At 64.6% G+C, this 115,343-nt stretch carries 94 protein-coding genes and 2 tRNA genes (2 of these 96 running past the window's edge); 43 read left to right on the forward strand and 53 right to left on the reverse strand.

Going from position 1 to position 115,343, the window contains the following annotated elements:
- The 3 genes from LOC59_RS15800 to LOC59_RS15810 form a co-directional block, all read right to left on the reverse strand.
- On the reverse strand, positions 1 to 14,709 hold the 5' portion of the coding sequence (locus tag LOC59_RS15800; protein ID WP_229973030.1) for an SdrD B-like domain-containing protein. Its footprint begins 543 nt before the window's first position; 14,709 of the gene's 15,252 nt are visible here — the first part of the coding sequence; the start codon lies at positions 14,707 to 14,709; the stop codon falls past the left edge of the window.
- A 354-nt stretch (positions 14,710 to 15,063) separates the two neighbouring features.
- Entirely contained in the window at positions 15,064 to 15,243 is a 180-nt protein-coding gene (locus LOC59_RS15805; protein ID WP_229973032.1) for a hypothetical protein, read from the reverse strand.
- Between the two features lie 67 nt (positions 15,244 to 15,310).
- Positions 15,311 to 17,821, reverse strand: a complete 2,511-nt coding sequence (locus tag LOC59_RS15810; protein ID WP_229973034.1) for a helix-turn-helix transcriptional regulator — start codon at positions 17,819 to 17,821, stop codon at positions 15,311 to 15,313.
- Between the two features lie 271 nt (positions 17,822 to 18,092).
- Between LOC59_RS15810 and LOC59_RS15815 the strand changes: the two genes are divergently transcribed.
- Positions 18,093 to 18,488, forward strand: a complete 396-nt coding sequence (locus LOC59_RS15815; protein ID WP_227916872.1) for a hypothetical protein — start codon at positions 18,093 to 18,095, stop codon at positions 18,486 to 18,488.
- A 102-nt stretch (positions 18,489 to 18,590) separates the two neighbouring features.
- On the opposite strand, the gene LOC59_RS15820 is transcribed toward LOC59_RS15815, so the two are convergent.
- Positions 18,591 to 18,983, reverse strand: a complete 393-nt coding sequence (locus LOC59_RS15820; RefSeq protein ID WP_227896217.1) for an HU family DNA-binding protein — start codon at positions 18,981 to 18,983, stop codon at positions 18,591 to 18,593.
- A gap of 1,160 nt (positions 18,984 to 20,143) precedes the next feature.
- Positions 20,144 to 22,039, reverse strand: a complete 1,896-nt coding sequence (locus tag LOC59_RS15825; RefSeq protein ID WP_227896218.1) for a phosphoenolpyruvate carboxykinase (GTP) — start codon at positions 22,037 to 22,039, stop codon at positions 20,144 to 20,146.
- 306 nt (positions 22,040 to 22,345) lie between these two features.
- Here LOC59_RS15825 and LOC59_RS15830 point away from each other — a divergent pair.
- Both LOC59_RS15830 and LOC59_RS15835 read left to right on the forward strand, forming a co-directional pair.
- Positions 22,346 to 22,421, forward strand: a tRNA-Arg gene (locus LOC59_RS15830).
- 130 nt (positions 22,422 to 22,551) lie between these two features.
- Positions 22,552 to 23,976 carry a dihydrolipoyl dehydrogenase family protein gene (locus LOC59_RS15835; RefSeq protein ID WP_229973036.1) on the forward strand — a complete coding sequence of 475 codons (1,425 nt, stop codon included), beginning with the start codon at positions 22,552 to 22,554 and terminating at the stop codon, positions 23,974 to 23,976.
- A gap of 3 nt (positions 23,977 to 23,979) precedes the next feature.
- Here LOC59_RS15835 and LOC59_RS15840 read toward each other — a convergent pair whose 3' ends face one another.
- The 3 genes from LOC59_RS15840 to upp all read right to left on the reverse strand — a co-directional run bounded on the left by LOC59_RS15840 (position 23,980) and on the right by upp (position 26,661).
- Positions 23,980 to 24,507, reverse strand: a complete 528-nt coding sequence (locus tag LOC59_RS15840; protein WP_227916875.1) for a SixA phosphatase family protein — start codon at positions 24,505 to 24,507, stop codon at positions 23,980 to 23,982.
- Between the two features lie 155 nt (positions 24,508 to 24,662).
- Positions 24,663 to 25,520, reverse strand: coding sequence for a winged helix-turn-helix domain-containing protein (locus LOC59_RS15845; RefSeq protein WP_227896221.1), 858 nt, complete (start codon positions 25,518 to 25,520; stop codon positions 24,663 to 24,665).
- Between the two features lie 505 nt (positions 25,521 to 26,025).
- On the reverse strand, positions 26,026 to 26,661 hold the full coding sequence (upp, locus tag LOC59_RS15850; RefSeq protein ID WP_227916876.1) for a uracil phosphoribosyltransferase: 636 nt from the start codon (positions 26,659 to 26,661) through the stop codon (positions 26,026 to 26,028).
- 79 nt (positions 26,662 to 26,740) lie between these two features.
- On the opposite strand from upp, the gene tadA reads away from it, so the two are divergent.
- From tadA to LOC59_RS15865, 3 genes are all read left to right on the forward strand, one after another.
- Positions 26,741 to 27,220, forward strand: a complete 480-nt coding sequence (gene tadA / locus LOC59_RS15855; RefSeq protein ID WP_227896223.1) for a tRNA adenosine(34) deaminase TadA — start codon at positions 26,741 to 26,743, stop codon at positions 27,218 to 27,220.
- A gap of 59 nt (positions 27,221 to 27,279) precedes the next feature.
- Complete coding sequence (locus LOC59_RS15860) at positions 27,280 to 27,771, forward strand: pyridoxamine 5'-phosphate oxidase family protein (RefSeq protein WP_229973038.1); 492 nt, start codon at positions 27,280 to 27,282, stop codon at positions 27,769 to 27,771.
- 81 nt (positions 27,772 to 27,852) lie between these two features.
- Positions 27,853 to 27,942: transfer RNA gene (locus tag LOC59_RS15865), tRNA-Ser, on the forward strand.
- A 66-nt stretch (positions 27,943 to 28,008) separates the two neighbouring features.
- Here the strand turns inward: LOC59_RS15865 and LOC59_RS15870 are convergent.
- Genes LOC59_RS15870 through LOC59_RS15880 form a run of 3 tightly spaced genes read right to left on the reverse strand, consistent with a single transcriptional unit; the run spans position 28,009 to position 30,469 of the window.
- The gene (locus LOC59_RS15870) at positions 28,009 to 29,001 is read right to left on the reverse strand and encodes a phosphatidate cytidylyltransferase (protein ID WP_229973040.1); all 993 of its coding nucleotides are present in this window, start codon (positions 28,999 to 29,001) and stop codon (positions 28,009 to 28,011) included.
- A complete protein-coding gene (locus LOC59_RS15875) occupies positions 28,998 to 29,738 on the reverse strand; it encodes a lysophospholipid acyltransferase family protein (RefSeq protein ID WP_227896226.1) in 741 nt (246 codons plus the stop codon). The genes LOC59_RS15870 and LOC59_RS15875 overlap by 4 nt, the downstream gene beginning before the upstream one ends.
- A complete protein-coding gene (locus LOC59_RS15880; RefSeq protein WP_229973042.1) occupies positions 29,735 to 30,469 on the reverse strand; it encodes a CDP-alcohol phosphatidyltransferase family protein in 735 nt (244 codons plus the stop codon). Before LOC59_RS15880 ends, LOC59_RS15875 begins: the two co-directional genes overlap by 4 nt.
- 85 nt (positions 30,470 to 30,554) lie before the next feature.
- Here LOC59_RS15880 and LOC59_RS15885 point away from each other — a divergent pair, with 85 nt between their 5' ends.
- Complete coding sequence (locus LOC59_RS15885) at positions 30,555 to 31,157, forward strand: hypothetical protein (protein WP_229973044.1); 603 nt, start codon at positions 30,555 to 30,557, stop codon at positions 31,155 to 31,157.
- Between the two features lie 57 nt (positions 31,158 to 31,214).
- Here LOC59_RS15885 and LOC59_RS15890 read toward each other — a convergent pair whose 3' ends face one another.
- Positions 31,215 to 32,234 (reverse strand): DUF808 domain-containing protein, encoded by a 1,020-nt coding sequence (locus tag LOC59_RS15890; RefSeq protein WP_229973046.1) that lies wholly within the window; start codon positions 32,232 to 32,234, stop codon positions 31,215 to 31,217.
- A 38-nt stretch (positions 32,235 to 32,272) separates the two neighbouring features.
- Between LOC59_RS15890 and LOC59_RS15895 the strand changes: the two genes are divergently transcribed.
- On the forward strand, positions 32,273 to 32,716 hold the full coding sequence (locus tag LOC59_RS15895; RefSeq protein ID WP_229973048.1) for a DUF1905 domain-containing protein: 444 nt from the start codon (positions 32,273 to 32,275) through the stop codon (positions 32,714 to 32,716).
- Between the two features lie 92 nt (positions 32,717 to 32,808).
- On the opposite strand, the gene LOC59_RS15900 is transcribed toward LOC59_RS15895, so the two are convergent.
- Positions 32,809 to 33,690, reverse strand: coding sequence for a patatin-like phospholipase family protein (locus LOC59_RS15900; protein ID WP_227916880.1), 882 nt, complete (start codon positions 33,688 to 33,690; stop codon positions 32,809 to 32,811).
- 116 nt (positions 33,691 to 33,806) lie between these two features.
- Between LOC59_RS15900 and rlmH the strand changes: the two genes are divergently transcribed.
- The 4 genes from rlmH (at position 33,807) to LOC59_RS15920 (ending at position 37,443) form a co-directional block, all read left to right on the forward strand.
- Positions 33,807 to 34,262: a 23S rRNA (pseudouridine(1915)-N(3))-methyltransferase RlmH gene (rlmH, locus tag LOC59_RS15905; protein ID WP_227896231.1), complete on the forward strand. Its 456-nt coding sequence runs from the start codon at positions 33,807 to 33,809 to the stop codon at positions 34,260 to 34,262.
- A 91-nt stretch (positions 34,263 to 34,353) separates the two neighbouring features.
- On the forward strand, positions 34,354 to 35,001 hold the full coding sequence (locus LOC59_RS15910; protein WP_227916881.1) for a DUF4232 domain-containing protein: 648 nt from the start codon (positions 34,354 to 34,356) through the stop codon (positions 34,999 to 35,001).
- 166 nt (positions 35,002 to 35,167) lie between these two features.
- Positions 35,168 to 36,670, forward strand: a complete 1,503-nt coding sequence (putP, locus tag LOC59_RS15915; RefSeq protein ID WP_227916882.1) for a sodium/proline symporter PutP — start codon at positions 35,168 to 35,170, stop codon at positions 36,668 to 36,670.
- Positions 36,671 to 36,732: 62 nt separating this feature from the next.
- On the forward strand, positions 36,733 to 37,443 hold the full coding sequence (locus tag LOC59_RS15920) for an alpha/beta fold hydrolase (RefSeq protein WP_227916883.1): 711 nt from the start codon (positions 36,733 to 36,735) through the stop codon (positions 37,441 to 37,443).
- 6 nt (positions 37,444 to 37,449) lie between these two features.
- Here LOC59_RS15920 and LOC59_RS15925 read toward each other — a convergent pair whose 3' ends face one another.
- Complete coding sequence (locus LOC59_RS15925) at positions 37,450 to 37,950, reverse strand: hypothetical protein (RefSeq protein WP_227916884.1); 501 nt, start codon at positions 37,948 to 37,950, stop codon at positions 37,450 to 37,452.
- 185 nt (positions 37,951 to 38,135) lie between these two features.
- Between LOC59_RS15925 and LOC59_RS15930 the strand changes: the two genes are divergently transcribed.
- The 4 genes from LOC59_RS15930 (at position 38,136) to LOC59_RS15945 (ending at position 46,112) form a co-directional block, all read left to right on the forward strand.
- Positions 38,136 to 42,956, forward strand: a complete 4,821-nt coding sequence (locus LOC59_RS15930; RefSeq protein ID WP_227916885.1) for an ATP-dependent helicase — start codon at positions 38,136 to 38,138, stop codon at positions 42,954 to 42,956.
- A gap of 26 nt (positions 42,957 to 42,982) precedes the next feature.
- Positions 42,983 to 43,828, forward strand: a complete 846-nt coding sequence (locus LOC59_RS15935) for a DNA-formamidopyrimidine glycosylase family protein (RefSeq protein WP_227916886.1) — start codon at positions 42,983 to 42,985, stop codon at positions 43,826 to 43,828.
- Positions 43,828 to 44,745 carry an RluA family pseudouridine synthase gene (locus tag LOC59_RS15940; protein ID WP_227896355.1) on the forward strand — a complete coding sequence of 306 codons (918 nt, stop codon included), beginning with the start codon at positions 43,828 to 43,830 and terminating at the stop codon, positions 44,743 to 44,745. The genes LOC59_RS15935 and LOC59_RS15940 overlap by 1 nt, the downstream gene beginning before the upstream one ends.
- Positions 44,746 to 44,900: 155 nt before the next feature.
- Complete coding sequence (locus LOC59_RS15945; RefSeq protein WP_227896238.1) at positions 44,901 to 46,112, forward strand: hypothetical protein; 1,212 nt, start codon at positions 44,901 to 44,903, stop codon at positions 46,110 to 46,112.
- Here LOC59_RS15945 and LOC59_RS15950 read toward each other — a convergent pair.
- The 4 genes from LOC59_RS15950 to LOC59_RS15965 form a co-directional block, all read right to left on the reverse strand.
- Positions 46,054 to 46,359 (reverse strand): hypothetical protein, encoded by a 306-nt coding sequence (locus LOC59_RS15950; protein WP_227896239.1) that lies wholly within the window; start codon positions 46,357 to 46,359, stop codon positions 46,054 to 46,056. The genes LOC59_RS15945 and LOC59_RS15950 overlap by 59 nt on opposite strands.
- Before the next feature lie 50 nt (positions 46,360 to 46,409).
- On the reverse strand, positions 46,410 to 46,856 hold the full coding sequence (locus LOC59_RS15955; protein ID WP_227896240.1) for a hypothetical protein: 447 nt from the start codon (positions 46,854 to 46,856) through the stop codon (positions 46,410 to 46,412).
- 92 nt (positions 46,857 to 46,948) lie between these two features.
- The gene (locus LOC59_RS15960; protein ID WP_227896356.1) at positions 46,949 to 48,133 is read right to left on the reverse strand and encodes an acyl-CoA dehydrogenase family protein; all 1,185 of its coding nucleotides are present in this window, start codon (positions 48,131 to 48,133) and stop codon (positions 46,949 to 46,951) included.
- A 9-nt stretch (positions 48,134 to 48,142) separates the two neighbouring features.
- Positions 48,143 to 48,919: an SDR family NAD(P)-dependent oxidoreductase gene (locus tag LOC59_RS15965; protein ID WP_227896241.1), complete on the reverse strand. Its 777-nt coding sequence runs from the start codon at positions 48,917 to 48,919 to the stop codon at positions 48,143 to 48,145.
- A 143-nt stretch (positions 48,920 to 49,062) separates the two neighbouring features.
- On the opposite strand from LOC59_RS15965, the gene LOC59_RS15970 reads away from it, so the two are divergent.
- A complete protein-coding gene (locus tag LOC59_RS15970; protein WP_227916887.1) occupies positions 49,063 to 50,190 on the forward strand; it encodes a glycoside hydrolase family 76 protein in 1,128 nt (375 codons plus the stop codon).
- Here the strand turns inward: LOC59_RS15970 and LOC59_RS15975 are convergent.
- Both LOC59_RS15975 and LOC59_RS15980 read right to left on the reverse strand, forming a co-directional pair.
- Positions 50,187 to 51,062, reverse strand: coding sequence for a class II glutamine amidotransferase (locus LOC59_RS15975; RefSeq protein WP_227896243.1), 876 nt, complete (start codon positions 51,060 to 51,062; stop codon positions 50,187 to 50,189). The genes LOC59_RS15970 and LOC59_RS15975 overlap by 4 nt on opposite strands.
- A gap of 9 nt (positions 51,063 to 51,071) precedes the next feature.
- A complete protein-coding gene (locus LOC59_RS15980) occupies positions 51,072 to 51,665 on the reverse strand; it encodes a YdeI/OmpD-associated family protein (RefSeq protein WP_227896244.1) in 594 nt (197 codons plus the stop codon).
- A gap of 115 nt (positions 51,666 to 51,780) precedes the next feature.
- Here LOC59_RS15980 and LOC59_RS15985 point away from each other — a divergent pair, with 115 nt between their 5' ends.
- The 3 genes from LOC59_RS15985 to tgt are packed head-to-tail and all read left to right on the forward strand — an operon-like array spanning position 51,781 to position 54,551.
- On the forward strand, positions 51,781 to 52,320 hold the full coding sequence (locus tag LOC59_RS15985) for an NUDIX hydrolase family protein (protein ID WP_227896245.1): 540 nt from the start codon (positions 51,781 to 51,783) through the stop codon (positions 52,318 to 52,320).
- 58 nt (positions 52,321 to 52,378) lie between these two features.
- Positions 52,379 to 53,251, forward strand: coding sequence for a DUF6707 family protein (locus tag LOC59_RS15990; RefSeq protein ID WP_227896246.1), 873 nt, complete (start codon positions 52,379 to 52,381; stop codon positions 53,249 to 53,251).
- A gap of 34 nt (positions 53,252 to 53,285) precedes the next feature.
- The gene (tgt, locus tag LOC59_RS15995) at positions 53,286 to 54,551 is read left to right on the forward strand and encodes a tRNA guanosine(34) transglycosylase Tgt (protein WP_227916889.1); all 1,266 of its coding nucleotides are present in this window, start codon (positions 53,286 to 53,288) and stop codon (positions 54,549 to 54,551) included.
- On the opposite strand, the gene LOC59_RS16000 is transcribed toward tgt, so the two are convergent.
- A complete protein-coding gene (locus LOC59_RS16000) occupies positions 54,548 to 55,279 on the reverse strand; it encodes a queuosine precursor transporter (protein ID WP_227896248.1) in 732 nt (243 codons plus the stop codon). The genes tgt and LOC59_RS16000 overlap by 4 nt on opposite strands.
- A gap of 223 nt (positions 55,280 to 55,502) precedes the next feature.
- Here LOC59_RS16000 and LOC59_RS16005 point away from each other — a divergent pair, with 223 nt between their 5' ends.
- From LOC59_RS16005 to LOC59_RS16020, 4 genes are all read left to right on the forward strand, one after another.
- Positions 55,503 to 56,210 (forward strand): TetR/AcrR family transcriptional regulator, encoded by a 708-nt coding sequence (locus tag LOC59_RS16005; RefSeq protein WP_227916890.1) that lies wholly within the window; start codon positions 55,503 to 55,505, stop codon positions 56,208 to 56,210.
- Positions 56,203 to 56,682 carry a hypothetical protein gene (locus LOC59_RS16010; protein ID WP_227916891.1) on the forward strand — a complete coding sequence of 160 codons (480 nt, stop codon included), beginning with the start codon at positions 56,203 to 56,205 and terminating at the stop codon, positions 56,680 to 56,682. The genes LOC59_RS16005 and LOC59_RS16010 overlap by 8 nt, the downstream gene beginning before the upstream one ends.
- 94 nt (positions 56,683 to 56,776) lie before the next feature.
- Positions 56,777 to 57,610 (forward strand): bifunctional hydroxymethylpyrimidine kinase/phosphomethylpyrimidine kinase, encoded by an 834-nt coding sequence (gene thiD, locus LOC59_RS16015; RefSeq protein ID WP_227896251.1) that lies wholly within the window; start codon positions 56,777 to 56,779, stop codon positions 57,608 to 57,610.
- Positions 57,611 to 57,660: 50 nt separating this feature from the next.
- A complete protein-coding gene (locus LOC59_RS16020) occupies positions 57,661 to 58,413 on the forward strand; it encodes a DsbA family oxidoreductase (RefSeq protein WP_231713797.1) in 753 nt (250 codons plus the stop codon).
- A 165-nt stretch (positions 58,414 to 58,578) separates the two neighbouring features.
- Here LOC59_RS16020 and LOC59_RS16025 read toward each other — a convergent pair whose 3' ends face one another.
- From LOC59_RS16025 to LOC59_RS16035, 3 genes are read right to left on the reverse strand one after another with little or no spacing between them, the layout of a single operon-like run.
- The gene (locus LOC59_RS16025) at positions 58,579 to 59,925 is read right to left on the reverse strand and encodes an MFS transporter (RefSeq protein ID WP_229973050.1); all 1,347 of its coding nucleotides are present in this window, start codon (positions 59,923 to 59,925) and stop codon (positions 58,579 to 58,581) included.
- 43 nt (positions 59,926 to 59,968) lie between these two features.
- Positions 59,969 to 60,961: a PDR/VanB family oxidoreductase gene (locus tag LOC59_RS16030; RefSeq protein WP_229973052.1), complete on the reverse strand. Its 993-nt coding sequence runs from the start codon at positions 60,959 to 60,961 to the stop codon at positions 59,969 to 59,971.
- 13 nt (positions 60,962 to 60,974) lie between these two features.
- Positions 60,975 to 62,078, reverse strand: a complete 1,104-nt coding sequence (locus LOC59_RS16035; protein WP_229973054.1) for an aromatic ring-hydroxylating dioxygenase subunit alpha — start codon at positions 62,076 to 62,078, stop codon at positions 60,975 to 60,977.
- Positions 62,079 to 62,509: 431 nt separating this feature from the next.
- Here LOC59_RS16035 and LOC59_RS16040 point away from each other — a divergent pair, with 431 nt between their 5' ends.
- From LOC59_RS16040 to LOC59_RS16060, 5 genes are all read left to right on the forward strand, one after another.
- The gene (locus LOC59_RS16040; RefSeq protein WP_229973056.1) at positions 62,510 to 66,133 is read left to right on the forward strand and encodes a S8 family peptidase; all 3,624 of its coding nucleotides are present in this window, start codon (positions 62,510 to 62,512) and stop codon (positions 66,131 to 66,133) included.
- A 214-nt stretch (positions 66,134 to 66,347) separates the two neighbouring features.
- Complete coding sequence (locus LOC59_RS16045) at positions 66,348 to 67,526, forward strand: sugar ABC transporter substrate-binding protein (protein WP_227896257.1); 1,179 nt, start codon at positions 66,348 to 66,350, stop codon at positions 67,524 to 67,526.
- The gene (locus LOC59_RS16050) at positions 67,526 to 69,184 is read left to right on the forward strand and encodes a sugar ABC transporter ATP-binding protein (protein WP_229973058.1); all 1,659 of its coding nucleotides are present in this window, start codon (positions 67,526 to 67,528) and stop codon (positions 69,182 to 69,184) included. The genes LOC59_RS16045 and LOC59_RS16050 overlap by 1 nt, the downstream gene beginning before the upstream one ends.
- A 134-nt stretch (positions 69,185 to 69,318) precedes the next feature.
- Positions 69,319 to 70,260, forward strand: coding sequence for an ABC transporter permease (locus LOC59_RS16055; RefSeq protein WP_227916897.1), 942 nt, complete (start codon positions 69,319 to 69,321; stop codon positions 70,258 to 70,260).
- An 80-nt stretch (positions 70,261 to 70,340) separates the two neighbouring features.
- A complete protein-coding gene (locus LOC59_RS16060; protein WP_227896260.1) occupies positions 70,341 to 71,300 on the forward strand; it encodes a LysR family transcriptional regulator in 960 nt (319 codons plus the stop codon).
- Between the two features lie 40 nt (positions 71,301 to 71,340).
- Here the strand turns inward: LOC59_RS16060 and LOC59_RS16065 are convergent, their stop codons facing one another.
- From LOC59_RS16065 to LOC59_RS16105, 9 genes are all read right to left on the reverse strand, one after another.
- Entirely contained in the window at positions 71,341 to 72,363 is a 1,023-nt protein-coding gene (locus tag LOC59_RS16065; RefSeq protein ID WP_229973060.1) for a fumarylacetoacetate hydrolase family protein, read from the reverse strand.
- Positions 72,356 to 73,480, reverse strand: coding sequence for an amidohydrolase family protein (locus LOC59_RS16070; protein WP_229973062.1), 1,125 nt, complete (start codon positions 73,478 to 73,480; stop codon positions 72,356 to 72,358). The genes LOC59_RS16065 and LOC59_RS16070 overlap by 8 nt, the downstream gene beginning before the upstream one ends.
- Positions 73,477 to 74,604: an FAD-dependent monooxygenase gene (locus tag LOC59_RS16075; protein ID WP_227896263.1), complete on the reverse strand. Its 1,128-nt coding sequence runs from the start codon at positions 74,602 to 74,604 to the stop codon at positions 73,477 to 73,479. Before LOC59_RS16075 ends, LOC59_RS16070 begins: the two co-directional genes overlap by 4 nt.
- A gap of 32 nt (positions 74,605 to 74,636) precedes the next feature.
- Positions 74,637 to 75,650, reverse strand: coding sequence for a cyclase family protein (locus LOC59_RS16080; protein WP_229973064.1), 1,014 nt, complete (start codon positions 75,648 to 75,650; stop codon positions 74,637 to 74,639).
- A complete protein-coding gene (locus LOC59_RS16085) occupies positions 75,647 to 76,624 on the reverse strand; it encodes a fumarylacetoacetate hydrolase family protein (RefSeq protein ID WP_229973066.1) in 978 nt (325 codons plus the stop codon). Before LOC59_RS16085 ends, LOC59_RS16080 begins: the two co-directional genes overlap by 4 nt.
- Before the next feature lie 4 nt (positions 76,625 to 76,628).
- Entirely contained in the window at positions 76,629 to 77,648 is a 1,020-nt protein-coding gene (locus tag LOC59_RS16090) for a VOC family protein (protein ID WP_229973068.1), read from the reverse strand.
- A 119-nt stretch (positions 77,649 to 77,767) separates the two neighbouring features.
- Positions 77,768 to 78,655, reverse strand: coding sequence for an Fpg/Nei family DNA glycosylase (locus tag LOC59_RS16095; protein WP_227896267.1), 888 nt, complete (start codon positions 78,653 to 78,655; stop codon positions 77,768 to 77,770).
- 72 nt (positions 78,656 to 78,727) lie between these two features.
- A complete protein-coding gene (locus tag LOC59_RS16100) occupies positions 78,728 to 79,645 on the reverse strand; it encodes an RNA polymerase sigma-70 factor (RefSeq protein WP_227916901.1) in 918 nt (305 codons plus the stop codon).
- Between the two features lie 123 nt (positions 79,646 to 79,768).
- The gene (locus LOC59_RS16105; protein WP_227896269.1) at positions 79,769 to 80,152 is read right to left on the reverse strand and encodes a DoxX family protein; all 384 of its coding nucleotides are present in this window, start codon (positions 80,150 to 80,152) and stop codon (positions 79,769 to 79,771) included.
- A gap of 249 nt (positions 80,153 to 80,401) precedes the next feature.
- Between LOC59_RS16105 and map the strand changes: the two genes are divergently transcribed.
- Positions 80,402 to 81,178, forward strand: a complete 777-nt coding sequence (map, locus tag LOC59_RS16110; protein ID WP_229973070.1) for a type I methionyl aminopeptidase — start codon at positions 80,402 to 80,404, stop codon at positions 81,176 to 81,178.
- 103 nt (positions 81,179 to 81,281) lie between these two features.
- Here map and LOC59_RS16115 read toward each other — a convergent pair whose 3' ends face one another.
- Positions 81,282 to 82,778 (reverse strand): helix-turn-helix transcriptional regulator, encoded by a 1,497-nt coding sequence (locus tag LOC59_RS16115; RefSeq protein WP_227896271.1) that lies wholly within the window; start codon positions 82,776 to 82,778, stop codon positions 81,282 to 81,284.
- Positions 82,779 to 82,925: 147 nt separating this feature from the next.
- Between LOC59_RS16115 and aceA the strand changes: the two genes are divergently transcribed.
- The 3 genes from aceA to LOC59_RS16130 all read left to right on the forward strand — a co-directional run bounded on the left by aceA (position 82,926) and on the right by LOC59_RS16130 (position 87,633).
- On the forward strand, positions 82,926 to 84,224 hold the full coding sequence (gene aceA / locus LOC59_RS16120; RefSeq protein ID WP_227916903.1) for an isocitrate lyase: 1,299 nt from the start codon (positions 82,926 to 82,928) through the stop codon (positions 84,222 to 84,224).
- A gap of 143 nt (positions 84,225 to 84,367) precedes the next feature.
- A complete protein-coding gene (gene aceB, locus LOC59_RS16125) occupies positions 84,368 to 85,999 on the forward strand; it encodes a malate synthase A (protein ID WP_227896273.1) in 1,632 nt (543 codons plus the stop codon).
- Between the two features lie 188 nt (positions 86,000 to 86,187).
- Positions 86,188 to 87,633, forward strand: a complete 1,446-nt coding sequence (locus tag LOC59_RS16130) for an amino acid permease (protein WP_229973072.1) — start codon at positions 86,188 to 86,190, stop codon at positions 87,631 to 87,633.
- Here the strand turns inward: LOC59_RS16130 and LOC59_RS16135 are convergent.
- From LOC59_RS16135 to LOC59_RS16165, 7 genes are all read right to left on the reverse strand, one after another.
- A complete protein-coding gene (locus tag LOC59_RS16135) occupies positions 87,630 to 87,995 on the reverse strand; it encodes a VOC family protein (protein WP_227896275.1) in 366 nt (121 codons plus the stop codon). The two genes, LOC59_RS16130 and LOC59_RS16135, sit on opposite strands and share 4 nt — an antisense overlap.
- A 52-nt stretch (positions 87,996 to 88,047) precedes the next feature.
- Positions 88,048 to 89,370 carry a M1 family metallopeptidase gene (locus tag LOC59_RS16140; RefSeq protein ID WP_229973074.1) on the reverse strand — a complete coding sequence of 441 codons (1,323 nt, stop codon included), beginning with the start codon at positions 89,368 to 89,370 and terminating at the stop codon, positions 88,048 to 88,050.
- 33 nt (positions 89,371 to 89,403) lie between these two features.
- A complete protein-coding gene (locus tag LOC59_RS16145; RefSeq protein WP_227896277.1) occupies positions 89,404 to 89,631 on the reverse strand; it encodes a hypothetical protein in 228 nt (75 codons plus the stop codon).
- A gap of 62 nt (positions 89,632 to 89,693) precedes the next feature.
- Positions 89,694 to 90,695, reverse strand: coding sequence for a hypothetical protein (locus LOC59_RS16150; protein ID WP_229973076.1), 1,002 nt, complete (start codon positions 90,693 to 90,695; stop codon positions 89,694 to 89,696).
- Between the two features lie 38 nt (positions 90,696 to 90,733).
- Positions 90,734 to 91,984, reverse strand: a complete 1,251-nt coding sequence (locus LOC59_RS16155) for a heparan-alpha-glucosaminide N-acetyltransferase domain-containing protein (RefSeq protein WP_229973078.1) — start codon at positions 91,982 to 91,984, stop codon at positions 90,734 to 90,736.
- 101 nt (positions 91,985 to 92,085) lie between these two features.
- Complete coding sequence (gene dapA / locus LOC59_RS16160) at positions 92,086 to 93,027, reverse strand: 4-hydroxy-tetrahydrodipicolinate synthase (protein ID WP_227896280.1); 942 nt, start codon at positions 93,025 to 93,027, stop codon at positions 92,086 to 92,088.
- A 9-nt stretch (positions 93,028 to 93,036) separates the two neighbouring features.
- On the reverse strand, positions 93,037 to 97,143 hold the full coding sequence (locus LOC59_RS16165) for a Pls/PosA family non-ribosomal peptide synthetase (RefSeq protein WP_229973087.1): 4,107 nt from the start codon (positions 97,141 to 97,143) through the stop codon (positions 93,037 to 93,039).
- 338 nt (positions 97,144 to 97,481) lie between these two features.
- On the opposite strand from LOC59_RS16165, the gene LOC59_RS16170 reads away from it, so the two are divergent.
- The gene (locus tag LOC59_RS16170) at positions 97,482 to 98,681 is read left to right on the forward strand and encodes a heparan-alpha-glucosaminide N-acetyltransferase domain-containing protein (RefSeq protein WP_227916910.1); all 1,200 of its coding nucleotides are present in this window, start codon (positions 97,482 to 97,484) and stop codon (positions 98,679 to 98,681) included.
- On the opposite strand, the gene LOC59_RS16175 is transcribed toward LOC59_RS16170, so the two are convergent.
- From LOC59_RS16175 to LOC59_RS16185, 3 genes are read right to left on the reverse strand one after another with little or no spacing between them, the layout of a single operon-like run.
- Positions 98,653 to 99,504, reverse strand: coding sequence for a 4'-phosphopantetheinyl transferase family protein (locus tag LOC59_RS16175; RefSeq protein WP_229973097.1), 852 nt, complete (start codon positions 99,502 to 99,504; stop codon positions 98,653 to 98,655). The two genes, LOC59_RS16170 and LOC59_RS16175, sit on opposite strands and share 29 nt — an antisense overlap.
- Positions 99,505 to 99,561: 57 nt before the next feature.
- Positions 99,562 to 100,242 (reverse strand): LytR C-terminal domain-containing protein, encoded by a 681-nt coding sequence (locus tag LOC59_RS16180; protein WP_229973099.1) that lies wholly within the window; start codon positions 100,240 to 100,242, stop codon positions 99,562 to 99,564.
- Positions 100,235 to 100,534, reverse strand: a complete 300-nt coding sequence (locus LOC59_RS16185) for a type II toxin-antitoxin system VapB family antitoxin (protein WP_066299736.1) — start codon at positions 100,532 to 100,534, stop codon at positions 100,235 to 100,237. The genes LOC59_RS16180 and LOC59_RS16185 overlap by 8 nt, the downstream gene beginning before the upstream one ends.
- A 121-nt stretch (positions 100,535 to 100,655) precedes the next feature.
- Between LOC59_RS16185 and LOC59_RS16190 the strand changes: the two genes are divergently transcribed.
- From LOC59_RS16190 to LOC59_RS16200, 3 genes are all read left to right on the forward strand, one after another.
- Positions 100,656 to 101,555 (forward strand): hypothetical protein, encoded by a 900-nt coding sequence (locus LOC59_RS16190; RefSeq protein WP_229973101.1) that lies wholly within the window; start codon positions 100,656 to 100,658, stop codon positions 101,553 to 101,555.
- Between the two features lie 610 nt (positions 101,556 to 102,165).
- Positions 102,166 to 103,200 (forward strand): isopenicillin N synthase family dioxygenase, encoded by a 1,035-nt coding sequence (locus LOC59_RS16195; RefSeq protein ID WP_227916914.1) that lies wholly within the window; start codon positions 102,166 to 102,168, stop codon positions 103,198 to 103,200.
- 296 nt (positions 103,201 to 103,496) lie between these two features.
- Positions 103,497 to 103,784 carry a DUF1905 domain-containing protein gene (locus tag LOC59_RS16200; RefSeq protein WP_227896287.1) on the forward strand — a complete coding sequence of 96 codons (288 nt, stop codon included), beginning with the start codon at positions 103,497 to 103,499 and terminating at the stop codon, positions 103,782 to 103,784.
- A gap of 63 nt (positions 103,785 to 103,847) precedes the next feature.
- Here LOC59_RS16200 and LOC59_RS16205 read toward each other — a convergent pair whose 3' ends face one another.
- The 3 genes from LOC59_RS16205 to LOC59_RS16215 are packed head-to-tail and all read right to left on the reverse strand — an operon-like array spanning position 103,848 to position 106,577.
- The gene (locus LOC59_RS16205) at positions 103,848 to 105,089 is read right to left on the reverse strand and encodes an N-acetylglucosamine-6-phosphate deacetylase (protein ID WP_229973103.1); all 1,242 of its coding nucleotides are present in this window, start codon (positions 105,087 to 105,089) and stop codon (positions 103,848 to 103,850) included.
- Positions 105,090 to 105,102: 13 nt separating this feature from the next.
- Positions 105,103 to 105,846: a glucosamine-6-phosphate deaminase gene (locus tag LOC59_RS16210; RefSeq protein ID WP_229973105.1), complete on the reverse strand. Its 744-nt coding sequence runs from the start codon at positions 105,844 to 105,846 to the stop codon at positions 105,103 to 105,105.
- Entirely contained in the window at positions 105,843 to 106,577 is a 735-nt protein-coding gene (locus tag LOC59_RS16215; RefSeq protein ID WP_229973107.1) for a FadR/GntR family transcriptional regulator, read from the reverse strand. The genes LOC59_RS16210 and LOC59_RS16215 overlap by 4 nt, the downstream gene beginning before the upstream one ends.
- Before the next feature lie 205 nt (positions 106,578 to 106,782).
- Between LOC59_RS16215 and LOC59_RS16220 the strand changes: the two genes are divergently transcribed.
- The gene (locus tag LOC59_RS16220; protein WP_227896290.1) at positions 106,783 to 106,962 is read left to right on the forward strand and encodes a hypothetical protein; all 180 of its coding nucleotides are present in this window, start codon (positions 106,783 to 106,785) and stop codon (positions 106,960 to 106,962) included.
- Between the two features lie 258 nt (positions 106,963 to 107,220).
- Here LOC59_RS16220 and LOC59_RS16225 read toward each other — a convergent pair whose 3' ends face one another.
- The 5 genes from LOC59_RS16225 to LOC59_RS16245 all read right to left on the reverse strand — a co-directional run bounded on the left by LOC59_RS16225 (position 107,221) and on the right by LOC59_RS16245 (position 110,233).
- Positions 107,221 to 107,826: a class I SAM-dependent methyltransferase gene (locus LOC59_RS16225; protein WP_227896291.1), complete on the reverse strand. Its 606-nt coding sequence runs from the start codon at positions 107,824 to 107,826 to the stop codon at positions 107,221 to 107,223.
- Between the two features lie 209 nt (positions 107,827 to 108,035).
- Positions 108,036 to 108,443, reverse strand: coding sequence for a VOC family protein (locus LOC59_RS16230; protein ID WP_229973109.1), 408 nt, complete (start codon positions 108,441 to 108,443; stop codon positions 108,036 to 108,038).
- Between the two features lie 14 nt (positions 108,444 to 108,457).
- A complete protein-coding gene (locus tag LOC59_RS16235) occupies positions 108,458 to 108,892 on the reverse strand; it encodes a helix-turn-helix transcriptional regulator (RefSeq protein WP_229973111.1) in 435 nt (144 codons plus the stop codon).
- A gap of 292 nt (positions 108,893 to 109,184) precedes the next feature.
- Positions 109,185 to 109,670: a hypothetical protein gene (locus LOC59_RS16240; RefSeq protein WP_229973113.1), complete on the reverse strand. Its 486-nt coding sequence runs from the start codon at positions 109,668 to 109,670 to the stop codon at positions 109,185 to 109,187.
- A gap of 107 nt (positions 109,671 to 109,777) precedes the next feature.
- A complete protein-coding gene (locus LOC59_RS16245) occupies positions 109,778 to 110,233 on the reverse strand; it encodes a VOC family protein (protein WP_229973227.1) in 456 nt (151 codons plus the stop codon).
- Between the two features lie 50 nt (positions 110,234 to 110,283).
- Here LOC59_RS16245 and LOC59_RS16250 point away from each other — a divergent pair, with 50 nt between their 5' ends.
- Positions 110,284 to 111,357, forward strand: a complete 1,074-nt coding sequence (locus LOC59_RS16250) for a DNA polymerase IV (RefSeq protein WP_442860599.1) — start codon at positions 110,284 to 110,286, stop codon at positions 111,355 to 111,357.
- A 22-nt stretch (positions 111,358 to 111,379) separates the two neighbouring features.
- On the opposite strand, the gene LOC59_RS16255 is transcribed toward LOC59_RS16250, so the two are convergent.
- The gene (locus LOC59_RS16255) at positions 111,380 to 112,390 is read right to left on the reverse strand and encodes an NADPH:quinone reductase (RefSeq protein WP_227896300.1); all 1,011 of its coding nucleotides are present in this window, start codon (positions 112,388 to 112,390) and stop codon (positions 111,380 to 111,382) included.
- Positions 112,391 to 112,638: 248 nt separating this feature from the next.
- On the opposite strand from LOC59_RS16255, the gene LOC59_RS16260 reads away from it, so the two are divergent.
- The 4 genes from LOC59_RS16260 to LOC59_RS16270 form a co-directional block, all read left to right on the forward strand.
- The gene (locus LOC59_RS16260) at positions 112,639 to 114,201 is read left to right on the forward strand and encodes a sulfatase-like hydrolase/transferase (protein ID WP_229973115.1); all 1,563 of its coding nucleotides are present in this window, start codon (positions 112,639 to 112,641) and stop codon (positions 114,199 to 114,201) included.
- Between the two features lie 198 nt (positions 114,202 to 114,399).
- Positions 114,400 to 114,528, forward strand: a complete 129-nt coding sequence (locus tag LOC59_RS16705) for a hypothetical protein (protein WP_269437266.1) — start codon at positions 114,400 to 114,402, stop codon at positions 114,526 to 114,528.
- Between the two features lie 165 nt (positions 114,529 to 114,693).
- Positions 114,694 to 114,840, forward strand: a complete 147-nt coding sequence (locus tag LOC59_RS16265) for a hypothetical protein (protein ID WP_227896302.1) — start codon at positions 114,694 to 114,696, stop codon at positions 114,838 to 114,840.
- Positions 114,841 to 114,881: 41 nt separating this feature from the next.
- Positions 114,882 to 115,343: the 5' portion of a N(5)-(carboxyethyl)ornithine synthase gene (locus tag LOC59_RS16270; RefSeq protein WP_231713814.1), read on the forward strand. Its footprint extends 657 nt past the window's final position; the window shows 462 of its 1,119 coding nt (coding positions 1–462); its start codon is at positions 114,882 to 114,884; its stop codon lies off the right edge, out of view.

The raw sequence follows: 115,343 nt of genomic DNA on the forward strand, positions 1-115,343 counted from the left end.
CTCCCAGAGGGTGACCTCGCGGTCAGCCATGCGGTCTTCGTTGCCGTTGTACGTGCCGTCCTCGTTGGCATCCACCCACGCGACGCCGCCGATGGTGACCGAGTCTGGATAGGTGGTGACACCGATATCCATCTGAACATCGTCGCGCATCGTGGTCGGAACCGAGACCCCGTTCTCGTGATCGATGATCGAGAAAACGTTCGTCACGCCGGTCAGCTGGAAACCGAACTCTGCAGCTTCCGTGATCATGTCGCTGTCGATGAGCTTGTCCCCGCCCACGTTCAGCGGCGACCACAGCTGGTTGCCCAGGCGTTCGGCGGTCACACGGTATTCGCGTGCCTGCATGAACTCAGGGTGGCTCTCGTCGAAGTGCATTGGCTCAACCACGAAGCGGTAGTCGCCGTTCTCGTCGGTCACGTCGGTGACGCCCTTCGAGTCACCGGCCTTGACCCACGCGCCATCCACGAGCTCCCACAGGACCACGGTCTGGCCGGCGAGAACTTTCTCGCCTTCCTCACGCAGGCCATTGGCATTCGCGTCGTCCCACATCTTGCCGCCGATGACGACCCCGGGCTCAACGAGACCCAGGTCAACATCATCGTGCGTCAGTGCTTCACGGGTATCCACGGGCAGGAACTGACCCTCGACGGGCTCGGCCAGCGTGTAGACATCCGATACCGCAGTGAAGGTGCCATTACGGCCGGTCTCAACGAAGTCGCTGTCGGTTTCGTCAGCACCCTGGTTGTGCTTGGTGATCGCGAGCCACAGCGGGACCTCGGTCACAACCACGCGGTACTGGTTAGCAGCACCGGCTGCGTCGTTGTAGATCGGCAGACCCTCAAAGCGGTACTTGTTCACACCGGTCTGAGCTGCAACGTCGGTCCAGTCGGCGCCGTTGGTGCTGACCTGCAGAGTCGCGGTGAAGCGCTCTGCTGCCAGGCCGTCGCCATCCTTCTGTCCATCAGCCTTCCCGTCGATGAACACTTCACCGGCGATAACACCGGTTGCGTGCTCCATCACACCGAGGTCGATGGTCACGTTGTCCACTGCACGCAGGAACTTTCCGTCCTGAACAGCCAGGGTGATCAGGTTGTCCAGACCGCCCTTCGCGTTCATGGTGCCGTTGAGGAAGAAGTCGGAATCAACCTCGCGGTCACCCCCCTCGCGCGACGGAGCGAACGTGTAACCGGCCGGCAGACCGTCCACGCTCACCTGGTAGGCGTACGCCGTACCCGTCTCAGCGTCACCGTCGAAGGCCGGAACCTCGGGGAAGTAGTAGAGGCCGTCAGCCTGCGAGGTGGTGGTCATGACGAAGCCGTCATTCTTCACCCACTGGCCGTCAACGTTCTCGTACTGCTCGAGCTTCAGCTCCTGGCCCTCGAGACCGGGCTCGCCGGTCTCCTGGATACCGTTGCGGTTCTTGTCGCCCCACACGAGGTTTCCGATGACACCAGTGTTGCGGTAGGCGTAGAAACCGGCGTTCACTGCCATGCGGTCAGCGAAATCCGTCTCGTAGACGTTCTTCAGATCGAAGGCGAACAAGTTCGTACGAACCGCGGCGTCGTCTCCGGTGCCGCGGAGCGTCACGTCATTGTCATCAACACGGGTGAACGGGTTCTCCGCGTGCGTAATCGGCGTGACAGGCAGTTCCTTGTCGTAGGTGCCACCGGGGTGAACAACCTCGACGTAGAACTGGCCGGGGCGTGCGAGGACGGGGAAGGTGTAATGACCATTGGTGTCCGAGATAGTAGTCATCTCGGTGCCGTTCGCATGACGCACTACGGTGCCATCAGCGTGCTTCAGGATGACCTTGAATTTCTCCAGGCGAGCCTCACCGGACTGCATCACACCGTCACGGTTCATGTCGTTCCACACAGTGCCGCCAAACTTGAACAGGCGGCCAACACCGAGGTCGAAGCCCATACGGGTGTCGTCCGCAGTCTCCCGTGTGACCCTACGCACGTCGGTCACTGCAACCAGTGCAGAAGCATCGTGTGCAACCTGCACGTCGGCAGCCTCACCCGGGAGGAACGTGGTCACGTCCGCACCGGAAATCATCTTCTGTGTGGTCACCGAGTAGCCGTCGTACGCCTTCGGCATCTCGAACATCACGCGGTAGTTACCGGGGGTGATGTTGGAGAACACGTAGTAACCGTTCCAGCCGTTGATGTCGGTACGGGTGGTGGTCACCACCGGGCCGTCAGATTCCGTCTTCTGGCCGATCTCGTCAACGAAGACCTCACCGGTTGCATCGTCAACGACGAGCCACTGGTTGCCGACCTTCTTGATCGGGTTACCGAGGTAGTCGACGTGGCGACCGTTCGGGCTGAGGAGGGTGACCTTGACCTGGTTGATACCCGCATCGTCGATGTCGCCGTCAAAGTCGATGTCCTTGGCAGGCTTCAGCAGTTCGCGGCCGTTCACATCGGTGATGATCTCGCCCTCGTTCTGCGCGGCGTCGAAGTTGGCGTCGTGCCAGACGTAGTTACCGATCGAGACTTTGTCGGCCTTCTCGGTCACGAAGGTGCCGGCGTTGTTCGATTCCTGGGGCTTGAAGTTCTCCTTGAGCTGGGTCGCAGCGAACGAGTTCCACTGAGCCACGTCATCAGGCTTGGCAGCGGTGTCCCAGGTCTCCAGGAACGCGGGTGCGTTCAGCGGAGTGCTCATGCCGTACGACAGGGTGAGCTTGCTCTGACCGGGCAGAGTCTCGCCTGCGTTGTTGAACAGCATCAGCAGCGACTGGGCCTTACCCAGCAGCGACGGGTCTGCAGCAACAGCGGCCTTGAAGTCAGCCAGCGAGACAAAGTGCTTGTCACGCTCGACCGAGGCAGCTCCACCCACACCCATGGAGTCATAGAACTCCTGGGTGCTGACCACACTTGCAGGCAGCAGCTCAGCCTCAACGACCTTGCCGCCCTGCCTGGTGAACGGACCCACGTACATCGTGTAATCACGTGCACCGTAGGTCTTGTTCAGACCGCCCTCTGCGGTCAGCTTGAAGCTGTCCAGGTTCAGGATCGATGAACCGTGCGAGTTCCGTGCCACACTCTCGTTCATCACAGCGTGGTCGCCGTCGTAAGGCAGCACGTCGTAGATGATCGGGAACGGGTACGGGGTCTCGCCCTTCTCCTTCGTGTTGTCGATCGTCAGGGTGTAGTTGAAGTCCCCGCCTTCACGAACCGGCGTGATCCGCGGATGTGCGGTTCCGGCGCGGTTCAAGTCAGAGTAGGCGACCTTCCGCTTGCCGAAGTTGTCGTACACCTCGTACTCGAAGAGGGTTCGGTCGGTGAAGACCAGGCGGTCGTTCCGCAGGTTGTTGGCATCGAGGTCGTTGCGGTCAGTCTCGTAACCGAGCGTGTTCGAAGCATTCCAATCCGAGTTGAGCGGCTGCACGAGGCCGGTGTTGTTGGTCGTGTAGACGCGCGACTTGGTGTCCTCGCTCGTTGCACCCGGGGTGTAGGTGTCGATGAGGCCGATGAAGTCGATCACGATCTTGTCACCGGGCAGCACCTGGCCCTCGAACCAGATGGTTACGACGTTGCGGTCCATGCCGTCCCAGTCACCGGCGTGGATACGCTTGTGAATAAGGTTCGATTCGGACTGCTTGACGGTGCCGTCTGCGGCCACGATCTTCCAGGTCCACTTGAATGCATCAGACTCACGGTTTGCCGTGGCGTTCTTCTGCAGCGGGCCCTTGGAACGGTGAGCGTCATTCAGCGGGTTCGTTTCGTCCACCTTGTCGGCGGGCACGTAGACCCAATCGTCTTCACCGCGAACGGTCATCACGCGAGGCAGCTCAAACGTCACCTTGGGGTCGATGAGCATGTCCTCGGCGTAGGTGATCGACTCTTCCTCGTTCCACATGGTGTCGTCGGCGTTCACGACCTCACCGCGGAACTTCAGGTGGGAAGACGACGACGGGTTGATGGCCATGTTGTCCGACCATCCCCAGCGCTGATCTTCAGGCTTGGCTCCGTCGTAGCGGTAGTAGAGAGCGTCGTGGAAGACGTTCACCACCGGACGAGCGGGCGTGAGGTAGGAGCGGTTCTGGTCATCATCCAGTTTCGCCATTGCGTCTGCGACGTAGTTACCCCACAGCTCAACGGTGTCGTAGATGAACATCGTCTGCTTCTCATCCGAGGATGCACGCATGTTGATCTTGATCGCAGCGTCGGTGACGCCGGCGCCGAAGCTGGTGACACCCTTGTTCTCGGGGTCAGTCTCCGTCACGTCCTGGTTGCCGGCCTTGTCCGCGTCGGCATCAACTGCCAGGCGGGTACCGGTGGGCACCAGGTAGTCAGCGTCGATCGAGCGAACTACTACACGAACCTGACGGAGGTCGCGAACGAGGTCCGGGTCCACTGCGATGGTCTTGTTCTCGTAGATGCTCTGCTTGCCGAGCGAGACCCACTCATCGGTCGCGTAACCGGTTGCAGGGTCAACGTGTGAGACGAACACCTCGGACTCGAACACCTGGTCAACGGTCTTACCGTTGCTCTGGATGTGGGCAACGACATCAGCGGGGATCTCCCACTTACCGCTGGACACAGACAGCACTGCAGTGTCGATCCAGTACTTCGTCACAGGGTGGTTCGGATCATTGGATTCCGGCGCCGGCAGGTTGCTGTCGATGGCCATCTCCCGCAGGCCCGAGCCGGTGTTCTTGGCGTGGGTCACCAGGTACTCGATCGTGTCCGACGAGTTGAAGTACGGGTCACCGATGGAGCCGTTGGTGTATTCCATACGCGGACGCGTGGTGTTGACGCGCACCTCGCCCTTGGGCTTTGCAACCTCGAAGGAAGCATCGTTCTGTGCCAGGAAGCTACCCACCTTGCCGTTACCGTCCATGTCGCCGGTGACGAGAGTTTCGGTCACGAGCTTCGCGTAACGGACGGGCGCAAGCGGCTGCACGACGAAGTCGTCCTTGCTTGCACCCTCGGGCAGAAGGGTCAGATCGTCCGAGATGAGCGAGATGTAGGTGTCGACCTTGAAGTCCTCAGCCGTCCACTTACCGCCCTCGGCCTCGTCATCACGGAAGCCGTCAACCAGCCTGTACTCCTGCAGCAGCGTGAAGCGCTGATCCGACTCGAGGCGACCCGCAGCCGTATCGGCGTCGGGTGCCGGCGGCGTCACGATCCAGCGAACCACCTGGCGCTCAGACCAACCCTTGATGCGCTCGTCCTCAGTCACTGCCTTCACCGTGTAGCCGGCAGCTTCGAACGCCTTGCGGTCCATGATCGTGTTACCGACCTTGATGCGCACATCCCCGGTCTTCTCCGCGAACGATGACACGTAGGAGGTGAAGATGAAGCGCGAGTTGTGCACGGTGCCGGTGCTCAGCATCCGGCTGTAGTCGCTGCCTGCACTGTCCGGCTTGTTGTACGCCTCGGTCGAGACCCAGAACTTCGCAGCGGCACCCAGCAGGGTGACCTCGTTCGATGCTGCGTCAGCGTAGGGGCCGATCTTGGTCTCGTTCACCACGGACGGGAAGCGCATCACGATACGCGTTCCGCCGTAGGCGCCGTAGTTGGTTGCCGACTCCTGAACCGTCTCGGGGAGCAGGGTCGAGCCTGCAACCTTCCACGAACCACTGACATGCAGGGGCACCTCGGTGTCCCGCTTGTAGGTCTTCGTCTCCGAGATCAGCGATTCGGTGATGCGGTTCACACCGTTGGTACCGATGCTGTCCAGACGGCCGGCGTCAGCGCTGGGGTTCTGCACGTACGAACCGGTCTTGTACATACCCGAGACGATCGGCTCGAAGATGTCGGCCTCCGAGTTGGCGAAGGTCATAATCTCCTGGAACTTCGTCTCGTCGGAAAGGGACTCGTCCGTGCCGTAAGGAGGCATGTCGATCACCGTGGCGCGGGGCGACACAGTCAGGGACTGGCCGTACTTGATGGTGTGCAGGATCTGCTGAGCCTCGGGGGTGTCCTTCGCGGTGAAGTGCAGCACGAAGCGTTCGCCCTGCTCGCTCTTGACGCGCTCGACGCGCAGGTTCAGGTGCTCGGCCACATCGACCGCAGGCGTCGTGCTGTTGTAAGCCACGTCGCTGATGTGAGCGGTGAACGCCACATGCTGCTGGTTCTCCACCTTGCCCGTGTAGCGAGCAATGGTGCCGTCCTCGAGGATCGGGACGATACCGAACGGCATCGACACGGTCACGGTCGGCTCAAACCACGAACCGCGGGCACCGCCCTTGGTCTGGGGTTGATGAGTCAGCTCGTCGAGGCGGTTGCCCGAAGTGCCGTGGTAGTCCTTCTGAGTCTCGATCTGCTGGTTCTCCACGGTTGCGTGGATGGTCAGCTTCTCGTGGAGATCAGTCGTGAAGTCCTGCACCGTCGAGTGGTATCCCGTGAGGTAGCTGTCCTTCGAGATGTCGTTCCACACGCGCAGCGCCGGCTTACGCATGACCATCTGGTCACCCGTCACCAGCGCCGGCTTCTGGTCGGTCACGGTGGCGGTCGCCTGTGCATTCAGGCCACGGATGTACATGCCGTGAGGCTCGAACGAAGAGTAACTCGTATACCCGCTGGTGCCCCAGTGATACCAGCTGAGGTCCGCCAGGTCGATGCCGGGCTTGATGCCGTCGTTCGGCCAGGTGTTCGGGTTGTAAACGTTCGGGTCCTTGTGCAGAGCGCCGTATTCCTTGCTGTACAGCGCCAGGTACTCTTCGGCCGCGATGGTGCTGACGGTGAGCTGGTCGAACCAGTAGCGCTGCGAGCCGTTGAGGACGAGGGCCTGCTCGTCGACGCGAACCTTCACATCGACGTACTGGTACTTCGCCTTCTCGGTCGTGGCTGCGGCGTTGAACATGCCGTTCAGCGCACCTGCGACCTTGATGCGGAGCACGTAGGGCACCTCGTTCTCGATGGTGGTGCCATCTGCGTCGAGCTTCTTGAAGGTGCCGGCTTCCTGGTTCTGACGCGGAGCACGGTAGCCCTTGTCGTCCTCGGGCGTCTGCAGGACATCGTAGGTATGGGCGATCGTGTTGCCGAAGCCGTCGAATGCGGTGATCCCGATGAGGCTGCCGTCCTCATCGAACGGGTTGAACCCGATCGGCAGGATCTCGGTGTACTCGATGCCGCTTTCGATCGCACGGTCACCCAGGTTCGCTGCGTGCAGACGGGCGGTGACGATCTCGTCCAGCTCAACTGCGTAGCTGTAGTTGTCAGCGGTGTACTCCGTCACGCTCACCGGCGCCCGAAGGTCCCCGTCGTGCTCGATGAAGTTCGCGTCTGAGACACCCGATGCGGTCGTGCGCTGCACCTTGGGGAGCAGTTCGCTGGCGCCGTAGAGCCATGCACGCTTCAGCTGCAGGTTGTCGTGCGACCACAGGATGCGCTCGTCGTGCGTGACGACACCATCGTTCACCCGGGCCGGCTGCAGGTACGCAGAGATGTCACTCTGCTCACCGCTGCCAATACCTTCGTACAGCTTGTTCCCAGACTCCTCGCGCAGGTACACCCGGTCAGCGACCTGGCTGTTCGCCGATGCATCGTAGTAGGTGTCATGGGTGTCCGACCGGCCGTCCTGAACACGGCGCTCACGAGAGTCACCCGAGACCCACGAGCTGGACTGTGCCAGGAACTCAGCAGGAGTCTGCTCGAAGCTGCGCGTACCGCTGAAGCCGGCGTCGTGCAGCAAGGCCGCCATGTCCATGTCGTACGTATGGGCGCTCTGTGAGATCGGGTCTTCGTTGCCGTACCAGCCGAGGAACGGTGCGAACACCGGACGTCCGTCTTCGTAGGTCGCGTACGGCAGCTTCTCCTCGCGGATCTTCGCGTCGTACATGACCTCGATGCGCTCACCGCGGCCGAGGTCGCGTGCGAACTCGTAGGTGAACAGCTGGAACTTCACGTCAGCGGCGGGGTTTGCACCCTGGTCGGTGGGCTCGGTTGCCGAGATCTTGCCAGAGCGGTCCACCTGGACACCACCCGCAAGGGGAATGTCGGTGAACTTCTGGTTTCCGCCCACATCCTTACCCGAGATCGATTTCACGGTGACGCTTGGAAGATCGTAGTCAGCGATCTCGTTACCGTCGATGTCGTAATGCTTGATCACGAGCTTGCCGGCAGCCACAGCTGCAGCCACGTCGAGCTCACCATCGGTGACGAACTTGTCGAGCGAGTTGACGATGTACTCGGGCACCTTGTCGTAGATGACCGGATCATTAACGGGAGCCTTACCGAGACCGGTGTTGGTCGAGGCGGGGGTGTTCTCGTTACGAGCGGTCAGCTTCAGGAACACGTCATCACCGGCGAGATAGTTGACCTTACCCACCTTGGTGTTGTCGTACGGTGTACCGGCTTCCGGCTTCGTGTCGAACGACTGCAGGTTGAACTCAACCTGGGGCAGACCCTTCCAGATGACGACCGAGTCAGTCTCAGCAGCCTCGTACAGAGCCACTGCGGGGTTTCCGTCAGTAGCGCCGTCGTGGTGCGTCAGGTCGATCTCCACACTCGAAGTGATGGTCGAGCTCTTGGTCGACTCGCCACCGTAGTTCTGCCACCAACCGGTGCCGACGATCTCGAACGACGGAACAGTGAAGTCCTTACGGTCTTCACCGTCGCCGACGTAACCGGGCACGATGCCGTAGTCAACGCGGATGCTGTTGATGTCCCTCAGCTCGTGCTTGTCAGCATCGAACTCCACGTACTCGCCGCCGACGAGAACCGTCAGCTTGGGTGCGGGGAAGCCATCCGCGTGGGTCGGCTTCGGCAGTTCGGTGAGCTCGAACCCGCGGGCACGGGTATCGAAGGTCACGTCAACAACCATGTGGGTGTTGTGGTGACGGATCTGGTTGCTCATCTTGTCGACGGTGATCGTCATCGGAGTCCCCGAAAGGCTCTCCGCGTCGAAGTTCGTTTCGATGTCGATGGTGGTCGGGTTCGCGTACGTGTACGTCGCAGCCAGACCAGCGCTGTCCTCGCCAAAACCGTCCTGGTTGTAGTCAGCCTCGCTTCCGGAGGACTCGCTCACACCGTTGCCTGAGACAGCGGAGTGGTTGAAGTTCTCCAAGTGGTGCTGGATGCCCGGGGTGGCGTAGGCGCGGATGGTGACCGACTTATTCTGCGTTGCCGCGAGGTCATCGCTGTAGTCGTTGATCGCCTCGTACTCAACAAACACCCACACCGACTCCTGCTTGGGCAGAGTCAGGTTGAACTGAACAGAGCGAGACTTCTCCTGGTCGTTGGTGTCCAGGAAGGTGAAGTTGCTGTCCTTGAGGTCGTAGCTGGTGCGACCCAGTGCGGCAATCGCGTCATGCAAACCCTGTGCCGAGTCCTTGGTGACAACCTCGATACCGGTGATCTTCATACCCTGGGGCGCGGTGAAGTGTGCCGACGGGTCGAACATCGCATTGCGGTTCTCAGCATCGACTGCAGCCGAGTTACGGATCTCGTAGAGCACCTTGGCGGTGTCCTGTACAACCATGTCCGTGGTTGCGACCTGCTCCTTGGTGTCAGCGTCGTAGGGGAAACCACCCTTTGCCAGGGTGAAGTCCTCGTTCAGCTGCGCGCCGCGGAACTGCATATCCACCGTGCGGTGGTGCACCGTGGGGGCGTTGCTGATCGAACCCTTGCTGAGGTCAGGGTGGCTACCGGCGTTGCCGCTGTTGGCAGCATTCGCCCACAGGCCCTGCGGGGTAACGAAATCCGTACCGTGAACCGAGAACGAACCGGTGCGGTGCGTCCCGGCGGTGACACGTTCGCCGTCGCCGCGACCTGCGGGCTTGGAGTCCCACTCCTTGCGCTCCCCCGTCCAACCGTCGATCGCCTCGTCAACCCAGTCACCGGTAATGGTGATGTAGTCGCCATCGATCATGCGCTTGGGCAGAACCTTCTCAGTCTCAAGCTCCTGGGCGAGCGAGCCCCACATGCGGACACCGGGCTTGGCGGCCGCGAAGTCAACACTCACCTTGGTGATGCGTCGAACGTCGAGCGTGGACTCCCCGCCGGCGTCCACCTTGAGCGTGGTTGCCTCCAGGATGTCAGCGTCGAACAGTGCGTCCACGTCGAGGACGTAGTCGGTGCCTTCGAGCTTGAACTCGCCGAGATCGAGAACAACGTCGCCGCCGGGCTGGCTGATGGTGACCTTCTTGGCCTCCCAGTCACCGCCCTTGAAGACGGCTGCGGGGATGCGGATCTCCTGTGCACGGTAGTCGCTGTCCAGGTTCACATCCATGGTGAACGCGGTGATGTCAGCTTCCGAGTTGTTCGTCATACCTGCGTACAGGGTCGACGTGTTCGGGGTGATGCCGTCGGTTCCGTAGTCATACAGCGAGAGCTTGTCGAACTCGAGGTCCATGGCTGCGCCGAGCTTCGGGGTGTAGCCGGCGAGAACACCGGTACTGGTGCTCACGAGCTTGCGCTCACTGTCGTTGGGCTCACGGAACAGCTCGGTCTTACCGGTCAGGTCCTTGTTGCCGTTGACGATACCGCCGACGCGCACGTCGATCTCGTTCAGGTTCGCGCCCAGCGTGTCCTTCTGGACACCCTGCAGCTCAGCGGTGTTGTCACCGAAGCCGTCGATCTCTTCGAACGTCGCCTCAAAGGAGGTCGGGTAGACGCCCTCTCCGAGTGACACTTCATACAAACCTGCGCTGATCTTGTGGAAACCAACAGGCAGGCTGTCGTTGTACTTCACCACGAACGAACCGTGTGCGATGAACTCAGCACGCTCCGGCTCGTCCAGCTCGATGTTCACCTTGGTGTCACCCGCGGTGTTGATCGTCAGCCCCGTGAGGTACTTCAGGGTGCTGGTGTTCTCGAACGTGATGTGCGTCGGATCCAGGTTGAAGTCAGCGTCCTTGTCAGGGGTCGCCGGGTAGGTGAACTTGTACGCCAGCTTGTCGTGGAACGTGGCCAGACCCTGGTTGTAGTAGCTCATCATCCACTCGTCCGATTCGGTGTGGACCGGGACGTTGATGTCTGCGCCGTGCGGCCAGTGGTAGCCGCCGTAGTACTGGTTCGCGACGTTCCAGACGCTTGCGAGGTAGTTGCCCTCGGTGCCCATCGTGACGACCTTGCGCTGCAGCGAAACTGCATCCTGCGCACCGGTCTCGGCCTGGGCGAACGGGTAGTGCACCAGCGAGTACACCGGGGTCGGGATGTGGCCGCGCTTGATCGGGTACTTCTTGCCGATGGTGTCTTCCACTTTGGCGGTGGTTGCCTTCTTGCCCTCTTCCGAGGTCTCGAAGAAGCGGCCCATGTACTCGATCACGCGGCTGGTGGTGCCCGAGAGCTCAGGCACAGAAGCCAGGTCCTTGCGCTCGAACTTCAGCGACACAGAGACACGGCTGACCGGCTGGTCAGGAACCACGTTGTCCGCGAAGGGAGCCTTGTAGTACGGGTGGTTCGCCTCGTCAGTCGAAGCCTTGGTTTCGAACAGTGCAGCGCCATCCACGCCCTGGTGGGCAGTGTTGATGCGCCAGTACTTGGCGCCCTCAGTGGTGTTCTCCACCCAGTCCGAAGCGGGAACAGTCTTCCACAGCTGCTCCTCACCATCGACCATGCGGAAGATCTGCACGTCCTGGATGTAGGGCTTCAGGTCTTCGCGGATCTTGACGTAGTAGGTGTCGAACTGCTCGTGGGGCAGGTTCACGTCAATGACCGTCGTTTGGTCGTTGTTGTTGTTGTCGCCACCGGGACGGTACATCGAGGTAGCGAAACCGCCCAGGGTCTTGTAACCCTGATCCAGTGTGTAGTCGGTCATCGTGCAGCTGTAGTAGCCACACGAGCGCTGACGGTCGACCCACTGATCGTAGGTGCTGCCTGCACCCGCGGACTGGGTGACCTGATTCACGCCTTCGATCTCAACCGTGGTGCGGGTCTCTGCAACCTCGATGCGGTGCGTCGCGGAAACCGTCTTGTTCGCGACATACGGGTCCTGAGGGGTGCCCTCGAATTTGGCCAGCAGGCGCTGGCTCGCACCCATGTCCAGCTCGGAGTCATAGTCGATCGTCACAACGGGGATAGCTGCGCCGATGTTCAGGTTCTTGCCCGAGATCACGATCTTCGCGATGTTGTCGAGCGTGATGTCCTTGTAGTCGACCTCAGGAGTGGTGAACTTCTGCTCGTTGCCCTCATCGTCCACGAACGTGATGGCGATGTCGGTGCCGGCTGCCAGAAACTCCTCGCTCAGCTTGAGCTTGTTGTCGATCAGGATGCCGCTGGAGTCCGTAGGCTCAGCGGGCATCTTTGAGGGTTCTGCTTCGGTGATCGTGTAGGTGAACTCAGGTGCGTTCACACCGCCGGTGCTGAGACGGTACTCAGCGCTCACGGGAACCTCGTACGGAATGTACGTGGGGTCGTTCGTGCGGCGGTCACCGTAGATACCGACGATCGATGTGCTCGGGTTCAGGTCAGCAGGAAGCTGGATGCGGATGTGCCCGGTCGAAGTAGAAGTGCTGGACTTGTTGAACGGTGCCGGCTGGTAGGTCTCCGTCTTCACGGAAACGGTGTGCGAGGTCTTCAGACCTGCAGACACCTTGCCGACCACGTCAATGAAGTTCTGTGCACCGTTGGTGTGGAATTCACCCGTCTCAACGACGATCTTGGCGAAACCTTCGGGGAGGGCAACCTCAATCGCCTGCGTGAGATCCTTGCCCGCCAGGTCGACCGGAATCTCCGTGCCGTCCAGGGTAACGATCTTGATGCGCACGTCTTCTGCGCTCGAGAAGAGTTCAGGCTTGATGACGAGCTTGGCGTCCTTGATGGCTTCCAGAGTGGTGGTGTTCACCGTAATGGTGGTCTCGGAAGTCTCGGCCTCGTTGTTGTTCGTGCCGAAATTGAAGCCAAGGGTGGCTTCCTTGTCCCACGCCACCGTGTGCGGGTAGGTGCTGTTGGTGCTGCCGTTGCCGTTGATGGTGACGCCGGTGCTCGGGATGACCTCGGTGGGGAGGATGACACGGAACGAAGCGTCACGCTTGACCGTGTGGGGAACTTCCGCGTAGGTGGTTTCCTGCGTGTAGTCCTCGTTGTTCGCGTACTTCTCAAGGTAGGTGGTCACCGCGGGGAAGGTCATCGTCTTGACCTCCATTGCTGTGCCGTGCACCTGAATCGCGAAGGGGACGCTCTGGCCGGGGTTGATGCGGCCTGCGAAGTCCTCGAAGTAGAACTTCTTGTCCCAGTTCTTGCCCTGCAGCTCAGACACGTCAAAGACGGCCTTCATCTTGCCCGGGTTCTCCGGGTCAACGACAGCGTTGACCTTGAGCTCACGGGTGATGTTGACCAGTTCCTTCCGGTCGTTCTCGTAGCTGTACTGGTAGCGCAGCGTAGCGTTCTCAAACCTCTCGGCATCTGCCTCGTCAAAGAGGTACACAACCTCGTTAACGTCAAAGTTCTCGACCGAGGTGTATTCGATCGAGGGGTTCCAAACCGGTGCGTTGCTGGTGTTCTTGAAGCCTGCAAGCTCGGTGTAGGTGTCCGTCCCGTAGACGGCTTCAGCCTTCTCCGGCTTGTGGGTGAAGTCGAACCCATAGGAGGGGTTCAGCACCTCGCGCACAGCGGTCTTGGTCTTGGTCCAGTTGGTGCTCTCACCCAGGACGATGTTGGTGATCGCGTCAACGTAGAAGTTGGTCGGGATGTTGGGGAATCCCTGGCGGCTCATGGGAAGCGAAACCATGTAGATGCGCTCGGTGCCCGGCTTGACCTGCTGGCGGTTCTCACCGTTCTGGCGGTCGAGGGTGATCATGCCGGCACCGGTGTAGATGTAGGGCAGCGGGTCACCGAGACCGGTCGCGCCGTCCCAGGTGGGGCTGTAGATGTCGGTGATGTCGTAGATGAGCACACCGCCCTTACCGGGGACACCAATGAACTGACCTTCGGTGTAGTCAGCGTCATCGTTGAAGGTGGGTTCTCCACCGGGGTTGTACGACCAGCGGTTGATATCGGCGGGGATGATGCCGTTGATGTTGTCGGTCGTGTCGATGTCGAAGTTGACCGAGTACGCCTCAATGTTCGAGGCAGGGTTCGTAGAGGTGTTCTGCAGCTTGTAGATGTAGTCGAAGTACTGGAAGCGATCCCACATCGGCACAGAGGTCGATCCGCCGTTCGCCGTAAACGCGGTGAACTGCGGCTCCCACTGAAGGTCCGTAGCGATGACCTGGACGTGGGAATCGACGTCGTCGCGGCCAAGGGTCTCCCAACCCTCGCCTTCGCCGTTGTACTGCTCGTAGGTTACGTAACCGTGCACGTCGAACGCGGTTCCCTCAGGGACACCGCCGAATGGACCATCAGTGCCGTCGTTGTAGGTGCTGAGGAACAGGTCAAACGCAGGGTTCACACCGGCTTCAAGATCACCAATGTACTCAAGAACGATCTTGCCGCCCTGGGAGACAGTGCCGTTGGGAGTGGCCCAGCCACCGCCGGCGCTGACGCGGCCCTGGAGACCCATAGCCGTGGGCGCTGCATCGCGATCCACGATCTTCCAACCACCGTTGCCGTCCTGCTCCAGGGAGGGCATGAACAGAGTCACGGTTACCTTGCTTGTGGCACCAGTCGAGTAACTGGGTACGAGTCGGTAGTTCAGACGCGCTTCTTGCGCGGACGTCATGATGATCGACTTCGACGTGAGGTAACCGGGTGCGCCCTCTACGACCGTACCGTTGAGGGTTATCGAGGGTGATTCCCCGGTGTTTGCAGCCGCCAGGTCACTTGTGGTGACCACGTCTGTCGCTGCAATGGTTATGGCGAGCAAACCCGCCATTATTCCAGTCAGGAGCCGTGTGAGCTTCACGAATGGCCTTCCCATAATCGGCGCAAGACGAAATGCGCCCAAGTAACTTGATGACTCAAATCTATCGTCTTTAGGCGAAAAAGTGCTGATTTATGAGTAAAAACGTGTGGTCATACCGTAAACTGGCGGTGCCGATTAGACCAATGACCCGCCGGAGGCGTATAGGCGAACTATCAACCCCAACATCGCCACAGCAGTGGCTTCACTCGGCATCACCGTCATGGCTCTAACCGGGCGTTCTTCCGCCGCGACGGAGTAGCGAACCTCCAGAGCAAAGAACCCGCAGCCACGCCGGCTGCGAGGCTCTGTCTTCCGGGCGGGCTCCTAGAGCTTGTATCCCAGGACACGCTCCTGGATGAACAGCAGCTCGTGCTCAACGTGTTCAAGATCCAGCAGATATGAGACGTTCTTAAGCGGGTTCATGATCCCGGCATAACCGATGCCATCCACCCACGGAAGCCCTGCCCGCTGCGCCATGCAGTACTGCATGAGGAGCTCAAGCACCCGCGACTCCCTCGGCTTCTCGGTGCTGGCCCTGGACCGGCTAAAGAAACCAACGCTGCCGCTTTTTTCACCTCGCCGGCGAGACCCCGGCACCCTGCTGAGCCTCGTACCAGGCAACAATGCCTCTCCTGCCGCGCACCTCGAGTTTCTTGGCGATGCGCGCCACGGAGCTCTCCACGGTTCGCACCGAGACAGACAGCTGATCCGCGATCTCCTTGTTGCTCGCACCCGTAACAACCTCACGGATGAAATCCCACTCACGGTCGCTCACGCGCACACCCAGAAAACGGCGGTGGGAGCGCAGCTGGAACACGGCCGGAACCCGCCGCTTCAAATCTCGGACACGGACCTCAAGCTCCGCAGCCTCAGCATCACCTTCTGCTGCCGGCTGGAAGTCCAGCACATTCTCGAGCGTCGACATCGTCCATCCAGGGAGCCCCATCGCCTCAAGCTCGTCAGCCAGTTGGACCAACTTGCTCACATCCCTGTCGACCATCGCAGTGAAGTGCCCCGTATCTACAGCAAGCAGATGACCATCGACCTGGGAGAACCTCTCACGGTCCTGCCCCAGGAGCTCCGGGCGAAACGACACTTCCTGAGAGAAGAGATAGCACTGCACCGCGGCCACGCGGGCACCTCTCGCCCAAAGCCGATCACCAGCGGAACGGAGCAACTGTGCGCTCTCGCTGACCGACCCTTCATGCACCAGAAGCCGAGCGCGAGCAAGATCCCGCTGCTGGTGGAGAAGACCCCCGTCGGCCACCTTCACCTGGTCCATCTCGGCGATATAACGGCGCGCCAAGCCGGTATCATCCCGTACGAGCGCCACGAGAACCGCGGTATTCAAGATCCCTAGCTGGAACACTCCGGGTAGCGCAGTATTACCGACACCAAGAGCGGGGCTCAGTATCTCTTCCAGACCGTCCCAGTCATCGAGATACAGGAGCGCCATACACGCCAGCCAACCGTAGGCCCGCATGATCGATATGTCGAGGCCCTCCACCGCCTGCAGGAACTTCGTCCGCGCAAACTCCGCCACCTCCTGGATACGACCCTCGTAAAGGTCGAGCAGCTTCTCTATAAACTCCATCTGAAGCGGTATCAGCCCCGCCGGTGCAATCGAGATGTCCGCCAGGTTTCTCCTGGCCTCGGATGTGCTGCCTCGCACTACGCAAACCATCGCGCGGGCCAGCGCCAGCATGTCGTTGACCACCACGGGAGACCCCTCGGACGAGACCAATAGCCGCTCATAGCCCTCTGGGATCGTCCCGAGCATCGCCTGCAGCTGCACAATCTTGGCTAGAGCGATGCGCCCGCCGTCGTTCTTCTGACCCGCCACTTCGCGAAGAAGTTCGATCGCTGCATCCAGATCACCAACCCGATAGGCCAGCCAGCTCGCCCGCGCTATCAGGTAACCGGCGCCGCTCAATGAAATTGAGGCTCTATCGGGCTCCGGCATGCGCCTCATCACCTCGTCATAATCAGGCTCCGCGGTGCTGTCCCAGAGCAGGGTACCGATATACCTCGCCGCATTCAGCGGCGAAGGGTCTGCTTCCCAGACACGTTGTGCCTCAACCTTTTGGGACCGGGTGTGACCATTGGCCACACTTGCGAAGGTTGAGACCTGGTCCGAAATAGGAGTGATCTCCAACGTCCCAGAAAGAGCAGCCTCAAACCCGTCTTGTGTAGCCATCCACTCCCCAAGACGCACTCGGCGCGACTCTGACATTTCATCCCGCAGAAAGGAGGACAAGACAGGTGGATGCACGACTACGGTTGGCTCTGTCCTGCCGAATATCTTGATGAAACCGCGAGCCTCCAGTTCCTCGATCACCTCCCACTCGGCAACCTCACGTGCAACACGAAGAGGGACACGATCCGCCAGGGAGAACAACCCCAGCATGCCGTGAGCAATGGGGGTTAGACCCGCTAGCAAGGCAGCGAATGAACCCCGAAGTGAAGGATTGTAAAGGTCGCCCGTGCCGCTCCACGCACGCCCACCCTCCCTGATACGCCGCCCTTTCACCGGACCGTCGACAAGAGACATGGCGATGCCGATGTGCCCGCCGGACTGAACAAAGACCTCATTGACCAGCGCTGACGCCACAGGTCCGCCAAGTTTTCTCTCAAGCGCGACCTGCAGCTCATCGAAACGAACCGGGCCCAACTCGACCTCAAAGGAGGGTGAGACCTCTGACTCCACACCGACGTGGCGGTCCATACGCTTGGATATTGCCACCGGCACACCGGACCTGTGCCGTACGGCCTGAACCACGCCACGCGTCAGGTCATCAAGGTCATCCCAGTCATCGATAAGAATCACCGACTTCCCGGTAACAAGCTCCGCGAGCTGCTCGGCGACAACCGCCAGGGTGACTGATCCGGTCCGGGGTACCCGACCTATCGGGAGCGAGGAGACCTGGAGGGCGGCCAGCGGCTGCGCACTAAGGGCCGAGATACCCCGTATGAACACGGTGTTGAAACCCGCCGCAGCAAGATCCTCATCGAGCTTCTTTAAGAAGGTGCTCCGGCCGCTTCCTTTGGTCCCGACGACCTCAACGTTGATGCCGGCAGACAACTTCGCCAGCGTAACTTGCAGGCTATCCACCCGAACCAAAGACACTCTCCTTCGTAGAGGTGCCAAGCAGGACCCCTCGCCAGTCTCGTAACTAAGGATACCGGCCAGACCACAACCGCTCCGGACACGGATAACTACTGCATCCAGGCTGAATTTGTACTGCAAATAGGGAAACCCACAACTAACAATCACGGGCATGATCAAGACTTGAAAGGTTCACACTTTCGGAAACGCGAACTGCGCGGCCTCCGGCCACCTCAAAGGGAGTACAGTGACCGATATCCAGAGTGACTTGAATGTTTCCCCCGAGCACCAAAAGCTCACTCGTGGGCACTCAACGTACTGCGAGGACGCACTTCGTATCGCCAGGCTTGTCCTCAATAAGTACCCCTCGGCATCCGCCATATCCCTCGATGTCTATCTCGACGACGACTCTCTTGACTGCGGTCCGGTCAGTAGTGTGGATGGTACGGTTCTCATCGACGATGTCAGTGACATCGAAGACGGTCTTGAAATCGAACGAATCGTAGCCGGATGGAGTTGCATAGCGCTTCTCACATCCAAATGCTGCTCGTGGTTCAGGATCATTCCAGACACCGGAGAATCGATGATCGTGCTGCAACGCGCAATCGATCCCGGTAACCCTGTTCAGCGCTGCAGCTGCTGAACAACTCGACCAGCCGGAGTAACCCCCAACAACGGCCGGTCGTTCCCCCAAAAGCAGAAGCCCCGAGAGTGTATCCCTCGGGGCTTCTGTCTTTCCTAGCTTCTACGAAGCGTCTTCTTTGTCGTCAGTGCCAAGAGCCGGATCATGGTGGGGATTCGAACCGATCTTGCGGTTAACCGCTCGAGTCGCCGAAAACTTCAACACAGCGTAGTCATCAACGGTCTCGGGATCCTCGGTCCCCTCGAGCTTGCCCTCCTCGTTGATTCGCTGCACACGGTGCCCCTTGTGCTTCTGCGGGTAGAACTTACCGAACCCCGTCAGAGTGAGCCGGTCACCGTTCTCGACAATGTCGAGAATCTCTTCGATAACCGCCTCATACACATCCGTTGCAACTCGAATCGGCACGCCTGCGCGACGGGCAACACGAACGACGTACTCCCTCTTATTCACGCGACCACCACCATCACCATTCTTGACCATTACGTTCTTCTCCAAAAAAGTCGTCTCAGCCGGAAGCACTCCAACCTCATACGATAGAACCTCACACACTGCAGACCACGGTGCGGCGCTCTACCAGCTCATTTATGAGCTTTGCGCAGCACGCAGTCTAGGTCTAACCCATCTGCATACCGCCATCCTCTGGCTCCTCGAAATACTCGGTGCTTCGGATCCACCCTGCGGCTCGTCCCCGCTGGGAAACCCTGGAATCTTCATGTTCTAACTCCTTGCCGTATTGGTCTGAATACAGGCCTGTCGAGTTGCCCGCCGAATTCAAAGTCCGGATCCTGCAGGGGCTCCGCTGAATCGCTCCCGAGACCAAGCACTCGTCCGGCATCGGTTTCGTTGTATTCCTGGTTCACCCGCGCACGGATCATCCGCTGTGGCGTCGAGTTACGGCGTCTGGAGTACTCGCGCTAACGCGTCTCCAGGTCGGAACACACGACGTCCCGGCGGGGATGATCGCCCTCGTCTCCACGGAAATGCGTCGAGGGCGTCCGGGAAAGCAGTCTCGTAGACCAAGCTTTCTGTCCCCCTCGGAGAGGCCGTCATGGGCCATCGAGTGGCACATCGTACGGACCCGGCCCGGGCGCTGCTTGGCTTCAGGGGCCGACGTACGCTCCACCAGATCAGGGTTAGCCCCAACAGCCATGCCCGAGGCCTACTGCACGACGAGGGGCCGCGCACTGCATAACCATCATCGAAGTGAAGGCCCTATGAACGCCGGAGAGCTCCTGGCGCTGCGCCTGCGGCGTCCAAGCCCTGTAAGTAGGAATATTGAGTTTCGGCTTGTTCGCGTTCATGTCGACGCCTTCCGGATTTTGCCTTTTTATGAGTCGCATAACCTGCGGCTGGCTACTTCTCGGTATTACTCTACATTCTTGCTCGTTTATGAGCATATTTTGTAGCCGGAGACACCGGCTTCATCGCCGGATTCGTAAAAAAACGCCATCCTCGACCTCCTCCGGGCAGCACAACGCCCCTCTCGCGCCTACTCCGAGCAGGACGGCGTATGGACCTTCAGCGACCCCATCTGGGAATCCGGCGAACCGGCCGTCTGGGCTGAGGACAGCGAAGCGCCTGCTGAGTCCTAGACCCGGCAGAACCCAAAAAGCAGGGCCCCGCACTTTGAGTGCGGGGCCCTGCTTTTTCACGACTTACTTCGCCGCGGCGAAGCGCTCCTTGAGTTCTGCCAGCTTGGCCGAGAGCTCTTCGGGCAGTGACGCACCAAAGCGGGCGTACCACTCGTCGATCCCGGCCAGCTCGGTCTCCCATTCAGCCGGATCCACGCGCACTGCTGCTTCGACGTCGGCCGGAGTCATGTCCAGGCCCTTAAGGTCGATCGAATCGCCGGTCGGGACAAACCCGATCGGGGTCTCGACGGCGTCGGCCTTGCCTTCAAGGCGCTCGATGACCCACTTCAGCACACGGGAGTTGTCACCGAACCCGGGCCAGGCGAAACCGCCGTCGGCGGTGCGCCGGAACCAGTTGACCAGGAAGATGCCGGGCAGCTTGTCCTGGTTGGCTGCACCGCTGAGGGTGATCCAGTGCTTGAGGTAGTCACCGGCGTCGTAGCCCATGAACGGCAGCATTGCCATCGGGTCGCGGCGGACCACGCCCACGGCGCCGGCCGCGGCCGCCGTCGTCTCCGAGGAGAGCGTGGAGCCCATGAAGATGCCGCTGGTCCAGTCGCGGGCCTGGGTGACCAGGGGAACGGTGGTCTTGCGGCGGCCGCCGAAGAGGATGGCCGAAACCGGCACACCGTCCGGGGAGTAGTATTCCTCGGCCAGCATGTCGATCTGGTCGATCGGCGTGCAGAAGCGGGAGTTCGGGTGGGCGGCCGGGGTGCCCGATTCCGGGGTCCAGTCGTTTCCGCGCCAGTCCGTCAGGTGGGCCGGTGCTTCGTCGGTCATGCCCTCCCACCAGACGCCGCCGTCGTCGGTCAGCGCGACGTTGGTGAAGATGGAGTTGCCCTTGGCAATCGCGCGCATGGCGTTGGGGTTGGTGCTCCAGCCGGTGCCCGGTGCGACGCCGAACAGGCCGGCTTCGGGGTTCGTGGCACGCAGTTCGCCGTCGTGGCCGAAGCGCAGCCAGGTGATGTCGTCACCCAGGGTTTCGACCTTCCAGCCCTCAACCGTGGGATCCAGCAGGGCCAGGTTGGTCTTGCCGCAGGCAGAGGGGAAGGCCGCGGAAACGTAGTAGTCCTTCTTTTCCGGGCTCGTGAGCTTGAGGATGAGCATGTGCTCAGCCAGCCAGCCCTCATCCCGCGCCATGACGGAAGCGATGCGCAGGGCGTAGCACTTCTTGCCGAGCAGGGCGTTGCCGCCGTAGCCGGAGCCGTAGGAGTAGATGGAACGGTCTTCGGGGAAGTGGACAATCCACTTCTCTTCGTTGCAGGGCCAGGCAACGTCGGCTTCACCCTCGGCCAGCGGCGCACCAACGGAGTGCAGTGCCGGAACGAAGAAGGCATCCAGCTCTTCCATCTTGCGCAGGACGTCCGTGCCGATGCGGGCCATGATGCGCATCGAGGCGACGACATATGCGGAGTCGGTGATCTCGACGCCGAACTTGGGGTCCTCTGCTTCCAGGTGGCCCATGACGAAGGGAATGACGTACATGGTGCGTCCGCGCATGGAACCGGCGAAAAGGCCGTCCAGCTTGGCGTGCATCTGCGCCGGGTCCATCCAGTTGTTGGTGAAGCCGGCGTCTTCCTTCTTTTCGGAGCAGATGAAGGTCTGCTCCTCGACCCGGGCAACGTCCTTGGGATCAGAGAAGGCAGCGAAGGAATTCGGGAAGGTCTCCGGATTCAGGCGGGTCAGGGTGCCGGCTTCCACCAGTTCATCCGTCAGCGCCTTGTTTTCCTCTTCCGTGCCAGTCACCCAATAGACCCGGGCAGGCTGCGTCAGCTCGGCCACTTCCTGCACCCAGTCAAGCAGGGCACGGTGGGTGGTGGGTGCCTCGCTGGAGGTTCCCTGGTTCTTGCTGTCCTGCAACTGGCTAGGAGCAGCGTTGCCGCTCTCATCGAGAACTAGCTGACGCGCGTCATCGCCCATGACTCTTCCCTTCGTTGGGTCAGTGGTGTTTTTTGATGCTATTTCCAAGCTCCTGCTCTCCAGCGGCGCAAAGATGCTGCCCGTTTGGTCAACCGGCCCGAATTTCCCTAGATTTCAAGGGAAATCCAGCCTGCACCACCCGCTTAAGTGACGAAGGTCATATAGACCGGTCTAGTGTTTTGTCGTAACGGAACCCGATTGGCGTTCTCCCCGCAACCCCGCTATAGTTATCTACGGCCAAACAGCCACGGAAGAACTTGAAAGAAGCCGGGGAAACCTGCCAACTTCAAGGATATTCCAAAGAATGCGTGCGTAGCTCAACGGATAGAGCATCTGACTACGGATCAGAAGGTTGGGGGTTCGAATCCCTTCGCGCGCACCACTGAAAACCCGGTCTGACCAGCAGAAATGCGGTCAGGCCGGGTTTTTTCATGCCCTCTGCTGCGCAGCCTGCGATTCTGCGGCATCTTCGGACCCTTGCTCCGGACCCGGACAGATGGAAAGCTCGGGCCATGGCGGAAACCCTGGAAACAGATGTCATAGTTCTCGGCGCCGGCGCGGTGGGGGAAAATGCTGCGGCGCGCGTGGTGCAGGGCGGACTTGAGGCGATCCTGGTTGAATCCGCCCTGGTTGGCGGCGAATGTTCCTACTGGGCCTGCATGCCCTCGAAAGCACTCCTGCGGCCTGGCACAGCACTGGCGGAAGCGAAGGCTGTTGATGGAAGCCGCCAGGCCGTGACCGGTTCGCTCGACGTCCCCGCCGTCCTCAAACGCCGGGACTCGTTCACTTCCGGCTGGGACGACGCCGGCCAGGTTGAGTGGGTGAAAGAAACCGGGATAGGCCTGGTCCGCGGCCGGGCGCGGCTCACCGGTGAACGCCGCGTCGAAGTGCGTGACGACGCCGGAGTCCGGGTAGGCATCCAGGCCCGCCACGCCGTCGTCCTGGCCACAGGCGCGTCGCCGGTGACGCCGCCTTTGGACGGCCTGGAGCAGGTCGACTTCTGGGGAACAGCCGACGCGACGTCCTCACAGGAAGTGCCTCCCAGGCTCCTGGTCGTTGGCGGGGGCGTCGCCGGGACTGAGCTGGCACAGGCGTATGCCCGGCTGGGGTCCGAGGTGACCATGCTGGTGCGGCATGGCCTGTTGGAGATGTTCCCGCGGCCCGCCGCGGAACTGGTGGCCGGGGCGCTGCGGTCCGAGGGGGTGGAAATCCTCACCGGCACCACCGCGGACCGGGTCTTCGAGGATGCGTCGGGCGCCGTCGTGCTGGCTTTGCCGGGCGGGGAGCTCCTTTACGGCGACCGGCTGCTGATGGCGACCGGCCGGCGTCCCGCGCTTGACGGACTGGGACTGGAAGACCTCGGCCTGGACCCGCACGGCATTTCCTGCGATGACAGCGGGCTTGTCGCCGAAGCCGGGAACTGGCTGTACGTTGTGGGCGATGCTGCCGGGAAGGTCCTGCTGACGCATCAGGGAAAGTACGAGGCCCGTGCCACCGGAGCGGCGATCGCTGCCCGGGCCAGGGGCGAGATCGGCTTTGGCGAGCCTCCGCGATGGAGCCGATATGCTGCGACGGCGGACCACGCTGCCGTTCCCCAGGTGGTCTTCACCGATCCCGAAGTTGCCATGGTGGGCCTGCGCCCTGACCAGGCGAAGGAGCGCGGCATCCGGGCCTCTGAAACATCCCTGCCGATCAGCGTGGCAGGGTCCGCACTGTTTGCCGACGGCTACGAGGGCTGGGCCCAGATGGTGGTCGATGAGGACCGGGGTATTCCGGTCGGGTTCACATTTGCCGGTCCCGGAGTGGCGGAGCTGCTGCATGCCGCGACCATCGCCGTCACCGGGGAAGTGCCCCTGGAACGGCTCTGGCACGCTGTCCCGGCGTACCCGACCATCAGCGAAATCTGGCTGCGGCTGCTGGAGAAGTACGGGCTCTGATCCTCAGCCGCGGGGAACGGCGAAGTCGGTGATCTTCGCGTCGCGGCCGTCCAGCTCGGCCCAGGGAACCTCCACCTCCATGACGGTGAGTCCCGACGTCGGATACCGGGTGGCCATATCCATCACGGCATCTTCATTCGAGGAGACCGAGGCCAGCCGCATGGCCAGTTCCTGCACGCCGGGCATGTGCGCGATCACCAGGAGACTGGTGACGGTTTCCGGAACGTGGTTGATAACGCTCAGGATGGACGCCGCCGAGGCATCGTAGAGCCGGTCCTCGAGTTTGGCGGTGGGGGCTTTGTCGCCGAGCTCGTCGCAGACCCAGGTGCACGTTTGGCGGGTGCGCAGGGCGGAGGAACAAAGAATGAAGTCCGGGACGGCGTCGTGCTCCCGCATCCAGATCCCGGCCTGCGGGGCGTCGCGGTGCCCGCGGCCGGAGAGCGGGCGCTCGTGGTCGGACGTGACTTCGCGCGGCCAGTCTGCCTTGGCATGCCTCAGCAGCATGAGTTTCTTGATGTGGTGGCCGCTCATGGGCCAAGTCTATCCGCGCCCGGTTGCAGGGCGTTCCGCTTCCGGCCCGCCGCTCAGTTCCAGCCCGGCCGGCTCCACACCGCCGAGAGGGCAGTTACGGCTGGTTTCAGGGCTGAAACCGGCCGTAACTGCCCTCTCGATGGGAAGGGGTGTCGCTAGATGCTGTATTCCGGAGCAGCCCAGACAACAACCTCGGGGTGCTCGTAGAAGCGGTAACCCTGTCCGCGGACCGTGCGGACCGTGTTGGCCAGGCGTCCCAGCTTGGAACGCAGGCGGCGGATGTGGACGTCGATCGTCCGCTCGTTAGGTACTTCCTCGGCATTGCGCCAGAGGCCGGAGAGCAGCTCTTCACGCCCTACCGTGCGGGAGGCATTCTCCACCAGGTAGTTGAGGAGTTCAAACTCCTTGAAGGTCAGGTTCAGCGTTTCGCCGTCCAGGTGCACCTCGCGCCGGGACAGGTCGATCAGCACGCCGGAGGGCCGGGGTGCGCTCGGCTGGATCGGAGCCGGCGCGGTTGTCTCCTGCCGCTGGCGGCGATTGACGGTGGGGTCCCCCAGCGCCTGGCGCACGACGTCGATGTCTGTTCCGGAGGCACCGACGGGAGCGAGTGCTACCGCGGCGTGGCTCTGGGCGCCCGGAACCAGGGTCTGGACGTGTGCACGCATTTCCTGGGCAAGCTTGGTAAGGGTTGTCCCGTTGGCGGCAGCAGTGTCTTCGTCGAGGCCGACATAGATGACAAAGCCGCGGGCGACCGTGTCACTGGCCACCGGCTGCGGGCCGGGGATGCCTGACGGCGCCACAACAGGGGTGGGGGCGGTCATGGGCAGACCGTCCGGGCTAATTGCACCCATCGGACGGGCGCCGGTGGGAATCACCTGGCCTGGGAACTGCTGCAAGGCACCCGGGGCACCGAAGGGCCGGAACCCGGGCGCTGCCTGGCGTTGAGGCATACCCGCCGAGCGGGTCTGTGCGTTGCGGAGAGAGATGTGGACGTACCCGGATGCTACTGACATTTTGGGACCTCATGGTGAATTGCCGTCAGACGGCTCTATGCAGGGGGTGTTCCCGGTCGAGACGGCGCAGGGGTTGCGCCCTTTCGGTGGGCTGGTGTGGTGCCACGGACGGGGGGTGGTGTCCTAGGCCTGCAATCAACGACAGCAGCTCTTCTGGCTGGCACAGGTGCCAAAAAGAAGATCTGCGACACATGCTGTCGTGTGGATGTTCACGTTACGGATTATTGCATGTAATAAAGCTATTCGCACAAGTAACAATGGTTGCACGGTCTCACATAGTGGACACATATGGCCGTTTTGTGACAGAACTCACCAGATGTTGCATCATTCGCATCCGCTGCCGCTGGGCCACTTCTGCGCAAGAACCCTTGTTCTATAAGGCGCAGCGAGTGGATCGTCTACTTAAAGAAATGAGCGGCTCATAAGCCTGCTTATGAGCCGCTCAGTGTCAAGCGAGGGCGCCGCTGTCCACATAATGGACATTTGCCGCCAATCGGTCGGGTGCCTAGTGGACAATCCCGTAGAGACGGTCTCCGGCATCTCCGAGGCCCGGCACGATGTAGGCCTTTTCATTAAGCCGTTCGTCGATGGACGCCAGGACGATGGTGACGTTGGCGTCTGCGAGCTCTTCCTCCAGGACGCTCAGGCCTTCGGGCGCACCCAGCAGGCAGATGCAGACGATCTCGGCTGCTCCGCGCTGGAAGAGGAACTTAATGGCTTCCCGCAGGGTGCCGCCGGTGGCAAGCATCGGGTCCAGAACGAAGACCTGCCGGCCGGTCAGGTCGTCCGGAAGGCGCTCCGCATAGGTAATGGCCTCGAGGGTCTCTTCATTGCGTGCCATGCCCAGGAAGCCGACTTCGGCGGTGGGGACCAGCCGGGTCATGCCTTCCAGCATGCCGAGGCCGGCACGCAGGATCGGAACAACCAGCGGCGTGGGCTTCACCAGGCCGGTTCCCACGGTCGAGGTGACCGGGGTTTCGATGTTCACGGGCTCTACCCGGACATTGCGGGTGGCTTCGTACGCCAGCAGGGTCACGAGTTCTTCGGTGAGCAGACGGAAGACCGGGGAAGGGGTGTCCTTATCCCGGAGGACGGTCAACTTGTGGGCTACGAGGGGATGATCCACTACTAGTACGCGCATAAGTCCAAACTATCACCGCGGCCCCCGGCGAACCGGGCGGATTTGCGCCCCGGACACAGGGATGAGGGACCATAGGCGTATGGATTTCATCACCCCCTCCCACGACGCCTGGATGGGGATGGCCCTGGACCAGGCGCGTGCCGCCCTGGCGACGTCGGATGTCCCGATCGGCGCCGTCGTCATCGGTCCCGGCGGGGAGGTCCTGGGAACCGGGCGCAACGAGCGGGAGGCGACCGGGGACCCGACCGCGCACGCAGAGGTTGTTGCCATCCGCGAGGCCGCCGCGGCTCTCGGCGAGTGGCGGCTGGCCGGCTGCACCCTGGTGGTCACGCTCGAACCGTGTGCGATGTGCGCCGGGGCCATCGTGCTTGCCAGGGTTCCCCGCGTGGTGTTCGGTGCCTGGGATGAGAAGGCAGGGGCGTCCGGATCGGTGTTCGATATTCTTCGCGAACCCCGCCTGAACCATTGGGTGGAAGTCTTCCCCGGAGTGCGGGAAGCCGAATGTGCGGACCTCCTTCGGAGCTTTTTCGGCTCACGGCGTATCGCCGGGAGTACCTAGAGCGACTAGTAATCAGTAGGCTTGCTGTCGTTCAGTTACCTCGGCAGCAAGGAGCAGGCATGACTTCCCAGGAGCAGCAGGCAGGAATCGACCGCGTAGTGAAAATCCTTGAGCATGCAAGCATCGGGAACCTCACGACCGTCGATTTGGACGGGAAACTGGTCAGCCGTCCGCTGGAACTGCAGGAAACGGATGCGGACGGCAACCTGTGGTTCTTCACCCAGGACCCTTCCCCCAAGGCTGACGAGATCCGCAACAACCCCAATGTCAACGTCTCCATTGCCGACAAAAAGGGCTACCTTTCCATCAGCGGACGAGCCGAGATCTCCCGGGACCAGGAGAAAATCCAGGAACTCTGGAAGGCCTCCGCAGCTGCATGGTTCGAACAGGGCCGTGAAGACCCCTCCATTGCCCTGATCAAGGTCAACAGCGATACCGCCGAGTATTGGGTATCCGACGAGCCGAAGGTAGCCAGCATCTTCAAGATCGCCAAGAGCTCCGTCACCGGGGACACCCCGGACATCGGCAAGAACGACGTCGTCGACCTGTAGGTGCGCAGCGGCACCTGAGGCGGGCTCCGGCTTGCAGACGTTTTGGGCTTGAGGCCCCGGACCCGGTAAGGTTGACGCGTTGGTGACGTGTCCGAGCGGCCGAAGGTGCAACACTCGAAATGTTGTTTGGTGTAAAAGCCAACGTGGGTTCAAATCCCACCGTCACCGCCAACTGAGAAGGCCCCGGTTCCCTTGTAAATCAAGGGAACCGGGGCCTTTGCTTTGCCGTGCCCGCCGTCAGGTGTAGAAGAAGCGCACGGCGTGAAAGAAGACCGGTGCCGCAAAGCAGAGCGAGTCCAGACGGTCCATGATGCCGCCGTGACCGGGAATGGTGGAGCCGAAGTCCTTGATGCCGCGGTCGCGCTTAATGGCAGACATCACCAGGCCCCCGGCGAAACCCATCACACAGGAGATGAACGCCAGGAGCGCGGCCATCAGCGGGGTGAACGGTGTGATCCACCAGAGGGCAGCCCCCAGGGCGGTGGCCGAAAGCACTCCCCCGATGAATCCTTCCCAGGTCTTGTTGGGACTCACGCTCGGCGCGATCGGATGCTTCCCGAGCGTCTTGCCCCACACGTACTGCAGCACATCGGAGCCCTGCACCACGATCAGCAGGAACAGCAGCAGATGTGCGCCGGTAGCCCCGCCGGTTCCGGGCGCCGAGCCTTCGGCCGCATCCCGCCCTGCCTCCATGGCTACCGGAAGCTGCAGGAGCGCCGGGGCGTAGCTGATGGCGTAAACGCATACCATCAGCGCCCACTGAATGACCGCGGTCCGCTGCAGGAACCCGGTGGTCTGCCCGGCGAGTGCATTGCGCGCCGGCAGGAAGAGGAAGGCGTACACCGGGATGAACACACTGAACATGCCGTACCAGTGTTCCCACAGGAACCAGTAGTGCACCGCGGGGATGATGAACACCAGCCACACGAGCGCTTTGTGATCTCCGCGGCCGGTCGGTGAGATGGTGATGAACTCGCGCAGCGCCAGAAGGGACAGCACCAGAAACAGCACAATCGTCACCGTCTCGCCGGCTGCCAAAACAGCACCTAACAGTGCGACCATCAACCACCAGGCGTTGATGCGCTGCTTCAAGTTCACGATGGTGCTCGTGTTGCCGAATCGGCGCCCCAGCAGCCACGCGGTCCCGGAAGCCAAAACCAGAACAAGGACGACGCCGCCGAGGAGTTTGAGCGAAGACGAGTCCAGCAAACCCAGTTCCCAATCCCTCACGGCTTGTCCTGCCTGGCCTGACGAGGAGCGGCCGAGGGGCCGTCGTCCTCTCCGGGGGCATCTGCAGGTTGTGGGCCTTGATGCTTCGCCAGGCCCTCCACGAGAACCTGGCGGGCGCGGGCCAGGAACGTCTGTCTGTCCTCATCGGGCTCCAGGTGAAGTGGCTCGCAGAAGATGACGGTGGAGAGGTGAGGCACTGGGATCATCTCACCTTTAGGGAGGATCCGGCCGAGGTTGGCGAGCGTCACGGGGACCACGGGGACCTGAGGGTGGAGACGGGCCAGTTTGTACAGTCCGCCGTGAAACGCGGCGATTGTGTCGCCTTCGCCGCGGGTGCCTTCAGGGAAGATAATCAGCGAGTCACCGGCTGCCAGCACCTCCGCCATGCCCTCCACCTGGCCCTTGGGGCTGACCCCCGAGTCCGACGTGCGCTGCCGGCGGCTGCTGGAGCCGTGGCGGTCAACCAAATAGGCGTTGAAGATCCGTTCCGCAAAAGCCTTGCGCACCCCGGAGCCCCAGTAGTCCTTGGCAGCCACCGGCCGGGCACGTTGCTGAAGCGCTGCCGGCAGTGCGGCCCAGATGGTGAGGAAGTCCAGATGGCTCGAATGGTTCGCGTAGTAGATGGCTTGCTCGGGCAGATCCAGCCCAGATTCTCCGGCTGCAGTCACCACGCGCGCACCCGCGAAGGCGCTGATAAGTTTCGCGAGGCCGCGCCGGGAGGCCCTGCCGACGTTCATGATGGCAAGTCCCTGCTGCGGGCACGCAGCGCAGCGCTGACACGGCGCAACCGGCGCATACACGTGAGCAGGGAACCCAATGCGATGAGGGCCAGTGTGCCGAACAGCGCCCACCCTTCCGGCCAGGGAAGCCAGGTTTCGGCGATGCCCGCCAGGACGCCGATCATCAGCAACCACATGCGGTGGGGTTTGGCCAAGGGCCCGTCGAAGAAGTGTCCCGTGCCGAGGGCTGCCCCGAGGCAGCGGATGTAGGCAGTGAGCACGGCGAGTATCGCCGCAAGGAATCCCAGCGTCACCCCGAAATCCACTCGGCCGGCGGTCACCAGCCCGGCGGTCGCGACGCCTGCTGCCCCCAGGAACAGCACATCGGAGATCCGGTCAGGCAGTTCATTGTAGATATCGCCCACCGGTGAGCTCATGCCCTTTTCTACGGCCAGCATTCCGTCGAGCATGTTCAACAACAAACGCAGCGGTATACAGGCAGCAGCCCCGGCAAGAAGAACAGCACGAATTACTGCGTCGTCGGTATACGCCGAACAGATAAGCGCCGCGGCGCCCGCTGCGGCGAATACCACTGAACCGACTGAGATTTGATTGGGGGTGAGTTTCGCCGCCGCAAGAATATCTGCTGATTTTGCCGCCCACCGGCTGCTGCGCTGCGGTATTTCCCGCCTATCTGTTCCGTGGCTCATGTGGAGTGTCCGTTCATTTTGCCTTTTGCCGTAGCCCATACGCTATTACGAGCTGGCCGGCGGAACCGGCAGCAACCCGCGATCAATCCCGTAGTTCCCTTTCACCATTCATTACAGTGTGAGCATGAGAGCTCGGCGCAAATCAGCGTTCAGAAACGCCCTGCGGGACCACGGAATCGCCGGCGCCTGGGGCTTCGCAGAAGCGACGTTTTTCTTTGTGGTGCCCGATGTGTGGACATCCTGGGTGGGGCTGCGCCGGCCGAAACGCGCGATCGGCACCACGGTCTCAGCCCTCGGCGGCGCAATGGCCGGAGGGGCAGTGACATATTGGTGGGGCCAGAAGGTAGCCGCAGACACCTCGAGTAAGGCGCTAACGAAAATTCCGGCGGTAACGGATGCCATGATCGGCGAGGTGGAGCAGGAGATCGCCGTGTCCGGCCCCGCTTCCCTGCTGCGGGGACCCACCCGCGGAGTCCCTTACAAGCTCTACGCGCGGGCAGCCGGACTGCAGCGGACCCCGCTCGTGGCATTCCTTGCCTGGAGCGTGCCCGGCCGAATGATCCGGTTCCTCGCGGTAACGGCGGCAGTATCCGGGATTGCCGCTGTGGGTCGCCGCAGGTTTCCTGGACTCTCTGAACGGCGCATCTCGACTGTTTTCTGGCTGTGCTGGGGCGCGTTCTACGCTGTATTCATTCCGCTGAAGTCCCGCCGTTCACGGGACTCTTAACGGAAAGGCCCCGGTTCCCTTGTAAAGGGAACCGGGGCCTTTCGCTTTTAACATTCTCTAGCCCGCGTCAGTGTCCGGTTTCTCCGGCGGGCGCCCGGCAACAGCAGCGCGGGTGTCACCGGATTCCTGCCCGTCCTTCTTCTTGCCGAACGGCAGGACTTTCTTCAGCGGGACTAGTGCGGCCATGACCACCAGGCCCCAGGCGAGTCCGAAGACCGCGGAGCAGAGCGTGTTCACGAGCCAGCCCAGGAAGCCTCCCACAACCGCAATCCCGGCCACGGGATGCTCCAGGAGATGGACGAGGTCGTACGGTGCGTGCCAGCCAAGGTCGTACGCGCCGACCAGCATGATGTGACCGCCCACCCAGAGCATGGCAATCGTTCCCACCAGCGTGATCGCCGCCAGCACGGAGGGCATTCCCTTGACCAGCAGGCCGCCAACACGCTTGCCGGCTGCCGAGTCCTTGGCTGCCAGGTGCAGGCCGATATCGTCCATTTTGACGATCAAGGCAACTGCGCCGTAGACGAGCACCGTGATTGCGATCGCGACGACAACCAGGATCATTGCGCGGACCCAGATCGACGCGTCAGCCACCTCGTTCATGGAGATGACCATGATCTCGCAGGACAGGATGAAGTCTGTGGTGATGGCACCCTTGATGACCTTCGACTCTGCTCCCGGACCACGTTCGACTGCTGGAGCCTCTGTGGCCTCATGGTGGCCGAAGAACTTGTGCCAGACCTTTTCCGCACCCTCGTAGCAGAGGTAGGTACCGCCGAGCATCAGGATGAACGGGATGACGCCCGGAATGAAGGCGCTGACCAGCAGCAGCGCAGGCAGGATGATCAGCAGCTTGTTGCGCAGCGAACCCCAGAAGATCTTCTTGATCATCGGCAGTTCGCGGGACGGGTCGGCACCGGAGACGTACTGCGGCGTGACTGCGGCGTCATCAATTACGACGCCGGCGGCCTTGGCACCCGCTTTGGCGGCTCCGGCGGCGATGTCGTCCACTGAGGCGGCCGCTATGCGGGCCAGGGCGGCGACGTCGTCCAGCAGTGCAACGAGTCCGCCGCTCACAGTCTGCCGCCGTGCGGGTTGGAGACGGACAGCTGTTCATGGGTGGCGCCCTTCAGGCGCGGAATTGCCATACCGGGATTATAGTTCCGCAGCGCCCTCTGCCGTGGCCATTTCCGTTGCCGCCCCGGGCCCGGGAAGCTACCTTTCATGGCGTGGACACATCATTCAGCGCGGAGGTGTTCGAGTGGCGCGGACCGCCGCCGTTCTATTGGGTGCTTCTGTCCGAGGACGCAGCTGACTACGTTCGCGGCTGCGCCTCCGAAGCCACGTACGGGTGGGGAGCAATCCCTGTCTGTGTCCGGATCGGGGATTCCGGTTGGGAGACCTCACTGCTGCCTCGCAGCGGAGGTTATGCCCTGCCCCTAAGGAAGGACGTCCGGTCCAAGGAACGGATAGCCGACGGCGATACGGTGGCGGTTGAGCTGAGCGTGGCTCCACGTGGTGGGCGTGCGGCCAACGGTATTGGTCATCCATTCCCCTAGCCGACGGCGTCGCGCGCGAAACGGCACACGCTACGCCTACCAGGCGGCACTCGGCGGAGTCCTCGTGGTCATGGAATGCCCCGACTCGAAACTCAGGCGGTCCAGAAATCCCGAATCGCCGCCGCCGCTTCCGCGCCCTGGCGCCGTCCGGCAGCCGACGCCGGAATCCGGGTGGAGCGCAGCAGCGGATTCACCCCAAATTCACGCAGGGCTGCCTCGTCCGCCTCCACCACGAAGGTGCTGCTGTGCTGCTGGAGTTTCGCCAGTGCCTGCGGCAGGCTGGGGCCGAACGGGCTCACGGGAGCCTCCGGTCCGGAGGCCAGCACCAGCACCTTCCCGTATCCCTCGGCCACGTCGGCATTGGTGGCCGAGCGCATCCCGCCGTCCATGTACTGCCGGCCGAGGATGGTGACCGGCGGCCAGACGGTGGGCACGGCGCAGCTGGCGGCAATCGCGCGGGCCAGCTCGACGTCGGACATGGCATCCAGCACCGTGAACGAGCCGTCCTCCGCATCCACCACCGCAATCCCAAACGGTTTGTCCGGCCACTGCTGCTGCGGCAGCAGGGAACGGATGCTGGACACCCACTCCCCCTCGGTCATCACCGCTGGAGTGGTGCGCGCCAGCTGGCCTACCCTCGCCCGGGCCGCCTTCTCATCGCCGTCGCCGCGTCCCGCCGTTGCCGTCAGCTCGATAAAGGCCTCGCTGCTGAACCCGCTCGGATCCTGGTACGGCGCATCGGTTCCCGGCCCAGCCAGCGCCGCCCCGGCGTCGTCGAGCTGTGCCGCCAGGACCTGCGGCAGCAGTCCGGCGCGCAGCGCCGCCCCCACCATCGACCCGGCAGAAGTACCCACCACCAGATCCGCGGCGTTCAAGTCGATGCCTTCCTCCAGCAGCGCCGCCAGCACGCCCATCTCCCATGCGATCCCCGCTACTCCCCCGCCGCCAAGGACAACCGCCCGTGTTTGGCTCATAGCTGCGCACTCCGTTCGTTTACGGCCCACTGCCCGGGAGTCTAGACCCGCCGGCCACCGAGGGGCAGCCGCGCCGCGTGTTTCTGCGCCGTCCGCTGCCGGTATTCAATAGAGGCATGGCATTACGCGTTCTGATGGTCGGCCGCAAGCACGAGGACTGGGTGGTTGACGGGATCCGCCGCTACGAGAAGCGGCTGAAAAAACCCTTCGACCTGTCCTGGATTTCCATCCCGCATTCCGCGCGGGAAAACGACGCCGCCCGCAAAGAGGAGTCGGAGCGGCTGCTGGCCAAGCTCGGCAGCGACTACGTGATCCTCCTCGATGAGCGCGGCAAAGCCATCACCTCGCCGCAGCTCGCGAAGACGCTGCAGAAGCCGCTGGACAATTCACGCAATGTCACGCTGATCATCGGCGGTGCCTACGGCGTGGACCAAAGCGTCCACGACCGCGCGGACTTCGTTTGGTCCCTCTCGCCCCTGGTCTTTCCGCATCAGCTGGTCCGCCTGATCCTCGCGGAGCAGGTCTACCGTGCACAGGAGATCGCCGCCGGGCGCCCGTATCACCACGAATAACCATCCGCCCCTTCCGTAACAATTTGGTGTGGTTCGGGACGGACCCGCGGTGCGGTTTGACCATGTCAATCGACAGGTTCAGGGTGAACTCATGAGAACCACGGCCGCCCGAACCCCGCTCCTCCTTTCCTCAAGCCTGCTTGTCGCCGCCCTGGTTCTGGCAGGGTGCGGAGGCAGCGACAATGCGGATGAGTCAGCGTCCCCCACTCCGTCGGCCGGCACGACGGCGGGCGCCTCACCGAGCGGCTCCCCGAGCGGCTCCCGCAACGCCACCGCGGCACCCGAAACGTCTGCGCCTTCTTCCGTTGAGGGCGCAGCACCCTGCACGGCAGACAAACTCTCCGCAGCGGTCGAAGACACCCCGGGCGGAGGTGCCGCCGGCAGCGTCTACCGCGACCTGGTGCTGACGAACACCTCCTCCGAGCCGTGCTCCACCTTCGGGTTCCCGGGTGTCTCCTACCTCGGGATATCAGGGACGCAGGTCGGTGCACCGGCTACCCGTTCCGGCGGGACCGACGCCGTGGCAGTGACCCTGGCTCCGGGGCAGTCCGCTGTTGCAACACTCCGCGAAACCCGCCCGGAGAATTACGGCGAGGAGTGCTCATCGGTGTCGGTTTCCGGGCTCCGCATTTTCCCCCCGGAAGACACTGCCCACCTCAACATCGCCCGTGCCGGATACGGCTGCAGCAACGAAGAAGTCGAGCTTTTGGAGGTCGGTCCGCTCACCGGTCCGCGCTAGCACAGGGCGCCTTCGTCACCCAATTCCAGCAGATGGCAAATTGGCCGTCGTGTTCCGCGCTTGGCATACTTATGGGCACTTGTGGCCCGCACCACCGTTCTTGTTCGGTGTGCGCGGGCCGTCCTGACCCTTACCGACGCGATACGGAACTGACCGGAACGGCTGCATGACTGACGAAACGTACAAGCTGATTGCCCTGCTCATTTATATGGCCGCCATGCTGGCCATCGGGTGGTGGGCCTACCGCCGCACCTCAAACCTGGATGACTACATGCTGGCCGGGCGGGGGCTGAAGCCAGGTGTTGCAGCACTCAGCGCGGGAGCCTCAGACATGTCCGGCTGGCTGCTGATGGGCCTGCCGGGTGCCATCTACCTCTCCGGACTCACCGAAGCCTGGATTGCCGTCGGGCTCACCATCGGCGCCTGGCTGAACTGGAAGTTCGTCGCCCCGCGGCTGCGCTCCTACACACTGGTGGCCAACAACTCGATTACGGTGCCGAGCTTCTTGGAGAACCGGCTGCAGGACCGCACGCGCGTGCTGCGCGTCGTCTCGGGCATCATCATTCTGGTCTTCTTCACCTTCTACGTCTCTTCCGGCATGGTGGCCGGCGGTGTCTTCTTCGAGAGTTCCTTTGGTTCCAGCTACACCACCGGCATGCTGATCGTGGGCGGAGTGACCATCGCCTACACCCTCTTCGGCGGGTTCCTGGGCGCGAGCTACACCGACGTGGTGCAGGGCCTGATGATGGTGATCGCCCTCATCGCCGTCCCGTTGGTGGGCATCTTCCTGGTGGGCGGGCCGTCCGGCATGGCCGAATCGCTGCGCGAAATCGACCCCGCCATGCTCAACCCGGTGGCCGGCACGACGGCGCTGGCCGTCATCTCTGCCCTCGCCTGGGGCCTGGGCTACTTCGGCCAGCCCCACATCATTGTCCGCTTTATGGCCCTGCGCTCCCCTGCCGACGCCGTAGCGGGCCGCCGGATCGGCGTCGGGTGGATGCTGCTGAGCGTCACCGGAGCCGTGTTCACCGCCCTGGTCGGTGCGGCCTGGTTCCAGCAGAACAACCTGACGCTGGATGATCCCGAGGCTGTGTTCCTGAGCTTGGCACAGACCCTGTTCCATCCGCTGGTGGCCGGGTTTGTGCTGGCCGCCGTCCTGGCCGCCATCATGAGCACCATTTCCAGCCAGCTGATCGTCACGTCCTCCGCCCTGGTGGAAGACCTGTACAAGATTGTGGTCAAGAAGGACGCCTCCCAGAGGCTGCTGGTAATGCTCGGCCGCGGTGCGGTGCTGGTCGTTTCCGTGGTGTCGATCCTGCTGGCGCTGGACCGCAGCAACTCGATCCTGGACCTGGTCGGCTTTGCGTGGGCGGGCTTCGGTGCGGCCTTCGGGCCCACCATCCTGCTGTGCCTCTTCTGGCGCCGGCTCACCGCAGCCGGTGCCCTCACCGGCATGGCGGCAGGTGCCGTGACGGCCTTCGCCTGGGGCAGCTCGGAACTCTCCTCCACCCTGTACGAGATCATCCCGGGCTTCGCCGTGAACCTGCTGCTTGCCGTCGTCGTCAGCCTGTTCACCCGGGCTCCGGCCGGAATGGACAAGAACTTCGATGAGGCGCGGGACCTCGCCCGGCGCGGTGCCGAAGATCCGGAAACGGTTCCTGCACGCTAACTGCTCCGTCTTCCGGTGCCAGGGGCTGGCCTGTCCGCGGGCCATCCCCTAAGGTCCGTCCCATGGACATCATCCTGGTTCCGGGTTTCTGGCTGGACGCATCATCCTGGTCGGGGGTCACTCCCGCCCTAAAAGCGGCCGGGCATACCGTGCATCCGCTGACCCTGCCCGGATTGGAGTCCGTCGAGGCAGACCGCAGCGGCATCGGCCTGCAGGACCACATCGACGCCGTGGTGCAGGCCATTGACGGCCTGGACCGCCCGGTGGTGCTGGTTGGCCATTCCGGCGGTGGCGGTATCGCCTACGGCGCAGTCGATGCCCGCCCGGACCGCGTGCTGCGCACCATCTATGTGGATGCCGGTCCGCTCGGCGAGGGCGCGGCGATCAATGACGGGCTGCCCGTCACCGGTGGAGAGGTACCGCTGCCGGACTGGGATGCCTTCGACGATGCGGACCTCATCGGGCTGACAGAGCCGTTGAAGGAGCAGTTTCGGGCCATATCGCGGCCCGAGCCGGCTGCTGTCACCCGCGACCTCCAGCAACTCTCCAATGAACGGCGCTGGGATGTTCCGGCTACCGTGATTGCCTGCGAGTTTCCCGCGTCGGTCCTTCAACAGTTGATCGAGGACGGGCATCCGTACGTGAGCGAACTTGCCCGGATCAGCGACGTTGACTTCGTTGACCTGCCCACCGGGCACTGGCCGCAGTTCACCCGCCCGGCGGAGCTGGCGCAGCTCATCCTGGCCGCTGTGGACGCCAGCGGTCCGGCTTAGCCGCCATCAGTCTTCGCCCTCGTCGTCCTCGTCGTCGTCCTCCTGGTGTTCTGCTGCCGGGATTTCCGTGAGCAGCATGGTGCCTCCCTGGTAAACCACCCGCCATTCGAACCGCTGTTTCCAGCTCCCGCGGGTGACCAGCCGGTCCCATCCCAGACCGTAGGGAACGTACCACTCCAACTGCCAGCCGGCGCGGAGCCCTGCCAGCGCTGATTCCACCTCCGGAAACGCTTTGTGCCGTGCCGCCTCCTCGCGCCTGCGGAAGAAGGATTCCGGAATCCAGAGCGCGAATCCGAGCAGGAAGCAGACCACGAGCAGGTATCCCGCTGCTTCTCCGATCAGCGGTGGAAGCAGCCCGCTCAGGAGCACCAGCAGAATGGCCGGGAGCAGCAGCACCCAGCTGGCGAGCATGAGCACCTGGGCCGTCATCCTCCGGCGCCGTGCCCGGGCCATCCGTGCGACGGCGGGACCGGTGACCTCCAAGGAACGAAGGGTGGCGCTGTCCATAATCCCCCTGTACGCGTGCTTGTTGCTGCAACCATCATCCTGCAGGCCGTCCCACGAAACGCGGAAATCAGGATCCGGGCGTGTATGGCAGCAGTTCCGCCGGGCTTTCCCGCGCGCATTTAGCCGGGAGCCGAACGGACCGGAGGTGAGCCCCGCCTGTCAGTGTGGTGGTGAACAATGGGTGCATGACGTCGGCAGGCAGAGTGCTCCAGAAGTTCACTCCCGCCACCCGGGACTGGTTCACGGGGGCATTCCCTGAGCCGACTGCTGCCCAGGTTGGCGCCTGGGATGCGATTTCGGGCGGTTCCAACGCTCTGGTGATCGCACCCACCGGCTCCGGCAAGACCCTGGCCGCGTTCCTCTGGTCCCTGGACCGGTTCATCGCCGACGCCGCTGCCCAGCCGGACGTGCCGGAAACGTCCGGAACCGGCCGGTCACGCGCCCCCAAACGCAAGACTAAGGTCCTCTACATCTCGCCGCTGAAGGCCCTCGGCGTGGACGTGGAGCGCAACCTCCGGGCACCCCTGATCGGCATCACCCAGACTGCCAAACGGCTGGGACTGCCGGCACCGTCCATCACGGTAGGGGTCCGCTCCGGAGACACCCCGCAGAATGAACGCCGGGCCCTCCTCACGCGCCCGCCGGACATCCTGATCACCACCCCCGAATCCCTTTTCCTGATGCTCACCTCGCAGGCCCGGGAGACCCTCTCCGAAGTCGATACCGTCATCGTGGATGAAGTCCATGCCGTGGCCGGCACCAAACGCGGCGCGCACTTGGCCGTATCCCTGGCCCGGCTGGACGCCATGCTGGACAAACCGGTGCAGCGCATTGGCCTGTCCGCGACGGTCGAACCGCAGGAAACGGTGGCCCGCTTCCTGGGCGGCAACGCTCCGGTGAAGATCGTCGCGCCGGAATCGCGGAAGAACTGGAACCTCACCGTGACCGTCCCGGTGGAGGACATGACGGACCTCGGCGGCGCTCCGGCCCAAGACACCGTTGAAGGTGGATTCGCCCCTCAGGCCAGCATTTGGCCGCATGTGGAGGAGAAGATCGCCGACCTCATTGAGGCGAACCGCTCCACCATTGTCTTCGCCAATTCGCGGCGCCTGGCCGAAAGGCTCACCGCCCGGCTGAACGAGATCCATGCCTACCGCCTGGAAGCAGCACAGGCCGCGACCGGAACCGACGGCATGCCTGTTCCTGCAGTACCCGCCCGTCCGCCGGCGCAGCTGATGGCCCAGGCAGGTGTCTCCGTCCGCTCGCGCCAGGAGGACACAGCTGTCGACGACGACACACCGGTCTTGGCCCGCGCCCACCACGGGTCCGTTTCCAAGGACCAGCGGGCCATGATCGAGGACGACCTGAAATCCGGCCGCCTGCGGTGCGTGGTGGCCACGAGTTCCCTGGAACTGGGCATAGACATGGGTGCGGTGGACCTGGTGGTCCAGGTTGAGTCCCCGCCGTCTGTGGCCAGCGGGCTGCAGCGCGTGGGACGCGCCGGCCACCAGGTGGGGGAAATCTCCCAGGGCGTGATGTTCCCGAAGCACCGCGGAGACCTCCTCAATTCGGCAGTCACCGTGGAGCGGATGCTTGCCGGGCAGATTGAGCCCCTCTTTATCCCTGCCAACCCTCTGGACATCCTGGCGCAGCAGACGGTGGCTGCCACCGCCCTGGGGAGCATCGATGTGGAGGAATGGTTCGACGTCGTGCGCAGTTCCGCACCCTTCGCCGGCCTGCCGCGTTCCGCGTTCGATGCGACCCTTGACCTGCTCTCCGGCCGCTACCCCTCGGACGAATTCGCCGAGCTGCGGCCGCGCATCATCTGGGACCGGACGGAAAACACCATTACCGGCCGCCCGGGTGCCCAGCGCCTGGCTGTCACCTCCGGCGGGACGATCCCGGACCGCGGGCTCTTCGGCGTGTACCTGGTGGGGGACTCTGAGGGAAAGAACAGCCGCCGGGTCGGTGAACTCGACGAGGAGATGGTCTACGAATCCCGGGTCGGTGACGTTTTCGCACTCGGAGCCACCAGCTGGCGGATCGAGGACATCACCCATGACCGGGTCCTGGTCTCCCCCGCCTTCGGCCAGCCGGGCAAGCTCCCCTTCTGGCGCGGAGATTCCCAGGGCCGGCCGGTGGAACTGGGCCGTGCACTGGGCAAATTCGTCCGCGAAATGGCGGGCACTTCAGAGCCCGCCGCGCTGGAGCGGCTGGCCGCCGTCGGGCTGGACGAGTGGGCCGCCGGAAACCTGGTTGCCTACCTCCGCGAGCAGCAGCAGGCCACTGATGTGGTGCCCAGCGACCGGACGCTGGTGATCGAACGTTTCCACGACGAACTGGGCGATTGGCGGGTTGTCCTGCACAGCCCGTTCGGCATGCCCGTCCACGCTCCGTGGGCGCTGGCGGTGGGCGCGCGGCTGCAGCAGCGCTACGGGCTGGACGGCTCTGCCATGGCCTCCGACGACGGCATTGTGCTGCGGGTGCCGCTGATGGAGGACGAACCTCCGGGCGCGGAGCTGTTCCTGTTCGAACCGGACGAACTCGAGGCAATCGTCACGGCTGAAGTCGGCGGATCGGCGCTGTTCGCCTCCCGGTTCCGCGAGTGCGCGGCCCGGGCGCTGCTGCTGCCCCGGCAGAACCCCGCCAAGCGCACCCCGCTCTGGCAGCAGCGCCAGCGCTCCGCCCAGCTGCTCGATGTCGCCCGCAAGTTCCCGACCTTCCCGATCGTGCTGGAGACCGTGCGCGAGTGCCTGCAGGATGTCTACGACCTGCCCGCGCTGAAGGAAATCGCGGCCGCCGTCGAGCGCCGCGAGATTCGGCTGGTGGAAACCACCACGCCGCAGCCGTCCCCGTTCGCGCGGTCGCTGCTCTTCGGCTACGTCGGGGCCTTCCTCTATGAAGGTGACTCGCCGCTGGCCGAGCGCCGGGCCGCCGCGCTGTCCCTGGACCCAACCCTGCTCAATGAGCTCCTCGGCCGGGCCGAACTGCGCGAGCTCCTGGACGCACGGATCATTGCGCAGACCGAAGCCGAACTCCAGCGGCTGGCACCGGACCGGCGGGCACGGGGCCTGGAAGGCGTCGCTGACCTGCTGCGCCTGCTGGGACCGCTCACTGCCGCTGAAGTTGCCGAACGGCTGGAACCCGCCGGTGGCGAAGGTTCCGAGCCCGCGACGGAGGACGACGCCGAGTCGTTGCTGCGCGAACTCGTCCGCGCCAACCGTGCCCTGCAGGCCGGGATCGCCGGGACCCAGCGCTATGCCGCGATCGAGGACGCTGCCCGGCTGCGTGATGCCCTGGGTGTTCCGCTGCCCATGGGGGTTCCCCTGGCCTTTGTTGAACCGGTACCTGATCCCCTGGGTGACCTGGTCGGGCGCTACGCACGCACCCACGGTCCCTTTACCGCCGCGGAGGCGGCCGCCCGGCTGGGACTTGGCGTCGCCGTCGTCACGGCAACACTGCAGCGGCTGGGCGGAGAGGGCCGGGTGGCTGAGGGCGAGTTCCGCCCCACGGAAGCGCAGGTGCTGGACGCGGCGTCGGGTGTGGACCAGTTCCCGCCGGCAGTGATCACGATGCCCGGAGCGCCGGCCGGCTCTGAATGGTGCGACGCCGAGGTGCTGCGCCGGCTGCGGCGTCGCTCCCTGGCAGCCCTGCGTTCCGACGTCGAACCCGTGGACCCGTCCACCTACGGGCGTTTCCTGCCGGTGTGGCAGAACGTGGGGTCCTCACTCAAGGGGCTCGACGGCGTCGCAACGGTGATCGACCAGCTCTCCGGGGTGCCGATTCCGGCGTCGGCGTGGGAGCCGCTGATTCTGGGATCACGTGTGCGTGACTATGCACCGTCGATGCTCGATGAACTTACCGCGACCGGCGAGGTGATTTGGTCCGGTACGGGATCACTGCCCGGAAATGACGGCTGGATCTCGCTGCACCTGGCGGAGAACGCGGCGCTGACCCTGAACCCTGATCCCGAGTTCGCCCCCTCTGACCTGCAGCGCCATCTCCTGGACCTGCTCTCCGGTTCCGGTGCCTACTTCTTCCGGCAGATCGCGGAGGCGGTGAACAGTACACCGCTGCAGGACGGCAGCTCCCTGCTGCCCGATTCCGAGATCATCACCGCGCTCTGGGAGCTGGTGTGGGCGGGCCGGATCACCAACGACACGTTCACGCCGGTGCGCTCCCTGCTCGCGGGCGGAAAAACAGCCCACAAGCAGCGGGCTTCGACGCCCCGGGCGCGCACCGCCCGGCTGGGACGGCTGGGCCGCACACCGCGGGGAACCCTGAGCAGCTCTTCGCTGCGGCTTGCCGGTGGGCAGAATCTGCCGGCACGCGGCCCGATGCCGCTGGTCGCCGGGCGCTGGAGCCTGCTGCCGGCGGTGGAAACAGACACCACGGTCCATGCCCATGCCACGGCCGAGCTGCTGATGGACCGGTACGGCATCCTCACCCGGGGTTCTGTTGCCAGCGAAGGTGTTCCCGGCGGGTTCGGGCTGCTGTACAAGGTGCTGGCCCGGCTCGAGGAAATGGGACGCTGCCGCCGCGGCTACTTCATTGAGCAGCTGGGTGCGGCGCAGTTCGCGGTTCCGGCAACCGTTGACCGGCTCCGCTCCTTCTCGCGGGAGAACCAGCTGGCGGTGCCCGACCCCCAGGCTGTGGCGCTGGCTGCCACAGACCCTGCAAACCCGTACGGCGCTGCCCTGCCATGGCCCTCCTCCGACGGCGGGCACCGTCCCGGCCGGAAGGCCGGTGCCCTGGTGGTGATGGTCGACGGCGAGCTGGTCCTTTACGTGGAGCGAGGCGGCAAGACCCTGCTCACCTACACGGACGACGCCGAGGCCCTGGTGCTCGCGGCCGCCGCCCTGGTGGGCATCATCCGGCGCGGCGCGGCGGAGAAGATGGCTGTGGAGAAGGCCAACGGCACAGATGTGCTGGACACCCCGGTGGCCACGGCGCTGATGGCTGCCGGGTTTTATTCGACGCCGAAGGGACTGCGCTACCGTGTTTGAGTTTTATGCCGGTCCGGAGGTGTGCAGTGCCTGAGGGGGATACCGTCTGGCGGGCAGCCCGTGACCTGCAGGCCGCCTTGGCAGGAGCCGAGCTGACCCGGACCGACTTCCGGGTTCCGCGGTTTGCGACGACGGACCTCAGCGGCCGCGTTGTCGAAGGGGTCGCCTCGCGCGGGAAGCACCTGCTCATCCGGATCGCTCCGGGTCCCGGCGATGATGAGGGCTGGACCGTCCATTCGCACTTAAAGATGGAAGGGCTCTGGCACATCTACAACCGCGGCGAACGCTGGCGCCGTCCGGCGTTCAAGGCGCGGGCTGTGCTGGAGACCGTTTCGCGGCAGGCGGTGGGGTTCGAGCTGGGCATCCTGCGTGTCTTGCCGCGCAGCGGAGAGGACGAGGCGGTCGGGTATCTGGGGCCGGACCTGCTGGGACCGGACTGGGATCCCGCGGAAGCCCTCCGGAGGCTGGAGGCCGTTCCGGAACGGCCGGTGGGGTTGGCGCTGCTCGACCAGCGGAACCTCGCCGGGATCGGCAACGTCTACCGCTGTGAGCTGTGTTTCCTGGTGGGGGTGCATCCACTGACTCCGGTGCGGGATGTACCTGACCTCCCCCGCCTGGTGGATCTTTCCAAGCGGCTGCTCGAAGCCAACAAGTCCCGCTCCCGCCGCATCACCACAGGACTTGCCGGCCGGGATCCGCTCTGGGTCTACAACCGTGAAAAGTGCGGCTGCCTGCGCTGCGGAACCAGGGTGGTCCACGAACTCGTCGGCGACAACGAACTCGAGCTGCGGGACCTGTACTACTGTCCGCGCTGCCAGCCGCCACCGGATCTCGGGGAGGCGGCCTCCGGCGCCGGTACCCTTGAAGGGTGATGCAATCCCCCCTTCCTGTACGAAACGGCGTCAATGCCACCCGGCTGCGCCTGCCCGGCGAAGGGCCGTGGGAGACCGCCATGGACTACGTCCTTGACCGCTTCGGGCACGTTGATCCGGACGGCATCATCGACCGTTTCGACCGGGGCGAGGTGGTGGGCCTGGGCGGAGCTGCTCTGACCCGCCGGACACCGCTGAGCGAACACACCTTCATTTGGTACTACCGCGAGCTGCCCCAGGAAGACCGCCTTCCGGTAGAAATCAGCATCCTGCACCAGGACGAGAACCTCCTGGTCGTGGACAAGCCACACTTCCTGCCCACGACTCCCGGCGGGATGTACGTCGCCGAATCCGCGCTGGTCCGGCTGAGGGTAGCCCTGGATATTCCAGACCTGATTCCCATGCACCGCCTGGACCGGATGACGGCCGGAGTGCTGCTGTTTTCCACCAACCCGGAAACCCGCGGCAAATACCAGGTCATGTTCGAGAAACGGCGCATCGAGAAGGAATACGAGGCCGTCGCTCCGGTTCGGGAGGACCTGGAGCTTCCGCTCACGGTGCGAAGCCGGATGATCAAGTCGCGCACCTACCTCCTGGCCCAGGAAGTGGCAGGCGAACCCAACGCCGAAACGCGGATCGAGCTGCTGGAAGAGTCCAACGGGCTCGGCCGCTACCGGCTGCTCCCGCACACGGGGAAGACCCACCAGCTTCGCGTGCACATGGCCTCATTGGGGATCGGCATCCTCAATGACCCGTTCTATCCCGTCCTCCTCGACCAGGCACCGGATGACTACACCCGCCCACTGCAGCTCCTGGCCCGCTCCGTGGAGTTCATGGATCCCCTGACACGGCAGACGGTCCAGTACCGCAGCGGCCTCTCGCTCGATGCCTTTCCGCCGGCGGCCGCAGCACCATAGCCGCTGCACCATAGCGCCGCGGGAAGCCTGGGGGAAGGCCTGACCTGCAAATAGACCCGCAAAAACCCTTCCGCGAACCTGCAGCCGCTGGCTAGGGTTGGGATTCGCATCGGGGCAGCGTCCCGGAACAGTCCACCGACTCAAAGGAACACGGCATGCTCCCCCGTCCAGCACGCCCCGCCGGAACCCCGCCGCCCCGCGTTGCCAGTGCCTTGGGGCCCGGCGCCGAAAAGCCGTTTGTTCCTCCGCTGGCGCCCGCGCCTCCGCCGGCCGCGCCGCCCACCATCCACACCGCGGCTGCGGCTGCGGGCACAGCCGGCCGGAGTGCGGTTCCGCGGCCGGCAAGAATCCCGGCATCCGCTGACGACGAGTTCACCCGTCTGCTTGCACACCCGCCAGCCGCCCTAGGAGAGGGACATCATCATCATCTGCGGGTCCCGTCCCGTGCCCGGTTCAACCCCCGGGTGTTCGCCGGTGCACTGTCGAGCACACTCTCCGGCAGTCCTGAAACTCTAGCCACGGCCCGGCGGATCACGGTCACGGCGGCAGTCACCGCCGCCTCGCCGGCCGCCTGGTTCCTGACCCGCTCGGCGAATGGCCTGCCCGTGCCGGCCCATGGCGCCGGGGATGTCCTCGATCCCTCCGGGTCATTTCTGGGGATGTTTGCGTGGGTGTGGATCCTCTGGGTACCCGTCTTTGCCGGCAGCGTTGCCTATGCCTGCTTCCAGTGGCTCCCGTCCCAGCGCGAAAACCCCCGCCACGCCTGGGCAGGACCGCTGACGGCAGCCGCCGTCGTGCTGGCCGTCCTGTGGCTGTGGGCGGTCCACACCGGAAATCCCGCCGCTGGGTTCGGGCTGGCGGGAGCACAGGTCGGCCTCGGACTCACTTCCATCCACCTGACTGCCTCGCGGCCCGCCGGGAGCCGCCAAGAACGGCTGTTCACCAACGGCCCGCTGGCGGTCTTCCTGGGGGTCTCCATCCTGGCGCTGCTGGCATGCCTGGGAAGCTGGCTGACGCAGCAGCAGGCCGACGCCGGAGGCTGGGGCGCAGAGGCCTGGACACTGATCGCACTGGTCTCGGTGGTTATCGGGGTGACCACCATCTGCATGACGGACCGCGGCCAACTTGCCGTCGCCTGGAGCGTGGTCCTCGGACTGGCCGGAATGGGCCTGGCCCGGCTGCTGGAGGAGCCGGGCGCCGTGTGGCCCGCCGTCGGAGCCTTTTCAGCCGCGTTCCTGATCCTCGTGTCCGCCGGTTCACGCCGCCATCAGGTCGATCACGCGAGCAGGAGGGCGCAGCGCGAATGGCTCACAGCGGAAGCCAGCGCCCGCGCTGCCGCCGAAGAACCCGAAGCTGCTCACACTTAGCCACTTGTTCCACCGCGTGGCGCATGTTCATTGCCGCGCGGCGGGCCTGTGAATTTTCCACGCCGTACTCGTTGGCGGGGACCATGATCCGGAGGGTAATCCGGGGAACACCCGAGACGATGTCCAGCTGGTTGGCCTCCACATGGTGGCTCGCCTCCAGCGCCTCCACGGCGGCGTCCATCACCGCCTCCGGAGCATTTCCGGGGCGCAGCCCGAGGATGTTCAGCTGGACACGGAAGGAAGGCATCCTCCAACGTTAGCCGGGTGCGGCGGGAGGGCTTTGCCGCGTGCCCGCCCTTAGAGGGCCTCGTCATCGGGATTGAAGGAGGAGAGCGGGTCGCCGCCGGCATGGGCCGGATCGTCGCTGCCATCATCCAGGGGATCTGCGGTCGGGTCTCCGAAGTCAACGTCGCGGGCTGCCTCGCCAATGGTCGGTTCTTCGGGCGGAACCTGCGAGTCACCCTCTTCGTAGCGCTCTTCGCGCGTCTCGTCGCGCAGCGTCTGGTCCGACATTTCGCCGGGCTGGCCCGCCAGCGGTTCCTCGTTGACCAGGGGGTCATCCTGCCAGGCATCGGGGTTGTCTTCGGCAGCACCTGGATAGGTCAGGTCCTCCGCGTCCATGAGCTCGTCTTCGTCCAGGAGCTCCTCGCCGGATACGACGCTCAGCTCATCAGGTGTTACCACCTCAGCCAGATCATCGGCCAGGGCAGGGTTGTCGCTGTGGTCCGGGTTCTGTTCAGTCATCTGCAGCTTCACCTTTCGATCGGAACGTGCACCTCAAAACTAAGCCTACTGATTACTGACCGGGTGCACCACTTGGCCGCACCCGGCGGCCCTTAGCGCAGCGCCGAGACTCCGGTGATCTCACGTCCGGTGATCAGGGTGTTGATCTCGTAGGAACCCTCGTAGGTATAGATGGCCTCGGCGTCGGCGAAGATCTTGGCCATCCGGTAGTCGGTGACGATCCCGTTCCCGCCCAGCAGCCCCCGGCCCAGGGAGACGGTTTCCCGCATCAGCCTGCTCGCATAGGACTTGGCCAGTGCCGCGCGCGCCATATCCCCGCGGGTGTATCCACTCCCGGAGAGTCCGCCGTAGCCGCCCTGTTCCAGGTCGCTGACCCTGGCCAGCATCCCGGTTGAGGCCACGGTGTTGCCCAGCATCCGCACCAGCTGTTCCTGCACCAGCTGGAATCCCGCGAGCGGCCGGCCAAACTGCAGGCGTTCGACGGCGTAGGCACGGGCGACGTCGAACGCCGCCAGCTGCTGCCCTACGGCCTGCCACCCCACCATGATCCGTGAGCCGCGCAGCAGGTGCTTGGTGTCATCGAAACTGTCGATCCCGGCGAGCCGGTCCTCTTCGGCGACCCGGACCTCGGTGAGCTCGATGTCCGCATTCTGCACGGTGCGCAGGGCCGTCTTGTTCTCGATGCGGCTGCGCTTGATTCCCGGCAGGGAGGCATCCAGCAGGAACCCCCGCACCTCCCCGGTTGCCGGTTCCCTGGCCCAGAGCAGCATCCAGTCGCAGAACGTGCCGTTGCCGATCCAGCGCTTGGTCCCGTTCAGGACCCAGGTGCCGCCGTCGCGCACCGCCGTGGTGGCCATGCCGCCGGCGACGTCGGAGCCGTGGTCCGGTTCCGTCAGTGCGAAAGCCCCGGTGATCTTCAGGGCCTGCGCATCCGCGAGGAGCCGCGAGCGCTGCTCCTCGGATCCGAAGGCGTGCAGGCCTTCCACAAACAGGTCGTGGTGCACCATGAAGAAGGTGGCGATGGACGTATCGGCGCGTGTCATCTCGGCAATCACCAGGCCGGCGAAGAGCGGACTGTAGCCGCGCTGGACCGGGGTGGAAAGTCCCAGCGAGGCGAGCCCGGGCAGCAGCTCAACCGGGAAGTGCGCTTCATTCCACCACCGTGTGGCGTGAGGGGTGACCTCGGCCGCCAGGAAGGCGCGCAGTTCAGCCAGTTTGGCGGCTTCCGCGTCGCTGAGCAGGTGTTCGAACTGGAGAAAGTCAGCGTCGGGGAGCATCTGCACGCCCTACTTCGGTCCCATCCGAATGGCCCCGTCCAGGCGGATGGTTTCCCCGTTCAGCATCGAATTGCCGATGATGTGTTCCACCAGCGAGGCGTACTCATCCGGCCGCCCCAGGCGCGAGGGATGCGGGATCTGCGCGGCGAGCGAGTCCTGCGCGTCCTGCGGCAGGCCCGCCACCATGGGTGTTTCAAAGATCCCCGGCGCGATTGTCACCACACGGACCAGGTGCCGGGCCAGCTCCCGGGCCAGCGGCAGGGTCATGGCAGCAACTCCGCCCTTGGACGCGGAGTAGGCCGGCTGGCCGATCTGCCCGTCGAAGGCCGCCACCGACGCCGTGTTGACGATGACGCCGCGCTCGGCTGTCCCGCCGTCGTCCGTCACCGGTTCTGTTTCCGCCATGGCGGCAGCGGCCAGCCGGGTGACATTGAAGGTGCCGACCAGGTTGACCTGGATGACCCGGGTGAAATCCTCCAGGGGCAGCACCCCGTTCCGGCCCAGGACCTTGCCCGGGGTGCCGATGCCGGCGCAGTTCACTGCCACGCGCAGCGGCGCAGCGGCCATGGCGGCCTCGACGGCGCCCTGCATCTGCTCCGGGTCCGTGACATCACCGGGCACGAAATGTGCGTTGTCCCCCAGCTCGCCGGCGTACGCCAGCCCGCCGGACTGCGGCAGGTCCACCAGGACCACCTCGGCACCGGCGTCGAGCAACCGGCGTGCAGTGGCCCGCCCCAACCCCGAAGCTGCTCCTGTGACTAGGGCCGAAGCGCCGGATAACTGCATTTGTCCTCCTGGGATGGTGGGGGCGGGTCTGTACGCGGTCCACTGAGCCTACTGTGACCGGGGGCACACCGCATCCCGGCGCGTGGGGATCGGATGTCCCGGCACGGTGTCCGTGCGTCCGCGCCGGGTCTAGGGTGGTTCGCATGCCATCCCCACACATGCTCCGGTCCGCGGAGCTGAGAGCCGACACGGCAGCCCACATGGTGACCACTGCGTTTGGCGGCAGGCTGTTCGGCATTCCCGGCACGCATCTTGCCGCCGTCCGCGCACCCCAGCCGCTGCCGCGCGGATCATCACCGTGGCATTACTGGTGGCAGGCGCACTATGCCGATCTCCTGGTGGATACCGGCCTGCGCAACCGCACCCGGCTGGCCGATATGGACCCGATTGACCTGGCGGACACCTTGGTCCGCACCATCCGCCTGCGCAACTACGGCCGCTGGACCAACCACTTCTATGACGACATGGCCTGGCTGGTGCTCGCTGCCCTGCGTCTGGATTCCCTGCCCGGTCCCCCGCGCGGGCCCAAGCCGCGCCACCAGCGGCTCCGGGACACCCTCGGCTCGGCGCTGCGGTCTGCGCACACACCGGAATTCGGCGGCGGTCTTTATTGGAACCGCAGCCGCAACTTCAAGAACACTCCCGCAACGGCTCCGGCGGCACTGTACTTTGCGCGCAGCGGAGACCGGGAACGCGCCCAGAACCTCATCGACTGGCTGGGCAAGACCCTGCTGGACCAGGACACCGGGCTCTATTTCGACGGCGTCCGGCGTTCCGGCGGGCAGGTGAGCGTCGAAACTGCCTTGTATACCTACAACCAGGGTCCCGTTCTCGGTGCACTGCTGGAACTGGGCGGGGCCGCGAACCTGGAGCGGGCGGCGGACCTGGTCCGTGGGACTGCGGCGCATCTGGCCCAGGACGACGGCGGCGGCCCGGTACTGCGCACCCACAACAGCGGGGACGGCGGACTCTTCACGGGAATCCTCTGCCGGTATCTCGCAGAGGCAGCGGCGGCGCCGACGCTGGATGAATCGGCACGGCAGCTCGCGGGCAGCCTAGTCACCACGTTGGCGGAGCGGCTGTGGCAGGGCCGTGCCACCCGCAACGGGCTGCCCGTTTTTTCGCCTGATCCGCGCAAATCCGCTGATGAAAGCTATCCCCCGGGGGGCGCCGTCGAACTTTCCACGCAGCTGCAGGCCTGGATGGTCCTGGAGGCCGCCGTCCGTGTGGTGCGCGTGGAAGCGGTCCGGGGAGTTCGGGAAGAAAGCTAAGGCCTGCCTGCTTTCCGGGGGTGCTGGGAAGCGGCGGCAACCGGGTCCAGGTCTGCGAGCTTCAGCAGGTGCCGGGGGTGATCAGGGAGCGGGAACGAGCGCTCGACCGCGAGGTTCCGGCCGACCCTCAGCACCTCTCCGGAGTCCATCAACCGCCAGTTCGGGTTCTTATCCATCCGCTCCGTCGCGATCATGACCGAGGGCCTGTTTTCCTGCTCCAACTCGTCGCTCTTCACGCTGATCCGTGACGAACGCTTGGCCTCGTGCGGGCCATCTCCGCTTTCCTGCAGCACGTACAAGGGGTGGGTATCCGGATACCGCACCGCATACAGTTCCTCCGGCGTGGTGATGACCAGGTTCACGGCGTACAAGTGCAGGTTCTCCGCAATCCACGTCAGGGCCCTGGCAATCGCCTGGCCCATGTCTCCGCCGTTCTCCCGGGCGATCCCGGTGATCAGGGCGAAGACCCGTTCGCTGTCAGTCTGGCCCTGCACGAGGTCCATCACCTCAAGCTGGCGGAGCCGGTCATCCAGTGCGCCGAGGTCCTGAACCACTCCGTTGTGCGCCAGCAGCCGGTTGTCCTGCAGGAAGGGGTGCGTGTTGACCAGCGCGGCTCCTCCCGTGCTGGCGTAGCGGACATGCGCTACGAACGTTTCGGCTTTAAGCGTGCGGGCTGCCGACGCATAGGCCGCATCCTCGTAGGCTGCGATGGGCGCCTTGTCCACCACGGGCTTTTTCCCTTGGAACACCCCGATCCCAAAGCCGTCGGCCATCCGGCGGCTCTGCTCAGCCAGGCTGTCCGGGGCAGTAAGCAGCCAGAAAGTTGCCGTCACCGGGGAAAGGCCTGCATGCATTCCAAATAGCCGGCACATGGTGGACTCCTAGTCGGGAAACTGCTTCTGCGGATAGAACGTTTCACGGCGGCCCAGCATCTGCACAAAACGGGCGATGTTGCGTTCCCGCGCTTCGCGGGTCTTGAGCATGCCCAGCCGGTAGCCCAGCGCAAACCGGTTCTGGGAGGAAAGGACGTCAAACATGGCCTGCGCCTGCGCGTCTTGGGCGATGGCTTCCAGGAGATCTGCGGGAATCTCCATGCTGGCGGGGCCGGCATAGGCTGCATCCCAGCGCCCGTCTGCCTTCGCCGATTCCACGGCGTCGCGCCCGGCCGGGTGCATCCGTCCCGCTGCCTCGAGCCGCCCGATGTGCCCCACATTGCGCAGGGACCACATGCTCTTCGGCCCCCGCCGCGTGTAGCGCTGCCGGTAGCTTTCGGCGTCCCGGCGGGCCGCCTGCCCGTCGATCCAGCCGAAGCACAGCGCCTCGTCGAGCGCGCTCTGATAGGTCAGGGCCGTGACGTTTCCGCCCCGCTTGCCTATGACCAGCCAGACCCCTGCCGAAAGGAGATGGTGTTCTTCCAGCCATTCCCGCCACGCCGCAGCATCCGGAAGCAACAGTTCCGGCAGCTCTGTCTTCATGCGCTTAAGCGTAGGCTCCGCGTTTAGCAGCCGGAAGGTCAGGGACCATTCAGCCCTTGGCCGAAGCCGAGCGCGTCAAATGACTAGTACTCCCGCTTTGGGGTAGAACACTCCTATGAACGTTCGCACTCCTGACCCGTATCCCGGCTGGCTTTCGGAGGAGGACCTGCACGAAGCACGGCAGCGGCTCCCGATGGTCTACGTCGAGGCCGTCCCGGTCCGGTGCGATCCGCTGGGCTACGTCACCGAAGTGGGACTGCTGCTCCAGGCCACACCGGAAGGCCGGATGGTGCGCTCCTTCGTTTCGGGGCGCGTGATGTACCGCGAAACCATCCGCGCGGCGCTGCTGCGGCATTTGGAGAAGGACCTCGGACCGCTGGCACTGCCCCAGCTGCCGCCCAGCCTGGTTCCGTTCACCGTCGCCGAGTACTTCCCCTCCCCCTCCCAGACCGGGCTGACCGACGAACGCCAGCACGCCGTCGCGCTGGCGTACCTCATCCCGGTGACCGGCGAATGTGATCCCCGCCAGGACGCCCTGGAGCTGTCCTGGCTGACTCCGGAAGAAGCCCTGAGCCCTGCCGTCTACTCAGAGTTCGCCGGCGGGCGCGGAGACCTGCTGCGCCAGGCCCTGGCCTCAGCGGGCTGGGGACGCTAGGGCGTTACCAAGTCTTTATATACTTTTGGTCCGAGTGTCCTAACGCGAAGGAACAGCCATGCCAGAGAGTGCGCCGGAGATCTATGCCTTCCGGGTCAATGCCGAGCTCCTCGTCCCCGGACAGAGGCTGGTCCTGGATGAGCTGACTCTGGCACCGCTGGCGTCTGTCCGGGTCGAAGAGGATGACCTTGGCACCCCGGCACTGGTTGTCGCCGAGCTGGAGGACGGGGAATCGCTGCGTATCGCGTACGGTTCGGCCGTCCGTGTCGCCGCACCGGCTCCGGAAAAGAATGCTTCCGAAGCAATCCGCAGCATCCCAACGGATGAGGAGACCTACGCCGCCGTCCTGGCGGCTGCCGAGGCCGCCCACCCGGAGGACCGGGCAGTGAAGGAACTGGTCACCCGGCTGGCCCGCGGACTGAACGTCAAGGCCGGCAGCAACCTGCAGGACGTCCGGGACCTGGCCCACACCCTGTACGTGGATCTCGGTGATGCGGAGAACGCCTTGGCGGTCTGCGGCCTGATCACGGGCCTGGGCTTTGACGGCAACTACGGGCGCTGGAATTGGATCCAGGGGGCGCTGGCGCTGGCCGCACAGATCACCCATGAGGCCGGCGACTCCGACGCGTCGGCGGCCTTCGCGCAGGCAGTTCGCGCCGGAGACCACGCGGAGTCGGATCCGCTCAAGGCCAAGCTCTCCGCGGAACTGCTGCAGCGGCAGCTGAACGAACCCAACCTCTACGACCGGGAAGTGCAGCGGGCCGCTGAGTCCGGCGACGAGCACAGCGAACGCGATTGGCGGATCCTGCGCCTGAACACTTTGCTGTACCTGCGCGCCCACGGCGGCTCACAGGCCTATACCGACGCCGAACTCCAGCGCCGGATCCGTACCGAGCTCAGTGCCATCCGGGGCCTGAACCTGGACCTCTAACCGAAGGACCCCTCCAGTAAGGCAAAATAAGAGGGTGTCCACCACTGGTTTTTCCTTTTCCCTCGGTAAGCGCCTGCGCGAAACCACGCCCGATTCCGCGTCCCGCGTCCAGGAGAACGGCGGTGAGTTCCAGGGCCGCACCGGCGTCATCAGCACCCCGCACGGCGAGATCCAGACTCCGGCGTTCATCGCCGTCGGCACCAAAGCCACCGTCAAGGCCGTGCTGCCCGAGTCCGTAGCCCAGCTTGGTGCGCAGGCCGTCCTGGCCAACGCCTATCACCTGTACCTTCAGCCCGGAGCCGACATCCTGGATGAAGCAGGCGGCCTGGGGAAGTTCATGAACTGGCCCGGCCCTACCTTCACGGATTCGGGCGGATTCCAGGTCATGAGCCTGGGCGCCGGGTTCAAGAAGGTCATCAACATGAACGCTGACGGCACCACGCATGCCACCGGAGCGGACGACGACGTCGCGCCCGGCAAGGAGCGGCTGGCGCACATCGATGACGACGGCGTCTGGTTCAAGTCCCACCTCAACGGGGACAAGCACCGCTTCACTCCCGAAATCTCGATGCAGGTCCAGCACCAGCTCGGCGCCGACATCATGTTCGCGTTCGACGAGCTGACCACCCTGCTGAACTCCCGCGGCTACCAGGAACGGTCCCTGGAACGCACCCGGCTCTGGGCTGAGCGCTGCATTACGGAACACCAGCGGCTCACGGCCGAGCGCTCACACCGCCCCTACCAGGCGCTGTTCGGCGTGCTGCAGGGAGCCCAGTATGAGGACCTGCGTCGCAAGGCGTCCCGCGACCTGGGCGCCATGGAGTTCGACGGCTTCGGCATCGGCGGAGCCCTCGAGAAGGAAAACCTCGGCACGATCGTGCGCTGGTGCAGCGAAGAGCTGCCCGAAGACAAGCCGCGGCACCTGCTGGGCATCTCCGAACCGGATGACATTTTCACCGCGATCGAGAACGGCGCCGACACCTTCGACTGCGTTTCCCCCACCCGGGTGGCCCGCAACTCGGCGTTCTACACGCCGTACGGCCGGAAAAACCTCTCCAACGCCAAGTTCAAGCGGGACTTCGGGCCGCTGGTGGACGGCTGCGACTGCTACGCCTGCGCCAACTACTCCCGTGCCTACATCCAGCACCTTTTCAAGGCCAATGAGATGGTCAGCCACACGCTGATCTCCATCCACAACGAGCGCTTTACAGTGAAGCTGGTCGACGACGCACGCCTGGCCCTTGAAGACGGAACGTTCTTCGAGTTCAAGGAGCAGGTGCTGGGCCGGTACTACAGCTAGGCGCTGGCCTGGCCGTACGTCGGCTCGCGCTTCTTGATCGCCTTGATCACGGCTGAGGTGACCGGCACAAACAGGAACTCCACCGCGGTCTTGTAGACGAAGCCGAAGATCACGTAGTTCACGAACTGTCCGGCGTCGGCAATGCCGATAACCGGTGCGGCAATGGCGCAGAAAATCAGGGTGTCCGCGAACTCACCGGCTCCGGTGGAAGCCATGAGCCGTCCCGCCAGGGCTCGCTCACGGAAACGCGCCTTCATCCGGGTCAGGACCAGGGAGTTGAGCAGCTGCCCGGCCAAAAAGCCCAGCAGCGAAGCCACCACGATCTGCCATACCGGCCCCAGTGCCGCTTCCAGCGCGGCCTGCTTCTCGAGGCCGTAGCCGTCGTCGAACCCCGGAAGCGCGATGATGACGGCGAACGCCAGCACGGCGAAGGCGGCCATGGCAAAGCCCATGTAGATGGCCCGCCGGGCGGCCTTGAAGCCGTAGACCTCGCTGATGACGTCGCCCAGGATGTAGGCCAACGGGAAGAGGAAGAAACCGCCGTCGGTGATGATGCTGAAGTCGCCGAACACAGGGCCCAGGACAACGCCCTTCGACGCCCCGATGTTGGAAATGATGATCACTACGCACATCAGGGTGAGGATCAGGTCGTAATGGGAGCTTCCGCGCGAAGCGTAGCTCGGTGCCGGCGGAGCCGTGACGGCAGCGTCCGGGGTAGGTGAAGACATGGGTAATCCCGTTCGGTTAGTGGTTCGCCAAGGCTTTCGCCCCGCTGTATTAGCACTTGCCCGCTGTCCCGGGCGGTCATAAGACCAGCGTCAATTCTGCCACGGTACGGCCGTGTACTCCTCCTCTCCCCGGCACTGCCTTGTTTGCAGCCGCTCAGCCACACTTTTGAACGTGTTCAAAAGTGTGGTCTAATGATCGGCAGAGTGATGGAACAGGAGTTCAATGGCCGCCGGGGCAAAGAGCGAAACCACCCGGCAACGGCTGGTTGAAACAGCGACCGCACTATTCCGTACGCAGGGCTACGAACGCACCACCATGCGCGGCATTGCGGAAGCGGCCGGCGTCTCCGTGGGAAACGCGTACTACTACTTCCCCTCCAAGGAATCACTGGTCGGAGAGCTGTACCGCTCCCTGCAGGATGAGCACCGTTCCCGCGCCCTTCCCCTGCTGCGCGCTGGGCACAACCTTGGCGAGCACCTCCGCGTCATCCTGCAGGCCAACCTCGATGTCCTTGGCCCGTACCACTCGCTTGGACACCAGTTCCTCAAGACCGCCGCGCTCCCGGTGCCCCGGACCAGCCGGTATCCGGTCCACTCCTCATCCAATGCTGCGGCGGACCTTCCCCAGGACGCCGCACAGGTTGGCCGCGGCAAGTCCATCGCCGTTTACCGCCAGGCCGTCCAAGCAGCCCGGCCGCAGCCTCCGCTGGCCATCCGGGACGATTTGCCGGACCTGCTCTGGCTGGTCCATATGGGGCTCACGCTCTTCTGGGTCTACGATTCTTCCCCCGGCCAGGCCCGCTCGCGGCGCCTGGTAAACAACACCGCTCCCCTCGTGGCAAAGCTGGTGATCCTCTCCCGCCTACCGGTTGTCCGGAATATCGTGGAAGATGTCGTCAAGCTGCTGCGAGGAGCAAGAGTCCATGACTGAAACTGCGGGCGACGACGACGTCGATCCGGCCCGTGCCAGCGGTCCCTCCTCAGGTACCGGAGGCCTAGTCCTGGCACCCCGCGTCACCTTCGGACCCACTGCGTTCATGACCGGCTATGCCATCGCCTGCCTGCTCGTCGCGGTGATGGCCACCGTAGGCATCGGCTGGGGCACGTCGCGGGACTTCTGGGGTTACCTCTGGATCATCATCATTGCCGCCTTCTATGCAGCCGGAATCGGGCTCGTCACTGCCGCTCCGGTGGGCCTCGTGCTGGGCCTGCTCCTGCGCGGCGTCCCAAACCAGTGGCTGCATGTCCTGGCGTTCTTCCTCGTTCCCACACTGCTGGCGTGGCTCGTGATCGGCCTCATCGCCGGGGCGGTTGGTGTGCCTTTGCTGATGGCCCTGGCGATAGGCGTCTCCTCGGCCCTGGGCAGGCTGGCCGTCTGGCGCCTCATGGATGTCCGTTTCTAGACCGCTTCGTGCCGTGCACAGCCCGCCTGACACAGTCGACGGCGGCAGCGCCTTAAGGTGGCGGGCCGCACCATAATAGGTAGAAGATGGAGCCATGTCTTTCAACACACAAACGGCACCTTCCGTCACGCTCACCATCGCCGGCTCGGAAGCCACCGGCGGAGCGGGCGCACAGGCGGACCTCAAGACCTTCCAGGAACTGGGTACCTACGGGATTGCGGCCCTGACCTGCATTGTCTCCTTCGACCCCAAGGACAACTGGAACCACCGCTTCGTCCCGGTTGATGCCCAGGTCATCGCCGACCAGCTCGAAGCGATCCAGACGGCCTACGACCTCGGCACCGTCAAGATCGGCATGCTGGGCACCCCGGCCACCATCGACACCGTCGCCAAGGCACTGCAGAGCCAGGAGTGGCAGAACATCGTCCTGGACCCCGTCCTCATCTGCAAGGGCCAGGAACCCGGTGCCGCCCTGGACACCGACCAGGCGTTGAAGGCACAGATCCTGCCGCTGGCTACGTTTGTCACCCCGAACCATTTCGAGTCCATGTCCCTTTCCGGGATGGACTCCATCGAGTCCGTCGAGGACCTCAAGGAAGCCGCCCGCCGCATCCATGAGGCTTCCGGCGCCGTCGTCCTCGCCAAGGGCGGAGTACGGCTGGAAGGCGACGACGCCGTCGACGTCTTCTTTGACGGCCAGACCATGGAGGTGCTGCGCGCACCGAAGGTTGGCGACGTTGCTGTCAGCGGTGCCGGCTGCACCCTTGCCGCCGCCATTACTGCCGAGCTCGCCAAGGGTGCCTCACCCCTGGAGGCGGCCCGCACGGCCAAGGCATTCGTCACCGAAGGCATCCGCAACCGCGTCTCTTCCAACACGCCGTTTGATGCCCTCTGGCAGGGCGGCGCGGGCAGCGGCCCTGCCCTCTAATTCCCCGGAAACGAAAGGGTCAGCGGTGCCGTCCCGGCACCGCTGACCCTTTGGTTCCGGGAATAGAAATCCTCGATGCAGTTGTTGCCGGAAATGTGCTGGTAGAAATTTGGTCCGATATCGGATGTCCCTGGTGTTTCATTGGCAAGCGGCGCTTTGAAGCTGCCCTGTCCCGCTTCGAGCATGCCCCGGAGGTGGAAGTCCGCTGGCGCAGCTACCAGCTGGACCCCAGCCTGCCGGAGCGGTTCGAAGGCTCGGAGGTCGAGTACCTGAGCAAGGTCAAGGGAATGGATCCCGCGCAGGTGTCCGGGATGCTGCAGCACGTCACTGAGCAGGCCGCCGGCGTGGGCCTGGACTACCGCTTTGGCGACCTGAAAGTCGCCAATACGTTCACCGCGCACCGGCTCATCCATCTTGCCCGGGACCTGCGCGGGGCCCAGACCGCAGCGGCGGTGAAGGAAGCCCTCCTCGCGGCGCACTTCGAGCAGGGCCAGGATATTTCCAGCCACGACGTACTGGCCGGGATCGGCGCCGATGCCGGCCTGGATCCGGACACCGTGCGGGAAGTCCTTTCCGGTACCGAATACACCGATTCGGTCAACGCAGACATTGCCGAAGGCCGTGCGCTCGGCGTCAGCGGTGTGCCCTTCTTCGTGCTGGACCGGAAGTATGGAATCTCCGGCGCACAGCCGGAAGAGGTATTCGCCCAGGCGCTCACCCAGGCGTGGGCGGAAAGCCACCAGCCGCTCCAGCCCGTCGTTTCCGAAGGCCGAGCCTGCGCCGTGGACGGCAGCGGCTGCTAGCTGTCTGGATCATGTCCCCGCGACCAGGATCATTCGTCCGGCCGGAGCCAGACGGGCATTACCGTGGGACATGAAGACCTCTCGGGCCCGGCTGTGCGTGGTAACCGCCAAACCCAAGAGGTCTTCACCCTATTCATGTGTAACTAGCGTGGTGTCTCAGTACAGCTAGCGTCCCGCCTGGCCGGCCGGTTCGGATTCGGGCTGCCGCTCCGGCAGGGCTCCTGAGCCCGGCACCGCTTCGGGCGGGGCACCCGCTCCAAGACGAAGCTTGAACAGGGCCAGCGCGGCGAACACCACGACTGCGGAAACGCCCATATACAGAGCCGTGGGCGTCCATCCTGCGTCGAGCAGCGCACCCACCAGGATGGGCGCGAGAATGGCGCCGACGCGTCCGACACCAATGCCCCAGCCAACGCCGGTGGTACGCACCGACGAGTCATAGGCCTGCGGAGTCACCGTGTAGAGGCCGGCGATACAGCCGTTGATGAGCATGCCGACCAGCACGCCTGCCGAGAATGCCAGCGCCGGGATCGAGGTGGTGGTAATGAACAGCACCAAGGTTGCGGCGGACAGCACGGTGAAGGCGATCAGGGTCAGCCGGGAATTCCACTTGGTGGTGAGGGCCCCGTAGAGCAGCGAACCGAACGTCCCGCCCATGGTCAGCATCAGGCCGCCGATGATTCCCTGCTGCTCGCTCATGCCCGATTCCACGAGGAGCCGGGGCGTCCAGGAGTTGGCGAAGTAGAAGCCGAACATGATCAGGAAGAAGGAACACCACAGCAGCAGGGTCGTTGACCGATAGCGGCGGCCAAGGAGCTGCCCCACACTGCTCTTCTGCGGCCCGTTCGTCTCCGGTGCGCTGCCAAGTTCCACCGGCCCCTGGATCCGCAGCCACCGGACGATCCGCGCGAGCTCCCGCTGGGCGTTCGCAGGCCGCCTGGTACGGAGGTAGTCCACGGATTCCGGCACCAGCAGGAGCACCAGGACAATGGAGATGACGGTCAGCAGCCCGCCGGTGAGGAAGACCGACCGCCAGCCGAAGGCCGGGATGAGTGCGGTGGCGCCCATTCCGCCCAGGGTGGCACCGAGGCCGTAGCCGGCGGTGTAAATGCTCACGGCCATACCGCGGTAGCGGTTGTTGGAGTACTCGCTGGTGAGCACCGTGACGGTGGCCAGGATCCCGCCGACGCCCAGACCGGTGACAATGCGCCACATCCCCAGTTCCAGTGCGGAGCCGGCGACCGCGGACAGGAAGAGGCCAAGGGCATTCACGGTCAGCGCCGCCATCAGCATCCGGCGGCGCCCAAACCGGTCAGCGAAGGGACCGAAGGCCAGGGCTCCGACCGCCATGCCGATCAGCCCGGAGCTGAGGAGCCAGCCCAGCTGGGATCCGGTCAACCCGAATTCCTCGGTCACGGAAGTTGCAGTAAACGCCATGGCCAGGACGTCGTAGCCGTCCAGGGCGTTGAGGAATGCAGCCAGGGCGACGATCACCCATTGGTACGGCGACATTTTGGAAGTATCTATTTTGTTGCGGATGTCCACTGTGGACCTTTCAGGAAATGTCGATGGTGACGGTCGCCGGCGTCGAAGTGCGCTCTTCGTCAGCGACGGCGCGGGAGACACAGCAGCACATCTTGGTGTTGGGTTCTTTCTGCCGGTCGGAATAGAAGACGTCCCGGTGGTCGACGCGCCCGTCCAGATCCAGGATGCGGACCTGGCACAGGCCGCACTCACCCTTGCGGCAGTCGAACATCATGTCCAGGCCGGTACGCTCGAGCGCTTCGAGCATCGATTCGTCCGAGTGGACGGTTGCCTGGACCCCCAGGCGGGGAACGCGCACGGTGAACGGCTCAGCCTCGAACCAACCGCTGTTGCCAAACGTCTCGTAGCGCAGGTTTGGAAGAGCCAGTCCGCGTTCAATCCAGGAGCGCCGCACGGCGTCCATGAGCCGGATAGGACCGCACATGTAGAGCTCCGCCGATTCGGGCACACTGTCCACCAGGGCACGAGCATCAAGGGAAGTGCCTTCATCGTCCAAATGCATCTCCAGCTGCTCACCGTGAAGTGCGGCGAGCTCGCCGGCATACGCCATGGCTTTGCGCGACCGGGCGGCATAGACCAGCCGGTAGGTCGCTCCCAGGCGCCGAAGCAGTGCCGCCATTCCGAGGATGGCCGTGATCCCGATGCCGCCGGCCAGCAGGACGTAGCTGGGAGCGCCGACCCGCAGCGGGAAATTCTGCAGCGGCTGCGTCATCTCCAGCACGTCTCCGGGCATCAGCTGATGCATGAACGCGGACCCGCCCCTTGTTGTGGGGCTGAGGAACACGCTGATCGCCAGCTCTGAACCGTCCGGACTGGCATCGACCACGGAGTAGGAACGGATCGAGGCAGAACCGCCGATCAGGACCCGGACATCTATATGCTCGCCGGGCCGGACGGCATGGGGCTTCTCGGGGAGCAGGACGATCCGCCGGATCCCGGCAGCGATCTCCTCGGCGGAGTGCACCGTTCCGCGCTGCCAAACCTGGGAATTGGAGTCAGCCACAGGTACTGCCCTCTCAGGCGCCGGGAGCCGCGGCCAAGCGGCCTTCGGCTTCCAGCGCTCGCTCCAGCAGGCGCCGGACCCACATGCCGCCGGCGTCGATGTTCAGGCTGTAGAACTCGTAGTCCGGGTTGGCGTCGATGGCGGCCTGCTGTGCCTGCAGCATCGCCTCGTCTTCGCCGAAGACGCCGTGGACCCCGTTGCGCAGCTGCGTGGTGATGAGCTGGCTGTCCAGCCTGTAGTTGCGCATGAAAGCCCAGAAGTAGTGCGAGGAACGTTCCGACTCCGGCGTGATGGTGTTCATGACGTAACCGTTGACGCCCCGGGACCTGTCACCTTCCGGAGCTCCGGTACCGGCTTCGGCAACGCCTACGTCAATGCAGATGGTTGACGGGAAGTAGTAGTGGATGATCTGCCAGCGGTCCACCTTTCCTTCAAAGCCGGGGAACTTGTCACGCATGTTCTTCAGCCAGAAGGGCGGTGCATCGATGTTGTGCATCCACCGGGTCACCGTGACCGAGTTTTCATCGTGCGTGACCTCGAACTCGGATTCGCTGAGTTCCTCCTGCCCAATCGAGGAACTGTGCACGAACTCCTCGTGGGTCAGGTCCATCAGGTTGTCCAGGACAAGCTGGTAGTTGCAGGGGGCGTGGATGGTCTCGCCGTCACCTGCCCACTCCGGGCTGGCGAGCTGGTGCATATCCGGCACCAGGGAGGGATCGGCAAAGGTCGGGTCGCCCAGCCAGACCCAGACGTAGCGGTACTGCTCCACCACGGGGAACGACGGCACGGTGGCGGAAGGGTTCAGCGTTTCCTGGGCAGGCATGGAGGTGCAGCGGCCCGCGGAATTGTAGCGAAGGCCGTGGTAGGGGCACTGGATCTCATCCTTGCCGATCAGCTTGCCCTGCGAGAGCGGCGCCAGCCGGTGCCAGCAGGCATCTGCGAGGGCAACGGCCCGTCCGTCGGCAGTGCGGTAGATAGCCAGGGGCCGGCCGGCGACGGTGCGGGCCAGGATTCCCTTGGAGCTGACTTCGTGATCCCAGGCCGCGACGTACCAGGCGTTGAGCGGGTGGGACATGAGTTTGGCGGTGGTCGTGGATTTTGCGGCTGAGACAGTCAAGAGGGGTCCTCTGCAACGAAACGTGGAGCCAACTATCTATGTCCATAGATAGTTGGTGAGACGAATCACATGTTAGTTCTGCCACGGAGCTGCCGCAAGCAACGGACGCTTTATGTCGCAGGCCAGTTTTTGCGCTTTTCGGACCGGCCTAGCCCTGCCGATAAGGCCCCTGTCAAGGGATAACGGGAGAATTCAGGCTGAAACGCGAATATCTTTGCGGTGCCTGTTTGCTCGATTATGGTGTGCCTACGGCTGCAGGCATTTTGGGGGCCGAAGGTGCATGCTGACACCCCGCAACGGGGGTTGGGGGCACAAAGGAAAGCTGTCACGTGTGTCAGCAGCCGGCAGTGGCGTTACAAGTCTCGAGTCTCAGGTCTCCAGGTCTTCGACGGCGTTTCCGGCAACACGCGGCGGAACGTTCAAGGAGCACAATGAGACGGTCCATTCATCGCAGGCCGGGAGCAGTGGCAACAGCCGCCGTCGCCGGACTCGCACTCACGGCAGGTCTTGGCCTACCGGCCCAGGCGACTGAAACCACGGGCGCCAACGGCGCCGCGCAGGGCTTTGCAGTAGAGAAATTCGCTGAACAGAAGGTCTCGCCAAGTCTCCGGGGAGTAAACGGGGAAGTCTCCGTTTATGTCCAGTTCACGGGTGAGGGCGCCTTCGACCAGACCCAGCCGGACGCCGTCAAAGAGGGCAAACAGCAACCGGTCGTAGACGCGCCGCGCGTCCAGGAGATCCGGTCAGCCATCGAGTCCCAGGCTGAGTCCGTGGCCCAGGAAGCCGATGCCAGCACCCTTTACACCACCACCAACACCCTTCCGGGCGTTGGCATCGTGGGTGACGCCGAAGCCATCAAGGCGCTGGCGGAGCGCGACGACGTCGCGAAGATTACCCGGATCGTCCCCAAGACCATCGATAACAAGGGTGCGGACATCGACACCCGTGCCGTGAATACGTGGGTGGAGCGCCAGGAGACCGGCGAGGGCATCACCATCGCCGTTCTCGACACCGGCATTGACTACACCCACAGCGATTTTGGCGGTCCGGGGACCATCGAGGCCTATCAGGCAGCACAGGCCTCCGAAACGCTGCCCGCGGCTGACAGCGGCCTGATCGACGCCGAGAAATTCATTGGCGGTTATGACCTGGTTGGCGATGACTACAACGCCGACTCCAGCGCACCGGACTACCAGCCGGTTCCCAAGCCGGACCTCAACCCGATGGACTGCCAGGGCCACGGCAGCCATGTCGCCGGCACCGCTGCAGGCTACGGGACCAATGCCGACGGCAGCACGTTCACGGGCGACTACTCTGCCCTGACCTCCAAGAGCGTCAACGACATGCGCATTGGACCGGGCTCGGCTCCGGAGGCGAAGCTGGTGAGCATCCGTGTCTTCGGCTGCACCGGTTCCTCCGAAGTCGTCGGCCAGGCCCTGGACTACGTCCTGGATCCCAACGGCGACGGCGACTTCTCTGACCGCGCGCAGGTCGTGAACATGTCCCTGGGCTCCGAATACGCACCCGTCGACGATCCCGAGAATGACATCGTGGACAACCTGACCGAGCAGGGCATCCTTTCAGTGGTCTCATCCGGCAACTCCGGAGATGTCTACAACGTGGGCGGCTCACCGGGCAGCGCAAAGTCCGCCCTGACGGTGGCCAGCTCGATTGGCTCCCAGATCTCCCTGGACCGCGCCGATGTCCTGGCTCCCGGGGAAGAGGAAGGAACCGCGGCCGGCCAGTACTCGGTCAACTTCAACTACTCCGACCCGGCTCTCGCATCCGGGCGGCTTACCGGCGATGTGGTTGCCGCACCGGCGGACAACGCCTTCGGCTGCAACGCTTTTCCCGCAGGTTCCCTGACGGGCAAATGGGTCTGGATCCAGTGGGAGCTGGACGGAGCCTTCCCCTGTGGATCAGGCGCCCGCTTCAACAACGCCCAGGCTGCCGGAGCTACCGGCGTCGTCCTGGATTCACCGCGTGACGTTTTCGATGCGGGAATCGGCGGCAACACGGCCCTTCCCGGCATCCAGCTCAACCGCGAGTCCTCCGAGCGGCTGCGCCCCGCCGCCGTCGCCGGCACCCTGACCCTGAGCCTGGATCCGGCCTACATGGGCACAGCCACCGGCCCGTCGAACTCCCTGGACACTGTCAGTTCCTTTTCCTCCCGCGGCCAGCATGGCTCCAACGGTGTGGTGAAGCCCGACGTCGCTGCTCCCGGCTCCTCGATCGGTTCGGCCAACGTGGGTTCGGGCAACGGTGCGTCGGTGAAGTCCGGCACCTCGATGGCCGCGCCGCACGTGGCAGGCCTGGCAGCACTGATGTACGCGGCAACGGATTACACGCCGTATGAAGTCAAGAACTCCATCATGAACACGGCAACCCATGACATCCTCGCCGCGAACGGCGCCGTGCACGGCCCCAACCGTGTTGGTTCCGGCCGCGTCGACGTCCTGGACGCAGTGAACACCAAGGTCCTGGCCTACGATTCCGAGGATCAGGCGCTGACCAGCGTCAACTTCGGTGTCCTGGAACTCGGCGCGGATGCGCTGACCGTGACCCGCAAGGTCACCGTCCAGAACAAGTCGGACAGCCCGCGGACCTTCGACGTGAGCTACCTGCCTGCCTCGACCATGCCGGGCGTGGAGATCACGACCGCTCCCCGCGTCAGTGTCGGTGCCAACTCCAAGGCAACGGTGGACGTGACCCTCACGGTCGCTGATCCAGCGGCTCTGGCTAAGACCATCGACCCGGCGGCTGACACCGTGCAGCTTGGCCTGCCGCGCCAGTTCCTGGCCGACGTCTCCGGCCGCGTCCAGCTCGCCAGCGCCGGTGTTCCGACGCTGCGGGTGCCCGTCTACTCTGCTCCCAAGCCGACATCCGACATGACGGCCGGCACGGAAATCAGTTTCGCCGATTCAGAAGCCCTGGCCGCTGATCTCACCCTCACGGGCCGCGACCTGGTCCAGGGTTCCGGCGCTTCGACCTACCTCTCCCTGGTATCGCCCCTGGTCCTTGGAGCGCAGAGCGAGAAGCGCGATGACCTGGCACTGAAGTCCATGAATTCGATGGACCTTGCAACCGTGGGTGCGTCTTCGACGGTTCCGTCGGTCAAGGCGGCAGGCGGCGATCCCCTCGACGCCGTGCTGAACTTCGGTCTGAGCACGTGGGAGAACTGGCCCCTGCTGGGCGGCTACAACGAGGTCAACGTCGAGATCGACACAAATAAGGACGGCAAGACGGACTTCATCGTCGTCACCGGCCGTGCCGCTGATCTGGACCTCGTCCTGGTTTCCACCTACCGGCTGAACCCGGACGGGAGTTCCACCCTCGTGGACCAGACCGGCGCCAATGGCCTCCTGGGCAACATGGACTCCAATACCTTCGACACCAATGCGGTGACCTTCCCGGTCTCCGTGGCTGCACTGGGCCTGGACCCGGCAGCCGAGTCGCTGCCGCTGCAGTACAAGGTGGTTACCTGGAGCCTGTACAACGTCGATGAAACCGGAACCACGGTTCCGGTCGATTCCACGGACTTCATTGAGTTCGACGCCGCCAACCCGGCACTGTGGTTCTCCGGCGGTTCGCCGGATGCCCTGTTTGCCGACGTCGACGGCGGCAAACTGACCGTAAACCGCAGCAAGGACACCACCGAAGCTTCGGCACTGTTCCTGCACCTCCACAATGCGACAGGAGACCTGAGCGGCAAGGCCGGACTGGGCGAACGCGCCGAAGTCCTGCCCGTCACCGTTCCGGCGAAGGTCGTCAACCCGGTCAGCGCTGTGAGCAAGTGCAACGCCTTCAAGGCCGAAATCACGGTAACCCTCACCAACAACGGGGACCGGCGTGCGGACATCGACCTGAAGTCCCCGCACGGCAATGCCAAGGTCATGAAGCTCGAACCGGGACAGACGACGACGGCGGTCATCAAGACCCGCCAGCTGTCCGTAGCCGCCGGTGATGTGACCGCCCAATACAAGTTCCTCGGTAAGGGCAAGGCTGAAAAGGTCGACTACACCGCGTCCTATGGCGCAGTGAAGTGCAGCCGCTAAAACTAGCCAGGCGCTGAAAAGCTGCGGGCCCGGGATATTTCCCGGGCCCGCAGCTGCATCTCGTGACCGCCCGAAGCCAAAGAGGTAGTATCCACAGAACGGATAGGAGCTATCCCAATTTCTCGCTTCCCCAAATAATCCGTCCCCATCACAGTGGTCATAACGACGTGACCTGAATCACGTTGTTCACCCTTTGACTGTCGATGGAGACCTGATGAGAAGCACGACGCCGAGAACCAAGGCCCGGGGCGCCCTTAGCGCCTTGTTTATCGCCAGCCTCGCGCTGGCTTCCTGCAGTTCTGCCCCTGCAGGAGACACGCCAAGCCCGGAGCCAGCTGTCTCTTCTGACAGCCCTGCAGCTCCGGGAGCCGAAGTCCTCGCAGCGGCTTACGAAGGTACTGTCGGGGCCCCGCCCACCGAAGCTGTCCCGGTCCCTGAGGACCTGTCCGCGTGGATCGTCTCCTGCGGACAGTCCCAGACCACGTGTTCCACCCCTGCCCAGGCAGCAGCGGATGCGGCCGAAGCCATCGGCTGGCAGCAGAACGTCTGCGACGGCCAGCTCAACCCCAACGGCTGGGCCAGCTGCATTCGGCAGGGCGTAGCCGCCAATGCAGACGTAATCCTGGTGATGGGGCAGGACTGCTCCAGTTTCCAGGGGCCGCTCGAAGAAGCCCGCGCTGCCGGAATTGTCACGGTGGGAGTCGGCGCCAATGACTGCGATATCGATGGCGGGGACCCCCTCTACACCGGGATAACCAAGAAACTTGATGGATTGGACAACGAGCAGTGGTGGAACAAGATCGGTGAACTGCAGGCCAACTGGCTGATGGGTCAGACGGGCGGCGACGTGAAACTGCTCGAAGTCACCTTTGCGGATGCCCGCTTCGGTCCGTGGATCAGCGATGGACTCAACGCCGCCCTCGCGGATTGCGAGACCTGTGAGGTTGTCGGGACCCTGCAGCTGGGTAACCAGGATGCAGCGGCCGGCGCCATGGGGCAGAAGCTCTCCACAGCACTGCTCCAGGCTCCGGAGGCCAACGCGATCGCCGTTCCGCTGGACGGATGGTTCATGGCAGGTCTGTCCCAGGCAATTGTCTCCTCCCAGCGGTCCGACGACCTGGCAGTCATAGGGACGTTCGGCCAGCGCAGCAACCTGGACCTGATCGCCGACGGACAGGGCCAGGACGCCTCCGTAGCCTTCAGCCTTGAGTGGGACGGATGGTCCGGGATTGATACCGCACTCCGTCTGCTGGCGGGGCAGGAAATCCTGGCCTCGGGTGTCGGGCAGCAGGTGGTGGACGCGACCACGAACATGCCGGCTGACGGCAGTTCCTTCGCTTACAACCCGGAGATTGATTTCAGAAAGGCGTACCTGGAGGCGTGGGGCAAGTAGTGGCTGCTCACGACGAGAACTGCCCTTCCGTGCCCGCGGCTCCCGCGGGCACGGAAGGTGTGGTTGACCAGGCATCCTCCGTTGCTCTTGGCGCCCACGGACTGGTGAAGACCTTCGCCGGCGCCACCGCACTCGCCGGGGTGGATCTGGCCGTCCAAGCCGGAACCATCCACGCCCTGCTGGGCGGCAACGGATCCGGTAAATCCACGCTCATTAAGTGCCTGGCAGGGGTATACCAGGCAGATGCCGGCACAATCACCGTGCACGGCGAGGACATTCCTGTACGGCAAATGACTCCGCGCCGGGCGCGAGAAGCAGGCTTGAGGTTTGTTCATCAGGATCTGGGGCTCTTTGACGGCCTGACCGTCGCAGAGAACTTCGGCCTGGATTCCGGCTTCCCCGTCAACAAACTGCGCGGAATCCGGTGGGAGGCACTTCGCCGGCGCGTGGATGAGTTGCTGGCATCCTACGGAATTGAAGTCCGTGCCACGGATCCGGTGGGTACCCTCCGACCCAGTCAGAAGACCATGGTGGCTGTTGCCCGCGCACTGGCCGACCAGCAGGACAGCGAGTTCGCGCTGCTCCTGGATGAGCCGACGGCGTCGCTGCCGGAGGACGAGTCCCGGGAGCTGATGGCCGCCCTGCGCGCCCGGGCCAACCGCGGACAGACGATCGTGCTGGTGACGCACCGCTTCCGTGAAATCTCTGAGGTAGCCGACGACGTCACGGTATTTCGGGATGGCAGAGTAGCCGGCCGAGGGCCGGTCGCTGAAATGTCCACCGCCACCATCGTGGAAATGATGTCCGGAGCCCCGCGCATGGAAGAGAGTTCTTCCGGCACGAATCGGCCTGTCCACCCTGCTCAGCGAAACAGCCACCCGGACGGGTCGAGCGTGGATTCCCCGGCGCCGCTGTTCGAGGCCACGAACCTGTCCAGCTTCCCCCTCTCCGGGGTGAACCTGACGGTCGCACCCGGGGAGATCCTGGGACTCGCGGGATTGGCAGGTTCCGGCCGTTCCACGGTGCTGCGCGCCATCTTCGGTGACGCTCCGCTGAACAGCGGAAGCATGAACTTGAACGGCGTTTCCCACCAGCCCTCCTCCCCCGCGGACGCAGTACGTTCAGGGATCGCCTTTGTGCCCGAAAACAGGCATCGGGATGCGGCATTTCTGGACCTGCCGGTACGGGAAAATGTTTCTGCCACTGTCATCGCGCGGTACTGGCGCAGATTTGTCATGAACCGCCGGTTGGAACGGGAAGAGACCCAGGACCTGATCCTGAAGCACTCTGTCCGCACGGACGGTACCGAGCAGCCGATAAGCCGGTTGTCCGGCGGCAACCAGCAGAAGGTGATTCTGGCGCGCTGGCTGCGCAGAAACCCGCGGTTACTCCTGCTCGATGAACCAACCCAAGGCGTCGATGTGATGTCCCGCCGGGACATTTACCGGTCGCTGCGGAGCAGCGCAGCACAAGGATGCGGGGTGCTGGTAGCCTCCAGCGATCTGGACGAACTGGCAGAGATATGCGACCGCGTCCTTGTCCTGGTCGAAGGCCGGGTTGCCGCTGAACTCATTCCTGAAGACTCCGGACGCGATGTGCTGGCCGCGGCCGTCATGTCCGCGGCCCCAGACCACCCTGCCCCTCAAGAAGGACCGTAATGGACGCCATTCATACGCCCCCGGATGATTCTCAGAAGACCCGGCAGCCCTCAGCGGTTCTCAGCGCCGCAGAGCCAGCTGATTCCCTCCCTCCGGCAAGGTCCAGACCGAGCCGCACCCCTCTGGGGACCCATTTGGAGCGGTTCGCCCTCCCGCTTCTGCTGGTCCTCATCATTGTCTTCTTTGGCATCCTGCCCGCCAGTTCCTCTGTCTTCCTCAGCGGTGCCAACGTCTCGGTGGTCCTGGCCAACCAATCCGTCATCACCCTCGTAGCCATTGCGCTCGTCTTTCCGCTCGTAGCAGGACACTTCGATTTCTCAGTTGGTGGCACCGCGGTCTTGAGCAGCGTAGTTACTGCGGCTTCGATGGCGCATTTCTCGCTTCCGCTCTGGCTGTCATGCCTTCTCGGAGTGGCAGCAGCCGCCCTCGTTGGGGCAACGAACGGGCTGCTTGTGGCGCGCTTCGGAATGAACGCTTTTGTCTCGACCCTCGGCATGGCCACCCTGCTGGGCGGACTCATTCAGTGGTATACCGGCGGACTGGCCATTATTGGCGTGGATCCTGCTTTCACCGCATTTGGGAGCAGCAGCTGGCTGGGGCTTCCCCGCGTCGTCTTCGTGGTGGCCATTGTTGCCTTCCTTGCCTGGTACCTGCTGACGCACACCCCCTTCGGGCGTTCCCTCTATGCAATCGGGTCCAACAACCGGGCAGCGGTTCTTGTAGGCCTGCCCCTGCGGAGGTACACACAGACGGCTTTCCTCCTCTCGGGCACCTTGGCAGGGGCGGCTGGAGTGATTCTTGCGGCACGTACAGGCGGGGCCAACGCAGACAACGGAACCTATCTTCTGTTCCCTGCACTGGCGGCGGTCTTCCTGGGTGCAACGGCGATCCTGCCCGGGAGGTTCAATGTTGTCGGTACAGTCTTCGGGGTGCTGTTCGTGGCTGTTAGCGTCAGCGGACTGACGCTAAGCGGCGCGGCGAACTGGGTGGACCAGGTTTTCAACGGCGTGGCGCTGCTCGTCGCCGTAGGCCTTTCCAGTTACTTGGGGCGGCGCAGATCCGGCCTGGGAACGTAGCCGGTGGGAATATGACGCCTCCCCGCAGCTCTGAAGACTATAGGAGGGGCGGGGCGGTGGCTCCGCCTAGTCTGGCACGCATGAAGTCAATCGATTTAAACCTGCTGCCGACGCTCCAGATCCTGCTCCGTCTCCGCAATGTGTCGCGGACAGCGGAACACTTGCAGCTGAGCCAGCCGGCCACGAGCGCTGCCCTCTCCCGGCTGCGCCGTTATTTTGATGATGAGCTCCTTGTCCGCGACGGGCGCCATTACGAACTCACCCCGTTGGCACAGGACCTGGTACCGCTGGTTGATGACGCGCTGCAAAGCCTGGACCGGGTGACAGGAATCAGGACCCAGTTCAATCCGCTCACCAGCGATCGCGAATTCTTTATTGCGGGTTCGGATTACGCCGCCACCATGTTCGCGGAACCGCTCCGCCGGATCCTGCAGGTAGAGGCCCCGGAGGTGAGCGTGAACATTATTCCCACCAGCGGCATGAGGCTGGATCAGGCCGATTTCACTCGTTGTGACCTCATTGTCGGGCCCGCCGGGTATTCGCTGCCGGGACAAAGCAAGCCCGTTTTCCGGGACAGCTTCGTGGCCGTCATGGACTCGCATAGTCCTTTCCTGGAGAGGGAGGTGCTGAGGGTAGAGGACCTCGGAGATCTCCCGCATGCGGTGGGATATTTCGGCGAGTCGATCAAAACTCCTGCCGATTTGTTTTTTGAGTCACTGGGAGTGGAGCGCAAGATTGCCGCTCATGTATCCGGATTCCTGGCACTGCCCCTGCTTGTGGAGGGGACGGACCTGGTGGCGCTGGTCCCGAAAATGCTGGCACTCAGGACCCAGCGTGGAGCAGACATCACCATCATCGAGTTTCCGGTGGAATCCGAACCCGTGCTGATCGAGGCCATGTTCTGGCATTCCAGCCGCACGGAAGATCCAGCCAATCTATGGCTTCGTTCGGTGGTTCAGCGGGCCTGCGCCCAGCTGCACCAGAAACTTGAGGACGACGCCGTCATCCGCAGTGCGACTATCAGTCGCCCTACCCGGTAGTTCGTTCGCCCCCCCGGCTGTCATCAGCCGGCCCAGTTCATTACCCTCCCGCCACTAGACCGTAACTCCGCCGGAGCCGGGGCCTGGAACGGGCCCGGACAAGGGTCGATGCGTCGCGCCGCTCCCCCACGGTGTTGGTGATGGTGCCGATGCCATCCACGGCCATCACCACTCTGTCCCCGGTCTGCAGCGGCGGAGGGGTCTGAGCACCGTTGCGGCCCCACAGCTCGGCGAGGCAGCCGCTGCCGCATGTTCCCGAGCCCAGCACGTCCCCGGGAACAACCCGCGAATCCTGCGAGGCATAGGCCACCAGCTCGGCAAACGGCCAGCCCATGTTGGATAGCAGGTCTTTCCCCACTCGGATACCGTTGACTTCCACACTCATTTCCAAGCTGAGGAAACCTTCGGCGTCGTGCCGGTCTTCAAACTCGTCAGCGGTGACGATCCAAGGTCCGAGGGTGCCGGCGAAGTCTTTGCCCTTGCAAGGGCCCAGACTTACCTTCATTTCACGCCGCTGCAGGTCCCGTGCAGACCAGTCATTGAATATGGTGTATCCGAAGATATGGCGGTGCGCCTGCTCCGCCGTGAGGTTACTCCCGGCGCTGCCCGGCACCCGTCCAATAACGGCGGCCACCTCGGTTTCGAAATCCAACTGGCTGCACCCGGCCGGAATGGGGATTTCTTCACCCGTACCGCGAATGGTGTGTGGGTTTGTGAAATAGAACGTAGGTGCCTGATACCACTCCTCCATCACACCGGGAGCACCTTCTATGCTGATGCGCATTCCCTCGACATGCTCCTCGAACGCGACGAAGTCCCGGACGGCGGCCGGGACCAGCGGAGCCAGGAGCGTGACGGCGTCAACCGGTTTGGGTGCTGATTCACCGGTCTGGCCACCGGCACCGGCCGCGAGCGTCAGTTCGGAGAGCCGAAGGGTTTCCTCCAACCCTGCCGAGAGCAGGTCGTTGGTGGTCATCCCTGCAGCAAGCGGGTAGGCACGGTCCCCATGGATGAAACCGGAGCGGACCTCGCCGCCGTCGTTCCAGCGTGCGACTTTAACCATGGTGCTGCTTCCCTTCCGTAGCAGTAGCCCTGACCAGCGCTCCGTGATCACGGTGTCCGGCCCGGATGCCAAGACCTGCGGCATTGCCGGCCATGATCATCTGCTCGTCCTTGCGTGTGAGGCCTGCCGCGCGAAGGTCATGCACCGGGTCTTCCGTGCCCATGTCGAACGGGTAATCGGAACCGAGCAGGATGCGCTCCGGCCCCGCTATGCCGGCCAGAGCCCGGAGTTCGGAAGGGCTGTGGGTGAGCGAGTCGAACCACAGCCGCTTCATGTACGACGACGGCGGCGCGGCGCACCCGTGCGCCTCCGGCCGAACCTTCCAGGCACGGTCTGACCGGCCAAGCGTTGTGGGAAGGTAGCCACCGGCATGCGCGGCAATCAAAACCAAACCGGGATGCCGGTCCAGTACTCCCGCAAAGATGAGGTGCGATAGGGCCACTGCATTCTCCGCCGGCTGCGAGACAGTATTGGCCAGATAGAACCGGTCCAGCCGTTCATCCAACGAACAGCCGAAGGGGTGCAGGAAAACAATCGCGCCCAACTCTTCGGCACGGGCCCAGAACGGCTCCAGCCGGGCATCAGACAATTCAACTGTGCCGGCGTCTTGCCCTTCCTCGGACGAAGCACCAAAGCCTGGAGCGTAGGAGCCAATTTCCACACCGAGCAGGCCACAGTCCCGTACGGCGTGCTCCAGCGCGGCGACCATGAGTTCCGGATGCTGCAAGGGAACCATTCCCAGTCCTGCAAGCCTGTCCGGTGCCGATTCCACCAGCTCCATCATTGCGGTGTTGGCCCGGCGGGCGATCTCGGCTCCGACGTCCGGCTCTGCGAAGTAGTAGTAGTGCGAAGGTGAGGGCGAGACCAGTTGCACGTCGATGCCGGCCGCATCCATGTCTGCCAGGCGCCGGGACAGATCCACCAACTGGGGCCAGCGTTCCCTGATCATGGCGCCGGAATTCTTCAGTGATTCAGGTCCCTGCCGGCGGGCATCAAGCTGCTGGGCACCAGCGAACTCCGCTGGTGCGGACGCCGCAACGAATTCCTGCAGCGCGGGCAAAACTACGTGGGCATGGACATCTACGACCGTGCCCCGTCCCGCTTGCGGCTCAATCATGCCGGGGAGCTTACGGTTGTTGCCACCGAAGCGATCAGGCCCGGGACGTCTGCGTTCCGGATCTCTCCGGTGAGCATCCATGCTCCCAGCTGGACCGATCCTTGAACCACGGTCCGGGCGCGCTCCAGCCTGCGCTCCGTGAACTCAGCCCAGAGGGAATCGTCAAGCTCATCGCGGCTTACCACCAGTTCGGCCAGCACCGCTGCGTCTTCCACGGCCATGGCCGCACCCTGCGCAATGGTGGGCGGGCAGCTGTGGGCGGCGTCGCCGATAATCACGGCCCGGCCCCGGTTCCACGGTCCATCCACCAGGTGTGAGGTGAACCGGGTGTAGTTAACGCGCGCACTGTGATCCAGGCTGGCCCGTATTTCCTTCCACGGCCCACCGTAGGCTGCGGCGAGTTCGGCCATGATCTTCGGGCCTTCTTCAACACTGCGTTCCTGTGCATCTTCAACCAGGTACGCATACATGCTGTCCCGGCCCGTGGGGCAGTAGCCGGCTATGTAGCAGGGGCCTCCGTAGGTCAGATCGGTGCGGACCACCTCAGCCGGCCGCTCGACGAAAGCCCGCCAGATTCCCATCCCCGTCGGTTCCGGCACAACATCAATGCCTATGGCGGGCCGCACCACCGAATGCAGCCCGTCAGCACCGATCAGCAGGTCGTAGGCGAGGCGTTCGCCGTCGTCGGTTATGGCCGTGACCGACCCTGCGTCCTGTTCCACGCCTTTGATCATCTTGCCGTAGCTGATCCGGACACCGGCTTCGTCCGCGCGTCGCCGGAGAGTGTCGGCGAGATCCGGGCGGTACATGCCCAGCGTCGCGGGCAGGTCGCTTCCGCCGGTCCGGGCGTCATCGGTCACGGACAGGAGGGTTCCCGCCGGATCCGGTGCCCGAAATCCCAGCTCACTGAAGGCAAAACCCTTAGCGGCAATTTCATCCCAAATGCCCAGCTGCCGGAAAATCCGCAGCGCATTGCCCTGCAGGGTGATTCCGGAGCCGTGCCGGGATGGAGCATCAGCCTTTTCAAGGATTTCCACGTCGACTCCGGCATCAGCGAGCAGCGACGCCGCCGTTAAACCCGCCGCTCCCGAACCAACAATGCCTACCGTCTTCACAGCTGCCATAGTGCAAACTCCTTTGTTTTCAGTCAGGCGGGTTATTTCACGGCAATGGGGTTGACCGGTGACCCGACCGCACCGGTGATGGGCAGCGGCGCGGCAGTCAGAAGAAAGTCGTACTGTCCGTCTGTGGCGCAGGATGCGGCAAGTTCCTCGGGGTTCCACATTTCACCCAGGTACAAACCCAGGTTTGGAATAGCAATCTGGTGCAGCGGCTGGAACGCGACGTCGAATTCATTCGGCCGGACTTCGAACCCCCACGTGTCAGTTGCGATTCCGGCTATTTCGCTCATGTGGAGCCAGGGCGCAGTCGAGAAGGAGAGTCCGGGGGCAGATCCTCCGGCATAATCGCCCCAGCCTTGCCGCAGCGTACGGGCATACTGTCCGGTGCGCAGTACTACGACGTCGCCGCGGCGAATATCGGAGCTGGCACCCTGCTTCTTGATCGTTGCCTCGATGTGTTTGGCGGTGATCGCGAATCCGTCCGGCAGCTCGCCCTCGTCGCTGCCCAGTTCCGGTCCAAGCGCCCGTCCGACGTCGAGCAACACCCCGCGTGTGACGATCCGCGCCGCCGCGGTCTGGATACCGGTGATCTGGTCGCCGTCGCTGGTCACGACCTGGCCGGCACGGCGGCCGTTCCAGGCGTTGCCGCGGTCGAAGATGTGGCCAAGTCCATCCCATTGGGTCGAGCATTGCAGCGGCATCGCGATGAAATCATCCGCGCCTCCGATCCCATGCGGAAATCCCTGGTCACCAAACTCCGCGTCGGTACCGGTATCGGTCATGGTGTGCACTGGGTTGGTTCGGCGCCGCCAGCCCTTTTGGGGGCCGTCGGTGTTGAACGGCTGGGAAAGGGAAAACGTCTGCCCGCTGCGGACCAGCTGAGCTGCCTCAACCCGTTTGGCTTCGTCGATGAAATTCAACGTTCCAAGGACATCGTCCGACCCCCAGCGTCCCCAGTTGTTATGCGCCGCAGCCATGGCTTCGACGCTGGCGAGTGTGTTCCCACGCTGGATGGCCACTTCACCGGCCTGGTCGCTGAGTTGAGTCATCGTGCCACCTCGTCTCTGCAGTGGATCAGCTGGGTTCCGAGTCCGGTGATCTGGCCTTCCATCACGTCACCGTCGCGGAGCATCCGCCCCCAATGCGCACCGTTCCCTGATGGGCTTCCGGTCAGGATGAGATCCCGGGGCAGCAGCGGCATCTGGGCGGAAGCATGGGAAACGAGCTGCGCCACGGTGAAGATCATGTCCGCGGTCGATTCCTGCTGCATGATGTCCCCGTTGAGCCGCAGGGTGACCATCAGGTCCTGAGGATCTTCAACGAATTTCGCGGGCAGCACCACGGGCCCGGTGGGCAGGAAACCCGGAGCATTCTTGGACCGGAACCAGTCGCTGCCAATCGCTGGCATGTCCTTGCGGAAGACGAGTTCCCGGGTGGTGATGTCATTGACCATCGTGTAACCGAAGACGTAGTCAAGGGCTTCTTCCGGGGTGACGCGGAAGGCTCGTTGGCCAATCACCGCGGCTACTTCCAGTTCCCAGTCGTGAGTCTGGCTGTAGCCCGGCAGAATGAGGTCATCGGTGGCCGAGGCCATCGCCGTGGGAAGTCCGATGAAGAAATACGGGGTTCCCTCAGCCGCGCGCTTATCCATTACCGCGGCGGTCCGTTCACGGATTTCTTCGTCCGTGCCTTCGCCGTCACGGTGCGCCACGGCCAGATCGATGACGTGCTTGCGATAGTTGGCGCCTGCCTGCAGGATCTGCCGTGGGTGCAGCGGGGCACGCAGCGTGATTTCGGAGCGGGCCCGCCAGCCTGGCGATCCTGTCCCTGCGGACGCCGCGAGCCGATCCAGCTGGGCTTCAGACTTGTCCCAGTGCTCAATAATGTTCTCCACGCTCACCGGCGCGTCCCCGGGGAGGTCCAAGTTGTCAGCCGTCAGCGGAAGGATAAGGCCGGCTGATTCCAGCCCGGCCCGTTCCGTGCCTGTATCCGGGTCTTCAAAGGTCAGGAGGGAGTAGGCCACGAGGCTAGCCTTGTCCATGCTCGGCGTAGGGGTTCAGCAGTGCCTTCTTCATTTCATCCGACGCTCCTTCTTCCGTCGCAGTGAATCCGTCCGCGAGCGGAAAGGACTCTGTCATGGAATGCGGCATTGATCCGTTGCGGTAGAAATTGTTCGACCCAAGGGAAGGCTTCCAGGTCTTGGCCTCCCAATCCGGCACGTAGTTGCGGTATCCGCCGGAATTCAGCTCAACACGCAGGCCGCTGGGTTCACGGAAGTACAGGAAATTCTGTTCCCCAATGCCGTGAATGGAGGGACCGTACTCCATCGGCGTGCCGTTCTCCATGAGTACGTCGGCGGTTCGCAGCAGATCCTCATGGGTGTCTACCCAGAAGGCAATGTGGTTTACCCGCCCGGCGCGGTCCGAAGTATCCATGACGACCCCCAGGTCGTGGGACTTCTCGTTGGTGGTCAGTACGGAAAAGACAGTGATCGGCGCTTCATCCAGAGTGGTAAATGCCATGATCCGGAAGCCCAGGGCGCGGTTGTACCAGTCGGCGAAACCGCGCACGTCGCTGGCTGCGATGGTCACGTGGTCCAGGAAGCGGGGGGCGGCGGCATGACTGCTGCGGCGTTCAGGCCGGTCCGGGTAGGAGGATTCGAAGCCGGGGTCTGCCGTGTAGTTCTCCACCTCGTAGAAGAGCTTCATGCGATGCCCGTAGGGACCGGTGAACTGGTAGGCCTTCCCATGGGCGTGCCCTCCGGCGACCCATTCACCCTGTACGCCGGCTGCCTCGATGCTTGCAGCCGCAGCTTCGAGCGCTTCCGCGGACGCAGTGCGCCAGGCCATGTTCGCCAGAGACGGTTCGGCACCGGGACGTATCACCAGGCTGTAGCGGTAGTAGTCGCCCCAGCAGCGCAGATAGGACGCGCCGTCGATCGAGTCGACCTGCCGCATGCCGAATTTTTCCACGTAGAAACGGGCAGAAGCTTCGACATCAGGGCTGGTGATTTCCAGGTGAGCCAGATGGGAGAGGAGTCGTTCCACGGGCGTTCTTCCATTCGTTAGTTGCTGAGTGGTTCAGCTCTAACTGTGATCGCCGTCATATATTCGAGGAAGACGTTATTTACTATGTGAGGTATCCGCCAAGCGGATAACCGGGGCTCCTATTTCAGCAGTTTGGACAGCCGGCGGTCGGCCAGGAGTTTCCCGCCGGTCTGGCAGGTGGGGCAGTACTGCAGCGACGAGTCGGCGAAGGACACTTCACGCACGGTATCCCCGCACACCGGACACAGTTCCCCGGTCCTGGCGTGCACCCGCAGGGCCCGGCGTTTGGAGTCCTTCAGCTCCGCGGCAGGGCGGCCGGACGCGTTCTCGATTGCCGACTCCAAAACGGCACCCATGGCCTGGTACAGGCGTTCGACTTCCTCAGGAGTCAGCTTCGAGGCGTTGGCGAACGGCGAGAGATGCGCGGCGTGCAGGATCTCGTCGCTGTAGGCGTTGCCGACTCCCGCGATGACCGACTGGTCCCGCAGCAGGCCCTTGATCTGCCCGCGGTGGCCGGCGACCAGGGCCGCAAAAGTCTCCTGGTCGACGTCGAACGCTTCCGGTCCCAGCCGCGCGATCCCTGGCACTTCCTCCACGTCCCGGACCACATAGACCGCCAGGGACTTCTTGGTGCCGGCCTCGGTGAGATCGAAGCCGGGTTCATCTCCGGCGGGATCCTGCGGGGCGAACCGCACGCGCAGTGCCATGGCACCCTTGCCCGGACGCAGCCTGCCGGGCTTCAGCGCATCGGAGAAGCGCAGCCATCCCGCCTTGGCCAGATGAATCACCAGGTGAACGCCGCCGGCAGTGATGATGAGGAACTTGCCGCGGCGGCCGACGGCGGTCACCGGCCCGTCCTTCAAGGCATCCAGCGGAACCTCGGCGGTCTTCAGTACAGAGAAGGACAGCACTTCGACGTCGGACACCACTGCGGGCGGGGCGTCCACCGGCAGCAGCTTTGACCGCAGGAAGTCGGCGAGTCCCTGCACTTCGGGCATCTCGGGCATGGGTACACCCTAGGCGAAACCGATTTTCCGAACCAGCTCCTCTCCGGCTGATGATCCAGGCAGTCCGACAGGTCAGCTGTCCCCCGGATGCCGGAATTCACGGTCGAGGGCCCAAGCATCCGCCACCGGGCCCAGATGCCCCAGCTTGTCCGGATTGACGACCGATCGGATGGCCTGGATCTGCCCGTCGAGGATATCCAGCACCATCGTGTTGAGCACCAGGCCGTTCCGGTCCCGGACGATCGCGCCGGGTTGTCCATTGATCCGGTGCTGTTCGATGGTGACCTCCAGCCGGACCAGGCGGGGGAAGGCGGAGGCGAGCAGGCGGGCCACGTTTTCGGCACCGATGACCGGCCGGGCCAACTGCGGTGCCTTGCCGCCGCCGTCGCCGACCATCGACACTTCGGCGGCGAGTACCGCCTGCAGGCCGGCGACGTCCCCGTCGCTAAGGGCAGCAAAGAAACGGGACGCCAGTTCCGATTGCTCGGCCCGGTCCGCCGCGAAACGCGGCTTCCCGGCGGCCATATGGTCCCTCGCCCTGACCGCCAATTGGCGGCAGGCTGTCTCCGAACGCCCCACGGCAGACGCAACCTCTGCGTAGTCGACGTCGAAGACCTCCCTCAGGACGAAGACCGCCCGTTCCAGCGGGCTGAGGCGTTCCAGCAGCAGCAGGGCGGCCAGGGATACCGATTCAGCCAGTTCTGCCATCCGCTCGGGGTCCTCATACGGATCATCCACCAGAGGTTCCGGGAGCCATGCGCCGACGTATTCCTCCCTTCGGACCCGTGCCGAACGCAGTACGTCGATCGATCCCCGGGTCACCGCAGCAGACAGGAAAGACTTGGCCGAGCGGGGTTCCCCGGGGTAGGCCACATACCGCAGCCAGGTATCCTGCAGCACGTCCTCGGCCTCGCTCACGCTGCCCAGCATCCGGTAGGCGATCGAAAACAGCAGCGGCCGAAGCTCCAGGAACTCTTCGGTCCGGCCCACCGAAACCCCTTTCCGTGACGGTGCCTCCCGTGCCCGCGGCACCGCTGATTGACCACCATCCTCCGCTCCGGGGCAGCACCTGACAAGGCACTTGAGCACCTCCGCAGTACCGCAGGACTCTTCTCAGGCGGTAAACGATTCCGGCCCGAACCGGCCCCAGGCGATGAAGGCCGCCAGAGCCAAATACGCCAGGTTGAGGAGCACCAACGCGCTCTCACCGCGCCGGCCGTGCGTCATCATCGCCCCGATCATCAGCAGGACCCAGCAGCCTGCAGTCACCGGCACCAGAATGGGTGCAACGCCGGTGACTGCCGGCAGGATCAGACCCGCTGCAGCCAGGATTTCAAGGACGCCCAGGGTCCGAAGGAATCCGACGCTGACATCGGCAGTCCATCCCCCTCCCTTGGCCGCGGCAAGCCTGGCCTGTGGCACGAACAGCTTGGTTAGGCCGGCGGCGAGCGCGATGGCGGCAAGCAGCACGGCGGCAATCCACAGTGTGAGGTTCATGATCAGCTCCTTGATGGGGAATACCTACATCAAGGAAGACGTCACAGGCTCCGTTCCTGTGACATTCCCCGCAGGGCATGTCACAGGAACACTCCACGGGAGCGGGCGGCGCGTCGTTCGGGCAGCAGCTTTCACCGCAGGAAGTCGGAGAGTCCCTGCACTTCTGGCATCGTGGGCATGCCTCACCCTCACACGTTCTGCCAGAATGCAGAACAGACGCCGAATTCTCCTGCCCCCGAAAGGCACCACATGATCGAAATCCTGAACGCAGCGGAAGCGGCAAAGGCCCGGGTCACCGGCCGGCTCGTGGCGGACATCCTTCAGGCCATGAAGAAGCGGACAACCGTCGGCACGAACCTGCTGGACATCGATCAGTGGACGGGCGACATGATTCGGGATGCGGGTGCAACGTCCTGCTACATCGACTATGAGCCGTCCTTCGGCCGCGGACCCTTCGGGCACTACATCTGCACCGGGGTGAACGACGCCGTGCTGCACGGCCTGCCCCACGACTACCAGCTGAAGGACGGGGACCTGCTCAGCCTGGACCTTGCCGTCTCCAAGGACGGAATCGCGGCTGACTCCGCGATCAGCTTTCTTGTCGGAGACATTAAACCGTCCGGCAGCATCGAAATGATCAGGGCCACCGAAAAGGCGCTGGCAGCCGGAATTGCCGCAGCTCGCCCGGGAGCACGCATCGGCGACCTCTCACACGCGATCGGCACGGTACTGAGCGACGCCGGCTATCCGGTGAACACCGAATTCGGCGGCCACGGCATCGGCTCCACCATGCACCAGGACCCGCACATTCCCAACACCGGCCGCCCCGGGCGCGGCTACGTCCTCACGCCCGGCCTGATGCTGGCCCTGGAACCGTGGGTTATGGCCGACACGGACCAGCTCACCTTCGACGCGGACGGCTGGACGCTGCGCAGCTCAACGGGTGCCCGCAGTGCGCACAGCGAGCACACCATCATCATCACGGACGACGGCGCCGAGATCGTCACCCTGCCTACGCCGTCGTAATCCCCGCCCCCCGCCTCCCGCCGAGAGGCCAGTTACGGCTCTTTTCGCGCCTGAAACGAGCCGTAACTGGCCTCTCGGTGGGTGGGGCGGGCGGCAGGACGGGTCAGTCCCCCGCGTGCGCCTGCAGGAAGCTGTAGACCTCGGTCTCGTCCACGCCGGGGAACGCGCCCGGCGGCAGGGCGGCCAGGAGGTGCGAGTGTGCCCGGGCGCTCGGCCAGGCCATGCCGGACCATTCCGATGCCAGCTCCGCCGGCGGCGTCCGGCAGCAGTCTGGATCCGGGCAGCGGGACTTGGAACGTTCGGTGGTGTCCCGGCCGCGGAACCACTTCACGTGCGCGTACGGCACGCCGATGCTCAGCGAGAACAGGCCGCCGGAGCTTCGTTCTGTCCGCGCAGTGCACCAGAAGGTGCCGGCCGGGGTGTCGGTGTACTGGTTGTAGGCGCTGAACTTATCCGGCACCGAGAAAACTTCGCGTGAGGTCCAGTAGCGGCAAATCGGCTGGCCCTCGATAGCTCCGGTGTGGTCGGAAGGGAACGTCACACCGTCGTTCTCATAGGCCTTATAGACAATGCCGCTCTCATGCACTTTCTGGAAGTGCGTGCGAATGCCCAGGTGCTCGGTGGCGAGGTTGGTGAACCGGTGCGCCGCGGTCTCATAGGAAACGGCGAAGGCGTCACGGATGTCCTCGACGGCGATTTCCTTGGCCGTCTTGGCGCGCTGCAGGAACTCCACAGTGGCCTTTTCCGGCAGCAGCAGGGCAGCAGCGAAGTAGTTCGTGGCGACCCGCTGGCTGAGGAACTCCCCGTAGCTGCTGGGCGTCTGGTGGTCCAGCACGTAGTGCCCGAGCGCCTGGAGCAGCACCGAGCGCGGATCGTGTTCGGAGCGCTGGGACTGGGTCAGGTAGATCCGCTTGTTCTTGAGGTCCGTCACGGACCGCGTGGAGTGCGGCAGGTCGGAAACGTGGTGCAGGCTGAAGCCGAGATGGGCGGCAATGTCCGCGATGACGTGCTGGGACAGCGGACCGTTGGTGTGGCCCACGGAGTCCAAAACCTTTTGTGCGGCTTGCTCATACTCCGGGAAGTAGTTGTTCCGCTCGCGCATCATGACCCGCAGTTCACCATTGGCGCGGCGGGCTTCCTCCGGCGTTGCCACCTGCTCGTTGAGCCGGCGCTCGAGTTCGGACTGCAGCCCGACCAGGGATTCGAGCACGTCAAGCGGCAAACGCGAAGAAATGCGGACTTTCGGCAGGCCCAGGGATTGGTACAGCGGTCCGCGCTGGGCCCGTTCCAACTCGATTTCCAGGGCTGCCCGGCGGCTCGGCGGCTCGGACCCCAGCAGCTGGTCGATGCTCACGTCCAGTGCTTTCGCCAGGGACTGCAGCATCCCGAGTTTCGGCTCGCGCTTGCCGTTTTCGAGCAGGGAAAGCTGCGAAGCCACAGTCCCGACGGCGGCCCCCAGGTCATCGAGCGTCATGCCCTTGGCCTTGCGCAGGTGGCGCACCCGGCGGCCCAGGCTGATCACGTCGAGCGAGGAGCCCGAGGCGCCGTCGTCGTCCGTTTTGCCGGCAGGAAGGGGCCGGTTCCATGTTGCACTGGTCACAAATTCACAATATGCGAAGAACTGCGTTTCTTTCCATAGAAGACCTCTAGAAAGGGGGTTGTTTTTGCCCGAGTGTTGATTGCACAGCAAGGAAATGCCGGATTCACGCACCACCGGCTCGCACCGCAAACCGAGGAGATGTTTGGCATGACGCAGGAACAGAGCACAGCACGCACCGCAGAGCAGCTCGCCCAGGATTGGGCCACCGATCCCCGCTGGGAAGGCATTGAGCGCGATTACACTGCCGAAGACGTCGTCAAGCTCCGTGGCCGCGTCCAGGAAGAGCACACGCTGGCCCGCCGCGGCGCCGAGAAGCTGTGGGACCAGCTCCGCAACGCCGGGGACGAGGGCTACACCAACGCACTCGGTGCCCTGACCGGCAACCAGGCCGTGCAGCAGGTCAAGGCCGGCCTGAAGGCCATCTACCTCTCCGGCTGGCAGGTTGCAGCCGACGCGAACAATTCCGGCCACACCTACCCGGACCAGTCGCTCTACCCGGCCAACTCGGTTCCGACCGTTGTCCGCCGCATCAACAACGCCCTGCTCCGCGCAGACCAGATCGAGTTCGCCGAGGGCATCCAGTCCGTGGATGACTACCTGGTGCCGATCGTGGCTGACGCCGAGGCCGGCTTCGGCGGTCCGCTGAATGCCTACGAGCTGATGAAGTCCATGATCCAGGCCGGCGCCTCGGGCGTTCACTGGGAAGACCAGCTCGCCTCGGAGAAGAAGTGCGGCCACCTCGGCGGCAAGGTGCTGATCCCCACCAGCCAGCACATCCGCACCCTGAACGCTGCGCGCCTGGCAGCCGACGTCGCCGGCACGCCCAGCGTGGTGATCGCCCGGACCGACGCCGAGGCAGCCACGCTGATTACGTCCGACGTCGACGAGCGGGACCAGGAGTTCATCACTGGCGAGCGCACCGCGGAAGGCTTCTACAAGGTCCGCAACGGCATTGAGCCCTGCATCGCCCGTGCCAAGGCCTACGCACCGTACTCCGACCTCATCTGGATGGAGACCGGCACCCCGGACCTGGAAATGGCCCGCAAGTTCGCCGAAGCTGTCCGCTCCGAATTCCCGGACCAGATGCTGGCGTACAACTGCTCCCCGTCCTTCAACTGGAAGAAGCACCTGGACGACGACACCATCGCCAAGTTCCAGCGCGAACTCGGTGCCATGGGCTTCAAGTTCCAGTTCATCACCCTGGCCGGCTTCCACGCCCTGAACTACTCCATGTTCGATCTTGCCCACGGCTACGCCCGCAACGGCATGAGCGCCTACGTGGAACTGCAGGAGAAGGAATTCGGCTCCGAAGACCGCGGCTACACCGCTACCCGCCACCAGCGCGAAGTCGGCACCGGCTACTTCGACGCCATCGCCACCGCCCTCAACCCTGAGGGCAGCACCCTGGCCCTGGCCGGATCCACCGAGACCGCCCAGTTCCACTAAACCGCGTCACCCCTCATCCCTTCCCTCTCCGCCGAGAGGCCAGTTACGGCTCGTTTCAGCCCTGAAAACAGCCGTAACTGCCCTTTCGGCGGGAGGAGGGGCGGAGGAACCCCAAACTTTTGAAAGATGCCAAGGAGCACGCCATGAACGATCCCATCACCCTGAACGGTATTTCCCTCACCGCTTCGCCGGTCCGCCGGCAGGAGGAAATCCTCACCCCGCAGGCCCTGGACTTCGTCAAGGCGCTGCACCAGGCGACCCACACCCGCCGCCAGGAACTGCTGCAGCAGCGGCAGGCACGCCGGCAGAAGATCTCCAACGGCGCCGACCCGGCGTTCCTGCCCGAAACCCGCCACATCCGCGAAGACGATTCCTGGCGTGTGGCCACCACGGCCCCCGGCCTGGAAGACCGCCGCGTGGAAATCACCGGTCCGGTGGACCGCAAGATGACCATCAACGCCCTGAACTCCGGCGCCAAGGTGTGGCTCGCGGACATGGAGGACTCCTCCACGCCGTCGTGGTCCAACGTGATCAACGGCCAGCTGAACCTGCGCGATGCCCTGGACTACCGCCTGTCCTTCACCTCGCCCGAGGGCAAGGAGTACAAGGTCAGCGGCGCTCGGCTGACGGAACTGCCCACCATTGTGGTCCGTCCCCGCGGCTGGCACCTGCCCGAGAAGCACATGCTGGTGAACAACACCCCGATCGCCGGCGGAATCGTGGACTTCGGCCTCTACTTCTTCCACAACGCCCACCGCCTGATCGCCGAAGGCCGCGGCCCGTACTTCTACCTGCCGAAGATCGAGAACCACCTCGAGGCCCGCCTGTGGAACGACATCTTCATCCTGGCCCAGGACCTGCTCGGCATCCCGCAGGGCACCATCCGCGCCACCGTGCTGATCGAAACCATCACCGCAGCGTTCGAGATGGAAGAGATCCTCTACGAGCTGCGCGACCACGCCGCAGGCCTGAACGCCGGCCGCTGGGACTACATCTTCTCGGTGATCAAGAACTTCCGCACGCGCGGTCCGCGCTTCATCCTCCCGGACCGCGGCATGGTCACCATGACCGCTCCGTTCATGCGCTCCTACACCGAGCAGCTGGTCCGTGCCTGCCACCGCCGCGGCGCCCACGCCATCGGCGGCATGGCTGCCTTCATTCCCAACCGCAAGGACAAGGCAGCGAACGACGTCGCCATGGAGCGGGTGCGCGCTGACAAGACCCGCGAAGTGACCGACGGATTCGACGGCTCCTGGGTGGCGCACCCGGACCTGGTACCGGTGGCCATGGAGGTGTTCGACGGCGTGCTCGGCGAGCGTCCGAACCAGCTGGACCGCTCCCGGGAGGACGTCATCCCCAACGACAAGGAACTGCTGAACATCGCAGCGACTCCGGGCGTGATCACCGAGGCCGGTATCCGCAGCAACATCGAGGTGGGGATCCGCTACATCGAGTCCTGGCTGCGCGGCAACGGCGCAGCTGCGATCAACAACCTCATGGAGGACGCAGCCACGGCCGAGATTTCCCGGTCCCAGGTCTGGCAGTGGATCCATTCCTCCGCCGTGACGGACGAGGGCGACATCGTGACCCCGCACTGGGTCCAGGAGCTGCTGGAAGAAGAGTTCGGCAAGCTGGAGCGCTTCGACGGTGACCGCTTCGAAGATGCGCTGGAAATCTTCGAGGAAGTCGCCTGCGGCGAACACTTCCCGACCTTCCTGACCGTTCCGGCCTACGCACGGTTCCTGCACGAATCCCGTGAGCCGGCGGTTGCCTAAGTCCTGAGTTCCGGCTGGCGGCGGGGCTGGATGCGAAAGCGTCCGGCCCCGCCGCTTGCCGTTTAAAGCGTGCCGTTGTGGCAGATACCACTCACGGCCGAGTCCGCTTCCCGGCAGCGCAGGCGCCGGGAGGCGTACCATTGATTGGCCGCCGCTGCGGCTAATCCCCCACTTCAAGGTGTTTCTCCATGTCTTCCTTTGGCCAAGCGCTGGCCCGCGGACTGAACGTCCGGCACATCCGTTTCATGGCACTTGGCTCCGCTATTGGCACGGGCCTGTTCTACGGATCCGCCGCAGCCATCCAGGCTGCCGGTCCCGCAGTGCTCCTGGCCTACATCATTGGCGGGGCGGCGGTGTTCCTGGTCATGCGGGCACTCGGCGAGATGGCCGTGCGGCACCCGGTGTCCGGTTCCTTCGGGCACTACGCCAGCCGTTACCTGGGCCCGTTCGCCGGGTTCATCACCGGCTGGACCTTCGCGTTTGAGATGGCGATCGTCGCTATTGCGGACGTGACGGCCTTTGGGATCTACATGGGGTTCTGGTTTCCGGAGGTTCCGCGCTGGATCTGGATCCTCGCCGTCATCTTCCTGATCGCCGCACTGAACCTGATGCGGGTCAAGGTTTTCGGCGAGACCGAGTTCTGGCTTTCCATCGTCAAGGTCTCGGCAATCATCGCCATGATCGCCGGCGGCGCCGCGATCATCGTCTTCGGTTTCGGCCTGCCGGATGCGGCTAATCCCGGCCTGGACACCCTCCTGGGATCCGGCGGCTTCTTCGCCAACGGGATCTGGGGCGTGCTGGCGTCCTTTGCCGTGGTGATGTTCGCGTTCGGCGGCATCGAGACCATTGGTATTACCGCAGGAGAAGCCGAAAACCCGAAGAAGGCCATTCCCGCCGCAATCAACACCGTCCCGGTCCGCATCCTGCTGTTCTACGTTGGCGCGCTCTCCGTGCTGATGATGATTTTCCCGTGGGAGCAGATCGACGGCGAGACCAGCCCCTTTGTACAGATCTTCGACGCCCTGGGCATTCCGGCCGCCGCACACATCCTCAACGCGGTGGTGATCACCGCGGCGATCTCGGCCATCAACTCGGATACCTTCGGTGCCGGCCGGATGATGTTCGCCCTCGCCCGGCAGGGCCAGGCACCGGCGGGCTTCGCCCGCATCTCCCGGCACGGCGTTCCCTGGATGACCGTGGCCGTGATGGCCGCAGTCCTGCTTGTCGGCGTCGTGCTTAATGCCCTGCTGCCCGAGTCCCTCTTCCTGCTGATCGCTTCGATCGCGACCTTTGCCACCGTATGGGTGTGGCTGATGATCCTGCTCTCCCACATTGCGATGAAACGGGAAATCAAGCGCCAGGGCCTGCCGGCATCAGAATTCGGCGTCCCGTTCTGGCCGGTTGCTTCCTACGCCGCCCTGGGCTTCATGGTCTTCATTGTGGCGCTGCTGGGGATCATGCCGGATACCCGGGTCGCCCTGATCGTCGGCGTGGTCTGGATCGGATTGCTCTTTGTGGCCTACCGGCTTTGGGTACGCGGTCCCGGCCGGGAACGCGCCGTGCTGGCAGATGAGACGGGTGTGTACAGCGAGAACAACGACGTCGCTGCCAAGGCGCCGGCACCGGCCGGTTAGTCTCCCCAGCAGAGGCAGAACGGGTGGCCGGCCGGATCGGCATAGACCTGGAAGCCGTGCGCGGCTTTCGGATCCGGGGAAACCTGGAGCAAGCTCGCGCCCAGCGCCATCGCCTCGGCGTGAGCTTCATCCAGGTCCTCGATCATCAGGTCCAGATGCAGCTGTTGCGGCTGTCCGTCCGGCCACTGCGGCGGGATATGGTTCGGGGCGAGCTGAACGCCGAGGACTTCCTGGCCGTCTACCCGGATGGTGTGCCAGTCATCTTCAGCCTCGACCGTTCCGCCCAGCAGGGAGGCCCAGAAGGTACTTTCTGTGTGAAGGTCCGGGGCATCGAAAACAAGTACCTGCCTGATGATCTCCATGCCGGGGATCATGCCACGGTTCTCCCCGGAGGTAAACGGGTGTGCTGATCCGCTACGGCCGCGGCAGGGCAGTTTCAGCCAGCCACGGTGCCAGCAGGGCGGCAGGCACCGTGCGGGTATTCGCATAGGCCCGGCCTGCCAGCGCCAGGAAGTCCGCCGTCGTGGCATTGCCGTGCCGGAAGGTATCCGTCCAGGAGCGCAGGAGGCCGAAGAACACCGCGTCGGGCCCGGCCCGCCGCAGCGTATGCAGTGCCAGCGCTCCCCGCACGTAGACGACGTCGTCGAACATCCTTTCCGGACCGGGATCGGCGAGGCGCAGGTCCTGCGGGCATCCCGCCAGCCGGCGGCGGGCCTTGCGGGCCTCCTCGTCCGCCGTGTGCTGGCCGGATTCCTCAGCCCACAGCCACTCGGCGTAGGTGGCAAACCCTTCGTGCAGCCAGATGTCCTGCCAGTCGCCGGCCGTTACTGAGTTTCCGAACCACTGGTGTGCCAGTTCGTGCGCCAGCAGGCTCCTGGACTTATTGCCCAGGTGATTGCGCCCGAGGACGGTGAGGGTCTGGGCTTCCAGCGGGATCTCGAGCTTGTCAGCGGTCACCACCACGGTGTAGCCGGCGAACGGGTAGGGCCCAAACCACCGCTCGAAGGCTGCCATCATCCGCTCATGTCCGGCCAGGGCTTTCCGGGCTTTCGGCAAGAGTGAATCCGGTGCAACGAGGACCTCCCGCCGGCCGATGGCAGCCTGTTCATAGCGGCCGATCTGCACGGTGGCCAGGTAGGAGGCCATTGGTTCGGCCTGTTCGAAGGTCCAGGTGCTGCGTGCACCGTTCTGAACCCGGGAAAGGCAGACTCCGTTGGCGACCACGCGGTAGCCGGCATCGGCCGTAACCGTGATCCGGTAGGAGGCTTTGTCCGCAGGGCGGTCGTTGCAGGGAAACCATGTGGGGGCGCCCGCAGGCTGGCCGGCGACCAGCACACCGTCGCCCAGCTCTTCCCATCCGATAGTTCCCCAGGGTCCGTCCAGCGGCTGCGGCTGCCCGGCGTAGGTGATCCGCAGGGACATCACAGCGCCCCGGGACACGGCGCCGGGAAGCAGGATCCGCATGTGATGGCTGCTGCGGACGAAGGGAACCGCAGCACCTGAGAGCTCCGCCCTGATCACCGTGAGGTGCGGGCCAAGGTCCAGGACGACGTCGGCGAGTGGCTCGGCGGCGACGGCGAGCAGCGTGGCGATGGCCTCGAGGCGGTTCGAGTCGACGTCATAATCCAGTTCCAGCTCATAGCGGGAGACCGAGTACTGGGGATGCCCGTGGCCGGGCACGTAGTTCTGCCCGGTACCCGAGCCGGGGGTGGAAGAGGCAGGAATGACGGCGCGCATGGGCGCTGATCCTGCCAGCTGGAACCGCTTTTGTCAGCCGTGGGTTTTTGCCTGGGCTGCGGTTCGCTGCCAGCGGGCACGGACCTCAACGGGCAATTCGTTCCAAGGCGGAGCGGGAGGCATCCACAATCCGGGGAGCAGCTTCATCCGTTCTTCATACAGCGCTTTGCCCGCAGCGAATCCCGCGTCGAGGTCTGCCTGGCCTTCGATGTTCCGCCGACCGGTTTCAGACCTGTCACCGAAGCTGTTCCCGCCCGCCATAGTCCCCAGTTTATCGGCAGCTCTGCAGCCAGACAGGCCGCACCCTGCAACTGCCTCCCGAGCTAACGGATTGCAGCCTCTTCTTCGGCCTCGGCGCGGGGGCTCTGCTCAGGGCGGGCACGGGAGCCTCGGAGCTTGGCTGCCACATAGGTGATGAAGAGCGCCAGGGAGAACACGCCGACGGCGTACGGTTCCCAGTCCGGTTCCGCCGCTGCGTCCTCTGCCTCGCGCTGGGCCGCGGCCCGCTGTTCGGCTGCACGCTTTTCCGCTGCCTCGTCTTCGGCTGCACGCTCAGCCGTCAGTGCGTCCGACCGAACGGTTGAAGCGAGAAAGACGTCGTCCTGGATTCCCATGACCATCCGGTCCCCCGGCACCGCCGTCTTCAAGAACTTCGTCACCGTTGCCAGGTCCGTGGAGATGCAGCCCCAGGTCTCGGCGTTGCCGGCATGCAGGAAGATCGCGAAGGACGCCCCCTGCGTGACGGGCATATCCGGGGGCCGGTTCCAATTGATTACTGCAGCCTGTTCGTAGAGCCCGCTCTGCATGTAGCGCCAGAGGTTCTCATCAGCCTGGCCGCCCTCTCCCTCGAAGTACTGGTTGTAGGTTCGCCCTTCCTCGCCTCCCCAGCGCGAGTGCTCATTCACCTGGTAATACTTCAGTTCCGTTCCAGGGTCTTCCCGTCCCAGTGCCTCGGTCACCGTAAACGATCCCGTGGGAGAGAAGAGAGTGTTTTCCCACATGCGTCCCCGGGGAGCAAACCCGTTCCGGCCGGCGAAACCGGTCCGCTGCCATTCTTGCCGGTAACTCCCATCCCCCTCTTGCACACAGCTGGTGAGCAGGACAGCAGTACTCCCGTAAGCGGCGGCAGTGGCGAAGGTGACCCGGGCAGAACCGCCGACGGCGAACTTCACTTCCCCTGCCGTCAGCCGTTCACAGGGATTGGGCGAAACCCCGGGTACCGGCGACACCTGTCCAGCGTCGGGCGCCGGGGCGGCCGGGGCACCGTGCTCTGACGCATGGAGCGGCGCCGTCCCCGTCAGGACCAGCGCCGCTGCCATCGGCAAGACCGCTCTTCTGTGCCGTATCCGGTGCGCGGCGGGGGTCACCGGTGCTGCCCAGGCGGATCGGTATCCTGCAGGCCAGCCCGATGCCGGCTGCCCCTGTTGCGCAGGCGTGGCGGCACCGGTTCCTCCTGCGGCGACGGCAACGTGTCTCCGGAACGGTGCTGTTTCCTGGACAATACCGCAGCCCGGACGCGGGATACCGCCGCCGAGACCAGCCGTTCCAACGGGCCCTGTCCCATCCTGGGACGCCAGAGCAGGGCGAAGGCCGCTGCCAGTCCGATATGCAGGAGAAGGGCAAGCCACGGGAGACCGGTGAGCAGTCCCGTAGCCAGCAGGAGCAGGTGGGCACTGTAGAGCGTGAGCGTCATGGTCCCCATTGCGGCCAGGGGTGCCAGGAACCGCTCAATCCGGGGGCCAACGAGCAGCAGGAGTGCCAGCAGCGCAGCCGAGAGGCCGATCGTGTTCAGGATGACCACGGGAGTACTTGAATAGGGAGCCAGCCCGGCCAGCCACCACCACGAATCCGTGGGCAGCGTGGGGTCCGGTCCCCAGACGAGGATGTCGTAGACCGCTTCCGCACCGGTGCTGCCGCCGCCGTTCAGCTCTTCCAGGGCGCTGCGTCCTCCGGCGGGGCCAAGCAGGAAGGCGGAAACCAAGGTGGTCAGCAGGGCCAGTCCGCACCCGCTCGCAAGGAGTCCCGACTGGACCTTGCGGCTGCGCAGGTCCAAGCGTCCGATCGCCAGCCCGGCGCAGATGTATGCCATCCACGGCAGCGCGGGGTAGGTCCCGGTGAGCAGGAGCTGCGGGACCTGTGCGCCGAAGTCCGTGAACAGGCCTGTGAGGGTCGGCTGTCCGGGCGGGGGTTCGGGCAGGTAGTCCCGCAGCCCCTGCATGATGAAGGGGAACACCAGGGCCACCGCCGCGGCCAGCACCGTCAGCGACCGGGCAGAGAGCCGCAGCAGCGGTAAGGCCAGCAGGAACATGACCCCGTAGTAGGCCAGGATCACCTGGGCCATGATGTCCAGGTAGCCCAGCAGGAGGCCGATGCCCAGGATGATTGCGGCGCGCACGGCGATCCCGGCGCGGGCCGCCGACAGGCGGTCGCCGTCGAGCCGCCGGGCTCCTCCGGAGCTCAGGGCCAGGGACAGTCCGGCGAGGAGCGCAAACAGTGCGACGCCGCGCCCGGCGAAGGCAGACCAGACGAGCGTCGGCGCAAACTCGTCGTTCCACGCGGGGAGGATGTGGATGGCGATCATGGCCAGCAAGGCAACCCCGCGGGCAGCGTCCACCCCGGACAGCCTGTCCTTGCGTGCCGTCTGTCCGCCGGTGACCTGAGGCCGCCCGGCGGCATGCTTATGGTTTGACCTGTTCCGAGGGCCCTGGTCTGCGGTCATTGGACCGGCACCGGCTCAGGCAGCAGGCCTGAACTGTGCACGTCCTGCAGAAAGCGCTCCAGTTCGGCCTGCGTGAGGTCAACCAGCGGCAGCCGCACCGGACCGGACGGCAGGCCGAGCCGGTTCAGCATTGCCTTGACGGAGGCCGCCCCCGGGCAGCGGAACGTGCCCGCGTAGGTCGGCAGCAGGCGGCGATGGGTATCCAGTGCCTCTCCGACCCGTCCCGCCGAGTACGCCGACAAAAGCGCACGAAGTTCCCGTGCGGCAAAGTGGCCGACCACCGAAACGAATCCGGACGCTCCGACCGAAAGCAGCGGCAAGTTGAGCGCATCGTCGCCGGAGTAGTACACCAGCCCCGTCTCGGCGATGACCCGGGACGTGGATTCCAGGTCGCCTTTGGCGTCCTTGACGGCGACGATGCGGGGATGCTGCGCCGCGGCTGCCAAAGTCTCCTCGCTGATCGCGACGCCGGTCCGCTTCGGGATGTCGTAGAGCATCACGGGCAAGTCGGTGCTGTCAGCCACCGCGAGGAAGTGCCGCAGCAGGCCGGCCTGCGAGGGCCGAGAGTAATAGGGTGCGACCACCAGCAGGCCATCGGCGTACTGGTCAGCTGCTTCCTGGGCGAGCGTGATGCTGTGTGCCGTGTCGCCGGAGCCCACCCCGGCGATCACCTTGCGCCCGGTCCCCTGCAACGCCATGGATGCCGCATGGATCATGGACGCCTTCTCCCAGTTCGACGTCGCAAAGGATTCTCCGGTAGTGCCGTTGACTACCACTCCGTCATTGAATCCGTCCCGGCAGAGCCACCGGGCGAGGTCCCCCGCACCGGCCTGGTCCAGCTTGCCTGCTGTGGTGAACGGCGTCACCATGGCCGTCAGGATGCGTCCAAACGCGATTTCGGCGAGCTGCGACTTGGCGGTCTGTGCTGGGCTGAACATCTTTCTCTCCTATCGTGAAGGCGTCACGGCACGGCGGCGGCCATGCGTCCGGCGGGCGTTGCCGTGGGGAACGGCGTCCCGGTGCACGGGAGCAGCAGCGGATGTCGCTGACGCATCCCAGTGGGTCAGTGGGTTCCCGTACCAGGTGCTGTGCGCCGGGACGCTCTCTTCACGCATCACCAACGAACAGCAGCCTACGGTGGCCCCCTCTTCGATGGCGCTGCCCGGCAGCACAATGCTGTTGGGACCCAGGGTGGCCCCGGCACCGATCCGCACACGGTCCAGCCGCATGATGCGGTCATGGAAGAGGTGCGTCTGCAGGACAGTGCCGCGGTTGATGCTGGCTCCGCTGCCGATTTCGATGAGGTCGAACTCCGGCAGCCACCACGTCTCGCACCAGACCCCCCGGCCAATATCTGCGCCCATCCAGCGCAGCCAGGCGTTGAGCATGGGCGTGCCAAGGGACATCCGCACCAGGCCGGGGACAGCGAGCGATTCCGAGAAGACATCAGCCAGTTCGTTGCGCCAGACGAAGGAACTCCAGAGCGGATGTTCGGAGGTCCGGAACTGGCCAAGCAGCAGCCATTTGGCCATGATCGCTGTCAGGCACGCCACAATGCCGCTGAACAGCAGGATCGGACCGGAAAGGAGCACTGCCGGAAGCAGCCCTGCGGTCTCGGAGATGACTGCCAGTACGTAAACGGTGGCGAGCGCCAGCCAAACGGTAAGTACGGCTGGAATGAGGCGGCACGTCTCGACGGCCGCACGGGCCAGGCGCAGCTTCATTGGCGGCTCATAGGTCCGCGAGGAATCGCCCTCTTCGACCGGGCGTGGCAGCTCCACCGGCGGCCGGCCAAACCAGGAGGAGTTCTCCGGCATGTCCCTGGGCGCCGATGAGAGGACGGCGATGAGTGCGTTATCCGGCACCGCCGTATCTGCTCCCACAATGCCTGAGTTCCCGACGAAGGATTTCTCACCCACCGAGGTTGGACCCAGGTGCAGCCATCCTTGCCGGACACGCGCCGCCGAAACCATCGAATGGTCTGCCAGGAAGGAGCGGTCTCCCACTGACGTCAGGTGCGGAATGGTCTCCACCGTGGAGATCTCGGCGTTTTTGCCCACCTTGGCGCCCAGCCATTCCATCCAGACCGGCGTCAGCAGTCCTGCGTACAGCGGATACATGGAAATGAGGCTCTTGGCCAGCAACTGGTTGGACAGCCATGCGGCCCAGCCGGCACTGCTGTCGAGCCGGTGGATTCCGGGCGGGAGCAGGGAGGCCAGCATCCTGACCGAGAAGATGGTGAGCGCCAGGTAGGTTCCCATGGTCAGCACCACGAACACGGGGGCCCAGAGTGCCAGTTCCAGAAGCGCCGGACCCAGCTGCTCCGCATCCTGCAGGAGCAGGAGCACCAGCATCGACCCCGGGAGGATGGCCAGAAACGTCATCACCGTCATCCATCCCAGGCCTGCTGCGTAGAGCAGCTTGACCGGGATGGAAGATTCCTGGTTCGCAGCCGCGGCACGCGGCCAGCCTTCTCCGGACGAGCCCACGTATTCCATGGGCGATCCCGACCATTTTTCCCCGGGGGGAACGACGCCGGAGACGAACGTTCCGGGTTCAACCTCGGCGCCTGCGCCCACCTGGGCATTTCCCATAACGGTTGAGCGGGCACCGACCCGGCTGTTCTCTCCAATCCGCACGTGTCCGATGTGCAGCACATGGCCGTCCAGCCAGTGCCCTGCCAGATCGGCTTCATACTCGACGGCCGCACCGTCCTCGATCTCCGCCAGGCCTGTGACCGGAGGCATGGCTTCGAGGTGGACGCCGGAGCCAATGCCGCAGCCCAGTGCGCGGGCGTACCAGATGCCCATCGGCGTGCCCATGATCGGTTCAAGCTTCGCGTAGGTGACGATCCGTTCCGCAGCCCACAGGCGCAGGTGCGTTCCGCCGCCCCGGGCATAGACACCCGGCCGGATCCGGAAGAGCAGCGCCCGGCAGGCCAGGACTGCTCCGAACATGCGGGCCGGAAGGCTGTACAGCACCACCCAGGCTGCCAGCAGGGGAAGCAGCGGAGGATCCGGCGTCCACGGCGTGGCGAGGACATTGCTCATCACCCAGCACACAAGCGCAATACCGGTGACGTAGCGCAGGCCGGTGATTCCGTACAGGCCGGCGATCAGGGGTGCCTGCACCAGTCCGGTCCACCAGGGGGTGGCCGGGACCTGGCGCTTCGCAGCGCCGTCGTCCGTAGTTTCACGGAGCCTGGCGGCCATTGCCGTCAGGGAGGGGTGTGCGTAAATGTCTGCGATTGAGACCTTGGGGTAGCGCTCCCGGAGCGCTGATACCAGCTGCGCTGCTGCAAGGCTCGCTCCGCCAAGGGCAAAAAAGTCGCTGTCCTTGGTGAGCTGCTGGGGCCCGAGCAGGTCCGTCCAGCGCTGGGCCAGCCAGCGCAGGTCCGCGTTCAGCTCAACCTCGACGTCCAGCTGCTGTTCCACCGCTGTCTCCGGCACGCTCAGGGCCTTGCGGTCCACTTTGCCGGAAGTCTTCATGGGAAGTTCAGCGATGATCCGAAGGGTAGGGACCAAAGTTGCGGGCAGGTGGATGCTCAGGTGTTCCCGGGCTGCCGCCAGATCGACGCTCCCTTCCTCGGATTCGACGAGGAAGCCGACCAGGACTTCATTGCCGCTGGCAGTGGTCTGGACCGCGGCGGCCGCGCTGGCAACACCCGGAAGGGATGCCAGTGCGGTGTCGATTTCGCCGAGTTCCACCCGCCGGCCGGCAAGCTTGACCTGTTCATCCAGGCGGCCGGCGAAGACCAGCCCCTCCCGGTCAGCCCGGACCCTGTCGCCGCTGCGGTAGGCGCGGTTCCAGCCGAGCGAGGGCAGCGGGGCGTACTTCTCGGCGTTGATGCCCGGATCGAGATAACGCGCCAGTCCGACGCCGCCAATCACCAGTTCGCCCTCCTCACCCCAAGGCACGGGGTTGCCGTCGGGATCGACGACGGCAAGGTCCCAGCCTTCGATCGGCAGGCCGATGCGGACCGGGGTCGATCCGTCCAGGGGAGCCGCGCAGGCAATGACTGTTGCTTCTGTGGGTCCGTAGGTGTTCCAGACTTCCCGGCCCGGACCGGAGAGCCGGGTGCCGAGTTCCGGCGGGCAGGCTTCGCCGCCGAAGATCAGCAGGCGGATCCGGCTCACGGTTTCCGCCGGCCAGACCGAGGCAAGGGTTGGCACGGTGGAAACGGCGGTGATCCGGCGTTCTTCCAGCCACGGCCCAAGGTCGATGATGGACCGCACCACTGACCGCGGGGCTGGAACCAGGCAGGCACCGTGCGCCCAGGCAAGCCACATTTCCTCACACGAAGCATCGAAGGCTACAGAGAGTCCTGCCAGGACCCGGTCACCGGGGCTCAGCGGCGCGTCTACGCAGTAGAGCCGGGATTCAGCGTCGACCAGTGCGGCCGCAGAGCGGTGGGTGACGGCAACACCCTTGGGCTTGCCGGTGGACCCGGAGGTGAAGATGATCCACGCATCGTCTTCGGGGTGGGGAGCCGGTCCGTTGCCCCGGATGGGCACTCCCTGCCGGATGGCCAGCTGGAGGCCCTCACCGATCACGGCGCAGACGCCGCCTTCTTCCCAGACGGTTTCCGCCCGTCCGGCTGGTTCATCGGCGTCCACCGGAACATAGGCCGCACCGGAAACCAGCACTCCGAGGATGGCGACGTAGAGATCGGCCGACCCGGACGGGACAAGGATGCCCACCCGGTCGCCGGCGCCGATGCTGGCCGACCACAGTTTGCGCGCAAGGGCCTGGACACGTTCTTCCAGCTCGGAATAGGTGAGCGGATCGGTACCGTCATCGAGGGCGGGCGCGGAGGGGTAAGCGGCTGCGGAGTGGTTGAAGATGTCGACGAGGGTCCGCTGTTCCGTTGCGGGCCCTCCGTAGTAGACGGCGCGGTCGGGCGCGAGGACCGTGCGGCTGAACACCTGGACCTTCTCGCCGGCAGTCCCGCGGCTCTGCGGCTTCGTGCGGGCGGGATCGCCGCCGGCATGGTCTGCTGGCCGTCCTCCTTTCGCTGTTCTCAGGTTTTCGGACCGGTCTTCGGACAAAGTCATGGGACGTTCTCTCTGATGGCAACTCGTTCTTCTGCAACGGCCACCTGCCGTCTCCCTGGAGGAGCGACTGCGGCAGCCTGAAGAAGGCTAGATATGCCATTGCCTGATAGCCATGAGTACCGGGGCGGGCCAATATCACTCGGATACGCGGGGACCGTGCGAGGAATTACCGGTACGCTACCCGTTCGTCTCTGAACTGCTCTGTGGTATTGCTGTTCACAGGGATTTCCCAGCTTTCGCCTAGACAGTGCACAGCCAGCACTGGTTCCGTCGGGAGTCCTGGTGAGGGGCTCCGTGTCAGGGGACCCCGGCAGCCTGGCTGTTACAGAAGAGGACCGATGAGCGCTCCGGGTATCACCAAGAAAGTAAGGTTCACGGGCATTGACGCGGCCCGCGGGATCGCGCTGGTCGGCATGATGGCTATTCACCTGCTCCCGGCGGTGTCGGAGGATGGGGGGCCGTCCCTGGCATGGACATTGTTCGCCGGAAAGTCAGCGGCTTTGTTCGCCCTGCTGGCCGGGGTGGGGCTGGCCTTGTCTTCGGGCGGCACCCAGCCAAGAACCGGCCGTGCGCTGACGGCAGCCCGTTACGGAACGGCAGTGAGGGCCGGCGCCGTGACCTGCCTGGGACTGGCCATTGCCTACGTAGACATGCCCGCGTTCATCATCCTGGCCTACTACGGCGTCATGTTCCTGCTCGCGGTTCCCCTGCTGGGCATGTCGGCACGTGCCCTGTTCGCGGCCGCCGCGGTGTTCGCGGTGCTTGGTCCGGTGCTGATGCAGCTGCTCCGAGGGAGCCTGCCTGAACCCGGCTTCGATCCCACGTTCACGGACCTGCTCACCGATCCGTGGCAGCTGGCAACCCAGTTGCTGGTCACGGGAACGTATCCGGCTATCCCGTGGATGGCGTACATCTGTGCGGGGATGGCGATCGGCCGGCTCCGGCTTGGTGAGTGGAAGACGCAGTCAGCCGTTCTCGCTGCCGGACTCGGGACCGCCGTCGCGGCCGCACTGACCTCGGCGCTGGTGCTCGGACCGTTGGGCGGACTGCAGCGAATCACAGAGGCCACACCCTTCCTGGACGCCCAGGCGATCCAGGAAGTCTTGGTCTGGGGCCCGGAAGAGCATCTCTCCACCTCTAGCTTCTGGTGGTTCGGCATCCTGGCTCCGCACTCGACGACTCCGCTCGACCTCGTCTACACCATCGGAGTTGCCGCGGCGGTGCTTGGCGCCATGCTGCTGCTGGGTCACGCCGCCGGACGCTACCTGCTTCCCCTGACTGCGGCGGGGAGCATGACGCTGACGCTGTACTGCCTCCACCTGCTGGTGCTGGGCTCGGGCTTCTACGAAGATGAACCGGAACTTTCCTACGCGCTGCAGGTCGCAGCCGTGATTGCGTTTGCTTTGATCTGGCGCACCGTCCGGCGCCAGGGCCCGCTCGAGGAACTCATTGCGAAGGCTGTAAGCGGCACACGGCGGAGCGTGCTCGCCCGCGGCGGACCAGTACGCGCTACGGAAAACGGGTCTGGCTCCACCTGACCTGCCGGATCGCCAGTTTCCCGGAAGCCAGCTCTCCGGCACCGGGAACGGCCGCCGCTGCCAGCGTTCCCTCCGGCAGGCCCAAGGCCGGCGCATCCAGATCAACAACCCGCAGCACCGCGCCGCTAGCGGGCACGCGCACTGTTTCCAGGTCTCCGGCCTCGATCTGCTGGGGCGGGATCCGCAGTCCGTCCCCGGTAGCCTTCAGGATGGCCTCCTTCCTGGCCCAGAGCCGGGCCCGCGCCGCAGGACGGCTGGCAGCAGCCAACGCCTGGATGTTTCGCTTCTCCCGCTCCGTGGCGATCACATCGTCAAGGGAAGGCAGGTCGAAGCCGCTGACTTCGGCGGCGTCGACGCCGACAGGCGCTGTGCCGAAGGCGGCAGCAAGGATCCTGTTTCCGGCGCGGCTGAAGCTGAAGAAGAAACCGGACGGCCCGCCGCTGACGGAGTAGTGCGGGGTGCCATGGCTTAGTCCGGACTCATTGCCGCACGAACTGCAGCGGTACTCAGCCGCCACCTCGGCGAGCGGTGCACCCGCGACTTCGGCCACGAACCGGCGGGCTGCATAGCGTCCCGCCAGGAACCGGAAGCGGGCGGCGGCCGCGGTGAACGCAGCTGCCCGGCGGAGTTCCGCAGGGGTCAGGGACGGGTCCTCCGGCCCGGGGCTGTCCAGGGGCAGGGCGGCCAGCAGCAGTGTGGCGGGCGGGGCTGTGCCGCTGGGCGAGGCTGTGCCAGCGGGCGGGGCTGTCCCAGCGGGCGGGGCGGTGCCAGCGGGCAGGGCCGTGCCGTTGGGGTGTGCAGTCCCTAAGTGTCCAGGTTTCATCCCGGCGCAGGGTACCGGCCAAACCGCCGGATGGGAATGAGTCCTGGGACTGCTGGGTTAGCCGGCCTCGCCCGACGGAGCCTCGCTCTGCCAAGGACAGGTGATCGGCCCCGGAGGCGCTGCCTGTGCCTTCTCAACCGGCACCAGGGAGTCGTAGGCGGATCCGACGACAACGTCGACCGAGGCATCTTCGCGGTCGTCCTGGATGTACTGGGTCCCGGGGATCTGCTGCTGGAGCGTGAAGGCGGCGGATTCGCCGGTGGGGCCGGAGAGGATGATCGCCGTCATACCTTCCCGGTTGACGGTGCTGTTACCGACTGTCTCCACCACGAAGCCGCGCTCCTTGAGCGCTTCGGCCACTTCCCCGGCCAGACCGGGAGTCGCCGTCGTGTTGTAGACATTGACGGTCACGGTGTCCGGTGACTGATACAGGTATGGCCCGGCCGGACAGCCTGTTTCGACCGGCTCGCGGGGCGCCGCCTGGGGAAGCGCGATCCAGCCCGACGTGATGCCCTGGGCTACGACCGCAGCAGCGATCAACACGGTGATCAGCAGTCCCAGGACGATGCCGTGGAAGGCGCGCTTCCGCTTGGACCGGCGTGCGGCGCTTTCATCGCCGTCGTCATCAAAAACGGCTCCCAGGTCACGTTCGGTGACGATCCGGTGGCCATGCCACTCCTCCTGGTCGCCCTTCGCCTGAGCGCCGTCGCGTTGCCCTCGAGGGGGCTGGTTAGTCATCGATCACCAGCACGCGGGCGTGCAGGATGGTGCGCTGGTGAAGCGCGGTCCTTACTGCGCGGTGCAGTCCGTCTTCCAGGTACATCGTTCCCCTCCATTGCACGACATGCGGGAAAAGGTCTCCAAAGAAGGTGGAATCCTCGGCCAGGAGTGCACCGAGATCCAGCGTGGCTTTTGTCGTCACCAGCTCGTCCAACCGGACCTGCCGGGGAGGTACCGCTGCCCAATCCTTGGGTGTTACGTATCCATGGTCAGGGTAGGGGCGCACATCGCCGACAGCTTTGAAGATCACTAATCCAGAGTAGAGAAGTTCAGCATCCAAGGAAACAGGACTCCCCGGCAACAAGCCTCTGATTACGCGTTTTACCCATTTGGACGGCAGGTGGCGGCCACGCAGCAGGAATACTGGAGAGGTGACTTCCTACGTTTCCCGCTTTGGCCTGCTGCTCGACGTCGACGGTCCGGTGGCCTCGCCGCTCACCCGCACTGTGTCCCCCGAGGTGATCGGCCATCTGGTCGCCCTCGCCTCCGCCGGCTGGCCGGTGGTCTTCAATACCGGCCGCTCCGATGACTTCATCCGGACGCAGGTCATGGAACCGATGATCGCCGCGGGCCTGCCGGACGACGTGCTGGTTCACGCCATCTGCGAAAAGGGTGCGGTCTGGTTTTCGTTCAACGGGACAGGTCCGGGCCTTGTGGAAGTCGACGGGGAACTGGCGCTGCCGCGCGAATACGCGGATGCGGTGCGGGAGCTGGTGGCCGGTTCCTACGCCGGCCACATGTTCTTCGACGAGACGAAGCTGGCGATGGTGTCGGTGGAACAGAACATCGACGTCGCCAACGCCGACTACCTCGCCGAGCAGGAAGCGTTCGACGCCGATGCCCTGGCGCTGATGTCCAGGTTCGACATGGGCGTCTGCCGTCTGGACCACCACGCACCCGACTCCGATGATTCCGTTGATTACCGGATCGACCCGACGATCATCTCCACCGACATCGAGGCCCTCGGCGTGGGCAAGGACCTCGGCGCCCGGCGCGCACTGTCCCTGCTGGAGGCGGCGGGGACTCCCGTGCCGCGGACCTGGCGGACGGTCGGGGATTCCCGGACGGATTACGCCATGGCGGACGAGCTGCATTCCCTGGGATTCGACGTCGCCCACGTGGATGTGCGCCCGGCCGACGGGGTTCCCGCCAAGCCCTATCCTGTGCTGACTGTTCCGGGCCGGATCCACGACGACGCCGGCGAGGCGTTCCTGCGCCGCTGGGCTTCGATGGCTGCAGGCACTGCGGAGGACGACTCGGCGGTGGCTTAGGGCCGGTGCCGGGCCTGCTGGGCCGGGTTGGCGGCGCCCGGGGGCTGACTGAACCGGGTCCGCGTCCGGGGGTGGACGCACCGCGACGCCTGTGAAGGTACCGGCTGGCAAGGGCTGCCGGTTTCGACCTTGACCTGCCGGAGCAGTGGACGTCACCGGTTTTGCTGCGAACTGGGATAACGCTGCGTTTTGGGTTCGGTATTGCTGCATTCGGGGAAAACGCTGCCATTTGTGATGTGTTTTGCTGCGAATAGGGACTTTCGCTGCGCTTTGTGCGTTTTGCTGCACGGCGCAGCCCGGTAAAACGCACAAGACGCAGCACTTTTCCCAAACTGCAGCAAAACCGCGTGCGGAACGAGCCCCTTCCGTTAGTCCGGTCATTGGTCCCTCGTCCGGAGTGCTTGTGGGACCCGCTGGTGCGGGCATGCACCGGGTCGACTGTCACCCCGTTCCAGGGCCACCAACCCACACCGCCCGAGGCCCGGAGGCCCTCGATTGTTACGCACACACCCCCACGCCAACCAGTAAACTCCCAAGCCAGGGCCCTCATGACGCCGTGTTGCGTAACATTTGGTTCCTAGTTGACAGTCCGTGGTGCTACGTTGCCGGAATGAGCGATAACCCCACATCGATCCCGGTCCTGGACCTCAGCACCGCCCGCAATGCCGACGGCACCTTCAACTCCGAGTTCATCGAAAAGCTGCGTGAAGCCACCCACAAGATCGGCTTCTTCCAGCTGGTTGGCTACGGCGCAGGCGAAGAACGCGTCAAGGACCTCTTCGATGTCACCAAGCGCTTCTTCGACCTTCCGCTCGAAGACCGCCTGGAGCTGGACAACCGCAAGTCCCCGCACTTCCGCGGTTACACCCGCCTGGGCACCGAGCTGACGCAGGGCCGCCCTGATGCCCGCGAGCAGGTCGACTTCGGCCCTGAGCGCGAGCCCGTCGCGGACTACCCCGCAGACCAGCCGTACTGGCTGGTGCAGGGACCCAACCTCTTCCCGGACACCGTCCTGCCGGAACTGCGGCAGACCTCCATGGAGTGGGCCGAGCTGATGAGCGAGGTCGGCGCCGAACTGCTCTCTGCCATCTCCGTTTCGCTGGAACTGCCGGAGGACCACTTCGCCGAGCCGTTCGAGGGCACCCCGGCCTGGATGGCCAAGCTGATCCACTACGTGGGCGGCGTCGTCAAGGAAGCCGGAACCCAGGGCGTTGGCTCCCATGCGGACTACGGTTTTGTCACCCTGCTCCTGCAGGACGAGGTGGGCGGCCTCGAAGTGAAGCCGCACGAATCCGACGAATGGCTCCCCGTCGAGCCGATCCCGGGCGCGCTGGTCGTGAACCTCGGCGAGATGCTCGAGGTCGCCACCCAGGGCTACCTGTCCGCGACCATCCACCGTGTACAGGCCCCGCCCGCCGGCGTCGACCGCTATGCCATTCCGTTCTTCTGGTCCCCGCGCCTGGATTCGGTCATTGACCCGGTGCAGCTGCCGCCGGCCCTGGCAGCCCAGTCACGCGGCATCTCCGATGACCCGCAGAACCCGATGCTCGCTTCCTACGGTGCCAACGTTCTGAAGGGCTGGCTGCGCGCCCACCCGCAGGTCGCCGCGATCCACCACCCGGAACTGGTTGCGGCTAAGAAGTAGCAAAACGTACGACGGCGGTCCGGCAGCGGGTGCTTATGGCACCCGGGCCGGGCCTCCGGCGTTTAAGCTGCCGGTTCCCCTGCGTCGAGAACGAAGAAGAGGAAGCACGCCGCAGCTCTGCCGGGCTGGAATTACCGGTCATGACGGCGCCCTTTGCGGCAAGGCCCGGCGGTGCGACTGATCCTGGCAGCGCCGCCCAAGGCCCCCGCGGCACGCCGCTTACCGTTCCTCTCCCCTGCCGAAAACGATAGGGTGACAGGGCCGGCAGCGCTGCCGGCACTGACAAGGAGAACACCATGGCAGAAGTCCCGGGCCCGCTCGACCATACCTTCACCGCGCCTATCGGGGTGCAGGTGAAGGGAGATATCTGGTCCTGCGTGGAGATGCCGGGATCGGCCAAGTTCTTTGGCACCGGGAAGACCGTCAAAGTCGCGGCCACCGTCGATGATGAGCCCATCCGCGGCGGCCTCATGCCCACCGGACAGGGCGGCCACATGCTCTCCATCAGCGCCAAGCTCAGGAAGAAGCTCGGCAAGGACATCGGCGACACCGTGACAGTGCACCTCACGGAACGCCTGACCTAAACCCCCACCCCGCTTTCCGCTGGACCGCTTTCCACTGGACTGTTTTCCACAGGACCGCTCAGATCAGAGCCACTGGCCCCGGCGCATCACCCTGACACGCTCGAGGTCCGGGCCGATCACCACAAAGTCTGCAGCGCCGCCGGCCACCAGCCGGCCTACATCCCTGCGGCCGAGCACGCCGGCGGGCACAGCTGCAGCGGAGGTAACGGCATCCGCCAGGCTTACCCCGGCGCCCACAGCGTTGCGGACCAGGTCCAGCATGGCAGCGGTTCCGCCGGCAATGGAGCCGGTCGAAGCCAGCCGGGCAACGCCGCCGCTGACCGTCACCTCGGCCGGGCCGAGCCGGTACTGCCCGTCGCTCAGCCCGGCAGCAGCCATGGAGTCGGTGACCAGGGCAATGTTCCCGGCCCCTAGGAGCTCGAACATCGCGGCGACCAGGTACGGGTCCAGATGGGTGTTGTCGGCGATGAGCTCCACGGCAGCAGCGCCCGCCGTCGCCGCCCGCAGGCAGGCGGCAACGGCGCCGGGCGCCCGGTGGTGGATCGGGTCCATCCCGTTGAAAAGGTGCGTGACAGTGGGCCGGGCAGCTTCGGCGCCAACGGCAGACGCCGCGAGGAGCTGCCGGGACAGCGCCAGCGAATCGCCGGCCCGGCCTGCCGGGGAGGCAGTATGCCCGAGGGAAGGGATAACGCCATTCTCCGTGAGCAGTTCCACCAGGGCGTCCGCTCCGGGCAGCTCCGGGGCGTATGTCATAGTCCGCAGCTGTCCCCGGCCGGCGGCAATGAGTTCACGGGCCAGGCCCAGGTCAGGGTCCCGCAACCAGCGCGGGTCCTGTGCACCGCATCGCGCTGCGGCCAGGAACGGCCCTTCCAGGTGAATTCCGGCAACCAGGCCTTCTTCTGCGAGGCCGGCCAGCAGCGTCAACTGCCGCAGCAACGCTTCCGGGGCGTCGGTCACCAGGCTGGCAAGCAGCGTGGTTGTTCCGTCAGCATGCAGCTTCGCGGCAGCGTCCCGGACCGCGGGGCCATCAGCCCGGGAAAAGTCGACGCCGTAGGCTCCGTGGCAGTGCAGGTCCACGAATCCGGGGAGCACCACCTCACCGACGGAGAGCTCGACGACGACGTCTCCCGAACACGGTTCCAGCGCGTCCTGCGGCCCGGCATAGGTGAGCACACCGCCGTCGACCGCTACAGCGGCGTCCGGAACCGTGCGGGCGCCGATCACCGCCGCTCCGCGGAGCACAAGCCGTGTCTCTTGGCCTGCCGGTTGATCGGCGGGGACCGGAACGGGGTTTCCAAAGGCCATGAGGAGTCCTTCCCTACAGGAGTGCGGCCGCTGCAGCGTCGGCCAGAACAGTGACCCGGCCGTGCAGCTGCAGGACGGAGGCCGGGCAGTCCCGGCTGACGGGACCCTTCAGCGCCGCACGGAGCGCCTCCGCCTTGTCTTCGCCCTGTGCGATGAGGAGCAGCTGGCCGGCATCGAGGATGGTTCCCAGTCCCTGGGTCAGGCAGTGCGTTGGTACATCTTCGAGGGAGTCGAAGAAGCGGCGGTTGGCCTCGCGGGTGTCCTCGCTCAAGGCCTCGACCCGGGTTCGAGAGTCCAGGGCGCCACCGGGTTCGTTGAAGGCCAGATGTCCGTTGCGCCCGATACCCAGGATCTGCAGGTCGATTCCTCCGGCGGCGGCAATCCGTTCCTCATATGCGGCGCAGGCTGCCGGCAGGTCTCCGCTGTGCGGGTCCGGCAGGTGGACCGCGCGGGGATCCAGGCCCAGGGGTTCGATGATTTCGCGGCGGAGGACTTCCGCGTAGCTCTCCGGATGGCCCGGCGGCAGCCCCACGTATTCATCCAGGGCGAACCAGGCGGCGTGGCCGAAGTCCGCCCCGCTGGCGGCCAGCGCCCTGTAGAGGGGGGACGGCGAGGAACCCGTTGCCACACCGATCACCGGTGAGTGCCGGGAGGCCAGGGCGTCCAGCACCAGCCGGGAGGCAGCCGGCCCGATTCCCGCCGGCTCCAGCACCCGCACCAGCGGAGCTGCGGGATGTTTCACGGTGCCGGCGCTCATGGAGCAACCGGCAGCTTGGCCAGCTGTTCCCGGATACCGTCAAAGTGCCGCCGAAGCCGTTCGGACGCGAGTTCCTTGTCTCCCGACTTCACCGCTTCGAGGATCCCCCGGTGCACTGCTGCGTTCTCCATGAGGTTGACCAGCGGATCCCCGCCCAGCTCAAGGTGGATCTTGCTGTAGACCTTCCAGAAAACGGACATCAGGTTGGAGAGAAGTTCGTTTCCCAGCGGTTCAAAGAGCTGGTAGTGGAACTTCTCATCCACCTCGGCGAAGGAATTCCCAGCGGCCGCCGCTGCTTCCATTTCCTGGACGGTTGCCTCGATTTCGGCAAGGTGTTCGGGCGTCCACAGGTCCATGGCCTCGCCGATCAGGCCCGCTTCGAGCGCCTGCCGGACGTCCACCAGCTGCAGGGCTTCCTTGCCTTCGTGGCGCAGGGAGAGGCGGCCGCGGAAGGTCAGCCCGTCTGCCAGGGCGTCGAAGTTCGCCGGAGCCACGAACATGCCGAAGCCGTGGCGGATCTCCACCGCACCCAGTGCCTGGAGTGCCTTGAGTGCTTCACGCAGGGTGTTGCGGCCGATCCCCAGCGCGGCGACCAGTTCAGCTTCGGTGGGAAGCGCGTCGCCGGCTTCGAGATCGCGTTCGAGGATCAGTTCCATGATTTCGGCCTGCAGCGCCCGTGAACGGTTCTGGGCACTGAAGCGCGCCGGCAGTGCAGCGTGGGGCAGGCTCATGGGTCCTCCCGTGACGGCGGATGGTCGGTGCGGCTGGAGCAGACAGCTGCGTGTCCACACAGGTTATAGGATGTCCTATCTTTAGAACAGGCCTCGCAAAAAGTGTGTCTTGGGCCTCTGACGGCCAGCTGCGAGGAACCTTACAGTTCTCAACAAGCATCGGACATCCTACGTCCGATAAGTGACATGGGTGGCGAGGCAATAGATGAACAAGTCACTGCGGATCTTCAAGTCCGAGGTGCGGCAGCTGAAGGACGAGGACGTCCCAGCCGGCACACCGGCGGCCGAAACCGATCCGGTAACCGGCGCGCCGATCCCTCCGGTTCCGCCCGCACCAGTCCCGGGTACGCCGCTGCCGCCCGCTTCGAGGGCTCCGCGGGATTAGCCCTGGCCGCGCCAGGACGGATTCGCCGGGACTCGTTGGCTTCGGGCTATCCCGCTGCAACCTTCGGGGAGTTGTCGTCGTTTAGGGACACCCCGCGCCATCCTTCGGGGATATAACGTCCCCTGGGGTCGCCTCAAGCAGCGTTATCTCCCCGAAGGTTCCGGCCGATCGGCCTACAAGAGCGTTATCTCCCCGAAGGATTAGCGGACCTACTTGTTATCCGGCAAGATCCCGTTCCGGGACGGCCGCAGCCAGGACTTAGCGGCGCCCCAGGACAGCGACCAGGAAGTCCGATTCGACGTCGAACGGCCGCAGGTCCCAGGTGGAGAACTTCTGCTGCACGGTCAGTCCCACGGAGGAAGCGTCTTCGAAAAACGTGCCGAAGTCGTAGCCGCGGCCGGCACCGAAGCCGACGACGATGCGTCCGTTCGGGGCCAGATGCGCGGCCATGCGTGCCAAGGCATCCGGTGCGGTGCCCGGGGCCAGGAACGCCATGACGTTTCCAGCGCTGACAATCAGGTCGAACGGCTCCGTGATGCCCTGAGCCGGCAGGTCGAGTTCGGTCAGGTCCATGGTGAACCACGGCAGATCCGGGAAGTCCTTTTGCGCGGCGGCAATCAGTTCCGGGTCAACGTCCACGCCGACGACGTCGTGCCCGCGGCGGGCGAGCTCCCCGCCCACGCGTCCCGGGCCGCAGCCGGCGTCAAGGATCCGGGCGCCGCGCGGCAGCATCGCGTCCACCAGCCGGGCTTCACCAGCAAGGTCGGCGCCGTCCTGGCGCATCTTCTCGAAGCGTTCGATGTACCAGGCTGAATGCTCCGGGTTCTGGCGTTTTTTGGCTTCCCACAGGGTTTCTTTTCGCACTCCTCAAGCCTACGCGGCCCGGCCTGCGGGTGCTCGCCGGACGGGGTCTGCCCGCTGCACAGAATCCCAGCCCACGTGACGCCTGATCCCTGCTGTGACCGCACCAGCACCACCCGTAACGATGGCTGGGAAACCATGCACTATGGCCCGGACGAACGGAACCTGGACCCGGCGGCGAAGCGCCAGCCAGCCGGCGACGGCTCCCCGGCTCAGACGCCGTTAATGCGGATCTGGTTGCCAGCCGGGTCCCGGAAGGCACAGTCGCGGATTCCGTAGGGCTGGTCGGTGGGCTCCTGGATGACTTCGGCGCCGGCAGACATCACTCCCTCAAACGCCGCATCCACGTCCGGAGAGGAGAGGACGAGCGTTGCAAAGGTGCCCTTGGCCATCATCTCGGCAATCATCCGGGTCTCATCCTCGGTGACGGCGGGGTCAGCCGTCGGCGGGTAGAGCACCACGGAGACATCCGGCTGGTCCGGCGGACCCACCGTAATCCAGCGCATTCCCTCGTAGCCGACGTCGTTCCTCACCTCGAATCCGAGGGCATCACGGTAGAAGGCGAGCGACTCGTCGGGGTCGGTCTGGGGCAGGAAACTGTTGAATATGTTCAGGTTCATGCCGGCAACGTTAGTTACCGCCCCGCAGCCTGCGCTTCTCTATTCCTGACCGGTTTGGAGACGTTCTTTGCCACGCAGGACGGGATGCCCTTCATTGCTTCGGCCTGCTCGCGCCGGTAGGCGCTGGGCGGGATACCCACCAGTTCCGCGAAGCGGGTGCTGAAGGTTCCCAGCGAGGAACAGCCGACGGCGAAGCACACCTCGGTAACGGACAGGTCGCCGCGGCGGAGCAGCGCCATGGCCCGCTCGATCCGCCGGGTCATCAGGTAGGAATAGGGCGCCTCGCCAAAGGCCCGCTTGAACTCGCGGCTCAAATGGCCCGAGGACATATGGGCATCGCGGGCGAGCGCCTCCACGTTGAGCGGCTGGGCATATTCCCGGTCGATCCTGTCCCGCACCCGGCGGAGGATCACCAGGTCCTGAAGGGGCCGATCTGCTGCGGTGGGCATGCCGCTACGGTAGCGTCCGGGGGTGCTGCGCACCAGATGGATTTCAAAGTGGATGTCCTGCTTCCCGGGGCAGCGGCCGCCCTGCCAATTTGGGCGCCATCAAAACGCGAATTCCCTCCGCATTGGGACACCCCTGCCACTTCGTGTCTTTCCTGCGCGGCACCGCGTCAGGGATGTCCCGCGCCGGCAGGAAAGTCCCAAAACGGAGCAAAATCATCTGGCCCCGGCGGGCCGGGTGAGGCGGCTCAGGGTTGCCGGGTGGAGGCGGCCCCGACGGACCGGGTGGGGCGGCTCAGGGTTTCCGGGTGGACGACGCAGCCGGCACAGCGGACGTCTTCCGCTTTCGAAACAACAGGCGCAGCAGCCCGACGAAGACGGCATTTCCGGCCAGCGTCCCCACGGCGACGAGCACGGCGCCGATCGCCCACAAGCCGGAATCATCCGTCAGCGCGGCGCTCAGAATCCAGGACGCCGTGAACGCCGCCGGCATGATCAGAATGACGGCCACGGGCTTCAGTAACTCCGTGCCGGCCCAGGCCAGGATCGCCCAGGAAACAATGCAGGCCCGGACCTGCCACCATTCATAAGGACCCGACGACGCACCGGTGACCGGGTCAACGTCCCGCTGGGTGTCCCAGCCGAACCACGCCCACCAAAGTCCTGCGCTGAGCACGGCGAGCGCGGTCAAGGCCAGTGCCCTCCAGCGGCGGCTCCTGCGTGCCGCGTCCAGCCGGTCCTGCCACTGAGAGCCGGGCGCAGCGTCAGCCTGCGGCTTCATTGGAGACTGCCCCGTGTCCATATACTTGCCCGCCCTCTCGCCCTGCCCCCAATGGGGCTGTCCCTACCCAACCTACAGAGTCACGGGCAGGTTGGCGGCCAGGAGCGTCAGCCGGCGCGGGGAGCCTCCACATCAATCACCCAGGTCACCCCGAACCTGTCGGTCAACATCCCAAAGCCAGGGCTCCAGGCCGACGCCGCCAGAGGTTCGATGATCTCTGCCCCGTCCGCGAGGCTGTCCCACAGAGCGGTGACTTCGTCCAGGCTCTGGCCACGCAGGGACTGGAAGAACATGCGGTCGGTAATCGTCGCGCCATTCTCCCGTATCGTCCGGCCCGCGGTTAGGGAGATGTCCGCTGTGTCCAGTCCCGGAATGTCATAGGCCATCAGGCGGAACCCGCCTTCGGCCTCCAGCTGGCCGAACACCAGCTTGCCGGCTCCGGGGAGATCCTTTGGCATGCCGTAATCACCGTAGGTGGCCGAGTTATGATCCCCGCCGAAAACTGACTGGTAGAACTCCAAGGCAGGGCGGGCTGTGCCGGGAACGCCACGGCCTGGTCTCAGCGAACCTCCACCGGGTGACCATAAAGCCGTTCTGGGGCACACTGGACCGCGTGAGTTCAATCCCCTGGGTGCTGCACGTCGACCTCGACCAGTTCATCGCGGCGGTCGAGGTGCTCCGGCGCCCGGAACTGGCGGGCAAGCCCATCATCGTCGGCGGGCGTGGCGATCCCACCGAACGCGCCGTCGTCTCCACTGCATCGTATGAAGCCCGGGCCTTCGGCGTCGGTTCAGGAATGCCGCTGCGCATCGCGGCCAGGAAGGTGCCCGACGCCGTGCTGCTCCCGGTGGATGCCGAGGCTTACCTCGCCGCCTCGGATGAGGTGATGGCCACCCTGCGCGCCCAGCCGGGCGCCGTCGTGCAGGTCCTGGGCTGGGACGAAGCGTTCGTCGGCGTCGAAACCGGGGACCCCGCAGCGTACGCCCGGCAGATCCAGGCCGCAGTGCTGGAACGGACGCAGCTGCATTGCAGCGTGGGCATCGGTGACACCCTGGTCCGCGCCAAGAACGCCACAGATTTCGGCAAGCCTGCCGGTATCTTCCGCCTCACGGCAGAGAACTGGCTCGACGTCATGGGCGCCAAACCCACCAAGGAACTGTGGGGTGTCGGCAACAAGATCTCCGCCAGACTGGCCAAGCTCGGCATCAAGACAGTCGCCGAGCTGGCTGCGGCGGATCCGCAGGCGCTGGTGCCGGAGTTCGGCCCGAAGATGGGCCCTTGGTATGCCTCGCTGGGACGCGGGGACGGCTCCGGCACGGTCGATGACACTCCCTGGGTGGCCCGCGGGCACAGCCGCGAGACCACGTTCCAGACGGACCTCACCGAACCGGACCAGGTGCACGACGCCGTCACGCAGCTGGCCGCCGAGGTCCTCAAGGACGTGGCGGCGGAGGGGCGGCCCGTCATCGGCCTGACCCTGAAGGTCCGGTACGCGCCGTTCACCACCAAGACCCACGCCCGGAAGATCCCCGAGACCTTCGACCGCGCCGAGGTCCTGGCGCGGGCGCTGGACCTGGCAGGCGCGATCGAGGCCGGGCGGCCGATCCGGCTGCTCGGGCTGCGGGCCGAAATGAGGATGCCCGACGATGCCCGGCAGGGCCACACTCCGACCCGCGGCGGGTGGTAACCCGGCCGCGGGCCTTAGCGAATCAGTCCGCCACCCGGATCAGGACCTTGCCGGTGGCACCGTTCTCCACGGCGTCGTGCGCGGCGGCGGTTTCCTCCAGCGGGAACCAGGTCAGCGGCAGTCCCGCGTCCTCGCCCACCGGAAGCGCGCCGTCGCCCAGCGCTGCCGTGATGTCCTCGGCTGCCGCCTGCTGCGCCTGCTCCCCTACCGTGTAGATGAGTACACCCTGCCAGCGGACGTTCTTGGCGAAGCTCGGGCGAACCGGCGCGGTGAACTCCCCGCCGCCGTTGTCCGCGTAGTAGGCCACACTGCCGTGGTTGGCGATCACCTCGACGTCGAGCTCCGCGTTCTGCGCCGGGGACACCTCCACAATGTGATCGACGCCGTCGGGCGCGATCTCGCGGATGCGGTCCGCTTCGGAGCCGTCGGGATATCGGACAATGTGCCGGGCTCCGGCAGCACGGGCCAGCGCTGCCTTCGCGTCAGAGCTCACCGTTGCAATGACGTCCGCTCCCGCCCAGGCGGCAAGCTGGATCGCGGCATGCCCCACGGCGCCGGCACCGCCCTGGACCAGCACCGTCCGGCCGGCGAGCGCCCCGGGAGACAGCCGGGACGGTCCAAACTCGTGCACCGTGAGCGCACGGTGGGCCGTCATGGCCGGCACGCCGATGCTTGCACCGACGTCGAAACCCACCCCGTCCGGCAGCGGGACCACACGACCGGCGGGGAGGACTGCGTATTCCTGTGCGGTTCCCGTGGGACGGCCGTGGGCGGCCAGGAACACCCACACGCGGTCCCCGGGCTGCAGCCCCTCAACGCCCTCGCCAACAGCGTCGACAACGCCGGCGCCGTCCTGGTTGGGTACCACTTCGGGGAAGGGAACACCGCCGGCGCGGGCCTTCCAGTCGGTGGGGTTCACCCCGGATACGGTGATGCGGACCCGCACTTCGCCGGGGCCGGGATCGGCAACCCCGCGCTCGGTGAGGGAGAGGACAGAGGACGCTCCGGGCTCGGAGTAGACGATTGCTTTCATAGAGGACACCAAGGCGATCCCAGGCTGATCTATTCCCCCGCCCGCAGCGGTCTTCAGAGCCGGACTTTTCCCGCCGCACGTACCGTCGGAAGCAGCTTTCCGAACCAACCGCCGGGGTGAAGGCGGATGATGCCCAGTTGAACGAGGCATAATAGCCAACTAAGATGCTTGAACCCAAGGGCTGTCCTAATGTCAAGGCCAGCCAGATTTTTTGCCCACACTGCTTATTAGGAATGCGAGGTGCTGCCATGTCCGGTCGGTTGCTGCATGCGACCCGGCGCGGCAGCGTCGCCCTGGGACACGTCCTGGTCTATGTCCTGATTTGGGCCGGACTGGTGATGCTCAGCGCCGCAGGGGTCATCCACTACACGTGGGGCCGGATCTCCTTCGGCCAAATGCTCCTCAACCTTAAGTCGGTGGATCCCGACGGCGGCGGCGGATCCATTGTGTGGACCGCTATCCTGGCCATCGGCGTCGCCCCTGTGCTCCTGACGCTGGCCATCGCATTCTTCCAGCAGCGCCGCCGCCACAAGCGGAAGCACCTCGCCGCCAGGCAGGCCCACCGGCCGAGCTGGACCATGCGGGTGATTGCCACGTTCCTGGTCTCCGCGGTGGTTGTTGGCGGCACCACGGCATTCGTCACCACGGTGGGGATCGCGGACTACATCAAGGCAGCAAACTCTAAGTACGACGTCGGCAACTACTACGTGGAGCCCACCGTTACCGCTGCGGACAGCAAGCGGAACCTGGTGCTGATCTACCTGGAGTCCGGGGAACAGACCCTTGCCGATGACCAGCTCTTCGAGAAGGACGCCTTTGCGCCCCTGAAGGAAGTCACGCAGGAAGCGGACGGCTGGCAGAGCATTGAGGATTTCCAGCAGTACCAGGGAGGGGGCTGGACTATGGCCGGCCTGGTCTCCACCCAGTGCGGCATCCCGCTCAAGGGCACGGTTTTCGGTGCCGGCGACAGCGCGGCCACCGATGCCAAGAGCGTGGGCAGCGGCGATGTGGACACCTATCTGGGCGGGGTGACCTGTCTGGGTGACATCCTGCAGGACCAGGGCTACACCAGCACTTTCATGGGCGGTGCACGCTCTTCCTTCGCGGCAAAGGACACCTTCCTGAGCGGCCATGGCTACTCCCAGGTCAAGGGCCTGGACGATTGGCGGGCTGCCGACGAACCGGAGAACAGCTTCCGCAGCGACTGGGGCCTCAGCGATGAGCGGCTGATGGCCAACGCCAAGGAAGAGGTCGACAGGCTGCACGCGCAGTCCGAGGAAACCGGCCAGCCGTTCAACCTCTCGGTCCTGACCCTGGACACCCACGAACCGGTGCATATCTACGACTACTGCACCGTGGACACCGAGAATAAGGTCACCTCTGCGTTTGCCTGCTCGATGACCCAGGTCGCCGGCTTCGTCGAGCACTTGAAGGCGCAGGGCTATCTGGAGGACACCGCCGTCGTGATCATGGGCGACCACCTCAAGCACATGAGCGCCGGTGACGCCTTCCACGAGCAGCTGGACCACCACGAGAACCGCACCATCTTCAACCGGATCTGGGTTCCCGGCGGTACGGCCACCGAGCCGCGTTCCGGCGTTGACCAGCTGAGCATGCTGCCCACCATCCTGGAAGCTGCGGGGCTGACCGTGCAGGACCGGCAGGCCGGCCTCGGCGTCTCAGCGTTCGCTCCCACGGTCCCGGAGGGCTCGGCGCAGGCCGTCGAGCGGGACGTCTACGCCGAGCTGCTGGAATCGCTTTCGCCGAATTTCTATACCGACGCCTGGGCCGCTGAGGCGCTGGCGCGCTAGCTATTCGACGCCGGGTCCGCGGATTGGGCGCCCTGCGCCGGGGCGCGACGCCGTCAGCCGGGTACCGCCGCTTTCCCGGCGGCAGCGAAAAGGCTGCGGAACAGGGGTGACACCGCCGGTTGGCCGGGTGGACGATGGGAAGACCGGCAGAGGCAGCAGGATTCCCCGCCCCGGCCCAGAGAAGAAGGGTAAATCCCCATGGCAGATCTCGGCGGAATGGCAGACAAGGCGAAGGACGCAGCCAAGGACAACCCGGAGAAGGTTGACCAGGCCAAGGACAAGGTCAAGGACGTCGCCGACGGAAACAAGGACGACGAGCAGAAGTAACCAGCAGACCGCTGCCGGGCCACCCATTGGCAGGGCGGCCCGGCTTTCTACTGAAGATTTCTGCTGCAGACCTGGCCAGCCGTTGCCGGCACTGGCCGACGCATCTGTTCCTTAACCTGTAGGGTGCGGGGTCAGGAACCTTTCGGTTCCGCTACAGGAGCGAACATGTCAGACAAGTCCCCGCGCCAATCAGCATCCGCCAAGTCCAGCAAATCCATCAAGGAAAAACGTGCCGATAAGCGGGCTGCGGCAGAGTCGCCCAGCCCCACCGGCAAGGCCGCGGGTACCGAGTCTGCGAGCCGCAAAAAGTGAGTGCCCCTTCGAACGGCCTCACGCTGGGAATCGTCTCCAGTATGCGGAAACCCGCTGAGCGGCGGCTGGCGATCCACCCGCTGCACCTTGAACGCGTCGCACCCGAACTCCGGCAGCAGCTAATTCTTGAAGAGGGCTACGGAGAGACGTTTGGTGTTGCAGACGATGTCCTGCAGCCGCTTGTGGGAGGGATGCTCCCGCGGACGCAGCTGCTGGCGGAGGCCGACGTCGTTCTCCTGCCGAAGCCGCAGCCGGAGGACCTGGCCGAGCTTCGGGAGGGGCAGACGCTGTGGGGCTGGCCGCACTGTGTGCAGGACCGCGCGATCACGCAGCTGGCCATCGACAAGAAGCTGACCCTGATCGCCTTCGAGGCGATGAACCACTGGAAGAGCGACGGCGGCTTCGGGCTCCACGTTTTCCACAAGAACAATGAGCTTGCCGGTTACTGCTCCGTGCTCCATGCCCTGGCCCTGACCGGGTCCACAGGTGATTACGGCCGGCGG

Source organism: Arthrobacter sp. zg-Y916 (assembly GCF_020907385.1).
GTDB lineage: Bacteria > Actinomycetota > Actinomycetes > Actinomycetales > Micrococcaceae > Arthrobacter_B > Arthrobacter_B caoxuetaonis.

What these genes read in the sequence shown, in the direction of transcription:
- LOC59_RS15825 (WP_227896218.1), bottom strand. Translation starts at nt 22,039, where the DNA reads ATGGGCGATGACGCGCGTCAGCTAGTTCTCGATGAGAGCGGCAACGCT.
- LOC59_RS15835 (WP_229973036.1), top strand. Translation starts at nt 22,552, where the DNA reads ATGGCGGAAACCCTGGAAACAGATGTCATAGTTCTCGGCGCCGGCGCG.
- LOC59_RS15840 (WP_227916875.1), bottom strand. Translation starts at nt 24,507, where the DNA reads ATGAGCGGCCACCACATCAAGAAACTCATGCTGCTGAGGCATGCCAAG.
- LOC59_RS15845 (WP_227896221.1), bottom strand. Translation starts at nt 25,520, where the DNA reads ATGTCAGTAGCATCCGGGTACGTCCACATCTCTCTCCGCAACGCACAG.
- upp (WP_227916876.1), bottom strand. Translation starts at nt 26,661, where the DNA reads ATGCGCGTACTAGTAGTGGATCATCCCCTCGTAGCCCACAAGTTGACC.
- tadA (WP_227896223.1), top strand. Translation starts at nt 26,741, where the DNA reads ATGGATTTCATCACCCCCTCCCACGACGCCTGGATGGGGATGGCCCTG.
- LOC59_RS15860 (WP_229973038.1), top strand. Translation starts at nt 27,280, where the DNA reads ATGACTTCCCAGGAGCAGCAGGCAGGAATCGACCGCGTAGTGAAAATC.
- LOC59_RS15875 (WP_227896226.1), bottom strand. Translation starts at nt 29,738, where the DNA reads ATGAACGTCGGCAGGGCCTCCCGGCGCGGCCTCGCGAAACTTATCAGC.
- LOC59_RS15880 (WP_229973042.1), bottom strand. Translation starts at nt 30,469, where the DNA reads ATGGGCTACGGCAAAAGGCAAAATGAACGGACACTCCACATGAGCCAC.
- LOC59_RS15885 (WP_229973044.1), top strand. Translation starts at nt 30,555, where the DNA reads ATGAGAGCTCGGCGCAAATCAGCGTTCAGAAACGCCCTGCGGGACCAC.
- LOC59_RS15895 (WP_229973048.1), top strand. Translation starts at nt 32,273, where the DNA reads ATGGGTGGCGCCCTTCAGGCGCGGAATTGCCATACCGGGATTATAGTT.
- LOC59_RS15900 (WP_227916880.1), bottom strand. Translation starts at nt 33,690, where the DNA reads ATGAGCCAAACACGGGCGGTTGTCCTTGGCGGCGGGGGAGTAGCGGGG.
- rlmH (WP_227896231.1), top strand. Translation starts at nt 33,807, where the DNA reads ATGGCATTACGCGTTCTGATGGTCGGCCGCAAGCACGAGGACTGGGTG.
- LOC59_RS15910 (WP_227916881.1), top strand. Translation starts at nt 34,354, where the DNA reads ATGAGAACCACGGCCGCCCGAACCCCGCTCCTCCTTTCCTCAAGCCTG.
- putP (WP_227916882.1), top strand. Translation starts at nt 35,168, where the DNA reads ATGACTGACGAAACGTACAAGCTGATTGCCCTGCTCATTTATATGGCC.
- LOC59_RS15920 (WP_227916883.1), top strand. Translation starts at nt 36,733, where the DNA reads ATGGACATCATCCTGGTTCCGGGTTTCTGGCTGGACGCATCATCCTGG.
- LOC59_RS15925 (WP_227916884.1), bottom strand. Translation starts at nt 37,950, where the DNA reads ATGGACAGCGCCACCCTTCGTTCCTTGGAGGTCACCGGTCCCGCCGTC.
- LOC59_RS15930 (WP_227916885.1), top strand. Translation starts at nt 38,136, where the DNA reads ATGACGTCGGCAGGCAGAGTGCTCCAGAAGTTCACTCCCGCCACCCGG.
- LOC59_RS15940 (WP_227896355.1), top strand. Translation starts at nt 43,828, where the DNA reads ATGCAATCCCCCCTTCCTGTACGAAACGGCGTCAATGCCACCCGGCTG.
- LOC59_RS15945 (WP_227896238.1), top strand. Translation starts at nt 44,901, where the DNA reads ATGCTCCCCCGTCCAGCACGCCCCGCCGGAACCCCGCCGCCCCGCGTT.
- LOC59_RS15950 (WP_227896239.1), bottom strand. Translation starts at nt 46,359, where the DNA reads ATGCCTTCCTTCCGTGTCCAGCTGAACATCCTCGGGCTGCGCCCCGGA.
- LOC59_RS15955 (WP_227896240.1), bottom strand. Translation starts at nt 46,856, where the DNA reads ATGACTGAACAGAACCCGGACCACAGCGACAACCCTGCCCTGGCCGAT.
- LOC59_RS15960 (WP_227896356.1), bottom strand. Translation starts at nt 48,133, where the DNA reads ATGCTCCCCGACGCTGACTTTCTCCAGTTCGAACACCTGCTCAGCGAC.
- LOC59_RS15965 (WP_227896241.1), bottom strand. Translation starts at nt 48,919, where the DNA reads ATGCAGTTATCCGGCGCTTCGGCCCTAGTCACAGGAGCAGCTTCGGGG.
- LOC59_RS15970 (WP_227916887.1), top strand. Translation starts at nt 49,063, where the DNA reads ATGCCATCCCCACACATGCTCCGGTCCGCGGAGCTGAGAGCCGACACG.
- LOC59_RS15975 (WP_227896243.1), bottom strand. Translation starts at nt 51,062, where the DNA reads ATGTGCCGGCTATTTGGAATGCATGCAGGCCTTTCCCCGGTGACGGCA.
- LOC59_RS15980 (WP_227896244.1), bottom strand. Translation starts at nt 51,665, where the DNA reads ATGAAGACAGAGCTGCCGGAACTGTTGCTTCCGGATGCTGCGGCGTGG.
- LOC59_RS15985 (WP_227896245.1), top strand. Translation starts at nt 51,781, where the DNA reads ATGAACGTTCGCACTCCTGACCCGTATCCCGGCTGGCTTTCGGAGGAG.
- LOC59_RS15990 (WP_227896246.1), top strand. Translation starts at nt 52,379, where the DNA reads ATGCCAGAGAGTGCGCCGGAGATCTATGCCTTCCGGGTCAATGCCGAG.
- LOC59_RS16000 (WP_227896248.1), bottom strand. Translation starts at nt 55,279, where the DNA reads ATGTCTTCACCTACCCCGGACGCTGCCGTCACGGCTCCGCCGGCACCG.
- LOC59_RS16005 (WP_227916890.1), top strand. Translation starts at nt 55,503, where the DNA reads ATGGCCGCCGGGGCAAAGAGCGAAACCACCCGGCAACGGCTGGTTGAA.
- LOC59_RS16010 (WP_227916891.1), top strand. Translation starts at nt 56,203, where the DNA reads ATGACTGAAACTGCGGGCGACGACGACGTCGATCCGGCCCGTGCCAGC.
- thiD (WP_227896251.1), top strand. Translation starts at nt 56,777, where the DNA reads ATGTCTTTCAACACACAAACGGCACCTTCCGTCACGCTCACCATCGCC.
- LOC59_RS16025 (WP_229973050.1), bottom strand. Translation starts at nt 59,925, where the DNA reads ATGTCGCCGTACCAATGGGTGATCGTCGCCCTGGCTGCATTCCTCAAC.
- LOC59_RS16040 (WP_229973056.1), top strand. Translation starts at nt 62,510, where the DNA reads ATGAGACGGTCCATTCATCGCAGGCCGGGAGCAGTGGCAACAGCCGCC.
- LOC59_RS16045 (WP_227896257.1), top strand. Translation starts at nt 66,348, where the DNA reads ATGAGAAGCACGACGCCGAGAACCAAGGCCCGGGGCGCCCTTAGCGCC.
- LOC59_RS16060 (WP_227896260.1), top strand. Translation starts at nt 70,341, where the DNA reads ATGAAGTCAATCGATTTAAACCTGCTGCCGACGCTCCAGATCCTGCTC.
- LOC59_RS16065 (WP_229973060.1), bottom strand. Translation starts at nt 72,363, where the DNA reads ATGGTTAAAGTCGCACGCTGGAACGACGGCGGCGAGGTCCGCTCCGGT.
- LOC59_RS16070 (WP_229973062.1), bottom strand. Translation starts at nt 73,480, where the DNA reads ATGATTGAGCCGCAAGCGGGACGGGGCACGGTCGTAGATGTCCATGCC.
- LOC59_RS16075 (WP_227896263.1), bottom strand. Translation starts at nt 74,604, where the DNA reads ATGGCAGCTGTGAAGACGGTAGGCATTGTTGGTTCGGGAGCGGCGGGT.
- LOC59_RS16080 (WP_229973064.1), bottom strand. Translation starts at nt 75,650, where the DNA reads ATGACTCAACTCAGCGACCAGGCCGGTGAAGTGGCCATCCAGCGTGGG.
- LOC59_RS16095 (WP_227896267.1), bottom strand. Translation starts at nt 78,655, where the DNA reads ATGCCCGAGATGCCCGAAGTGCAGGGACTCGCCGACTTCCTGCGGTCA.
- LOC59_RS16105 (WP_227896269.1), bottom strand. Translation starts at nt 80,152, where the DNA reads ATGAACCTCACACTGTGGATTGCCGCCGTGCTGCTTGCCGCCATCGCG.
- map (WP_229973070.1), top strand. Translation starts at nt 80,402, where the DNA reads ATGATCGAAATCCTGAACGCAGCGGAAGCGGCAAAGGCCCGGGTCACC.
- aceA (WP_227916903.1), top strand. Translation starts at nt 82,926, where the DNA reads ATGACGCAGGAACAGAGCACAGCACGCACCGCAGAGCAGCTCGCCCAG.
- aceB (WP_227896273.1), top strand. Translation starts at nt 84,368, where the DNA reads ATGAACGATCCCATCACCCTGAACGGTATTTCCCTCACCGCTTCGCCG.
- LOC59_RS16130 (WP_229973072.1), top strand. Translation starts at nt 86,188, where the DNA reads ATGTCTTCCTTTGGCCAAGCGCTGGCCCGCGGACTGAACGTCCGGCAC.
- LOC59_RS16135 (WP_227896275.1), bottom strand. Translation starts at nt 87,995, where the DNA reads ATGGAGATCATCAGGCAGGTACTTGTTTTCGATGCCCCGGACCTTCAC.
- LOC59_RS16140 (WP_229973074.1), bottom strand. Translation starts at nt 89,370, where the DNA reads ATGCGCGCCGTCATTCCTGCCTCTTCCACCCCCGGCTCGGGTACCGGG.
- LOC59_RS16145 (WP_227896277.1), bottom strand. Translation starts at nt 89,631, where the DNA reads ATGGCGGGCGGGAACAGCTTCGGTGACAGGTCTGAAACCGGTCGGCGG.
- dapA (WP_227896280.1), bottom strand. Translation starts at nt 93,027, where the DNA reads ATGTTCAGCCCAGCACAGACCGCCAAGTCGCAGCTCGCCGAAATCGCG.
- LOC59_RS16165 (WP_229973087.1), bottom strand. Translation starts at nt 97,143, where the DNA reads ATGACTTTGTCCGAAGACCGGTCCGAAAACCTGAGAACAGCGAAAGGA.
- LOC59_RS16170 (WP_227916910.1), top strand. Translation starts at nt 97,482, where the DNA reads ATGAGCGCTCCGGGTATCACCAAGAAAGTAAGGTTCACGGGCATTGAC.
- LOC59_RS16175 (WP_229973097.1), bottom strand. Translation starts at nt 99,504, where the DNA reads ATGAAACCTGGACACTTAGGGACTGCACACCCCAACGGCACGGCCCTG.
- LOC59_RS16180 (WP_229973099.1), bottom strand. Translation starts at nt 100,242, where the DNA reads ATGACTAACCAGCCCCCTCGAGGGCAACGCGACGGCGCTCAGGCGAAG.
- LOC59_RS16195 (WP_227916914.1), top strand. Translation starts at nt 102,166, where the DNA reads ATGAGCGATAACCCCACATCGATCCCGGTCCTGGACCTCAGCACCGCC.
- LOC59_RS16200 (WP_227896287.1), top strand. Translation starts at nt 103,497, where the DNA reads ATGGCAGAAGTCCCGGGCCCGCTCGACCATACCTTCACCGCGCCTATC.
- LOC59_RS16205 (WP_229973103.1), bottom strand. Translation starts at nt 105,089, where the DNA reads ATGGCCTTTGGAAACCCCGTTCCGGTCCCCGCCGATCAACCGGCAGGC.
- LOC59_RS16210 (WP_229973105.1), bottom strand. Translation starts at nt 105,846, where the DNA reads ATGAGCGCCGGCACCGTGAAACATCCCGCAGCTCCGCTGGTGCGGGTG.
- LOC59_RS16215 (WP_229973107.1), bottom strand. Translation starts at nt 106,577, where the DNA reads ATGAGCCTGCCCCACGCTGCACTGCCGGCGCGCTTCAGTGCCCAGAAC.
- LOC59_RS16220 (WP_227896290.1), top strand. Translation starts at nt 106,783, where the DNA reads ATGAACAAGTCACTGCGGATCTTCAAGTCCGAGGTGCGGCAGCTGAAG.
- LOC59_RS16230 (WP_229973109.1), bottom strand. Translation starts at nt 108,443, where the DNA reads ATGAACCTGAACATATTCAACAGTTTCCTGCCCCAGACCGACCCCGAC.
- LOC59_RS16235 (WP_229973111.1), bottom strand. Translation starts at nt 108,892, where the DNA reads ATGCCCACCGCAGCAGATCGGCCCCTTCAGGACCTGGTGATCCTCCGC.
- LOC59_RS16240 (WP_229973113.1), bottom strand. Translation starts at nt 109,670, where the DNA reads ATGAAGCCGCAGGCTGACGCTGCGCCCGGCTCTCAGTGGCAGGACCGG.
- LOC59_RS16255 (WP_227896300.1), bottom strand. Translation starts at nt 112,390, where the DNA reads ATGAAAGCAATCGTCTACTCCGAGCCCGGAGCGTCCTCTGTCCTCTCC.
- LOC59_RS16260 (WP_229973115.1), top strand. Translation starts at nt 112,639, where the DNA reads ATGTCCGGTCGGTTGCTGCATGCGACCCGGCGCGGCAGCGTCGCCCTG.
- LOC59_RS16705 (WP_269437266.1), top strand. Translation starts at nt 114,400, where the DNA reads ATGGCAGATCTCGGCGGAATGGCAGACAAGGCGAAGGACGCAGCCAAG.
- LOC59_RS16265 (WP_227896302.1), top strand. Translation starts at nt 114,694, where the DNA reads ATGTCAGACAAGTCCCCGCGCCAATCAGCATCCGCCAAGTCCAGCAAA.